General features: G+C 60.8%; 108 protein-coding genes and 3 tRNA genes (1 of these 111 cut by a window edge). 64 read left to right on the top strand and 47 right to left on the bottom strand.

What is annotated here, in order from left to right:
- From ACGKZZ_RS09295 to ACGKZZ_RS09255, 9 genes are all read left to right on the top strand, one after another.
- Positions 1 to 698, top strand: the 3' portion of a protein-coding gene (locus tag ACGKZZ_RS09295; protein ID WP_411223423.1) for an ABC transporter ATP-binding protein. The gene continues 58 nt to the left of window position 1, outside the view; 698 of the gene's 756 nt are visible here — the last part of the coding sequence; the start codon falls outside the window, past its left edge; it ends in the stop codon at positions 696 to 698.
- A 10-nt stretch (positions 699 to 708) separates the two neighbouring features.
- On the top strand, positions 709 to 1662 hold the full coding sequence (locus ACGKZZ_RS09290) for a branched-chain amino acid ABC transporter permease (protein WP_411223269.1): 954 nt from the start codon (positions 709 to 711) through the stop codon (positions 1660 to 1662).
- Between the two features lie 66 nt (positions 1663 to 1728).
- Positions 1729 to 1968: a hypothetical protein gene (locus ACGKZZ_RS09285; protein WP_411223268.1), complete on the top strand. Its 240-nt coding sequence runs from the start codon at positions 1729 to 1731 to the stop codon at positions 1966 to 1968.
- 87 nt (positions 1969 to 2055) lie between these two features.
- Complete coding sequence (locus ACGKZZ_RS09280; protein ID WP_411223267.1) at positions 2056 to 3285, top strand: branched-chain amino acid ABC transporter permease; 1230 nt, start codon at positions 2056 to 2058, stop codon at positions 3283 to 3285.
- 53 nt (positions 3286 to 3338) lie between these two features.
- Positions 3339 to 4634 carry an ABC transporter substrate-binding protein gene (locus ACGKZZ_RS09275; protein ID WP_411223266.1) on the top strand — a complete coding sequence of 432 codons (1296 nt, stop codon included), beginning with the start codon at positions 3339 to 3341 and terminating at the stop codon, positions 4632 to 4634.
- Positions 4635 to 4708: 74 nt separating this feature from the next.
- On the top strand, positions 4709 to 5533 hold the full coding sequence (locus tag ACGKZZ_RS09270) for an ABC transporter ATP-binding protein (RefSeq protein ID WP_411223265.1): 825 nt from the start codon (positions 4709 to 4711) through the stop codon (positions 5531 to 5533).
- Entirely contained in the window at positions 5533 to 6522 is a 990-nt protein-coding gene (locus ACGKZZ_RS09265) for an App1 family protein (protein ID WP_411223264.1), read from the top strand. Before ACGKZZ_RS09270 ends, ACGKZZ_RS09265 begins: the two co-directional genes overlap by 1 nt.
- 43 nt (positions 6523 to 6565) lie before the next feature.
- On the top strand, positions 6566 to 7765 hold the full coding sequence (locus ACGKZZ_RS09260; protein ID WP_411223263.1) for a phenylacetate--CoA ligase family protein: 1200 nt from the start codon (positions 6566 to 6568) through the stop codon (positions 7763 to 7765).
- A gap of 91 nt (positions 7766 to 7856) precedes the next feature.
- The gene (locus ACGKZZ_RS09255; protein WP_411223261.1) at positions 7857 to 9530 is read left to right on the top strand and encodes a peptidoglycan-binding protein; all 1674 of its coding nucleotides are present in this window, start codon (positions 7857 to 7859) and stop codon (positions 9528 to 9530) included.
- Between the two features lie 77 nt (positions 9531 to 9607).
- On the opposite strand, the gene ykgO is transcribed toward ACGKZZ_RS09255, so the two are convergent.
- Positions 9608 to 9733, bottom strand: a complete 126-nt coding sequence (gene ykgO, locus ACGKZZ_RS09250) for a type B 50S ribosomal protein L36 (protein ID WP_005850168.1) — start codon at positions 9731 to 9733, stop codon at positions 9608 to 9610.
- Between the two features lie 81 nt (positions 9734 to 9814).
- Positions 9815 to 9889 (bottom strand) — tRNA-Val (locus ACGKZZ_RS09245).
- 145 nt (positions 9890 to 10034) lie between these two features.
- Between ACGKZZ_RS09245 and ACGKZZ_RS09240 the strand changes: the two genes are divergently transcribed.
- Positions 10035 to 10898 (top strand): N-formylglutamate amidohydrolase, encoded by an 864-nt coding sequence (locus ACGKZZ_RS09240; protein ID WP_411223259.1) that lies wholly within the window; start codon positions 10035 to 10037, stop codon positions 10896 to 10898.
- Positions 10899 to 10901: 3 nt separating this feature from the next.
- Here ACGKZZ_RS09240 and lpxK read toward each other — a convergent pair whose 3' ends face one another.
- The 5 genes from lpxK to ACGKZZ_RS09215 form a co-directional block, all read right to left on the bottom strand.
- On the bottom strand, positions 10902 to 11894 hold the full coding sequence (gene lpxK, locus ACGKZZ_RS09235; RefSeq protein ID WP_411223258.1) for a tetraacyldisaccharide 4'-kinase: 993 nt from the start codon (positions 11892 to 11894) through the stop codon (positions 10902 to 10904).
- Positions 11891 to 13117, bottom strand: coding sequence for a 3-deoxy-D-manno-octulosonic acid transferase (locus tag ACGKZZ_RS09230; RefSeq protein WP_411223257.1), 1227 nt, complete (start codon positions 13115 to 13117; stop codon positions 11891 to 11893). Before ACGKZZ_RS09230 ends, lpxK begins: the two co-directional genes overlap by 4 nt.
- 5 nt (positions 13118 to 13122) lie before the next feature.
- Positions 13123 to 13359 (bottom strand): DUF4170 domain-containing protein, encoded by a 237-nt coding sequence (locus tag ACGKZZ_RS09225; protein WP_411223256.1) that lies wholly within the window; start codon positions 13357 to 13359, stop codon positions 13123 to 13125.
- 64 nt (positions 13360 to 13423) lie between these two features.
- Complete coding sequence (locus ACGKZZ_RS09220) at positions 13424 to 14044, bottom strand: enoyl-CoA hydratase/isomerase family protein (RefSeq protein WP_411223255.1); 621 nt, start codon at positions 14042 to 14044, stop codon at positions 13424 to 13426.
- Positions 14041 to 14793 (bottom strand): SDR family oxidoreductase, encoded by a 753-nt coding sequence (locus tag ACGKZZ_RS09215; RefSeq protein WP_411223254.1) that lies wholly within the window; start codon positions 14791 to 14793, stop codon positions 14041 to 14043. Before ACGKZZ_RS09215 ends, ACGKZZ_RS09220 begins: the two co-directional genes overlap by 4 nt.
- Before the next feature lie 138 nt (positions 14794 to 14931).
- Between ACGKZZ_RS09215 and ACGKZZ_RS09210 the strand changes: the two genes are divergently transcribed.
- Positions 14932 to 16458, top strand: a complete 1527-nt coding sequence (locus ACGKZZ_RS09210) for a DUF2125 domain-containing protein (protein WP_411223253.1) — start codon at positions 14932 to 14934, stop codon at positions 16456 to 16458.
- A 10-nt stretch (positions 16459 to 16468) separates the two neighbouring features.
- Here ACGKZZ_RS09210 and ACGKZZ_RS09205 read toward each other — a convergent pair whose 3' ends face one another.
- Complete coding sequence (locus ACGKZZ_RS09205) at positions 16469 to 17686, bottom strand: UbiH/UbiF/VisC/COQ6 family ubiquinone biosynthesis hydroxylase (RefSeq protein WP_411223252.1); 1218 nt, start codon at positions 17684 to 17686, stop codon at positions 16469 to 16471.
- 88 nt (positions 17687 to 17774) lie between these two features.
- On the opposite strand from ACGKZZ_RS09205, the gene ACGKZZ_RS09200 reads away from it, so the two are divergent.
- The 4 genes from ACGKZZ_RS09200 (at position 17775) to ACGKZZ_RS09185 (ending at position 24055) form a co-directional block, all read left to right on the top strand.
- On the top strand, positions 17775 to 19103 hold the full coding sequence (locus ACGKZZ_RS09200; RefSeq protein WP_411223422.1) for an amidase: 1329 nt from the start codon (positions 17775 to 17777) through the stop codon (positions 19101 to 19103).
- A gap of 111 nt (positions 19104 to 19214) precedes the next feature.
- Positions 19215 to 20405 (top strand): aminotransferase class I/II-fold pyridoxal phosphate-dependent enzyme, encoded by a 1191-nt coding sequence (locus ACGKZZ_RS09195; protein WP_411223421.1) that lies wholly within the window; start codon positions 19215 to 19217, stop codon positions 20403 to 20405.
- 11 nt (positions 20406 to 20416) lie between these two features.
- Positions 20417 to 23365 (top strand): DNA translocase FtsK 4TM domain-containing protein, encoded by a 2949-nt coding sequence (locus ACGKZZ_RS09190; protein ID WP_411223250.1) that lies wholly within the window; start codon positions 20417 to 20419, stop codon positions 23363 to 23365.
- A 93-nt stretch (positions 23366 to 23458) separates the two neighbouring features.
- Positions 23459 to 24055, top strand: a complete 597-nt coding sequence (locus tag ACGKZZ_RS09185; RefSeq protein ID WP_411223249.1) for a LolA family protein — start codon at positions 23459 to 23461, stop codon at positions 24053 to 24055.
- Between the two features lie 11 nt (positions 24056 to 24066).
- On the opposite strand, the gene ACGKZZ_RS09180 is transcribed toward ACGKZZ_RS09185, so the two are convergent.
- The gene (locus ACGKZZ_RS09180) at positions 24067 to 25191 is read right to left on the bottom strand and encodes an AI-2E family transporter (RefSeq protein ID WP_411223248.1); all 1125 of its coding nucleotides are present in this window, start codon (positions 25189 to 25191) and stop codon (positions 24067 to 24069) included.
- Positions 25192 to 25363: 172 nt separating this feature from the next.
- Positions 25364 to 25954, bottom strand: coding sequence for a transglycosylase SLT domain-containing protein (locus ACGKZZ_RS09175; RefSeq protein WP_411223247.1), 591 nt, complete (start codon positions 25952 to 25954; stop codon positions 25364 to 25366).
- A 229-nt stretch (positions 25955 to 26183) separates the two neighbouring features.
- On the opposite strand from ACGKZZ_RS09175, the gene hspQ reads away from it, so the two are divergent.
- Positions 26184 to 26510 (top strand): heat shock protein HspQ, encoded by a 327-nt coding sequence (gene hspQ / locus ACGKZZ_RS09170; protein ID WP_411223246.1) that lies wholly within the window; start codon positions 26184 to 26186, stop codon positions 26508 to 26510.
- Positions 26511 to 26566: 56 nt separating this feature from the next.
- Here hspQ and ACGKZZ_RS09165 read toward each other — a convergent pair whose 3' ends face one another.
- The 8 genes from ACGKZZ_RS09165 to ACGKZZ_RS09130 all read right to left on the bottom strand — a co-directional run bounded on the left by ACGKZZ_RS09165 (position 26567) and on the right by ACGKZZ_RS09130 (position 33873).
- Positions 26567 to 27622, bottom strand: coding sequence for a threonine aldolase family protein (locus tag ACGKZZ_RS09165; RefSeq protein ID WP_411223245.1), 1056 nt, complete (start codon positions 27620 to 27622; stop codon positions 26567 to 26569).
- Positions 27622 to 28095 (bottom strand): YcgN family cysteine cluster protein, encoded by a 474-nt coding sequence (locus ACGKZZ_RS09160; RefSeq protein WP_411223244.1) that lies wholly within the window; start codon positions 28093 to 28095, stop codon positions 27622 to 27624. Before ACGKZZ_RS09160 ends, ACGKZZ_RS09165 begins: the two co-directional genes overlap by 1 nt.
- Entirely contained in the window at positions 28092 to 29024 is a 933-nt protein-coding gene (locus ACGKZZ_RS09155) for a bifunctional riboflavin kinase/FAD synthetase (protein ID WP_411223243.1), read from the bottom strand. Before ACGKZZ_RS09155 ends, ACGKZZ_RS09160 begins: the two co-directional genes overlap by 4 nt.
- 84 nt (positions 29025 to 29108) lie before the next feature.
- Positions 29109 to 29552, bottom strand: a complete 444-nt coding sequence (locus ACGKZZ_RS09150) for a MaoC family dehydratase (protein ID WP_411223242.1) — start codon at positions 29550 to 29552, stop codon at positions 29109 to 29111.
- 104 nt (positions 29553 to 29656) lie between these two features.
- Positions 29657 to 30529, bottom strand: a complete 873-nt coding sequence (locus ACGKZZ_RS09145; RefSeq protein ID WP_411223241.1) for a TIGR01459 family HAD-type hydrolase — start codon at positions 30527 to 30529, stop codon at positions 29657 to 29659.
- A gap of 97 nt (positions 30530 to 30626) precedes the next feature.
- Positions 30627 to 31547, bottom strand: a complete 921-nt coding sequence (locus ACGKZZ_RS09140) for a manganese-dependent inorganic pyrophosphatase (RefSeq protein ID WP_411223240.1) — start codon at positions 31545 to 31547, stop codon at positions 30627 to 30629.
- A gap of 84 nt (positions 31548 to 31631) precedes the next feature.
- Positions 31632 to 33236, bottom strand: coding sequence for a capsule biosynthesis protein (locus ACGKZZ_RS09135; RefSeq protein WP_411223238.1), 1605 nt, complete (start codon positions 33234 to 33236; stop codon positions 31632 to 31634).
- Positions 33214 to 33873, bottom strand: a complete 660-nt coding sequence (locus tag ACGKZZ_RS09130; protein WP_411223237.1) for an ABC transporter ATP-binding protein — start codon at positions 33871 to 33873, stop codon at positions 33214 to 33216. Before ACGKZZ_RS09130 ends, ACGKZZ_RS09135 begins: the two co-directional genes overlap by 23 nt.
- A 383-nt stretch (positions 33874 to 34256) precedes the next feature.
- Between ACGKZZ_RS09130 and ACGKZZ_RS09125 the strand changes: the two genes are divergently transcribed.
- From ACGKZZ_RS09125 to ACGKZZ_RS09105, 5 genes are all read left to right on the top strand, one after another.
- Positions 34257 to 35360 (top strand): ABC transporter ATP-binding protein, encoded by a 1104-nt coding sequence (locus ACGKZZ_RS09125; RefSeq protein WP_411223236.1) that lies wholly within the window; start codon positions 34257 to 34259, stop codon positions 35358 to 35360.
- Positions 35361 to 35465: 105 nt separating this feature from the next.
- Positions 35466 to 36572 carry an extracellular solute-binding protein gene (locus tag ACGKZZ_RS09120; protein ID WP_411223234.1) on the top strand — a complete coding sequence of 369 codons (1107 nt, stop codon included), beginning with the start codon at positions 35466 to 35468 and terminating at the stop codon, positions 36570 to 36572.
- A gap of 78 nt (positions 36573 to 36650) precedes the next feature.
- Positions 36651 to 36938, top strand: coding sequence for a DUF1330 domain-containing protein (locus ACGKZZ_RS09115; RefSeq protein WP_411223233.1), 288 nt, complete (start codon positions 36651 to 36653; stop codon positions 36936 to 36938).
- A 3-nt stretch (positions 36939 to 36941) separates the two neighbouring features.
- Positions 36942 to 38657 carry an ABC transporter permease gene (locus tag ACGKZZ_RS09110; RefSeq protein WP_411223232.1) on the top strand — a complete coding sequence of 572 codons (1716 nt, stop codon included), beginning with the start codon at positions 36942 to 36944 and terminating at the stop codon, positions 38655 to 38657.
- Between the two features lie 3 nt (positions 38658 to 38660).
- Complete coding sequence (locus ACGKZZ_RS09105; RefSeq protein ID WP_411223231.1) at positions 38661 to 39851, top strand: ABC transporter permease; 1191 nt, start codon at positions 38661 to 38663, stop codon at positions 39849 to 39851.
- A 72-nt stretch (positions 39852 to 39923) separates the two neighbouring features.
- Here ACGKZZ_RS09105 and ACGKZZ_RS09100 read toward each other — a convergent pair whose 3' ends face one another.
- A complete protein-coding gene (locus ACGKZZ_RS09100; protein ID WP_411223230.1) occupies positions 39924 to 40793 on the bottom strand; it encodes a branched-chain amino acid aminotransferase in 870 nt (289 codons plus the stop codon).
- Between the two features lie 159 nt (positions 40794 to 40952).
- On the opposite strand from ACGKZZ_RS09100, the gene ACGKZZ_RS09095 reads away from it, so the two are divergent.
- The 6 genes from ACGKZZ_RS09095 to dxs are packed head-to-tail and all read left to right on the top strand — an operon-like array spanning position 40953 to position 46210.
- On the top strand, positions 40953 to 41462 hold the full coding sequence (locus ACGKZZ_RS09095; protein WP_411223229.1) for a MarR family winged helix-turn-helix transcriptional regulator: 510 nt from the start codon (positions 40953 to 40955) through the stop codon (positions 41460 to 41462).
- 1 nt (position 41463) lies between these two features.
- Positions 41464 to 42165, top strand: a complete 702-nt coding sequence (locus ACGKZZ_RS09090; RefSeq protein ID WP_411223228.1) for a response regulator — start codon at positions 41464 to 41466, stop codon at positions 42163 to 42165.
- Positions 42166 to 42217: 52 nt separating this feature from the next.
- Complete coding sequence (locus ACGKZZ_RS09085) at positions 42218 to 43144, top strand: histone deacetylase family protein (protein WP_411223227.1); 927 nt, start codon at positions 42218 to 42220, stop codon at positions 43142 to 43144.
- Entirely contained in the window at positions 43141 to 43383 is a 243-nt protein-coding gene (locus ACGKZZ_RS09080) for an exodeoxyribonuclease VII small subunit (protein WP_411223226.1), read from the top strand. The genes ACGKZZ_RS09085 and ACGKZZ_RS09080 overlap by 4 nt, the downstream gene beginning before the upstream one ends.
- Before the next feature lie 43 nt (positions 43384 to 43426).
- On the top strand, positions 43427 to 44263 hold the full coding sequence (locus ACGKZZ_RS09075; RefSeq protein ID WP_411223225.1) for a polyprenyl synthetase family protein: 837 nt from the start codon (positions 43427 to 43429) through the stop codon (positions 44261 to 44263).
- 21 nt (positions 44264 to 44284) lie between these two features.
- Entirely contained in the window at positions 44285 to 46210 is a 1926-nt protein-coding gene (gene dxs, locus ACGKZZ_RS09070) for a 1-deoxy-D-xylulose-5-phosphate synthase (protein ID WP_411223224.1), read from the top strand.
- Here the strand turns inward: dxs and ACGKZZ_RS09065 are convergent.
- From ACGKZZ_RS09065 to ACGKZZ_RS09050, 4 genes are read right to left on the bottom strand one after another with little or no spacing between them, the layout of a single operon-like run.
- A complete protein-coding gene (locus ACGKZZ_RS09065) occupies positions 46207 to 46809 on the bottom strand; it encodes an exopolysaccharide biosynthesis protein (protein WP_411223223.1) in 603 nt (200 codons plus the stop codon). The genes dxs and ACGKZZ_RS09065 overlap by 4 nt on opposite strands.
- Before the next feature lie 26 nt (positions 46810 to 46835).
- Entirely contained in the window at positions 46836 to 47699 is an 864-nt protein-coding gene (locus ACGKZZ_RS09060) for an SDR family oxidoreductase (protein WP_411223222.1), read from the bottom strand.
- 39 nt (positions 47700 to 47738) lie between these two features.
- Positions 47739 to 48494, bottom strand: coding sequence for a class II aldolase and adducin N-terminal domain-containing protein (locus ACGKZZ_RS09055; RefSeq protein ID WP_411223420.1), 756 nt, complete (start codon positions 48492 to 48494; stop codon positions 47739 to 47741).
- Positions 48495 to 48543: 49 nt separating this feature from the next.
- The gene (locus tag ACGKZZ_RS09050; protein ID WP_411223221.1) at positions 48544 to 49539 is read right to left on the bottom strand and encodes a DNA topoisomerase IB; all 996 of its coding nucleotides are present in this window, start codon (positions 49537 to 49539) and stop codon (positions 48544 to 48546) included.
- 141 nt (positions 49540 to 49680) lie between these two features.
- Here ACGKZZ_RS09050 and ACGKZZ_RS09045 point away from each other — a divergent pair, with 141 nt between their 5' ends.
- The 3 genes from ACGKZZ_RS09045 to ACGKZZ_RS09035 all read left to right on the top strand — a co-directional run bounded on the left by ACGKZZ_RS09045 (position 49681) and on the right by ACGKZZ_RS09035 (position 52646).
- Positions 49681 to 51165 (top strand): AMP nucleosidase, encoded by a 1485-nt coding sequence (locus ACGKZZ_RS09045; protein WP_411223220.1) that lies wholly within the window; start codon positions 49681 to 49683, stop codon positions 51163 to 51165.
- Between the two features lie 185 nt (positions 51166 to 51350).
- Positions 51351 to 51638, top strand: a complete 288-nt coding sequence (locus tag ACGKZZ_RS09040; protein WP_292294201.1) for an HU family DNA-binding protein — start codon at positions 51351 to 51353, stop codon at positions 51636 to 51638.
- A 288-nt stretch (positions 51639 to 51926) separates the two neighbouring features.
- A complete protein-coding gene (locus ACGKZZ_RS09035; protein WP_411223219.1) occupies positions 51927 to 52646 on the top strand; it encodes a flavodoxin family protein in 720 nt (239 codons plus the stop codon).
- A gap of 157 nt (positions 52647 to 52803) precedes the next feature.
- Here ACGKZZ_RS09035 and ACGKZZ_RS09030 read toward each other — a convergent pair.
- Both ACGKZZ_RS09030 and ACGKZZ_RS09025 read right to left on the bottom strand, forming a co-directional pair.
- A tRNA-Ala gene (locus tag ACGKZZ_RS09030) sits at positions 52804 to 52879 on the bottom strand.
- A gap of 66 nt (positions 52880 to 52945) precedes the next feature.
- Positions 52946 to 53263, bottom strand: coding sequence for a TIGR02300 family protein (locus ACGKZZ_RS09025; RefSeq protein WP_411223218.1), 318 nt, complete (start codon positions 53261 to 53263; stop codon positions 52946 to 52948).
- Positions 53264 to 53368: 105 nt separating this feature from the next.
- Here ACGKZZ_RS09025 and ACGKZZ_RS09020 point away from each other — a divergent pair, with 105 nt between their 5' ends.
- Together ACGKZZ_RS09020 and ACGKZZ_RS09015 are read left to right on the top strand one after the other, a co-directional pair.
- A complete protein-coding gene (locus ACGKZZ_RS09020; protein ID WP_411223217.1) occupies positions 53369 to 54061 on the top strand; it encodes a M48 family metallopeptidase in 693 nt (230 codons plus the stop codon).
- A gap of 30 nt (positions 54062 to 54091) precedes the next feature.
- Positions 54092 to 54742 carry a GntR family transcriptional regulator gene (locus tag ACGKZZ_RS09015; RefSeq protein WP_411223216.1) on the top strand — a complete coding sequence of 217 codons (651 nt, stop codon included), beginning with the start codon at positions 54092 to 54094 and terminating at the stop codon, positions 54740 to 54742.
- Between the two features lie 21 nt (positions 54743 to 54763).
- On the opposite strand, the gene ACGKZZ_RS09010 is transcribed toward ACGKZZ_RS09015, so the two are convergent.
- Positions 54764 to 55603 carry a universal stress protein gene (locus tag ACGKZZ_RS09010; protein ID WP_411223215.1) on the bottom strand — a complete coding sequence of 280 codons (840 nt, stop codon included), beginning with the start codon at positions 55601 to 55603 and terminating at the stop codon, positions 54764 to 54766.
- Between the two features lie 198 nt (positions 55604 to 55801).
- Here ACGKZZ_RS09010 and ccoN point away from each other — a divergent pair, with 198 nt between their 5' ends.
- The 9 genes from ccoN (at position 55802) to ccoS (ending at position 64950) form a co-directional block, all read left to right on the top strand.
- Positions 55802 to 57412, top strand: a complete 1611-nt coding sequence (ccoN, locus tag ACGKZZ_RS09005) for a cytochrome-c oxidase, cbb3-type subunit I (RefSeq protein WP_411223214.1) — start codon at positions 55802 to 55804, stop codon at positions 57410 to 57412.
- 12 nt (positions 57413 to 57424) lie between these two features.
- A complete protein-coding gene (gene ccoO, locus ACGKZZ_RS09000) occupies positions 57425 to 58267 on the top strand; it encodes a cytochrome-c oxidase, cbb3-type subunit II (RefSeq protein ID WP_411223213.1) in 843 nt (280 codons plus the stop codon).
- A gap of 9 nt (positions 58268 to 58276) precedes the next feature.
- Positions 58277 to 58483 (top strand): cbb3-type cytochrome c oxidase subunit 3, encoded by a 207-nt coding sequence (locus ACGKZZ_RS08995; RefSeq protein ID WP_411223212.1) that lies wholly within the window; start codon positions 58277 to 58279, stop codon positions 58481 to 58483.
- Positions 58480 to 59352 carry a cytochrome-c oxidase, cbb3-type subunit III gene (gene ccoP, locus ACGKZZ_RS08990; RefSeq protein WP_411223211.1) on the top strand — a complete coding sequence of 291 codons (873 nt, stop codon included), beginning with the start codon at positions 58480 to 58482 and terminating at the stop codon, positions 59350 to 59352. The genes ACGKZZ_RS08995 and ccoP overlap by 4 nt, the downstream gene beginning before the upstream one ends.
- A gap of 363 nt (positions 59353 to 59715) precedes the next feature.
- On the top strand, positions 59716 to 60594 hold the full coding sequence (locus ACGKZZ_RS08985) for a LysR family transcriptional regulator (RefSeq protein WP_411223210.1): 879 nt from the start codon (positions 59716 to 59718) through the stop codon (positions 60592 to 60594).
- A gap of 96 nt (positions 60595 to 60690) precedes the next feature.
- Positions 60691 to 62127, top strand: coding sequence for a cytochrome c oxidase accessory protein CcoG (gene ccoG / locus ACGKZZ_RS08980; RefSeq protein ID WP_411223209.1), 1437 nt, complete (start codon positions 60691 to 60693; stop codon positions 62125 to 62127).
- Complete coding sequence (locus tag ACGKZZ_RS08975) at positions 62127 to 62588, top strand: FixH family protein (protein ID WP_411223208.1); 462 nt, start codon at positions 62127 to 62129, stop codon at positions 62586 to 62588. The genes ccoG and ACGKZZ_RS08975 overlap by 1 nt, the downstream gene beginning before the upstream one ends.
- 3 nt (positions 62589 to 62591) lie before the next feature.
- Positions 62592 to 64778: a heavy metal translocating P-type ATPase gene (locus ACGKZZ_RS08970; protein ID WP_411223207.1), complete on the top strand. Its 2187-nt coding sequence runs from the start codon at positions 62592 to 62594 to the stop codon at positions 64776 to 64778.
- A gap of 13 nt (positions 64779 to 64791) precedes the next feature.
- Positions 64792 to 64950, top strand: a complete 159-nt coding sequence (gene ccoS / locus ACGKZZ_RS08965; RefSeq protein ID WP_411223206.1) for a cbb3-type cytochrome oxidase assembly protein CcoS — start codon at positions 64792 to 64794, stop codon at positions 64948 to 64950.
- A gap of 3 nt (positions 64951 to 64953) precedes the next feature.
- Here the strand turns inward: ccoS and ACGKZZ_RS08960 are convergent, their stop codons facing one another.
- Positions 64954 to 66408 carry a serine hydrolase gene (locus tag ACGKZZ_RS08960; RefSeq protein WP_411223419.1) on the bottom strand — a complete coding sequence of 485 codons (1455 nt, stop codon included), beginning with the start codon at positions 66406 to 66408 and terminating at the stop codon, positions 64954 to 64956.
- A 575-nt stretch (positions 66409 to 66983) separates the two neighbouring features.
- On the opposite strand from ACGKZZ_RS08960, the gene clpS reads away from it, so the two are divergent.
- From clpS to hemF, 4 genes are read left to right on the top strand one after another with little or no spacing between them, the layout of a single operon-like run.
- On the top strand, positions 66984 to 67334 hold the full coding sequence (gene clpS / locus ACGKZZ_RS08955; protein WP_411223418.1) for an ATP-dependent Clp protease adapter ClpS: 351 nt from the start codon (positions 66984 to 66986) through the stop codon (positions 67332 to 67334).
- 21 nt (positions 67335 to 67355) lie between these two features.
- Positions 67356 to 68369 (top strand): class I SAM-dependent methyltransferase, encoded by a 1014-nt coding sequence (locus ACGKZZ_RS08950; protein WP_411223204.1) that lies wholly within the window; start codon positions 67356 to 67358, stop codon positions 68367 to 68369.
- 17 nt (positions 68370 to 68386) lie between these two features.
- Positions 68387 to 69190 carry an SDR family NAD(P)-dependent oxidoreductase gene (locus ACGKZZ_RS08945; RefSeq protein ID WP_411223203.1) on the top strand — a complete coding sequence of 268 codons (804 nt, stop codon included), beginning with the start codon at positions 68387 to 68389 and terminating at the stop codon, positions 69188 to 69190.
- A 27-nt stretch (positions 69191 to 69217) separates the two neighbouring features.
- Positions 69218 to 70111 carry an oxygen-dependent coproporphyrinogen oxidase gene (gene hemF / locus ACGKZZ_RS08940; protein ID WP_411223202.1) on the top strand — a complete coding sequence of 298 codons (894 nt, stop codon included), beginning with the start codon at positions 69218 to 69220 and terminating at the stop codon, positions 70109 to 70111.
- A gap of 15 nt (positions 70112 to 70126) precedes the next feature.
- Here the strand turns inward: hemF and ACGKZZ_RS08935 are convergent, their stop codons facing one another.
- Both ACGKZZ_RS08935 and ACGKZZ_RS08930 read right to left on the bottom strand, forming a co-directional pair.
- On the bottom strand, positions 70127 to 70672 hold the full coding sequence (locus tag ACGKZZ_RS08935) for a pseudouridine synthase (protein ID WP_411223201.1): 546 nt from the start codon (positions 70670 to 70672) through the stop codon (positions 70127 to 70129).
- On the bottom strand, positions 70669 to 71130 hold the full coding sequence (locus tag ACGKZZ_RS08930) for a nucleoside deaminase (RefSeq protein WP_411223200.1): 462 nt from the start codon (positions 71128 to 71130) through the stop codon (positions 70669 to 70671). The genes ACGKZZ_RS08935 and ACGKZZ_RS08930 overlap by 4 nt, the downstream gene beginning before the upstream one ends.
- 63 nt (positions 71131 to 71193) lie before the next feature.
- On the opposite strand from ACGKZZ_RS08930, the gene ACGKZZ_RS08925 reads away from it, so the two are divergent.
- The 8 genes from ACGKZZ_RS08925 (at position 71194) to ACGKZZ_RS08890 (ending at position 78730) form a co-directional block, all read left to right on the top strand.
- Positions 71194 to 72030, top strand: coding sequence for a pseudouridine synthase (locus tag ACGKZZ_RS08925; protein WP_411223199.1), 837 nt, complete (start codon positions 71194 to 71196; stop codon positions 72028 to 72030).
- Positions 72031 to 72083: 53 nt separating this feature from the next.
- Complete coding sequence (locus ACGKZZ_RS08920; RefSeq protein ID WP_411223198.1) at positions 72084 to 72281, top strand: hypothetical protein; 198 nt, start codon at positions 72084 to 72086, stop codon at positions 72279 to 72281.
- Positions 72278 to 73132: a hypothetical protein gene (locus ACGKZZ_RS08915; RefSeq protein ID WP_411223197.1), complete on the top strand. Its 855-nt coding sequence runs from the start codon at positions 72278 to 72280 to the stop codon at positions 73130 to 73132. Before ACGKZZ_RS08920 ends, ACGKZZ_RS08915 begins: the two co-directional genes overlap by 4 nt.
- Before the next feature lie 176 nt (positions 73133 to 73308).
- A complete protein-coding gene (locus ACGKZZ_RS08910) occupies positions 73309 to 74214 on the top strand; it encodes a 5-bromo-4-chloroindolyl phosphate hydrolysis family protein (RefSeq protein WP_411223196.1) in 906 nt (301 codons plus the stop codon).
- Between the two features lie 26 nt (positions 74215 to 74240).
- Entirely contained in the window at positions 74241 to 75440 is a 1200-nt protein-coding gene (locus ACGKZZ_RS08905; protein WP_411223195.1) for a toxic anion resistance protein, read from the top strand.
- Positions 75406 to 76419: a DUF2927 domain-containing protein gene (locus ACGKZZ_RS08900; RefSeq protein ID WP_411223194.1), complete on the top strand. Its 1014-nt coding sequence runs from the start codon at positions 75406 to 75408 to the stop codon at positions 76417 to 76419. Before ACGKZZ_RS08905 ends, ACGKZZ_RS08900 begins: the two co-directional genes overlap by 35 nt.
- A gap of 17 nt (positions 76420 to 76436) precedes the next feature.
- Positions 76437 to 77564, top strand: coding sequence for an SPFH domain-containing protein (locus tag ACGKZZ_RS08895; RefSeq protein ID WP_411223193.1), 1128 nt, complete (start codon positions 76437 to 76439; stop codon positions 77562 to 77564).
- A gap of 23 nt (positions 77565 to 77587) precedes the next feature.
- A complete protein-coding gene (locus ACGKZZ_RS08890) occupies positions 77588 to 78730 on the top strand; it encodes a primosomal protein N' (replication factor Y) - superfamily II helicase (protein WP_411223192.1) in 1143 nt (380 codons plus the stop codon).
- A 3-nt stretch (positions 78731 to 78733) separates the two neighbouring features.
- Here ACGKZZ_RS08890 and fnrL read toward each other — a convergent pair whose 3' ends face one another.
- Positions 78734 to 79477 (bottom strand): transcriptional regulator FnrL, encoded by a 744-nt coding sequence (fnrL, locus tag ACGKZZ_RS08885; protein WP_411223190.1) that lies wholly within the window; start codon positions 79475 to 79477, stop codon positions 78734 to 78736.
- Between the two features lie 62 nt (positions 79478 to 79539).
- Here fnrL and hemN point away from each other — a divergent pair, with 62 nt between their 5' ends.
- Positions 79540 to 80895, top strand: coding sequence for an oxygen-independent coproporphyrinogen III oxidase (gene hemN, locus ACGKZZ_RS08880; protein ID WP_411223189.1), 1356 nt, complete (start codon positions 79540 to 79542; stop codon positions 80893 to 80895).
- Here hemN and ACGKZZ_RS08875 read toward each other — a convergent pair.
- The 5 genes from ACGKZZ_RS08875 to ACGKZZ_RS08855 form a co-directional block, all read right to left on the bottom strand.
- The gene (locus ACGKZZ_RS08875; protein ID WP_411223188.1) at positions 80892 to 82484 is read right to left on the bottom strand and encodes an ABC transporter ATP-binding protein; all 1593 of its coding nucleotides are present in this window, start codon (positions 82482 to 82484) and stop codon (positions 80892 to 80894) included. The two genes, hemN and ACGKZZ_RS08875, sit on opposite strands and share 4 nt — an antisense overlap.
- The gene (locus ACGKZZ_RS08870; protein ID WP_411223416.1) at positions 82481 to 83590 is read right to left on the bottom strand and encodes an ABC transporter permease; all 1110 of its coding nucleotides are present in this window, start codon (positions 83588 to 83590) and stop codon (positions 82481 to 82483) included. Before ACGKZZ_RS08870 ends, ACGKZZ_RS08875 begins: the two co-directional genes overlap by 4 nt.
- A gap of 74 nt (positions 83591 to 83664) precedes the next feature.
- Positions 83665 to 84816 (bottom strand): microcin C ABC transporter permease YejB, encoded by a 1152-nt coding sequence (locus ACGKZZ_RS08865; protein ID WP_411223187.1) that lies wholly within the window; start codon positions 84814 to 84816, stop codon positions 83665 to 83667.
- Between the two features lies 1 nt (position 84817).
- Positions 84818 to 86716 carry an extracellular solute-binding protein gene (locus tag ACGKZZ_RS08860; protein ID WP_411223186.1) on the bottom strand — a complete coding sequence of 633 codons (1899 nt, stop codon included), beginning with the start codon at positions 86714 to 86716 and terminating at the stop codon, positions 84818 to 84820.
- A gap of 187 nt (positions 86717 to 86903) precedes the next feature.
- The gene (locus tag ACGKZZ_RS08855) at positions 86904 to 87422 is read right to left on the bottom strand and encodes a c-type cytochrome (protein ID WP_411223185.1); all 519 of its coding nucleotides are present in this window, start codon (positions 87420 to 87422) and stop codon (positions 86904 to 86906) included.
- Between the two features lie 125 nt (positions 87423 to 87547).
- On the opposite strand from ACGKZZ_RS08855, the gene ACGKZZ_RS08850 reads away from it, so the two are divergent.
- Both ACGKZZ_RS08850 and ACGKZZ_RS08845 read left to right on the top strand, forming a co-directional pair.
- Complete coding sequence (locus tag ACGKZZ_RS08850; RefSeq protein ID WP_411223184.1) at positions 87548 to 88381, top strand: prephenate dehydratase; 834 nt, start codon at positions 87548 to 87550, stop codon at positions 88379 to 88381.
- 38 nt (positions 88382 to 88419) lie between these two features.
- Positions 88420 to 88653 carry a hypothetical protein gene (locus tag ACGKZZ_RS08845; RefSeq protein ID WP_411223183.1) on the top strand — a complete coding sequence of 78 codons (234 nt, stop codon included), beginning with the start codon at positions 88420 to 88422 and terminating at the stop codon, positions 88651 to 88653.
- 32 nt (positions 88654 to 88685) lie between these two features.
- Here the strand turns inward: ACGKZZ_RS08845 and ACGKZZ_RS08840 are convergent, their stop codons facing one another.
- The 8 genes from ACGKZZ_RS08840 to ACGKZZ_RS08805 all read right to left on the bottom strand — a co-directional run bounded on the left by ACGKZZ_RS08840 (position 88686) and on the right by ACGKZZ_RS08805 (position 99008).
- A complete protein-coding gene (locus tag ACGKZZ_RS08840; RefSeq protein WP_411223415.1) occupies positions 88686 to 89138 on the bottom strand; it encodes a methylated-DNA--[protein]-cysteine S-methyltransferase in 453 nt (150 codons plus the stop codon).
- Positions 89139 to 89140: 2 nt separating this feature from the next.
- Positions 89141 to 89356 carry a DUF3253 domain-containing protein gene (locus ACGKZZ_RS08835; protein WP_411223414.1) on the bottom strand — a complete coding sequence of 72 codons (216 nt, stop codon included), beginning with the start codon at positions 89354 to 89356 and terminating at the stop codon, positions 89141 to 89143.
- A 32-nt stretch (positions 89357 to 89388) separates the two neighbouring features.
- On the bottom strand, positions 89389 to 92379 hold the full coding sequence (gene ileS, locus ACGKZZ_RS08830) for an isoleucine--tRNA ligase (protein WP_411223182.1): 2991 nt from the start codon (positions 92377 to 92379) through the stop codon (positions 89389 to 89391).
- Positions 92380 to 92638: 259 nt separating this feature from the next.
- Positions 92639 to 93361, bottom strand: a complete 723-nt coding sequence (locus ACGKZZ_RS08825) for a VIT1/CCC1 transporter family protein (protein ID WP_411223181.1) — start codon at positions 93359 to 93361, stop codon at positions 92639 to 92641.
- A gap of 45 nt (positions 93362 to 93406) precedes the next feature.
- Positions 93407 to 96064, bottom strand: a complete 2658-nt coding sequence (locus tag ACGKZZ_RS08820; protein ID WP_411223180.1) for a DUF2339 domain-containing protein — start codon at positions 96062 to 96064, stop codon at positions 93407 to 93409.
- A gap of 66 nt (positions 96065 to 96130) precedes the next feature.
- Positions 96131 to 97150: a YcjF family protein gene (locus tag ACGKZZ_RS08815; protein WP_411223179.1), complete on the bottom strand. Its 1020-nt coding sequence runs from the start codon at positions 97148 to 97150 to the stop codon at positions 96131 to 96133.
- The gene (locus ACGKZZ_RS08810) at positions 97147 to 97596 is read right to left on the bottom strand and encodes a GNAT family N-acetyltransferase (RefSeq protein ID WP_411223178.1); all 450 of its coding nucleotides are present in this window, start codon (positions 97594 to 97596) and stop codon (positions 97147 to 97149) included. The genes ACGKZZ_RS08815 and ACGKZZ_RS08810 overlap by 4 nt, the downstream gene beginning before the upstream one ends.
- The gene (locus ACGKZZ_RS08805; protein WP_411223177.1) at positions 97593 to 99008 is read right to left on the bottom strand and encodes a YcjX family protein; all 1416 of its coding nucleotides are present in this window, start codon (positions 99006 to 99008) and stop codon (positions 97593 to 97595) included. Before ACGKZZ_RS08805 ends, ACGKZZ_RS08810 begins: the two co-directional genes overlap by 4 nt.
- A 113-nt stretch (positions 99009 to 99121) precedes the next feature.
- Here ACGKZZ_RS08805 and truA point away from each other — a divergent pair, with 113 nt between their 5' ends.
- From truA to argF, 3 genes are all read left to right on the top strand, one after another.
- Positions 99122 to 99892 (top strand): tRNA pseudouridine(38-40) synthase TruA, encoded by a 771-nt coding sequence (truA, locus tag ACGKZZ_RS08800; RefSeq protein WP_411223176.1) that lies wholly within the window; start codon positions 99122 to 99124, stop codon positions 99890 to 99892.
- A gap of 248 nt (positions 99893 to 100140) precedes the next feature.
- Entirely contained in the window at positions 100141 to 101322 is a 1182-nt protein-coding gene (locus tag ACGKZZ_RS08795) for an aspartate aminotransferase family protein (RefSeq protein WP_411223175.1), read from the top strand.
- A gap of 11 nt (positions 101323 to 101333) precedes the next feature.
- Positions 101334 to 102260, top strand: coding sequence for an ornithine carbamoyltransferase (argF, locus tag ACGKZZ_RS08790; protein ID WP_411223174.1), 927 nt, complete (start codon positions 101334 to 101336; stop codon positions 102258 to 102260).
- Between the two features lie 39 nt (positions 102261 to 102299).
- Here the strand turns inward: argF and ACGKZZ_RS08785 are convergent, their stop codons facing one another.
- The 4 genes from ACGKZZ_RS08785 to rpmH all read right to left on the bottom strand — a co-directional run bounded on the left by ACGKZZ_RS08785 (position 102300) and on the right by rpmH (position 104552).
- On the bottom strand, positions 102300 to 103676 hold the full coding sequence (locus ACGKZZ_RS08785; RefSeq protein WP_411223172.1) for an NAD-dependent succinate-semialdehyde dehydrogenase: 1377 nt from the start codon (positions 103674 to 103676) through the stop codon (positions 102300 to 102302).
- A gap of 85 nt (positions 103677 to 103761) precedes the next feature.
- Positions 103762 to 103986, bottom strand: a complete 225-nt coding sequence (gene yidD, locus ACGKZZ_RS08780) for a membrane protein insertion efficiency factor YidD (protein ID WP_411223171.1) — start codon at positions 103984 to 103986, stop codon at positions 103762 to 103764.
- On the bottom strand, positions 103983 to 104387 hold the full coding sequence (gene rnpA / locus ACGKZZ_RS08775) for a ribonuclease P protein component (RefSeq protein WP_411223170.1): 405 nt from the start codon (positions 104385 to 104387) through the stop codon (positions 103983 to 103985). Before rnpA ends, yidD begins: the two co-directional genes overlap by 4 nt.
- 30 nt (positions 104388 to 104417) lie before the next feature.
- Positions 104418 to 104552 carry a 50S ribosomal protein L34 gene (gene rpmH / locus ACGKZZ_RS08770; RefSeq protein ID WP_072775959.1) on the bottom strand — a complete coding sequence of 45 codons (135 nt, stop codon included), beginning with the start codon at positions 104550 to 104552 and terminating at the stop codon, positions 104418 to 104420.
- A gap of 386 nt (positions 104553 to 104938) precedes the next feature.
- On the opposite strand from rpmH, the gene ACGKZZ_RS08765 reads away from it, so the two are divergent.
- The 5 genes from ACGKZZ_RS08765 to ACGKZZ_RS08745 all read left to right on the top strand — a co-directional run bounded on the left by ACGKZZ_RS08765 (position 104939) and on the right by ACGKZZ_RS08745 (position 112421).
- On the top strand, positions 104939 to 105664 hold the full coding sequence (locus ACGKZZ_RS08765; RefSeq protein WP_411223169.1) for a TVP38/TMEM64 family protein: 726 nt from the start codon (positions 104939 to 104941) through the stop codon (positions 105662 to 105664).
- Between the two features lie 3 nt (positions 105665 to 105667).
- Positions 105668 to 107086 carry a dihydrolipoyl dehydrogenase family protein gene (locus ACGKZZ_RS08760; RefSeq protein WP_411223168.1) on the top strand — a complete coding sequence of 473 codons (1419 nt, stop codon included), beginning with the start codon at positions 105668 to 105670 and terminating at the stop codon, positions 107084 to 107086.
- Positions 107087 to 107110: 24 nt separating this feature from the next.
- Positions 107111 to 108505, top strand: a complete 1395-nt coding sequence (locus tag ACGKZZ_RS08755) for a sensor histidine kinase (RefSeq protein WP_411223167.1) — start codon at positions 107111 to 107113, stop codon at positions 108503 to 108505.
- Positions 108506 to 108572: 67 nt separating this feature from the next.
- Positions 108573 to 108649, top strand: a tRNA-Arg gene (locus tag ACGKZZ_RS08750).
- 310 nt (positions 108650 to 108959) lie between these two features.
- Positions 108960 to 112421 (top strand): class I SAM-dependent DNA methyltransferase, encoded by a 3462-nt coding sequence (locus ACGKZZ_RS08745; RefSeq protein WP_411223166.1) that lies wholly within the window; start codon positions 108960 to 108962, stop codon positions 112419 to 112421.
- Positions 112422 to 112732: the final 311 nt, after the last annotated feature.

The following is a 112732-nucleotide window of genomic DNA, read 5'->3' as shown; positions in this document are numbered from 1 at the left end:
CGTTCGACATCCGCGAGGGCGAAGTGCGCGCGATCATCGGTCCCAACGGTGCCGGCAAGTCGTCGATGCTCAACGTGATTTCGGGGTTCTACACGCCGTCCGAGGGCGAGGTCTGGTATCAGGGATCAAAGCGTCCGCAGATGAAACCCTTCGAGGTCGCCCGGCAGGGTGTGGCGCGCACATTCCAGAACATCGCTTTGTTCGAGGGCATGACGGTTCTCGACAATGTCATGACCGGGCGGCTGACCCATATGAATGCGGGTCTTTTCAGCCAGGCACTTTGGTGGGGACCAGCACGCCGCGAAGAGATGGAAAACCGCGAAAAGGTCGAGCGGGTGATTGATTTTCTGGAGATCCAGAAAATCCGCAAGACGCCGGTTGGCCGCTTGCCCTACGGGTTGAAAAAGCGTGTCGAGTTGGCGCGCGCGCTGGCGGCAGAGCCGTCGCTGTTGCTGCTCGACGAGCCGATGGCGGGGATGAATGTCGAGGAGAAAGAGGACATGAGCCGCTTCATCCTTGATGTGAATGACGAATTTGGCACCACGATCTGCCTGATCGAGCATGACATGGGGGTCGTGATGGATCTGTCGGATCGCGTGGTTGTCATGGATTACGGCAAGAAGATCGGCGACGGCACACCCGACGAGGTGCGCAACAATGAAGACGTGATTGCCGCCTATCTTGGCGTGCCGCATTGAGGGGGCAGGAATGCTGAACGACATATTCGTAGCGCCGTTCGTGGACATGTTTTCCGCGCCGGATTTTCTGATGCAGGTTCTTTGGGAGGGGCTGGTTTCGGGCATCCTCTACGCCTTGATCGCGCTTGGGTTCGTATTGATCTTCCGCTCCAGCCGGATCTTCAACTTTGCGCAAGGCATCATGGTGGTGTTCGCAGCGCTGACGCTGGTGGGGCTGTTCGCGCTGGGCATACCGGCCTGGATCAGCGTCGGCTTGACGCTGGTGGTGATGTTCGTGCTTGCCGTGGTGATCGAACGCGTGGTGTTGCGCCCGCTTGTCGGGCAGCCCGACATCATCCTGTTCATGGCGACCATCGGCATCACATTGTTCCTGATCGGCCTGGGCGAGACGATCTTCGGCGGCGAAAACAAGGTGATGATCACCGAAGAGCTGGGCATCCCGACCGGTGATACGGTGTTCGAACCGTTCGGCGGCCTGTTGATCCTTCAGCATCTCGACATCACGGTGGTGATCGTGGCGACGCTGCTGGTTCTGGGGCTGCTGGCGTTTCTCAACTACACCCAGATGGGGCGCGCCATTCGCGCGCTGGGCGACGATCATCAGGCGGCCTTGTCGGTCGGGATCTCTTTGCAGACGATCTGGGTGCTGGTCTGGTTCATCGCGGGGATCATCGCGCTGGTGACGGGCATCGCCTGGGGCGCGCGGGCTGGCGTCAGCTTTGCGCTCGAGGTGATCGCCTACAAGGCGCTGCCGGTGCTGATGCTGGGCGGGCTTGAATCGATCACCGGGGCCATCGTCGGCGGGTTGATGATCGGTATTCTGGAAAAACTGTTCGAGATCTACTGGGGCCAGCCCTTGCTGGGGGGCAATACCGAGACGTGGTTCGCCTTTGTCCTGGCGCTGATCGTGTTGCTGTTCCGCCCTCAGGGGCTGTTTGGAGAGCGGATCATCGAAAGGGTCTGACGCAGCGCGGGGCGCGCTGGGAACGGGACTTACGGGCAAAAGTGCCCGGCTTTTGAGGAAGGACACATGGCAAAGCTGATCGCAATTTTGAACGTCGTCGCATGGTCGGGCTTCTGGGCTTTCGGGTACTTGGCCCTGGCAAGCGGCAGCGAAGCCGGGACGAATACGGTGATTGCGATCCTGTTGGCCGCGCTTGGCGGTGCGGCGGGGATGTGGGCCTATTTCTGGCTGATCCGTCACAGCGAAATGACGGGCTATGCGAAGCCGCGCAATCGTGCGGTGATCGAGGACGAGACCGCCCTCTAGGGCCACCCGCGCCGCCGGCACAGGCGGTCACGGATCACGCCGACCAGACGATCAAAGCCTGACAGGGGCGACAAGGGAAAGACCAAGATGTTTTACAGAACCGCAGGTCAGTTCAAGACGAGCTATGCCGCCGATCAGGCGCTGTTTCCGGTGCGGCAGGATGCTCTTCTGCTTGGCGTCATCGTGCTGTTGGGTTGGGTGATCTTCCCGCTGACCGCGTCGGAATTCACCTTTCAGACGCTGCTCATTCCGATCCTGATCTATGCGCTGGCGGCGATGGGGCTCAATATCCTCACCGGATTTGCCGGTCAGCTGAGCCTCGGCACCGGCGCGTTCATGGGCGTCGGGGCCTATGCGTGCTACAAGATGCTGACGATCTTTCCCGAGTTGAACCCGATCATCGCGATCCTGCTGTCGGGGTTCTTCAGCGCCGGAATCGGTGTGGTGTTCGGTATCCCGAGCTTGCGGATCAAGGGGTTCTACCTTGCCATTGCAACTCTGGCGGCGCAGTTCTTTCTTGTCTGGCTGTTCGAGAAATGGGCCTGGCTTTACAATTACAACGCCTCGGGCGCGATCCAGGTGCCGAACTTGAAGATGTTTGGCATCTATGTCTCCGGACCGCAGGCAGACTCCGTCACCGAGTATTACATCGTGTTGTTCATCGTCACCTTGCTGACGGTGCTGTGCATCAATCTTACGCGCGGAAATTTGGGCCGGACCTGGAAGGCGACGCGCGATATGGACATTGCGGCGGAATTGATCGGCATCAACCTGATGAAATCAAAGCTGACCGCCTTTGCCGTGTCGTCCTACGTCGTGGGTGTCGCGGGCGCGCTTTATGTCTTCATGTGGAAAGGCGCGGCAGAGCCGAATGTCTTTGACATCCCGCTGTCGTTCCAGGTGCTGTTCATCGCCATCATCGGCGGGCTGGGGTCGATCATGGGCAACTATCTCGGCGCGATCCTGATCGTCGGGCTTCCGGTTGTGTTGAACGTCGCGTCGGGAACGCTGGTGTTTGATATGTCCCTTTGGGCGGCGGCGCTTTTGATCGCGGTGCTGGCGGTGGCGGCGTTCCTGTTCTGGATCGCGCGCAACCTCTGGGGCGTGGGCGTTATAGCTGCGATCGCGATGGCGATCTTGATCTATGGCTATGCGCAGACCCAGGGGTTTCAAATCGAATCCGCCCTGGTCGAACATATCAACACCATGATCGTCGGAGCGTTGATCGTGTTTTTCCTGATCATCGAACCGCACGGGCTCAACCAGCTTTGGCGGCTGATCCGCGAGAAACTCATCATCTGGCCGTTCCCGCACTAGGGGGCGCGGCCCAACAACAAGAACCAACAGAACTATCCAATGGGAGGAAAACCATGAAACACTCTACCAAACTGGCGGCAGCGGCAGCGCTGGGCACGATGCTCGGCACCGCCGTGATGGCGCAAGAACTTTATACGCCGAACATGGCGTACCGGACCGGGCCGTTTGCGGCGACGGGCATTCCGCTGATGAACGGGCAGGCCGACTACATGACCCTGCTCAATGAGCGCGATGGCGGCATCGGCGGCGTGATGGTCAATTTCGAGGAATGCGAGACCGGCTATTCCACCGAAAAGGGCGTGGAATGTTATGAAAAGACCAAGGAGCGGGCGATTGTCACGCAGCCCTGGTCCACCGGCATCACGCTTCAGGTGCTGCCGAAAGCCAATGTCGACGAGATCCCGATCCTGGCCTCGGGCTACGGCTTTTCGCCGATGGCCGATGGCAAGGTCTTCCAGTGGGCGTTCAACGTGCCTGCGGGATATTGGGATGGCGCCGACATGATCATCCAGTACCTTGAGGAGCAGGGATCGCTTGACGGCAAGAAGATCGCGTTTCTGCACCTCGATCACCCGTTCGGCAAAGAGCCTCTGCCAATCCTGGAGATGCATGCCGAAGCCAAGGGGTTCGAGCTGCTGCCGATCCCGGTCGGCCTGAAAGAGATGCAGAACCAGTCGGCGCAGTGGTTGCAGATTCGCCGCGAACGCCCCGATTACGTGATCATGTGGGGCTGGGGCGCGATGAACGCAGGCGCGATCACCGAAGCGGTCAAGACCAAATTCCCGATGGAGAACATGCTGGGCGTCTGGTGGGCCGGACATGATGCCGACCTCAAGTTGGTTGGTGAAGACGGCAAGGGCTACAAGTCGATTTCCTGGTCGTTCCCCAACCCCGATGCTCCCGCGATGAAAGATCTTCAGGAAAAGGTCATCGACGCCGGACTGAGCCAGACCAACGCCGAAGAGATGAAAGGCGTGTTCTATGGCCGTGGCCTTGTCATGTCGATGATCCTGGCCGAGGCGATCAAGAACGCTCAGGAGAATTTCGACACCGCCCAGATCACGCCGCAGCAGCTTCGCTGGGGGCTTGAGAACATCGACCTGACCGAAGAGCGGATCTCGGAATTGGGCATGGATGGCATGGTGCCGCCGTTCTCGACATCCTGTTCCAACCACACCGGCCATTCCGGAGCGTGGATGCTGGAATGGGACGGCGAGAAATTCGTCAAGGCATCCGATCTTCTGACGGCCAATGTCGAAGGCTATGCAGATGTGATCGCATCCTCCGCCGCTGACTATGCCGAGGCCAATGCGCCCTGGCCGGTGAACGAGGATTGCGCCGCCGAGTAAATCGCGCTGACCCTTCACCGGCGGCGCGACCCGTCGCCGGTGGATTTCGAGTATTTCAAAAGAGAAGAAGAACCATGCTGGACGCGGCCCCTACCGATGAGACCCTGCTCGAGGTCAACAATATCGAGGTGATCTACAACCACGTCATCCTCGTGTTGAAGGGCGTCAGCCTGAGCGTGAAGACCGGTGGCATCACCGCGCTTCTGGGCGGGAACGGCGCTGGCAAGACGACGACGCTCAAGGCGATCTCGAACCTGCTGCATTCCGAGCGCGGCGAGGTCACCAAAGGGTCGATCATCTATGAAGGCGAGCGTGTGCAGGATCTCGACCCGGCCGCGTTGGTCAAGCGCGGGGTCATTCAGGTGATGGAAGGGCGGCACTGCTTTGGCCACCTGACCGTCGAGGAAAACCTGCTGACTGGCGCCTATACGCGGCGCGATGGCAAGGGCGCGGTCGAGGCGGATCTGCAGATGGTCTACGACTATTTTCCGCGCCTGAAAGAGCGGCGGAAATCGCAAGCTGGCTATACATCCGGGGGTGAGCAGCAGATGACGGCCATCGGACGCGCGCTGATGTCGCGCCCGAAAATGGTGTTGCTCGACGAGCCGTCGATGGGCCTTGCGCCGCAGCTGGTCGAGCAGATTTTCGAGATCGTGAAATCGGTGAACGAGAATGAAAACGTGTCGTTCCTGTTGGCCGAGCAGAACACCAATGTCGCGCTGCGCTATGCGCATCAGGGCTATATCCTGGAGAACGGGCGTGTCGTTCTTGACGGTCCGGCGGCGGACCTGCGCGAAAATCAGGACGTGAAGGAATTCTATCTGGGCATGTCGGATGACGGGCGCAAATCCTTTCGCGACGTACGCTCCTATCGCCGGCGCAAGCGCTGGCTGGCCTGATGAAACGCCTGAAGTTTGCCGAGACTCTGGTCGAAGCCGTGTTTCGCCGCGACGGGCCGCCGATGCTTCAGCCCTATCGCGGCTATGCGGAGCCGGACCAGTTGATCCTGCAAGGGCGCGTGGTGTCAGCCGTGCGCCGCGCCGCGCCGGAGCCGGATCAGTCGCGCTGGACGAATTTCAAGGAGATGGTGTCGCTGTTTTTCACCACCGAAGTGGCGGATGTGCCCGTCACCGCCGAAGGTGTCACCACGCGTTCGAACGCCGAAGGTTATGTCACGCTCGCCGTGCCGCGCGCAAAGGACACCGAAGGCTGGGTCACGGTCGAGGCGCATCTGGCGAACGCACGGATCGAACCGGTGCAGATGCCGGTTCTCGTGCCGCCGCGCGATGCGCGGTTCGGGGTGATCTCGGATATCGACGACACGATGATGCACACCGGAGCGCAATCGCTCCTGCGCAACCTGTGGACGACGTTCACCGGCAATGCGCTGACACGCCAGATCTACCCCGACAGCAAAGCGCTGATCGATCGCCTGTCTGACGCGGGTCGCAATCCGGTGTATTACGTCAGCTCTTCGCCGTGGAACCTGCACAGCTTTCTCGACAAGGTGTTCGCGCGCGTGGGACTTGTGCAGGGTCCGATGTTCCTGCGCGATCTTGGGATCAGCGATCATGGTGTCGTCGGCGCCAGCCACCAGAACCACAAGGGGGCGGCCGTGGCCACGATACTGGCGGCCAATCCGGACCTCGGGTTCTATTTGCTCGGCGATACCGGCCAGAAGGACGCACAGGTCTATCTTGACGCGGTGCAGCGGTTTCCGGGGCGCATCCGCGCGGTCCTGCTGCGTCAGCCGACGCGTTCGGTAAACCCGGACGCGAAAGACGCGTTGTCAAAGATCGAGCAGCTGGGCGTTCCCACCTATCACGGCCCCGATTTCAAGGATTTGCCCGCACGCGTTTTGTCGCGCGATGCACAGGCGGCGGAATGAGCGGGCCGGTGAATTTCGACTATCGCCTCACGAGGAGAGCGCCATGAGTACCCATTTTGACGATCTTGAAACCCGCAGCCCCGATGCGCGCCGGAGCGCCCAGGAGGCCGCGTTGGCGGCGCAGGTGCAGCGCGTGATGCAGGCTGACGGGTCTTATCTCGCCGGGCATGATCCGATTGCCGCAATCGACGATCTGCCAAAGCTGCCGGTGTTGCGCAAATCTCAACTGGTGGCGCGGCAAAAGGAGAATCCGCCGTTTGGCGGCATACCCGTCAGCAACATCGCGCATGTGTTCCAATCGCCGGGGCCGATCTATGAACCCGGAGGCCTGAGCCATGACTGGTGGCGCATGGGGCGGTTTCTGCACGCCTGCGGCATTGGCGAGAGCGATATCGTGCAGAACTGCTTTGGCTATCACCTGACGCCTGCCGGCATGATTTTTGAAAACGGTGCGCGGGCGGTCGGGGCCAAAGTGCTGCCTGCCGGAACCGGGCAGACAGAGCTTCAGGCGCAGGCGGCGCATGATTTGCGGGTCACAGCCTATGCCGGCACGCCGGACTATCTCAAGATCATTCTGGAAAAGGCCGACGAGATGGGCCTGCCGCTCAACATCACCCGCGCGGCTGTGGGCGGTGGGGCGTTGTTTCCGTCGCTGCGCGCCTATTATGCAGATCGCGGGATTGCGTGCCGCCAGTGTTATGCCACCGCCGATCTGGGCAACATCGCCTATGAGAGCGACGCCGAGGACGGGATGATCTTGGACGAAGGCGTGATCGTCGAGATCGTCACGCCCGGCACCGGCGATCCGGTGGCCGAGGGAGAGGTGGGCGAGGTGGTTGTGACGACCCTGAACCCCGATTACCCGCTGATCCGGTTCGCGACCGGAGACATGAGCGCCTTTATGGCGGGGGAGAGCGCGTGCGGGCGCACCAACGCGCGGATCAAGGGCTGGATGGGGCGTGCCGACCAGACAACCAAGATCAAGGGGATGTTCGTGCGTCCCGAGCAGGTGGCCGCTCTGGTCGCCCGCCACGCCGAGATCGAGCGGGCCCGTGTCGTGGCCAGCCGCGACGGCGAGATGGACGTGATGACGGTTCAGATCGAGACCGCGGCGCAGGATGGTGCGGCCTTCGAGCCGAGCGTGTTCGAGACGCTCAAGCTCAGGGGCCGCGTCGAACTGGTGCCGCCGGGGGCGCTGCCGCGCGACGGGCTGGTGATCGAGGATGCGCGCAGCTACGACTGATTTGACCGCTCAAGGCGAAGTTATTTTCGCTGATATTGGATAACTTCGCCGTTTCATGCGTTACCTTTGCGTATCTAAGGAGGGTGCGTTTATGAAACGTATGATTATCCCGCTGGCCGCGACTGCGCTGCTGGCGACACCGGTGTTGGCGCAGAACAGCGATCTTCTGGTCATCGGAAACAGCGACCAGAGCGTTCTGCAACGACTGACCGGCAGTGGCGATCTGGACGATCTGCGAGGCGCGTTCGAGGATCGTGGCGTCGCAGTGAGCCTTGTGACCGGCGCCGATGCGGCCGCCATGCGGTCTGCATTTCTTGATTTTGCAAACGATGTCGATGCCACGACAGACGATGTGATCATCGTGCTGACAGGACGCTTCGTTTCAACCGTTGCCGGAACCTATCTGGTCCCTGCGGACAGCGCGGGCGCATTGAGGTTGGGGCAGGTGGTCACCGAGGGCTTCCCGCTGGATGCCGCTTACGCGGTGGCGGCTGAATATCCGGGGCGAGCGCTGATCGTTCTGGGAGAGGTCGAGGTTGATGCAACCCTGCCATCCGGTCTGTCGGCCAATCTGTCACTGGGCAATATCCCTCAAGGTGTGACCGTTGCGATCGGCCCGGCCGGAAACGCGGCGAAATTTGTTGATCGGCTCACCGATGCGACCGGCGACGATGTGCTGCCACTTGCGCGCGCCGAGGGGTTGAGCCTGGTCGGTTTCGTGCCGCGCGAATTGCCGCTGCTGGCGCGGAGCGAAACGGCTTTGCCACAGGTCGAGACGCGCCCGGAGACGGACACTGCCGCGCGCAATCAGGCTGACGGCGCGGCGTGGACAAAGGCGGAAGACGCCGACACCCAAGCGGCCTACGAAACGTACCTCGCCGCGTTTCCCAATGGGAATAACGCAAGCGAAGCGCGGCAGCGGTTAAACACGATCAAGTCAGAGCCGTTTTACCGTGAGAAACAGGCCGAAACCGATCTGGGCCTGTCGCGCGATGCGCGGCGCGAGATCCAGCGCGATCTATCGCTGCTGGGCTACAACACGCGTGGCATCGACGGGATATTCGGCCGTGGCACACGCGGCGCGGTGACCGCATGGCAAAGCGAAAACAACGCGCGGGCGTCGGGCTATCTGACTGCCGACCAAATCTCCCGTCTCGATGCGCAGGCAGAGCGGCGCGCGGCCGAACTCGAAGAGGAAGCGCGCCAGCGTCAGGCCCAGCTTGAGCGGCAGGACCGCACGTTCTGGGAAGAGACCGGCGCGAAGGGAGATGAGGCCGGATATCGCGCCTATCTCAAGCGGTTTCCCGATGGTGTCTATGCCGAGGTGGCGCAGGAGCGGCTGAATGACATAGAGGCCGAACGCCGCGCGCAGGCCGAGGATAACGACGCAAATCGCTGGCAGGTGGCCCGTCAGACGGATACCCAGGACGGCTATCGCGCCTATATCAACGACCGCCCGAACGGCGCGTTTGTCGAGGAAGCGCACGCGCGGATCGACTGGCTGGAGCGCAACTCGGAACAGCGCGCCGATCAGGCCCGCGCCGAGGCAGAGGAGGCCGCGCTTGGGCTGAACGGGGCTGCGCGGCGTCTGGCCGAGGCGCGAATGGAAGACCTCGGGTTGAAGCCGGGGGCCGTGGACGGCACGTTTGACGAAGACACGCGCCGCGCCATTCGCCGCTATCAGGACGCGCGCGAATTGCGGGTGACGGGGTATCTTGATCAGGCGACGGTTGTACGGCTGATGGCGGATACGATCCTGCGGTGATCGCCTTGCCGTGATGACCGACATAAAAAAAGCCACCCGGAACTCCGGGTGGCTTTTTCTTTTACTGCGGGGTCCGCTTAACCCTGACGGGCTTTGAACCGGCGCTGCGTCTTGTTGATGACGTAGACGCGGCCCTTGCGGCGCACAACGCGGCAGTCGCGATGGCGGTTCTTGAGCGAACGGAGCGAGTTTCTGACCTTCATGGGCCTCTCCTCATGTCGCGGCGCGCGAGCGCCTCTCGGGTTGCGGATGCCCCGATCCGAAGATCAGGACGGTGAAATCAATGGTGGGCGATACAAGGTTCGAACTTGTGACCCCTTCGATGTCAACGAAGTGCTCTACCACTGAGCTAATCGCCCTTTTACCGTTGCGAAAATCCGGCCCCAAACAAAAGGGGCGCGTAAAGCCGCGCCGATGGAGCGGTCTATAAAAGGAGTCGGAACAGGGATCAAGGGCTTTTGATAGAGGAATAATTCGGTCTATTGTATCGGCAACGGAGGGCGTATGCCGAAACTCGCTTATCATCTCGTCGAGCCTGAGGCGAATACCTCGCGCGTGGTGTTCGCGTCTCCCCATTCGGGGCGCGACTATTGCTGGTCTTTTCTGCGCCATACAGACCTTGACGAACTGGCGATCCGGTCCTCCGAAGATGCCTTTGTCGACCGGCTGTTCGATTGTGCGCCGCAATTCGGTGCGCCTTTCATCAAGGCCGGGGCGCCGCGCGCCTTCATAGACCTCAATCGCAGCGCCGAAGAGCTTGATCCGGCGCTGATTGACGGTGTTCGCCGGCAAACCCACAACCCACGGGTTGCGTCGGGGCTTGGCGTGGTGCCACGGGTGGTGGCCAACGGGCGCGCGATCTATCGCGGCAAGTTGCCGTTGCATGAGGCAGAGCGCCGCATCGCGCAGTATTGGCACCCCTATCATGCCGAACTGCGCAGGCTGATCACACGGGCTCACACGAAATTCGGCGAAGCGATTCTGGTTGATTGCCATTCGATGCCGCACGAAGCGCTGGACGGGGTTGCCAAAGCGTCGTCGCGCCGCCCGCAGATCGTTCTGGGCGACAGATTCGGGGCGTCGGCCAGCCAGACGGTGATTGACCAGATCGAAGCGGCGTTTACCGATGCGGGACTGGTCGTGGCGCGCAACACGCCATTCGCAGGAGCCTATATCACCCAAGCCTATGGCCGCCCGTCCCGAGGCCAGCACGCGGTCCAGATCGAGATTGACCGTTCGATCTACATGGATGAACGCGACGTGCGCCCGAATGCCAATTTCCACAATTTCCGCAAGCTGTTGCGCAGCGTGGTTGCAGAGATCGCGGCCACGGGACAAGCCGACCAGATGCCTCTGGCCGCGGAGTGAAGATCAGACGAAAAGCCCCGCAAGCGCCTCTTTGAGCAGTGCATCGTTGGGGATTGTCAGGCGTACCGGGACGGTCAGCACCTTCATCCGATAACCCTGCGGCAGGCGCACCGCGTCCTTCTCTGTGGTCACAAGCTGCGCACCAGCGGCTTTGGCGTCTTTCTCAAGACGAGCAATCAGGGCCGGCGTCAGCGCTTGATGATCGTCAAGCGCCCTCGTCTCCACCAAATCCGCCCCAAGCTCTTTCAGGGTCAGAAAAAATTTCTCTGGATGTCCGATGCCGGCAAAGGCAAGGCAGCGCAACCCGTCCCAATCCATGCCAGTTTGCAGCGGCGCAAGATGCCCCTGAAGATGCGGCAGGGACACCACATCGCGCCACGTTTCTCTGAACCGCGCCTGGGCGACGTGATTGCCGATCGACAGCACCATGTCGGCCCGTGCCATTGCCGTGCGGACAGGTTCGCGCAAGGGTCCGGCCGGGATGCACAACCCGTTGCCGAAACCCCGTTCCGCGTCAACGACAATCAGCGACAGGTCTTTGGAAACACTCGGGTTTTGCAGTCCATCGTCCAGAAGAATCACCTCGGCCCCCGCCTCAACCGCCGCCCGCGCACCCTCGGCGCGGTCGCGGGCCACCCAAACGGGGCCGAACGCCGCCAGCAAGAGCGGCTCGTCGCCGACCTCGCTGGCGTCGTGACGATTGGGATCGACCTTGACCGGCCCGCGCAGCGTACCGCCGAACCCGCGCGAGACGACATGCGCGGTCTTGCCCACGTCAGACAACATCTGCCCCAGCGCTATGACCGTCGGCGTCTTGCCGGTGCCGCCTGCGTTGACATTGCCGACGCAGATCACAGGAACCGATGCCTTGAAAGGCTCGCCCCGTTTCAGCCGCCGCGCCGAGAGCGCTGCATAAATCGCGCCCAGCGGCGAGAGCAGACGCGCCCGCACTCCGGGCGCATCAGGCGGCATGTTCCAGAAACCCGGAGCTCTCATGCTTGCTCTTCTATGGCGTCCAGCCATTCGTTGACCTGATCCAGCACCAGATCCGCGGTTTCGGCCCCTGCCGACACCACGCTCCATCCCGCATGCGCCATCGCGGCGGCGCGATCCGGCGCGATCAGATGCGAGACCGCGGCGCTGAGGGAATCCATGTCCTTGACGATCCGCGCAGCCCCGGCCGCGACGAGCCGCGAATAGGCGTCCAGATGCTGCCCCACGTTCGGCCCATAGAGGATCGCGGACCCAAGCGCCGCCGCCATCATCGGAGACTGCCCGCCAGTCTTGCCAACCAAAGACCCGCCCAGAAAACTCAGCGGTGCGATGCGATACCAAAGGCCCAGTTCGGTGTCGTCTCCCGCCAGCAGCACTTGCGTGTTCTCGTCCGGCATCTCGCCATGATCCCACCGCGCGAGGCGCAGGCCGATCTCGTGGCAAAGCTCGGCCATGACGGGTTCGTCGTCGGCATCCTGTGGCACGATCACCAGCAACAACCGGTGCGCCAGACGACACGCGCGCCGGTGCGCGCGCAGGATGCTGTCGACCTCGCTGCTGAGCAGACCGGCGGCAAGCCACACTGGCCGCCCGGCCAGAGCAGCGGTCAGCTCCTCGTGCAGCCCGTCATGGCTGGCCAGCGGAAAAACCTCGGGCTCCAGAGGTGAGGCCACTTCGATTTTGCTCTCCAGAACGCCAAGCCGGCGCATCCGCTGCGCGGCCCGCTTGTCTTGGGCGAAGATGCAATGAAAGAGGCCAAGCGCGCCGGCCGATGCATCGGGTATCATCCGTTTGGAGGGCTGTCGCCACGGCGCGTCGGCGGCGTCGGCCAACAGCATATGAAGTCCGGTTCTCGACGCCTCGAAAATGAGTGCAGGCCGCAGGCCGTTGCCTGCCCAAACCAGAATATCGGGCCGCCAGTGGCTCAGGAAACGCTGGATGTCGGTCGGCGTTTCGGCGGGCGGCGGACCGACCGTCACACCGTCAAGCGTATAACTTTCGCCTTTCGCCGAATCCGAGGTGAGCACCAGCGACACATCATCGCGCTGCATCCGGAGACGGGTGACCAGGGTCATCAGCGTCTCGAGCCGGGTGCGGGTGTCGCTGTGAAGCCAGAGCACCGGGCCTGTGGGGCGCTTCGGCCATGTCTGTGACAGCGCATCCAGACGGTCGCGCCCGCGCGCCAGCGCCAGATAGGCGGTCAGGCTGAACGGCTTGCGCGGCACAGGGATCAGTCCTGCTCTGCGGGCTCGCTTGTGCTGGCATCCATCAATTGCTGCAAATCGCCCAGAAAATAGCGCATATGCGCGTTATCGACAGTGCGCTGCGCCTCGTTCTTCCACGCGTCATAGGCGGTTTTTCGATCTGGAAATATGCCGACGACGTGAATGTTCTCGGGATCCTTGAACACGTTTTCCTGAGGCGTTTCCAACTCTCCGCCAAAGACGATGTGCAGGTGCTGGGTCATCTTGAAGTCCTTTGTGTCCGGGGTGACGCCAACCTATGTTCTTGCGCGTTCGGGTCAAGCGCCATCAGGGCAGCGATTGCGCGATCAGGCCTTTGATGGTGTGCGCGTGTTCAGGCGTTGCGGCGCACACATCATGACTCAGCGCGCGGGCGCTGTCCAAAAGTGCGTCGGGCGCGACGATGCGGTCGATCAGTCCCCATGCCAGGGCTTCGTCGCTCGTGATCTTCTCTCCGGCCATCAGGATCATCTTGGCCCGCGATGGCCCGATCAGCGCCGCGAGTCGCGGCGGGTCGGACGGTTGCGGCAGGACGCCCAGCTTCATCACAGGATAGAAGACGCGCGTTCCCGGCACCGCGATCCGCAGGTCGCAGGCCAGCACCATGCCCAAGGCACCCCCGGCCACGGTGCCGTTCAACGCCGCGATTGTCAGTCCGGGGTGGCGCGCCAATGCGCCCGACAGACGCTCCCACAACGGGCTGGTGGCGAGGCCCGCTTTGGCGGCGTCAAGATCGGCACCCGCCGAAAACACGCCGCCCGCGCCGGTCACAACAACTGCCCGCGCTGCGCGGGCGTCTTCGACCCCTGCGCACAGCGCCTCCAGCATGTCGCCGGTCAGCGAATTCGCCTTGTCCGGCCGGTTGATCGTCAGAGTGCAAACCGGCCCGTCATTGGCAATGTCGATCATGTCAGTCCGACCCTGCGGCGCAGGTCGTCGTCGCGCAGCGAGAGTTCCTTGCCCAGATGGTCGTCCGCCTCGGATCCGCACATCCACAGCAGTGCCCTGGCGGGCCATTCGGGCGGGATATGATCTGACCAATCAAGCTTGCTGACGCGGTTGATGCCGCTTGCCTTGATTTCACGCTGCATCTGCGTCGCCACGGTGCCCGGCGAAAGCCCCATGGCGCGGATGCCCTTGTCGGCCATTTCGGTGTGCAGGCACCGGGTCAGCATCGCCGCCCCGGCCTTGGCCGCACAGTAATGCGCCCAGCCTTCGATGGGATTGTGCGCGGCGCCCGAGCTGACGGTCAGGATGGTGCCGCCGCCGTTGCGCTCCATCACCGGCAGCGCGGCGCGCATGCCGTGGAACACGCCTTTGAGGTTGGTATCGATGGCCTGCCCCCAGCTTTCCGGATCGGCCACTTCCATCCGTGAGATAGGCTCGATCACACCGGCGTTGTTGATCAGGATATCCAGTCCGCCGAACGCCTTGACGCAATTCGCCACGGCCTGCTCCATTTCCCAATAGCGGCTGATATCGCACGGGATGGCCACGGCCTTGGCTCCGATCGCGCCTGCCAGATCGGCGATCTTGTCGGCCGATCGCGCCAGCAATGCGACATTTGCACCGGCAGCGGCGAAAACCTGCGCAGCTTCGGCTCCAATTCCCCGGCTCGCACCGGTGATCAGCACAGTCTTTCCGGTCACATCGGTCATGTTCAGCCCTCCATTTCTCTGCGTCCAGTGCTAAAGCGGACAAGAGGCGGGGTCCAGCCACTTGACCCTGTCGGGCTGGCGTCGGAAGCTGCGCGCCAGATTTGACCAAATGCCAGACTTGACCAAAAGGAAGTCACAATGCGCCCCTTCGCTCGATTTACGACATGTTCCGCGCTCGCCCTCGGCGTCGCGGCTGGCCCGGCTGCCGCTGACCTCACTGCGCAGGAGGTGTGGGATGGGATGCAATCGGCGATGCAGAATTACGGCTACACCGTAGATGCGACACAGACGCCAAACTCCGGTGGGCTCGACGTGAGCGATGTGTCGATGCGGATCGACTTCCCCGAGAACGAAGGCACCGTGTCCTTTGTCATTCCCGAACTGGAGCTTGAGGAAAACAGCGACGGGTCGGTGTCGATGACTTTTCCCGCCGCCATGCCCATCACGATCGATGCGACACCCAAGGATGACGACGCGGTCAACATGGTGCTGGATTACGCCAATTCGGGGCTGGAATTGATCGTCTCGGGCGATCCGTCCAAGATGACATACACCTACGACGCCGAGCAGATGTCGATCACTCTGGCCGAGTTGACAATCAACGGCGACGTGATCGGCCGCGACAAGGCGCGCTTTGAATTCGTGATGGAAGGCCTGTCGGGCGTCACCACCATTGCCTCCGGCAGCACGACGGAAATCAGCCAGGACATGCGCGCCGACACCGCGCGCTATGATCTGGCGTTCAACGATCCCGAAAGCGACGATGTCGCCCTCGTGACCGGGTCGCTGGCGGCGCTTTACATCGAAAGCAGCACCGAATTGCCCGAAGGGTTCGATCCGTCCGACGCGCAAAGTCTTGCGGCAGGCGGGTTTTCCGGCGGCGGCAAGATGGGCTACGAAGACGGCAACATGCAATTCGCCGTCACCGATGACGAAGGCACCACAACCGGCACCACTCGTTCAGGCACGGTCGCGCTCGCGTTCGAGATGAACAGCGAGTTGATGCGCTATGACGTTGCCGCCACCGATCAGGAGGTCGGCCTGACCGGACCGGAGATGCCTGTGCCGGTTAATTTCAGCATGGCAGAAAGCGCCTTCAGCTTCACCGCACCCATCGCCGCCTCGGAAACGCCGCAAGACATGGCGTTCGGCCTGACGCTCGGGGGCTTTGAAATGGCGGATGTGTTGTGGAACATGGTTGATCCCAGCGCCACGCTGCCCCGCGATCCGGCGACCATTGCGCTTGACGTCACGGGGCAGGTCACGCCCTTCGTCAACCTGTTTGATCCTGCCGAGATGGAGAAAATCGAAGACACCGGCGCCGCTCCGGGTGAATTGAACACGCTGACGCTGAACAACCTCACGGTTGAGGTTGCAGGCGCCCGACTGGGTGGCACCGGATCCTTCACGTTCGACAATGACGACACCGAAACCTTTGACGGCTTTCCGCGACCGACCGGTGCGGTCAACCTCACCCTCGACGGAGCCAATGGGTTGATCGACAAGCTGATCGCGATGGGGGTGCTGACGCAGGAAGACGCGATGGGCGCGCGCATGATGATGAGCATGTTCGCGGTTCCCGGCGACTCGCCCGACAGCCTGAAGTCGTCGATCCAGATCAACGAGCAGGGACATGTGCTGGCGAACGGGATGCGTATCCAGTAATGCGCAGCGCCTAGCCGCGCATCAGGTCGGGCAACTCGCCGCTCAATCCCGCCGCCTCGCGTATAATGGCACGCCGCGCGGCGGGGATCGCGTTGATCGCCGCCATACCCAGATCACGACCCGCCCGCAGAATCGGATTGTCGTTTGAAAACAGACGGTTGAAGATGTCCGTCGCAGTCATGAGCGTCGCCGTGTCAAATTTGCGCCACTGCGCATATCGCGCCAGAACCTGCGGGCTGGCAAAGTCTTCGCCCCGCCGAGTGGCGTGCGTGATCACATGCGCCAGCGCCGCCACATCGCGCAAACCGGCATTCAACCCTTGCCCCGCAATCGGATGCATCCCGTGCGCCGCATCCCCGATCAGCGCCAGCCGGTCGTCAATGAACCGGTTCGCCAGAGTCAGGCCCAGCGGATAGGTGAACCGGTCTCCAGCCAGCGAGATATCGCCTAGGAAATCACCAAAGCGCGGGCGCAGGACGGTCAGGTAATCCTCTTCCGGCAAATCGTTGATCTCTTGCGCAATCGCGCTGCGCTCGGACCAGACGATCGAAGAGCGGTTGCCCGGCAGCGGCAAAATCGCCAAAGGCCCGGCAGGCATGAACAACTGGTGCGCCACGCCGCCATGCGGTTTCTCATGCGCAATCGCGCAGACCAGAGCGGTTTGCGGATAAGCCCATTCCGTGCGGCGTATACCGGCGCGCTGCGCGGTGCCGCTTTGCCGCCCGTCCGCGCCGACGATCATCCGCCCGTTCAGCACCTCGCCCGAAGCCAGCGTGACCGATGCGCCAGACACAGTCACATCCTGCGCCACCACCGTTTCGCCCGCGCGATGCGTGACCAGCGCGGCATCGTCCATCGCCGCCATCAAAGCACGCCGCAGGTAGCGATCCTCAAGCATATGCCCCATCGGGCCTTCTTCGATCTCGGCGCTTTGGAAATGCAGGCCAAGAAAAACCTCCGCGTCACCCGCGCGCCCGTCGCTCACCTTGATTTCATTCATCGGCTGCGCGTCGCCGCGCAACCCGTCCCAAAGGCCAAGCGCGGTCAGCATTCGCACCGAGGCAAGCGCCAGCGCATAGGCGCGCCCGTCGAAATTGTCGCTTTGCCGCGCGCCCGCCGGTTGGGCGTCGATCACGGTGCTGCTCAGCCCGGCTTGGGCGGCGGCCAGTGCCAGCGTCGGGCCGTTCAACCCGCCGCCGACGATCAGGATATCGGATGTTTTGCTCATGGAGCGAAATATGGAAGCACCGCCGGGATTGTCCATGCGCCCCTCTGCCGCTACCGTCGCGCCGCAGGCCGAACAGGAGACGCGCGCAATGAGTGACTGGCAGGACATGACCGCAGCCGATCTGGGTCGCGGAATCGCGGCAGGGGAGATTGACCCGGTCGAACTGACGCAACATTTCCTCGATGCGATCGACGCGCACGAAGCAAGCGAGCGCATCTATGCCCGCGTCACGCCCGAGCGCGCCCTGGCCGAAGCCACCGCCGCGAAAGAGCGTGCGCGCCTGAAGCTGCGCCGCTCGCCGCTCGATGGCGTGCCGATCAGCTGGAAAGACCTGTTCGACACCGCCGGAGTTGTCACCGAGGCCGGATCGAAACTGCTCGACGGGCGCACCCCCGATGCCGACGCCGAAGTGTTGGCCGCAGCCACGCATCAGGGGCTTGTCTGCCTTGGCAAGACCCACATGAGCGAACTTGCGTTTTCCGGGCTGGGCCTGAACCCGAAAACCGCCACGCCGCCCAACGTGCACGATCCCGACAACGCACCGGGCGGGTCGTCTTCGGGTGCCGCAACTTCGGTGGCGTTCGGTCTGGCAGCAGCGGGCATCGGCTCGGACACCGGCGGATCGGTGCGTGTGCCTGCGGCATGGAACGATCTGGTGGGGCTGAAAACCGCCTCCGGCGTCTTGAGCCTCAAAGGCACGGTGCCGCTTGCGCCGCGCTTTGATACGGTTGGGCCGCTCTGCAAATCGGTCGAGGATGCCGCGCTCTTGTTCGCGGCACTGGCGGGTGAAAATCCCGTTGATCTGACCGCAGCATCGCTCAAGGGCACGCGCCTGGCAGTGCTGACGACCGCCGCGTTCGACGACATCCGCGACACTCCCCGCAAAGCCTTCGACCGCGCCGTCGACGCCTTCCGCAATGCCGGGGCCGAGATTGTCGAACTGGCGATTCCCGAATTGAACGACGCTTTGGCCCTGTCGCCGATTCTCTACGGCTCGGAAGCCTATGGCACCTGGAAAGAGGTGATCGAGGCCAATCCCGACGCCATGTTCAAGGAAATCCTCGCGCGGTTCCGCTCTGGCGAGGCATTTTCCGCCGCCGATTACGTCGCCGCATGGCATCAGATCGACGCCGTCAGAACCACTTACCTGCAAGCAACCGCCGGTTTCGATGCCGTGCTGTGCCCGACATGCCCGATCACCCCACCGAATGTGGAAAGGCTGCTGACCGACAGCACCTATTACGTCACCGAGAACCTCCTGACGCTTCGCAATACGCGCATCGGCAACCTGATGGGTCTCAGCGTATTGTCCCTGCCAACCGGAATCGCCTCTTGCGGGGTGTCTTTGATGGGAAAACCGCGCGATGAGCGCCGTATTCTGCGTTTGGGCGCGGCCGCAGAGCGTGCACTGGCCTGAAAGCCACAACCAACTGAAACTCGCGCTCTTTTTCTGGACGCACGCGGCCTGCCTATGTAACTTGGGGTCCAAAGAGGGCGTTAATGATCCTCGACCTGAGGCAGTATGAATATGTTTCCCGAGCGGTTCTCGAACCTTCCGGCCTATGCGTTCCCGCGTCTGCGCGCCCTGTTGGACGTGCACGAACCCGGCGGTCCGGTCATCCACATGACCATCGGAGAGCCGAAACACGCATTTCCCGACTGGATCGCAGAGATCCTGACAAGCAACGTTGCCGGGTTCAACAGCTATCCGCCGAACGAGGGCACGCCAGAACTGCGCGCCGCGATTCGCGATTGGGTGAAACGCCGCTATGGCGTGAGCCTCGATGCCGACACGCAGATCATGGCACTGAACGGCACGCGCGAAGGGCTGTATAATGCCGGAATGGCGCTATGCCCGGAAACCAAGGGCGGCAAACGTCCCGTCGTTCTGATGCCGAACCCGTTTTATCAGGTCTACCTGATTTCCGCGATCTCGGCGGCGGCCGAACCCGTGTTCGTCAACGCGACCGAGGACACCGGCCATCTGCCCAATTTCGCCGCGCTGCCGAAGGATGTGCTGGAGCGAACCGCGCTGGCCTATGTCTGTTCGCCCGCCAATCCCCAAGGCGCTGTGGCGGATCGCGATTACTGGGAGACCTTGATCGCGCTGGCCGAAAAACACGATTTCAAAATCCTGGCCGACGAGTGCTATTCCGAGATTTACCGCGACTCGCCGCCCGTCGGCGCGTTGCAGGTCGCGCAGGAGATGGGCGCCGATCCCGAGCGCGTGGTGATCTTTCACTCGCTCTCAAAACGCTCCAACCTGCCGGGGTTGCGCTCGGGTTTCGTGGCCGGTGGCCCCAAGACGATCGAACGTCTGCAACAATTGCGCAACTACGCCGGTGCACCGCTGCCTTTGCCGCTGCAAAAAGTGGCCGAGGCGGTCTGGGCAGACGAGGCGCATGTCGACGAGAACCGCGCGCTCTATGCCGAGAAATTCGCGCTGGCGGACCGCATTCTGGGCAACGTTCCCGGCTACCGCTCTCCGCAGGCGGGGTTCTTCCTGTGGTTGCCGGTTGAAGACGGCGAGGCGGCGGCGGTCAAGCTATGGACAGAGACCGGCGTTCGGGTCCTGCCCGGCGCGTTCCTGTCACGCGACACCGATGCCGGTAATCCCGGACAGGGCTATATCCGGGTCGCTCTTGTCGCCCCGAAAGACGAAACCGAACGCGGCCTGACGCAGATCAGGGACTGCCTTTTCGGCAGGCAAGACCAATAAAGAGGCGAGCAATGGCATACCAGGCACGAGGGCGCGACCCTCTCTTCGACAGCAACATGCAGGCGGCAATCGAGAAGCGCGGCAAAGAGCTGGGCGGCTTTGTGCTGATCGCGCTCGGCGTGATGGCGGCGCTGATGATCTGGTCCTATTCGCCGCAAGACCCAAGCTGGCTGTCGGCCACCGATGCGCCGGTTCAGAACTGGCTCGGCCGCCCCGGCGCGTCTGTCGCGGCACCGCTGTTCATGATCGTCGGTTGGGCAAGCTGGGGTCTGGCGCTGGTGCTCTTGGTCTGGGGCGCGCGGTTCGCGCTGCACAAGGGCGAAGAACGCGCCATCACCTGCCTGATCTTCGCGCCGATCTGGGTGGCGTTGGCGGCGGTCTATGCCGCCGGTGTGCCGGAAAGCACTGCCTGGACCCACAGCTTTGGTCTCGGTGGTCTGTTCGGTGACATGATGATGGGCTCGATCCTGACGGTCCTGCCGCTTGGTACCACCTTTGCGCTCAAGGCGATGATGCTCCTGATGGGCGGTGTCGTTCTGGTGCTGGGTGCCTTTGTGCTTGGCTTTACCAAGGTTGAACTGGCCCGCATCGCGCGTTTCCTGCTGATTGGCGTCATCATGGTCTACGCCACGCTGTTGTCAGCCTTGGGCAAGGGCACCAAGGGGGCTGTGGGCGCGGCCCGTCAACTGCAATCGCGCAACGCCGAGCGCCGTGCCCTGCGCGCGCAGGAAGAGGCCGAGGCCGCCGAATGGGCCGCAGCCCAGCAGGCGCTGCCCCCTGAACCGCGCGTCATGCGCGCCGCACCGCCGCCACCCGAAACGTGGCATTCCGAAGACGATTTTGCCGAAGAGCCGCAACCCGCGCCGCAGAGATCGGGCCTTTTCGCCAAGATGCCCTCGCTCATGCGCCGCGCCGACCCCGAGCCTGAACTGGTCGAAACCTACGGTCCGCACGACATGCCGGAAACCTTTCCCGGCGATGATCGGGTGCGTGCCAAGATCGCCGACGCGATCAAGTCCCGCGTTCGTCAGAACCCGTCGGTGATCTCTGCCGCCGTTGCACCCTTGACCAAGGGGCGGGGCAGGGGGCCGGAGCCGCTGATCTTCAAACCCTCGACCGGGTTGCCGCCAGAGCCACCTGTCACCGCCCGCGCCGCCGCGCCAATGCGCGCAGAGCCGCCAGTGGCCGCACACCCCCAGCGCGCCGCCTATCAGGCCCAGCCCGAAGTCGAGGATCTCTCGGAAGATAACATCTTCGAGGATTTGGACCGCTGGAACGACGACAGCGATGACACCGGGTTGGACGCGGCACCCATCCCACCCGCTCCGGTCGCGCAACCCGAGGCGCGCAAGGTTGTGCAACAGCCCCAGCGCAAGCCGATCCAGCCGTCCAAGCGCGCGCAGGAAGAAGCCCAGCCGCGTCTGAAATTCGACGACAAGGCCGCCGATTACGAACTGCCGCCGCTTGGTCTTCTGATGGACCCAAGCGGCATCGAACGCCATCACCTGAGCGACGAGGCACTGGAAGAAAACGCGCGTATGCTTGAAGCAGTGCTGGACGATTACGGCGTCAAGGGCGAGATCGTCTCGGTGCGCCCCGGTCCCGTGGTGACGATGTACGAACTCGAACCCGCGCCGGGCTTGAAAGCCTCCCGCGTGATCGGTCTGGCCGACGACATCGCGCGCTCCATGTCGGCGCTATCTGCCCGAGTGTCCACCGTGCCGGGGCGTTCTGTCATCGGCATCGAACTGCCCAATGAGAACCGCGAGATGGTCAGCTTCCGCGAGATCCTCTCGACCCGCGACTATGGCGACGGCACCCAGAAATTGCCGCTGGCGCTCGGCAAGGACATCGGCGGCGACCCGGTTGTCGCCAACCTCGCCAAGATGCCTCACCTCCTGATCGCGGGCACCACCGGGTCGGGCAAATCCGTCGCGATCAACACCATGATCCTGTCGCTGCTCTACAAGCTGACGCCAGCCGATCTGCGCCTCGTGATGATCGACCCCAAGATGCTGGAACTGTCGGTCTATGATGGCATCCCGCACCTACTGTCGCCGGTTGTGACCGATCCCAAAAAGGCGGTTGTCGCCCTGAAATGGGTCGTCGGCGAAATGGAAGACCGCTACCGCAAGATGTCCAAGATGGGCGTGCGCAACATCGACGGCTACAATGGCCGCGTTGCTGACGCGCTGTCCAAGAACGAGATGTTTGAGCGCACCGTCCAGACCGGCTTTGACGACGACACCGGAGAGCCGATCTTCGAGACCGAGGAAATCCAGCCCGTCAAGATGCCCTATATCGTGGTCATCGTGGACGAGATGGCCGACCTGATGATGGTCGCGGGCAAGGAAATCGAAGCCTGTATCCAGCGCCTCGCGCAGATGGCGCGGGCGAGCGGCATTCACCTGATCATGGCCACGCAGCGCCCGTCGGTCGATGTCATCACCGGCACGATCAAGGCGAACTTCCCGACGCGCATCAGCTTTCAGGTCACCTCCAAGATCGACAGCCGCACCATCCTTGGCGAGATGGGCGCCGAGCAACTGCTCGGGCAGGGCGACATGCTCTACATGGCCGGCGGTGCCAAGATCACCCGCTGCCACGGGCCGTTTGTGTCGGATGAGGAAGTCGAGGAGATCGTCACCCATCTCAAGGCCTACGGCCCGCCCGAATATGTCGGCGGTGTCGTGCAGGGACCGGATGACGAGAAGGCCGACAATATCGACGCGGTTCTGGGCCTCAACACAGGTGGCAACACCGACGGCGAAGATGCGCTTTACGATCAGGCCGTGGGCATCGTGATCCGCGACCGCAAATGCTCCACCTCCTACATCCAGCGCAAGCTGGCGATCGGCTACAACAAGGCCGCGCGTCTGGTGGAGCAGATGGAGGATCAGGGCGTCGTCAGTTCCGCCAACCATGTCGGCAAGCGCGAAATTCTGGTGCCGGAGCAGTAAACCCTGCGCGATCTACGGGCGCTGCTATCGCATATCAGCGCCCGTTTGACCATATAGGGTCCAACGACTTCGAGCAGACAGGAGCCCGCTCTCATGCGTATTCGATTCCTTGCCCTCATTGCCGCGCTGACACTGGTGTCGGTGCTGCCCGCGCAGGCACAGCAGATCTCTTTGAACGCCTTGTCCAACTACCTCAACCAGTTGACGAGCGCCGAAGGCAGCTTCACCCAGATCAACGCCGATGGCAGCATCTCCACCGGCACCATCTACCTGCGCCGCCCCGGCAAGGTGCGGTTCGAATACAACCCGCCGGAACAGGCACTGGTCATGGCCAACAACAACGCGGTTGTGGTGTTTGACAACAAGCTCGGCGGAGAGCCGGAAACCTACCCGCTCAATCGTACGCCATTGGGCTTGATCCTGGCCCGCAATGTCGATCTGGGCCGCGCCAACATGGTCACGCAGCACGGCTATGACGGCACCGCAACGACGGTGACGGCGCAAGACCCTCAGCATCCCGAATATGGCAGTATCCAGCTCAAGTTCACCGGCAATCCGGTCGAGCTGCGCCAGTGGATCATCACCGATGATGGCGGATCCCAGACCACAGTCATCCTCGGCGCGCTCGAGCGCAAGCAACTCGCCGACCGGCTGTTCAACATCGAGATGGAGCGGCGCGCGAACCGCTGAGTCAGGCGCGGTCAAAGGCGGGTGTCTTCGTCCAGTTCGTCATAAGACCGGGCGTTGCTCAACAACAGCGCAACCGGGCGGAGCCGTTCCACACGCGAGAACGCGATCACCACCGCGATCAACACCGGTGTCGACAAAAGCGCACCCAATATGCCCCAAATCCAGCCAGCGATGAGCAATGAGGCAAAGATCACCACCGGTGAAATCGACACCTGACGGCTTTGCACGCGCGGATCAACATAATTTCCGATCACCTGTTCGATCACCGTCAGGCCAGCCGCAACCACCAGCGCTGTGCCCAGATCCTTGGTCAGAAACGCATAGATCGTCGGCAAGATGCCGGCGATGATCGACCCAAGGTTCGGCACGAAATTCAGCAAGAACGTTAACGCGCCCCAGACAAAGATCAAGCCGACGCCGAACGGCCACATCCACAACATGTAAAGAACCGCCGTCACCGCGCCGAGGGCGGCGCGCACGCCGACGAATCGCACAAGGTCGCGGCCGATCACCGCGATGGCATCCTGCACCCGGCTTTCGCTATGCTCGCCAAAGACGCTGCGCAAACGCGCGCGCCAGCGCGGTGCGTCGATCAGCATCAAAAGCGCCAAAAAGACAGTGACGACCAATCCGCCAAGAGCGGCTGCCGCGTATTCCAGACCGGTCAGCGCAACGCCCGAGGCAAGTTCCGCCGCCCGGCTTGCGATCTGCCCGACGGCCTGATTGGCGTTGTTGAACAGCCTGTCGAGCGCGCGCATCCCGTCTTCGGCAGAGGAGGCTGCCGTTCCGTTGCCCACGCCGGGGATCATCTCTCTCGCCTCGGAAAACTCTGCGGCGATCCGCTGCGCGGCGAAGAACAGCCCGCCCGCGAACGCGAGGAGCAGCACCAGCATCAACAGGAACGTGGCGATGTGGCCGATCCAGCGATGGCCCGTCATGTCGCTGATCCAGCGATGAAAGGGCGCCATGACGATCGCCACAAACAGCGCCGTCAAAATAAGCGCGCTGACGGACGCCGTGGCGTGCAGCGCCCAGCCAACGAGGATCACGACAATGGTGACTTGAAGCCCGAGCAGGACGCGCGGAGACAATGGCCGGGGCGACGTTGCGTCGGGTGTGGATTGGCGATTGTCCATGACGGGGCTCCGGGTTTGCTGCTTCACTCGGCAAACCGCTGTCGTGAACAGATGTTCCCGCGTGGCTCGAACCCGGACCCCTGCGCGGCGCAGAGCCCGGTTAACAAATCGTTAAAGGGTCAGCCACCTTGTCCCATTGTTTCGCGCGCGAAACATTTGGTCCGATCCGGACCTATCGCAAGCGGCGGCATCCGGCGAGTTGCACCTGATAGACCGCAGAGCGCGCCGCCACCTCGTCGGCGACCCGCAACAGCCACGCCTTGTTGTTGTAGGTTCCGCGCGAAAATCCGGTGCGCCCCTCGTGATAGGCAAGGTACTGGTTGCGCGCGTCATGTGGCGAAATTCCCAACCGGCGGGTGGATTCGGCCATGTACCACGCCATGAAATCCGACGCATCGCGGATGTCGTTGCGTTTCGCGCGGAACCGTCTCTGGTTCTCTACATATTCGTCCCAGGTTCCGTTCAATGCCTGGCTGTAGCCATAGGCCGAACTTTGCCGCCCCATCGGGATCACCCCAAGCGCATAGCGAAAGGGCGTCCGGGCGTCGGACTTGAACTTGCTTTCCTGATACATCGACGCCATCTGCACGTGCACAGGCACGCCCCATTTGCGTTCCGCTGCCTGAAAGGCGCGGTTGTAGCCGGGGCGCTGTTGCAGGATCGAACACGCGTTATCAAGGTTACGGGGCGCCGATGTGCCGCCACCGCCCCCGCAAGAGGCGGCGAGTAAAACGATCACCAAAGCGCGAAAGAGTCTGCTCATCTGCCTCTCGCTTATTTTATGTGAGGGCTGTTTTTCGCCCTTCTGATTGCCCCCAGTCTAACGCAAAGACACATCAGAGGAAATCACATTTCACATTAATGGCGCAGCTTCGCCACATTCCGGGTCTGATGGCCTTGGGCCGTGACACAGACTGTTTCCGCAAAAACACCGAACCTAAAATGGACAATGAGACAAAATTCAGGCAGGTATGTGGCAACGGATAGGACTCATGATCAGACAACGCGCAAAATACAATATCGGCCAGGTGGTGCGACATCGCAAACACCCCTTTAGGGGGGTGGTCTTCGATGTGGACCCCGAATTCAACAATACCGATGAATGGTACGAGGCTATCCCCGAAGACAGCCGCCCCAAGAAGCACCAGCCGTTTTACCATCTATTGGCTGAAAACGACCAAAGCTTTTATGTGGCCTATGTGTCTGAACAAAACCTGATCGCCGACTATTCCGGCGAACCTGTCGAACATCCCGATGTGCCCGACCTGTTCGGCGCGTTCGAGGATGGCAGCTATGAACTGCACTTCCAGTACAACTAACGTCTCTCTTGGTTTGCCACGTAAGCGTAACGAGTAAGGGCTCCCCGTCGGGAGCCCTATTTTTTTGCGGTGTTCAGCAACGAAACAAACCGGTCGATCTCGGCCGGTGGGAGCGACCAGTCGCAGACCAGACGGCCGGTCAGGTGCTCTTCCGGTGCGCCGTGATCCAACGACCCGCCCGAGACGTGGTATGTGGCTCCGTTCCCCTGTAGATGCCGGTGCATCGCGCGCGGGGCTTTGAAAAAGATCATGTTGGCGGTCACGTCGTTCAGGATTTCGACATCCGCCACAGCCTTCATGCCAGCGTGAAGATAGGCCGCGTTGGTGTTGGCCTGTGTGGCCAGATCAACCCAGAGATCGTCGCGCAGATAGCCTGCCATCTGCGCTGACAGATACCGGTGCTTGGAAAACAGATGCCCGCCCCGCTTGCGGCGCAACTCGAATTCCCATGCCAGTTCGGGGTTAAAGAAAACAACCGCCTCAACCCCCATCAGCCCGTTCTTGGTGCCGCCGAACACGGCGACATCAACGCCGGATTTCCACGTCATGTCCGCAGCCGAACAGCCCAGAGACACCATCGCGTTGGCAAACCGTGCACCATCAAGATGAACCGGCAGGCCGTAACCCTTGGCGGTGTCGCACAGGGCGCGCAACTGATCGAGCGTGTAGACATTGCCCATCTCGGTTACTTGGGTGATCGACACCGCGCCGCGTTGTGGGCCGTGGACGCCGCGGTTGCCTTGGCTTTCTATGGCAGTTTTGAGCGTTTCCGGCGTCATCCGGTCGCTCTCGCCCACCAGCGTCAGCTTTGCGCCGCCGGTGTAAAACTCCGGCGCGTTGCACTCGTCTTCCTGAATATGCGCGCAGGGGGTGCAGAAGATTGTGTCGAACGGATTGACCATCGTCGCCAGCGCCAGTGAGTTGGCTGCCGTTCCGGTGGCGACCAGATGAACCGCCGCGTCCGGAGTCTCGAACAGATCGCGAATGCGCTGGCGCACCTCGTCCATCAACGGCTCTGCGCCATAGCCGAACGTGTATCCCGAATTGGCCTCGGTCAGTGCGTCAAGAACGGGCTGCGGAACCGGACCGCTGTTGTCGGAGGCAAAAAACATCAGGTCGGCTCCTCTATGATATGGTCTTCCCAATCGTCTTCGTCGATTTCGAATTCCGGCACCGTCGCGTTTCGCATCGAAACACCAGCGGCGTGCACCGACTCGGGTGTGCCGGAAATCAGCGGGTGCCAGTCGAAGAGCGGCTTGCCCTGCCACAGCAGACGATAGGCGCAGGTTTGCGGCATCCAGTAGGCGTGATCGTCAATGTTGGACGGTTTGAGCACGATGCATTCGGGCACGAACTGATGACGGATCTCGTATTGCGCACACCGGCAGGTGCTGTCGTCAAACAACCGGCACGCCACATTGGTCAACTCGACCCGGCCCGTTTCGTCATCTTCCAGCTTGTTGAGACAGCATTTGCCACAGCCGTCACAAAGGGCTTCCCATTCGGCGGGCGTCATCTCGGACAGCTTCTTGCGCTCCCAGAAGCGCGGCGCCAGGCCGTCTCGGTCGATGGGATCCTCGCTCATCGCGCCGACAGGATGGCCCGCGCGCGGGCGCAATCCTTGTCCATCTGGTCGACCAACGCCTCGACACTGTCAAACTTGAGCTCGGGGCGCAGGAATTCGATCAGGGCGACGGACACTGTCGCGCCGTAAAGATCGCCGCTGAAGTCGAAGATGAAGGTTTCGAGATTCGCGCGATTTTCACCGAACATCGGACGCACGCCGATCGACGCCGCGCCGCGATAGGATCCCGCGAACGGGCCATCGAGCACATCGAACAACACCGCATAGACGCCGAATTTCGGCGGGTGTAGCCCATCAATCGACATATTCGCCGTCGGATAGCCAAGCTCGCGCCCGCGCTGTTCGCCGCTGATGACCTGACCTTCGATGCGGTGCCAGTGGCCCAGCATCTCTGCGGCGAGTTCCGGCTTTCCGTCGCTCAATGCGGTGCGGATCGCGGTGGAGGACACGCTGCCGGAGGGCGCTTCCACCAGTTCGGCAATCGTCACACCGAAGCCGAATTCGGCACCGAACCGGATCAGGTCGTCGGCGGTCCCGGCGCGGCCCTTGCCAAAGCAGAAATCCTGGCCGACGACGACATGGGCCAGACCCAGACCGTCTGCGATGACGTTTCTGGCAAAGCCCTGCGGCGACAATTCGGCCAGTTGGGTGTTGAATTTCAACTCGTAGAGCACATCGACGCCCAGCTTTTGAAGTCGGGTGGCGCGCGCCTTGGCGTTCATCAGGCGAAAGGGCGGGGCGTCGGGGGCGAAGTACTCGCGCGGATGCGGCTCGAAGGTGAGCACACCGAGCGGTGCGTCGGGGCGGGCGTTGCGCGCCAGCGAGATCACCGATTGATGGCCGAAATGCACGCCGTCAAAGTTGCCGATGGCAACAGTGGCTCCTTTGTCGTTCGCCGAAACGAACTGGTAATCCCGCACGATTTTCATGGCGCAGGACTAGCCGTGGTGTCGGGGCAGTGCAATCCCCGGCCGGACGTGCGTGTCAGATTCGATGTCTCGCGGCGAAACGCGTCAGTCGAACTTGCGCGACGGGGCGAGAACCTTGGCCTCGCCGATCAGGACCTTCTTGCCATCGACGGAGCAGTGACACTCCAGCGACACGCGGCGTTTGGCAACGTCGATGTCGATCACCTTGACCTCGGCATAGACCATGTCGCCGGGGCGCACGGGAGCGAGAAATTTGAGCGATTGGCCGAGATAGACCGCCCCGTGGCCGGGGAGCTGTTCGCCGATGACAGCAGAGATCAGGCCAGCGGTCAGCATCCCGTGGGCGATCCGGCCCTCGAAGATGGTGTCCTGCGCGTAGTCATCGTCAAGATGCACCGGGTTCCGGTCGGTCGAGATTTCGGCGAACATCTCGATATCCCTGTCGGTCACCTCTTTGCGAAGGTGGCGGGACATGCCCATTTCGATGTCTTCGATGCAGATCGTTCCGCGCGGCAAGTTATCCAACATTCTACACTCCACTTCGGGACGGCTAGGTAATAAAGAGACATGAAACGCGCCCAAGTTCGCAACTTTATTACTTTGCAGGTGCAGAAAATCAAGGAAAATCTAGGTCAGCGAAGCTGTCCTATTGCGAAGGTCGGTGCGGAATTCTCCTTTGCGAGATAGGCATTTAGCGCGTCGGGGTCGGGATGCTGCGACGTTTTGGTCTCGGCCGCGGCCAGCCCGCCGGAAATGAAAAGCGAATCGAGATCTTCGCCCATTGCGCCCGCGATATCGGTGTGCACCCCGTCACCGATGGCAAGGACGCGAGACGGGTCGACATCGACCCCCATCGCCGCCAGACGCCGCCGCGCCAGATCGTAGATGGGCGGGTGCGGTTTGCCGAAATAGAGGCTCTCGCCCCCCATTTCGGTGTAAAGCGCGGCCAACGCACCGGCGCACCACTCGCGCTTGCCGCCACGATCGACAAAAATGTCGGGATTGGCGCAAAGCAGTTTGAGCCCCTTTTGCTTGGCGTAGAGAAACTGCGGCCGGTTCACCGCCGGATCGGCATGGGGGTCGAAGGGGCCGCAACAGACGATGCCCTCTGCCTCGTCCAGTTCCACGCGCTGGATGTCGACGGGATCGTCGATCAGGTCCATCGGCTCGAAGAACGCAAGATCGCCTTCCTGCCCCATGAACCAGACCTTTTCACCCACAGCGCCGCGGAACATGGCGGCGCGGGCGCTGTCGCCGCTGGTGGCGATCACGTCATAGGCGTCTTCGGGCACGCCGAATTGCGCAAGCTGGCTGGCAACGCCGCGCCGGGGGCGTGGGGAATTGGTGAGCAACACCACGGTTCCGCCACCTTGGCGAAAGCCTTTCAGAGCGGCGACAGCCTCGGCATGGGCGCGGACGCCATCGTGCACGCAGCCCCAGAGATCGACCAGAAGAACGTCGTAGCGGTCGGCGATTTCGGAGATGGAGGTGATGATCTGGGTCATGGTCGGGCCTCTGGTTCTGATCCGTTGGGAACAGGTCACATGAAAAAGGGAGCGCCGTCCAGCGCCCCCTTTGGTTGGGTTGGTGATCGTTGGTGGATCAGAGCTTCAGTTGCGGAATGATCTGTTTCTTGCGGCTGACCACACCCGGCAGGAGAACCGTGTCGCCGGTGACTTGAACGCCAAAGCTCTTCTCGGCGACGATTTTCACAAAATCGTTCGGCACCAGCAGGGTGGAGCCTTCGTCGAGGATATCGACAACGAACAGCAACACCTGATCCACACCGTCTTCGCGAGCCACATCGGGCATCGCCGCCAGCAGGCTTTGCTTGCGGTCAAGAACGGTTTTCGGCGACGTGGTTTCAAGGACCGACACGCGGAAGGTGGTGTCGCCCAGTTCGAATTCCTTGCTGTCCATGCGCAGCAATTCGGCCTCGGTAAAGGCGGAGACGTCGGATTTGGCGGCGAACATCTCGGCGGCGAGATCGGGGATCGACACGCCCAGATCCTCGGCCAGCGCATGAGCGATGGCGCGGTCTTCCTGGGTGGCGGTGGGGGAGCGGAATTCCAGCGTGTCCGACAGGATGCAGGACAGGATCGCGCCCTTGATGCCCTCGGGCGCCTGCGCCATGTCATCGCCGATTAGTTTGTACATGATGGTGGCGGTGCAGGCGACCGGCTCGATGCAGATGCTGAGCGGGCTTTTGGTTTCCAGACCGCCGACAAGGCGGTGGTGGTCAATGATGGCGCGGATGTCGGCGCTGTTGATGGACGCGGGCAATTCTGCGGGGTTGTTGGTGTCGACGATGACGACCGGCTGGTCGGCCGCCACATCCGAGATGAACTCGGGCTTGTCGAGCGACCAGCGCTTGAGCACAAACGCGGCTTCGGTGTTGGGTTCGCCCAAGAGCGCCGGTTTGGCGTCTTCGCCTTTGATCTGGTTGAGATACCACGCCCAGATGATCGGGCTGCCGGTGCTGTCTGTGTCGGGGGAGGTGTGTCCGAAAACGAGGGTGGTCATGCTGTCTGTGTTCCTGCCATATGCGACGTCGCGCGCCTTATAGGGCGCGCGATCCGGCTTGTCACCCGTCGCGATTTCAACCGATCAGTTCGACACCTGTTCGCGCAGGATCGACGCGGTCAGCGACACCAGAAGGTAGATGCCCGAGAAGATCAGGAAGGTCAGCAACGTGTTCTCGAACGCGCGCGGATAGCTGGGGTCTTGCGACGGCAGCGGGTAGACCGATGTGGTGAGGTAGCGCGCCTGGCTGTCGGCGTCGCGGCTGGCCTGATCGAGCCGTTCCAATGCAGCGGCCAGCATCATGTCGCGGGTGGCCAGATCGGCCTCGGCCAGCTGGATTTGAACGGCGGTTTCGGCGAGCGAGCCTGCCCCTTCGCTTTGCGCAGTGAGCTCGGCGCTGATCTCGGCCTTGAGATCCTCAAGCCGTCCAATGTCGGCCTGAACGCCTTCGACGCGGCTTTGGTTGGGGCGGGCGTTGTCCATCAGAGCCTGAAGTTGCAGGTTCTTGTCCTGAAGCTGTGTCTCGACGGATTCGATCCGGGTCTGCAAGGCCGCGATACGGGCGCGGGGGTCTAGCACGGTGCTGGTCTGTTGCAGGCGCACCAGCCGCTCCTGTGCGACGCGCCGGGCCTGTTCGGCGTCGTCAAGGCCGGTCTGGGCATCCTTGACGGCGTTCACACGCTTGCGCGCCGAAAGGTTGTCCACACGCTCCTCGGCATAGCCGATCAGGGCTTCGGAAAATTCGGTTGCCACCATCGGATCGGCGGCTGCAACCTCCATGCGGATCACACCTTCGGTCGGGTCATAGCCGATCTGAACGTATTTCTTGTAAAGCTTGAACATGTCCTCGGTCGTGGCATCGGCCTCGAGGCGGCGGAGCGGATCGAGCCAGTCCTGCGAGAAATGCGCCTTGAAGCCCTCGTCGCGATCAAGCCGCAACATGGCGTCCTTGGACGTGAGATAGCTTTGCACGGCAATCGCGTCCTGGTTGGTGGCGAATTGGGTGCCGGAAAACAGCCCGCCCATCGCGCCGCCGCCGGATTCGGCCTTGAGGATCAGGAACTCGGATTTCGATGCATACATCGGCGTGGCAACGGTAAAGAAATACCATCCGGCGATCAGGGTCGGCAGCAGCACGAAAGACGCAAGGCGCACGAACAGCATCCGCAGACGCCGGTTTCGACGCCGCGCCATGTCCTGCTGGATCGCCATGATCTCCTGGGCGCGGCGTTCGGCCGGGCTGCGATTGTCGGTGGCGGGTAGGTTGGCGGGCGATTTCCTGACGGTTTGCGGCAGTTGCGGCTGTTTGGCCTGTGGCGGCATCTGAGGTTGGGGCTGCGCCTTGGCGGTGTCCGGTGCGGGCATCATCAGATCAAGCGCGTTTTCGCGCTCGAACGGGTCGATCCCCTTGAGACGCAGCAGGTAGACCGCTTCGAAATCGGAATTCGGGGTCAGCCCGTGTTTCTGTGCGTTGCGCCGTGCCATGCGCAATTGACGGCCCGTCAGGCCTTCTTCTCGAATGGCGGCCAAGGCCCGCTCGACTCCCCCATCCGCGGGACGCGCCACTCGCCGTTGCGCGGCGGGGGCCGGGCGCGGTGCCTGGTGACCGGCCGGGGCCATCTGCGCCGCGCCGGAGGGCTGTTCGCTGCGCCGGATGCGGAACCGTTTAGCCTTGGGTTTCGTAGTCATACAACTGTTTCGCTTCTTCCAAGGTGTCGAACATATGCAGCTGCCCGTCCATCAGGACAGCCGCCTTGTTGGCGAATCGGGCCAGCGTTTCAGGCTGGTGGGACACGATGATCATCGTGGTGGTGCGCAGCCGTTCGGCCAGGATATCGCCGGCCTTCTGGTTGAAATTGACATCCGTGTAGGTCGGCATGCCTTCATCGACGAGGTAGATGTCAAAATCGAGCGCCAGCATCAGCGCAAAGGTGAACCGCGCGCGCATGCCCGAGGAATAGGTGCCGAGGGGCTGGTCGAAATATTCGCCTAGATCGCAAAGCCAGCGGCAATAGGCTTCGACGTAGTCGGGATCGAGCCCGTAGAGCCGCGCGATGAAGCGCGAGTTCTCCATCGCAGTGTGCTTGGTCACCACTCCGCCCATGAAGCCGAGGGGAAACGACACGCGGCTGGTCTTGCGGATCTCGCCCTCGTCGGGCTTTTCCAGACCAGCCATCATCTTGATCAGCGTCGTTTTGCCGGTGCCGTTGGGCGCAAGGATGCCCAGCGACTGGCCGAGTTCCACGCGGAACGACGCCCGGTCGAGGATCACCTTGCGGTGCGACCCGGTCCAGAACGATTTGCTGACATTGTCGAATTCCAGCATCGAAACCCCAATTCACATCCGCACAGGGATTGCACGGTATGGTTTCCAAAGGGTTTAGATTTTGATTCTGACTGGATTGTGGCCAATCCGTAGCAATATCCGGATATTGTTGCCGGTTCGGAGGGCGATCGCGTCGTCTCATGCAAGTGACGAATCGAGATGATGTGCAAACCTGCTTCGAAAACGGGATCAAATAATGTCGCAAACTGCACCATCGAGGACGTTTGGGCGCGTCCATTGCGCGAAAGTCTCGCAATAATATTGCGATTGGAGGGTCGTTTGCAAAACTCTGGCAACTGTGTTGCATTGTGGACGGCAACGCGATTAAGTCGCGTGAGATAAGAAAGCGGAAGCAATCCGCGGTCAGAACAGGGAGGGCATTTTTGCCAGACTCGTCACACAATGACGCGTTCGTTGAATTTGAACGGGTGCAAAAAAGCTATGACGGCGTTCAACTCGTCGTCAAGGACCTTAACCTCACCATGCCCAAGGGCGAGTTTCTCACGATGCTCGGGCCGTCGGGATCGGGCAAGACAACCTGCCTGATGATGCTGGCCGGATTTGAAACCGCCACGCATGGTGACATCCGGCTGGATGGTCAGCCGATCAACAACATTCCACCGCACAAGCGTGGCATCGGCATGGTGTTTCAGAACTATGCGCTGTTTCCGCATATGACGATTGCCGAGAACCTCAGCTTTCCGCTTGAGGTACGCAAGATCGGCAAGGCGGATCGCGAAGCCAAGGTGAAGCGCGCTCTCGACATGGTCGAGATGGGCGCATTCGGCGGTCGCCGACCGGCGCAATTGTCCGGCGGACAGCAGCAGCGTATCGCGCTGGCGCGGGCGCTGGTGTTCGAGCCGGAACTGGTGCTGATGGACGAACCGCTGGGCGCGCTCGACAAGCAGCTTCGCGAGAAGATGCAGTTCGAGATCACGCACCTTGCGCACCGTCTTGGCATCACGGTGGTCTATGTGACCCACGACCAGACCGAAGCGTTGACGATGTCGGATCGCGTGGCCGTATTCGATGACGGCCGGATTCAGCAATTGGCCCCGCCGGACGAACTGTATGAAAAGCCGCAAAACAGCTTTGTCGCGCAGTTCATCGGCGAGAACAACACGCTCGAGGGAACCGTGCGCGAGATCAACGGCAACCGCTGTCTGGTCCAGCTCGATGACGGCGAATTGATTGACGCGGTGCCGGTCAACGTGAGCAAGCCGGGGGAACGCACACGCGTGTCGATCCGCCCCGAACGTGTGGAATTCGACAAGAACCGGCTTCAGGAAGGCGTACACACGCTGAAGGCCGAAGTCCTCGAGTTCGTCTATATGGGCGACATCTTCCGCACGCGGCTCAAGGTGGCCGGCAATGACGAATTCGTCATCAAGACCAGAAACGCGCCCGATCAGGTGCGTCTGGAACCCGGCGCGCAGATCGAGATCGGGTGGTTGCCCGAGGATTGCCGCGCGCTTGACGCGAATTAGAGCTTTGTCGCGCCCGGCATGAACAGGCGCGACACCATAGATGCGGGCCGGTCGATCCGGCGGCGCGTATCCCCAATATAATCGGATCGTAATGGGAGACTATGAATGAAACTGTCTAAGTTACTTTTGGCGACCAGCGCCCTGACCGTTGCCGGCGTCGGCGCTAACGCGCAGGAGATGGCCGACAGCATGACGCTCGTCAGCTGGGGCGGCGCCTATCAGGACAGCCAGAACAAGGCGTATCTGGAACCCTACCTGGAAGCCCACCCCGACGTGAGCGCGTCCTGGGACGAAAGCTCTGCCGAGGCGGTGGCCAAGCTGCGCGCGATGAACGAAGCGGGCAACATCACTTGGGATCTGGTCGATGTGGTGGCGTCCGACGCGCTGCGCCTGTGCGATGAAGGTCTGGCGATGGAGCTGGATTTCAACGAGGTGCTGGCCGAGGGCGATGACGGCTCCAGCCCCGAGGACGATTTCGGCGATCTGCTGATCAACGATTGCTTCGTGCCGCAGATCGTCTACTCGACGACATTCGGTTACCGCACCGACATGGTGGGCGACACGCCGCCGACCTCGGTTTGCGACGTGTTCGATCTGGAAACCTATCCCGGCAAGCGCGCGCTTCAGAAGCGTCCGATTGACAACATGGAATGGGCGCTCTTCTGCGATGGCGTCGAGAAGGACGAGATTTACGACGTTCTGGGCACCGACGAAGGTGTAGACCGTGCACTCGCCAAGCTCGACACAATCAAGGATCAGGTCGTCTGGTGGTCTGCGGGCGCCGAAACGCCTCAACTCCTGGCCGATGGCGAGGTCGTCATGGGCTCGACCTTCAACGGGCGGCTTTTCTCTGCCATTGCGGAGCAGGATCAACCGATCGACATGCTCTGGGACATGCAGTCCTTCGACCTCGACGGCTGGATCATTCCCGAGGGTCTGCCCGAGGACCGTCTGGCGCGGGCGATGGATTTCCTCAAATTCGCCACTGACACGCAGCGTCTGGCCGATCAGGCGAAATACATCTCCTACGGTCCGGCGCGCGATTCCTCCGCTCCGCTGGTCGGGCAACATGCCGAGCTTGGCATCGAGATGGCACCGCATATGCCGACCGATCCGGCCAATGCGACCAATGTTCACCTTTATGACTACGAATGGTGGGCCGACAACCGCGACGATCTGGACGCCAAGTTCCAGTCCTGGCTCGCGCAATAATTACAACAGGGGCGGGGCAAACCCGCCCGATATGGGGGCAGGCCATTGGCCTGTCCCGCCACCAGAGGGACGGACCTGATGCCCAAGGGCTATATCATCGGCCACATCACCGTGAACGATCCCGAGGCCTACCGGGAATATGTCGAACGCGACACGCCGATCCTCGAGGGACATGGCGGGCGTTTCATCGTACGCGGCGGCGCATCGGAGATTGTTGAGGGTCAGACGCAGGAGCGTCATGTCGTGATCGAGTTCGACGATTTCGAGGCAGCCAAGCGCGCCTATCACGACTCGGCCTACCAGGACGTCGCAGACATTCGCCGTCGCACCGCCACCAGCACAATCATTCTAGTCGAAGGCACCTGAGCCATGACCGATCCGTCAACCGACCCAGACAAGATCATCGGAACAACGCCCGACAACGCTCTTCGCAATGCCGACCGCGCCGATGCGACGCCGGATGGCGGGCCGGTTCTGGCAGCCGACGGCACGCCGCTCAAGCGGTCGCTGTCGCGGGCATTGCGGGCGCAGAAGCTGCGGGCGCTGGCGCTGATCGCGCCGCTTCTCATCTTTGTCCTGATCAGCTTTATCGCGCCCATCGGCGACATGCTGTTCCGCTCGGTCGAGAACCAGATCGTCAGCGATACCATGCCGCGCACGGTGACGGCGCTGCGCAACTATGACGCCACGTCGGCCGAGTTGCCGGGCGACGAGGTGTTCGAGGCGGCCTATTACGATCTTTTCCTCGCAGCGGAGCGCAAGGTGCATACGCGGCTCGGATCGCGACTCAACTACGAGATGTCGGGAGCCTCGTCGCTCTTTCGCAAATCCGGCCGGGGGCTGGAAGACATCGGCGAGGTTTATCAGGACCAGTTCACCGATCTCGACGAGAACTGGGACGAGGCGCTTCCCTGGGCCGAGCTGATGGGCGATCCGGAGTGGATCGCGGCGCAGACGGCGTGGGATGCCGCACCGGAGCGCCGGATGCCGGAATTCAAGCTGCGCGAGGGGGTCGAAGAGACGCTCCCGCGCACGGCCGCCGCCTACCGGACCTTCGCGCGCTTCATGCAGACCGAGGAGGGCGACAGCCCGCTGGAGGAAGAGCCGTGGTCCGCCGTTCACACGGCGCTCTATCAGGATTTGTCCGCCGCTGACCTGTCCGGCTATTCCGGCCCGCGCTCGGATATGGTGATCGCCGCAGATGCGCTGGTGGCAAGCGACGGGTTCGAGACGATCTCCTTCCGCGACGGGTTCGTAGAGGTCGATGCAGATTGGCTTGAACCGGAGATCTGGCAGACGATCAAGATCTACAGCCCGCCCTATACCTCGGGCTATTTCCTCAATTCCGTCGACATGCAGAAAACCCCGGATGGCCCCGCGCTGCGCGATGAGGACGAGCGAATCTATGGCCTGTTGTTCCAGCGGACATTGTTCATGAGTCTCGTGATCACGTTCAGCTGCATCCTGCTGGCCTATCCGATCGCCTATCTGCTGTCGAACCTGCCGGCACGCAAGGCGAACCTGTTGATGATCCTCGTCCTGCTGCCGTTCTGGACATCGCTTCTGGTGCGCACGAGTGCGTGGAAGGTGATGCTTCAGCAACAGGGCGTCATCAACGATGTTCTGGTCTGGCTCGGCATGGTATCGGATGGCGGGCGGCTGGTGATGATCAACAACCAGTTCGGCACCATCGTGGCGATGACGCATATCCTGCTGCCCTTCATGATCCTGCCGATGTATTCGGTCATGTCCACCATCCCGATCTCCTACACCCGCGCGGCGAAATCGCTCGGCGCGACCAACTGGACGGCCTTCTGGCGGGTCTATTTCCCGCAATCGGTGCCGGGAATCGGCGCTGGTTCGATCCTCGTGTTCATCTTGTCGATCGGCTACTACATCACGCCCGAGATCGTCGGCGGCACGTCTGGTATCTTCATCTCGAACCGGATCGCCTATCACATTTCCAGTTCGCTCAACTGGGGTCTGGCGGCGGCGCTGGGCACGATCCTGCTGGTGGTCGTGCTGATCCTCTACTGGGCCTATGACCGCATCGTGGGCATCGACAACGTGAAACTGGGGGGCTGATCCATGTCGGAAGCGATACTCACGCCGATCGAGAAAAAGCCCATCGGCTTTACCGTCGGTGTACTTGCCGCTGCCGGCGCAGTGGCGGGGCTTTTCATCGGCACGGCGCAGGGCTCGGGGATCATGGGCATCGTGATCGGCGCGGCGCTGATGGCGGCGCTGGCATTCGTGGCGATGCAGGTGCTTGGCAGTTCGATGGAAAAACCGCTGCGCTGGGGGCTGGTCGCCGTCGCGGCGGTGGTCGGTTTCATCGTCGGCTCGGTGCCGGGGTTGATCCTCGGCGCGCTGTTCGGCTGGTTCTTCGGGTGGTTTACCTACTGGATCGGCATGGGCCGCTACCGGGCGCATCTGGTGCCCTATTTGACGGGCGGCCAAGTGCTCTGGCATTACAGCTTCCGGGTGCTGTGCGGCGCGATCTTCATCTTCCTGATCACGCCAATCCTCGTGGTGATGCCGCTTTCCTTCAACGCCGAGAACTTCTTTACCTTCACGCCGGGGATGCTGCGGTTCGATCCCGAGGCCTATTCGCTCAAGCATTACCGGGACTTCCTGACCAATCCGGAATGGACCAATGCGGTCAAGAATTCGTTGATGGTCGCTCCGGTGGCGACGCTGATCTCGGTCGGGTTGGGCACGCTGGCGGCCATTGGTCTCAGCCAGAGCCACGTGCCGGGCAAGCGCGCGATCATGGCGATCCTGATCTCGCCGATGATCGTGCCGCTGATCATCTCGGCGACGGGGATGTATTTCTTCTATTCCAAGATCGGCATTGTCGGCACCTATTGGGGCATCGTTCTGGCCCATGCGGTGCTGGGGATTCCCTTTGTGATCATCACCGTCACGGCAACGCTGGTGGGCTTTGACACGTCTCTCACCCGCGCGGCAGCCAATATGGGGGCCAATCCGGTCACCACCTTTTTCAAGGTTCAGATGCCGCTCATCTTGCCGGGTGTGATCTCAGGTGGATTGTTTGCATTCATCACGTCGTTTGACGAGGTTGTCGTGGTGCTCTTCATCGGTTCTGCCGAGCTGCAAACCCTGCCGTGGCAGATGTTCACCGGCTTGCGCGAGCAAATTTCGCCGACCATTCTGGCAGCAGCGACAATCCTTGTCGGAATCTCGATCTGTCTTCTGGCCTCGGTCGAGGCGCTGCGCCGCCGCTCCGAGCGTCTTCGCGGGATGTCTCCGGGATAGGCGGCACGCGTGGTTGGAACAAGAAAGCCCTGCACCGACGTGCAGGGCTTTTGTCTTTGAATAAAGAGCGCTTTAGCTGCGGACCAGCTTTTCGTAGCTGTCAGAGATGTCGCGCGTCAGGGCGCCGACTTCGAAATTGTATTCGCCGATCTGTCCCACCGGTGTCACCTCGGCGGCGGTTCCGGTCAGCCAGCACTGCTCGAAGCCTTCAAGCTCTTCGGGCATGATGTGACGTTCATGCACGGTGATGCCCTTTTCCTTCAGCATGTCGATCACCGTCTGGCGGGTGATCCCGTTGAGAAAGCAATCGGGGTCGGGAGTGTGCACTTCGCCGTCCTTGACGAAGAACATGTTGGCGCCGGTCGCCTCGGCCACGTAACCGCGGTAGTCGAACATCATGGCGTCAGAGCAGCCCTTCGCTTCGGCCGCGTGTTTTGACATGGTGCAGATCATGTAAAGACCCGCCGCCTTGGCCTGACTGGGGATCGTCTCGGGGCTCGGGCGCTTCCATTTGGAGATGTCGAGCTTGGCGCCGCGCGTTTTTGCGTCGCCGTAATAGGCGCCCCATTCCCAGGTCGCCACGGCAAGCCGCACCGGGTTGCGCGCCGAGGCGACGCCCATGTCTTCGCCCACGCCGCGCCACGCCAGCGCGCGCACATAGGCATCGGACTGCCCGTTTGCCTGAAGCGTTGCGGCCTTGGCGGCTTCGATTTCATCGACGGTGTAGGGAATTTCGAAGTCGATCAGCTCTGCCGAGCGGCGCAACCGCTCTGAATGCTGGCGCGATTTGAAGATCTTGCCGTTATAGGCGCGCTCGCCCTCGAATACAGAACTGGCATAATGCAAGGCGTGGGTCAGGATGTGGACGTTCGCGTCCCGCCATTCGACCAACTGGCCGTCCATCCAAATCTTTCCGTCGCGGTCGTCATAAGCGCCTGCCATCGTCTCTCTCCTTACGCGGCTTTCCGAAGATTGCGCAATTTAGGGCCGATGCGGACATAAAGTTGCGCTAAAACTGGGATTCGCTACCATTTGAGCCTTGGAATGTCAACAAGACTGACATAAATTGGACGGCAACGAAAAGGTGACCGGAGATCGAGCATGGCAGAACGTCAAAGCGCCAATACGGTGGACGGGCACGCTTTGCTCTACCTGACAGACGAGCAATTGCGGCAGGGCATCGAGGCAATGTTCTTTGCCTATCGCGGTTTCACGGCCGATCCCGATCGCATACTGGAAGGCATGTCCTACGGGCGGGCGCATCATCGCGCGCTGCACTTCATCCAGTGCGCGCCCGGCACCACGGTGAACAACCTGCTCGCCATTCTGGGCGTCACCAAGCAATCGTTGAACCGCGTCTTGCGCACCTTGATCGAGGATGGGCTGGTGACAAGTCATGTCGGGCGCAGCGACAAGCGGGAACGCCATCTTACGCTGACCGAAGCGGGCGCGGCCCTCGAGCAGCAGCTGTCGGATGCGCAGCGGGTGCGGATGCGCGATGCCTATCGCAAGGCGGGGCCGGAGGCGGTGTCGGGCTTCAAGACGGTGCTGGAAGCGATGATGGATGACGATATGCGGCAGGCTTATATTGCCCTGCGAGAGGGGCGCTGACATGGCCGAATCCGATGCGCACCTGCTGATTGTGGATGATGACGAACGCATCCGGGGGCTGTTGCAGAAATTCCTGATCCGGAACGGGTTTCTGGTGAGTGCGGCGCGCGATGCCGCCCATGCGCGCCGCATTCTGGCCGGGCTTGATTTCGATCTCATCGTGCTCGACGTGATGATGCCCGGTGAAGACGGGGTCAGCCTGACGCGGGGAATACGCGAAACCTCGACCACTCCGATCCTGCTGCTCACCGCGAGGGCGGAAACCGAGGACAGGATCGCTGGGCTGGAAGCGGGCGCGGATGATTACCTCGCCAAACCGTTCGAGCCCAAGGAACTGCTGCTGCGCATCAACGCGATCCTGCGGCGGATGCCGGAACTGGCACCCGACGATGGCGCGCCGAAATATCTCAGCCTCGGCGATATCCGGTACGATACCGACCGCGGCGAGATGTGGCGGGGCGATGATCTGGTGCGCCTGACATCCACCGAAATCCAACTGATGAAGGTGTTTGCCGCCCGCGCCGGAGAACCGTTGAGCCGGTCGCAACTGGTCGAGGAACTGGGACGGGATCGCGGGCAGAGCCAAGAGCGCGCGGTGGATGTGCAGATCACCCGCCTGCGCCGCAAGCTGGAAGATAACCCCAAGCAGCCGCGCTATTTGCAGACCATTCGCGGCGCTGGCTATATGCTTGCGCCTGACTGACGGGTCGTGTTTCCTGAATATCTGAAATGAGAAGACGCAGGGGGAGATGCTTGTGGCGACTGCATTGATTACGCATGCCGAATGTCTTGAGCATGTGACACCGGACGGCCATCCCGAGCGGGTGGCGCGGCTCGAGCATGTGCTGCACGCTTTGCAGGATCTCGATCTGCGGCGCGAAACTGCGCCCGAGGTGGACGAGGCGCATCTGCGCTATGTGCATCCGCAGCGCTATATCGACAGGATCAAGGCCGGGGTGCCGGATGAAGGGTTGGCTCAGCTTGACGCTGATACCTGGCTGTCACCGGGTTCGTGGCGCGCCGCGTCACGCGCCGCCGGCGCGATTGTTCGCGCCGTCGATATGGTTCTGGGCGGCGACGTGTCCCGCGCGTTCTGCGCTGTGCGCCCTCCGGGCCACCATGCCGAAACCGAGACTCCGATGGGCTTCTGCCTGTTCGGTACTGCCGCGATCGGGGCGAAACATGCGCTCGAGGCGCATGGCTTGTCGCGCGTTGCGATTGTCGATTTCGACGTGCATCACGGCAATGGCACGCAGGATCTGCTGTGGAACGAGCCGCGCGCGCTGACCATCACAAGCCAGCAAATGCCGCTTTGGCCGGGGACCGGCGATCCGTCGGAGCGCGGGGCGCATGACAATGTGCTCAACATCGCGTTTGCCCCTGAAAGCGGCGGTACAGAAATGCGCGCGGCCTATGAGGCACAGGTGTTTCCCCGTTTGCGCGACTTCAAGCCTGAACTGCTGATCCTGTCGGCTGGTTTTGACGCGCATCAGGATGATCCGTTGGCACAATTGAACTGGTCGACGCAGGATTTCCGTTGGTTGACGCAGCAGCTTTGCGGCTTGGCGGACGAGCTTTGCGAGCGGCGTGTCGTCTCGACTTTGGAAGGCGGTTATGATTTGTCGTCGCTGGCGATCAGTGCGCGTGCGCATGTGGAAGAACTGATGGAGACCGCGACATGAGCGACACACCCGTAGAAGAGATGAGCTTTGAGGCGGCGATGGCCGAACTTGAGAAAGTTGTCGGCCAGCTCGAGCGTGGCGATGTGGCGTTGGAGCAATCCATCACGCTTTACGAACGCGGTGCGGCGCTGAAGAAGCGGTGCGAGGCCAAGCTGACCGAGGCGCAGGAAAAGGTGGCCGCGATCACGCTGGACGCCGATGGACAGCCGACGGGCACGACTCCTGTCGATCCGGCGTAAGACGGACGCGGTGTTTTCGCAGGCCTTGCGCCGCGATGGCGCAATGATTGGCTCCCATCTCGAACGTGTCCTCGACGAGGACGCGGACCTGCCGGTTATCGAGGCCATGCGCTATGCCGTCGCCGGTGGCAAACGCCTGCGCGGATTCCTCGTGATGGAAGGCGCGCGGTTGCATGGGATCGACGAAGGGCGCGCGATCTGGCCCGCCGCCGCGATCGAAGCGATCCACGCCTACAGCCTTGTGCATGACGATCTGCCTTGCATGGATGACGACGATTTGCGGCGCGGTGTGCCGACGGTGCATCGCCGCTGGGACGAGGGCACGGCGGTTCTGGTGGGCGATGCGTTGCAGGCGCTTGGGTTCGAACTGGTGCTTGATCCGGCCTGCCATGACGATGCAAGCATACGCGCCGAACTGGCGTCGAGCCTTGCACAGGCCTCGGGGCGGCGCGGGATGGTGTTGGGACAGGCGCTTGATATTTCGGCGGAACGGGCCGATGAGCCGTTGACGCTGGAGCAGATCACCGATTTGCAAGCGGGCAAGACCGGAGCGTTGATCGTTTGGGCGGCACAGGCGGGCGCTCGGTTGGCCGGGGCGGACACGGCGCCGCTGACGGAATATGCCGCAGCGCTCGGTCTGGCCTTTCAGATCGCCGACGATATCCTTGATATCGAAGGTGACGTATCGACCGTTGGCAAGGCCGTTGGCAAAGACGCCGCGCGCGGCAAAGCGACCTTTGTGTCTCTGCTGGGGTTGGATGGCGCGAAGCGGCGTGCGTCAGACCTGGTGGATGCCGCTTGTGATGCCCTGTCACCCTATGGCGCAAAAGCGCAAACCTTGAATGATGCGGCGCGGTTCGTTATTTCGCGCGACATCTGATGCAACCCGGAGGCGCGGCCCATGTCGCATGATACCGACACCCCGCTTTTGGACACTGTGTCGTCACCTGCCGATCTGAAACGGTTTTCGGATGCGCAGTTGGAGCAACTGGCGAACGAGTTGCGCCGCGACACGATTGCCGCTGTGTCCCGCACCGGCGGGCATCTGGGGGCCGGGCTTGGTGTGGTCGAACTGACGGTGGCGCTGCACGCGATTTTCGACGCACCGCGCGACAAGATCATCTGGGACGTGTCGCACCAGTGCTATCCGCACAAGATCCTGACGGGGCGACGGGCGCAGATGGACACGTTGCGACAGGAAAACGGCCTGTCCGGTTTCACCAAGCGAACGGAATCGCCCTACGATCCGTTTGGCGCGGCACATAGCTCGACATCGATTTCCGCCGCCCTCGGTTTTGCCGTGGCGCGCGATCTGGGCGGCGCGTGCGACACCGGCGCCGGAGATGCGATTGCGGTGATCGGCGATGGCGCGATGAGTGCAGGCATGGCCTATGAGGCGATGAACAATGCCGGCGCGCTGGGCAAGCGGTTGATTGTGATTCTGAACGACAACGAAATGAGCATCGCGCCGCCGGTCGGGGCGATGTCGTCGTATCTGTCGCAGCTTTATGCGGGGGCCCCGTTCCAGGATCTCAAGCAGGCGGCCAAGGGCGCGGTGAGCTTTTTGCCGGAGCCGTTTCGCGAAGGGGCCAAGCGCGCCAAGGACATGCTCAAGGGCATGGCGATCGGCGGCACGCTGTTCGAAGCGCTGGGCTTTTCGTATGTCGGGCCGATCGACGGTCACGATCTGGACCAGTTGTTGCCGATTTTGCGCACGGTCAAGGACCGCGCGCATGGGCCGACCCTGATCCACATCGTTACCCGCAAGGGCAAGGGGTATCCACCTGCCGAAGATGCCGCCGACCGGGGCCATGCGCGCGCCAAGTTCGACGTGTTGACCGGCGAACAAAAAAAATCGCCCTCCAACGCGCCGAGTTACACGCGTGTCTTTGCGGATGCCTTGCTACAAGAAGCGGCGCAGGATCCTCTGATTTGTGCCGTGACGGCGGCAATGCCTGACGGCACCGGGCTTGATCTTTTCGCAGAGCGCTATCCGTCGCGCACTTTCGATGTCGGGATCGCGGAGCAGCACGGCGTGACCTTCTGTGCGGCGCTGGCGGCAGGCGGGATGAAGCCGTTTTGCGCGATGTATTCGACGTTCTTGCAGCGCGGCTATGATCAGGTGGTGCATGATGTGGCGATCCAGCGTTTGCCGGTGCGTTTCGCCATTGATCGCGCCGGATTGGTCGGGGCCGATGGGGCCACCCATGCGGGCAGCTATGACATCGCTTACCTTGCGAACCTGCCGGGCTTTGTTGTCATGGCGGCCGCCGATGAGGCGGAGTTGAAGCACATGGTTGCCACCGCCGCCGCGCATGACGACGGCCCGATCGCGTTCCGCTATCCGCGGGGCGAAGGGCAGGGGGTCGAGTTGCCGGATCGCGGTGAGGTGCTGGAGATTGGCAAGGGCCGAATGATCCAGAACGGGAGCCGCGTTGCGATCCTGTCATTTGGCACGCGTCTGGGCGAAGTCATGGCGGCCTGTGAAACGCTTGCCGGCAAGGGCATCACCCCCACGGTTGCCGATGCCCGTTTCGCCAAGCCGCTGGATCGGGAACTGATCTTGGAATTGGCCCGCGAGCATGAGGCGCTCATCACCATCGAGGAGGGCGCGGTCGGTGGCTTTGGCAGCCATGTGGCACAGCTTCTGGCCGAGGAAGAGGTGTTCGACCACGGTTTGAAATTCCGCTCCATGGTGCTCCCTGACATCTTCATCGATCAGGCCAGCCCGGCCAGGATGTACGATGTCGCCGGACTCAGCGCCAAGGATATCGTGACCAAAGTGCTGAATGTTCTGGGCGTCGCGTCGCTGGGCAAACGCGCCTAGAGAAGGCCGACGATCAGCCCGACAACAACCGCCAGCGACGCACCAAGCACGATGTATCCGGCGATCAGCGCAAATCCGTCGCGCACCATGAGCGCAAACGCGATAAGGGCGACGCCGGCTGCGCTGACGGATGTGAACATCGGCAGAATTTCCAGAAACGGCCACGTCGCCGCGACGATGATGACGGCCATCAGCGCCAGACGGTCCAAAGGCGGAGCGGTCAGGAGCCGCAACCTGTTGCGGCTGTGAGCGTCGAGCCATTTGGCCGGGCGGCGCAGGAAGCCGATGGCGCGGCACAGCTGATCGGCGTTCAGCGTGCGATCCGACAGGAACCTGGGCAGCCAAAGCTGCTGCGTGCCGAACAGAGCCTGTGTCGCGATGGTGACGATGACCAGACCGCCGAGCGTGGGCATCAGCGGGATGGCAGACAGCGGAGACACCAGAATGAGGGCCGGAACAAGCAGAGCGGCACCGAACGAGCGCGATCCCACCCGATCCAGCATCTGCCTCACGCTGAGCCCGTGGCCCGCATCCGGGGCATCGGTGTCTGCGCCGGTTTCGGGGAGGGTGGGATCAAGCGCGTCCAGAAGGCTGGTCAAGGACCGTGGAGGCGACGCCGCGCTTGTCACTCGGCGGCCTCTTCGGCGGCAAGGACGGCTTTCAGCCCGGTGCGATAGTCGGGATATAGCAAGGTGACACCCAATTCGGTTTTGATCCGCTCATTGCGCACGCGCTTGCTCTCAGCATAGAAACTGCGCGCCATCGGGGTCAATTCAGCGTCTTCAAACGGCTCTTCGGGCGGCGGTTTCACGCCAAGCAGTTGGGCGGCGTATTCAATCACGTCTTGCGGCGGCGCGGGGTCATCGTCGCACAGGTTATAGGCCGCGCCCGGATCGGGGTGCAGCATCGACGCTTCGAGCACCTGCGCGATGTCTTCGACATGGATGCGGCTGAAGATCTGTCCCGGTTTGATGATCCGCCGTGCCGTGCCCCTGCGCACCTTGGCAAACGGTCCGCGCCCGGGGCCGTAGATTCCGGCGAGCCGGAAAATATGCAGCGGCAGGCCGGGGATCGCCGCCCAGGATGCTTCGGCATGGACGCGGCGACGGCCGCGTTCGGTGCTGGGAGTGAGCGGCGTGGTTTCGTCGACCCAGTCGCCGTCCGCGTCGCCATATACACCGGTGGTGGAGAGGTAGCCGAGCCATTTCAGCCTCTCCGCACAGGCCACGATATCGGGTTTCAGCAAGGCCAATGTGGGGTCGCCGGTCTCAGTCGGGCCGGCCGATACCAGGACGTGGCTGGCGTTTTCCAGCCACGGCAGGATGGCGTCACGATCCCACAAAAGCGGGGTGATGCCCTGCGCGCGCAAGGCGCCGAAATTGTCAACTTCGCGGGTCGTTCCGGCAATGCGCCAGCCCTGCGGCACCAGTCTTTTGGCAAGATAGGTGGCGCTGTATCCGTGCCCGAGCGAAAGCAGTGTCTTTTCCATAACTTAAAGGTGACGTATCGCGCGGGAATTGCAAGTGCTTTACGCGGCGTAATCCGATCCTTCCGAATCGAGGATTGCCTTGAGTTCCGCGAGATGGCGCGCGTCTTGTTCGGGATAGGCTTCCAGTTCCTGCGCGGTTTTCTCGGCGATGTCGTCCGACAACACCCGAAGCGGCTGGCCGGTCTGCAAGGCGCGAATATAGGTCTCGGCTGCCCGTTCGAAATAATAAAGCCGGTTGAACGTGTCGGCCACGGTGTCTCCGATGATCATGACGCCGTGATTGCCCATGATCATCACCTTCTTTTTCGGATCATCAAAAAGCTGCGCGCAGCGCTCGCCTTCTTCTTCAAAGGCCAACCCGCCATAGCTGTCGTCAATCACATAACGGTTGAAGAATGTCGCGCAGTTCTGGTCGATCGGAGGCAGGCGCGGGTCTTGCAATGTGGCCAGAACCGTCGCGTGGATCGAGTGCACATGCATCGCACAGAGCGCGTGACGGCAATGCCGATGCAATCCGCCATGCAAGCCCCATGCCGTCGGATCGGGTGCGTTGGGACCGGACAAAGTTTCAGGATCATTGGCATCCACGACCAGCAGATCGCTGGCCTTGATGCGGGAAAAATGCGTCTGATTGGGGTTCATCAGGAACTTGGTGCCATCGCCATTGATCGACAGGCTGAAATGATTGGCGACCGCTTCGTGCATGTTCAGACGCGCGGTCCAGCGAAAGGCCGCCGCCAGATCAACCCGCTCCTGCCAGTGTTCGATATTCGGGGAAAGATGTGTCACGCTTATGGTGCCCTCCTGTAATTGTGCCCAAGTGGGCTCTGGGACGACCAGGGTGTCAAGGGCCGGTGTCGTCAAGAAGATGCAGCAACTGGGATTCGCGGCGGCGCAAGCCGGTCCTTTCCTTGGCTTTGGCGAAGCGCTTCTGGCGGGCGTCCATCGGCATATCGACAAGGTCGATCACTGCCGGGTGGATATAGGACGTGCGGGCAATCGTTGGAGTGTTGTGCAAGCGCTCGGCGGCGGCTTCGGACACTGATTTGATGGTCGCCTCCTCGTCTTTCATCACGGCATCCAACGCGGCGACCGAGCCGTTCCAGGTGCGAAAGGTCTTGGCGGTCAGGGAGGTGTTGTCGAGATATTCAACGAGAAAGCTGTTGATCTCGGCCGAGCTGATGCTGCGCGGTGATCCGTCCTCGTCCGTCCACCCAATCAATTCCGGACCGGGAAGGTCGTCAAGTTGGGTAAGTACGCGATTGAGGGTCTGGTCGCGCAGCGTTTTCTTGACCAGCTTGCCGCCCTTGCCGCGATACCGCAGGCGCAAGGTGTTACCGTCTAGATCAAGGTGTCGCGAGCGGAGTGTCGTGGCACCATATGTCTTGTTCGCGCGTGCGTAGTCCTGCGTTCCGATCCTGAGCCCGGCGCGGTCGATCAACGCCAGCACCGCAGCGATCGCAAAGCTTCGCTCGCCGACATCATTGTCACGCAAATCGCTGAGGATACGGCGGCGCAGGCGTGGCAGCGCATCGCCGAATTCGACCAGATGATCGAACTTCCGGATTGCGCGGAAGGCTGTCCAGTCGGGATGATACTGGTATTGCTTGCGGGTCTTGACGTCGCGCCCGGTGGCTTGCAAGTGACCCTTTGGAATGGGGCAGATCCAGACATCTTCCCATGCCGGCGGCACCGCAAGTGCCGAGAGCCGCTTGCGCTCACCGGCGTCGTTGATGCGCGTACCATCAGGCATAAGATAGGAAAATCCCCGTCCGCGGCGCTGACGGCGAATTCCGGGGCGGTCGTCCGGATAATAGGTGAGCTTTGGCGCGTCGGACATAGAGCACGAACGCCGCCGTCGCAGTGCCGGTTCCCGTGGCACTGACCGAGCGACGGGGTGTCGCGTGACCGGATCAGCTTGATCCCCGTGCTGGATGCTGTCACTTTGCCGGCCAAGCCAGACACTAAAAAAGGGGCGCACATGCAGGACCGGTCGATCACCCTGGACATCCTCAGCCCCGAAACCCCGGCGCCCGAGCAATTCGACAACGCCAAGGCGGCGGTGTCACGACTGCGCGAATTGTACGATCTGGCATCGGATTTTCTGTGCAAGGCGTTTCAGACAGCGATGGAGGATGGCCATCCAGGTGTGCGTTACCGCGCGTTTTATCCAGAAATCAGGATCACAACGACGAGTTTCGCCAAGATCGACAGTCGTCTGAGCTTTGGTCATGTGTCCCACCCCGGCACCCATACGGCGACCATCACGCGCCCCGATCTTTTCGCCAAATATCTCGAGCAGCAGATCGGATTGCTGATCGACAATCACAGCGTTCCGGTCGAGGTGCGCGTGTCAGAGACACCGATGCCGGTGCATTTCGCCGTTGCAAACGAGCAGTCGATCACGGTTCCGCAGGAGGGCGCGGCAGAATTTACGCTGCGCGACGTGTTCGACGTTCCCGATCTGAGCACGACAAACGATGATATCGTCAACGGCGTCTACAAGATCGGCCCGGACGGAGAAGAGCCTCTGGCCCCGTTCACCGCGCAACGGGTGGATTATTCGCTCGCCCGCCTGGCGCATTACACCGCGACCGATCCGGTGCATTTTCAGAATTACGTGCTGTTCACCAACTACCAATTCTATGTCGCGGAATTCGAAGCCTATGCGCGCGCGCAACTTGCCGATCCCGACAGCGGCTACACGAGTTTCGTCAGCACCGACAACGTCGAAATCACCGAGCCCGACTCGCCGATCTTTTCGACGATGAAGATGCCGCAGATGCCGACTTACCACCTCAAACGCGCACGCGGTGCGGGGATCACGCTGGTCAATATCGGCGTCGGGCCGTCGAATGCCAAAACCGCCACCGATCATATCGCGGTGCTGCGCCCGCATGCCTGGCTGATGGTGGGCCATTGCGCCGGGTTGCGCAATTCGCAAAGCCTTGGCGATTTCGTGCTCGCGCACGCCTATCTGCGCGAGGACCGGGTGCTTGACGATGATCTGCCGGTCTGGGTGCCGGTGCCTGCGCTGGCCGAAATCCAGATCGCGCTGGAACAGGCGGTCGCGCAGGAAACGCAATTGCAGGGCTACGATCTCAAACGCATCATGCGGACTGGTACGGTGGCCAGTGTTGACAATCGCAACTGGGAATTGCGCGACCAGCGCGGGCCGGTCCAGCGCCTGTCGCAATCGCGTGCGATCGCTCTGGATATGGAAAGCGCCACCATTGCCGCCAACGGCTTTCGGTTTCGAGTCCCTTATGGAACGTTGCTCTGTGTCAGCGACAAGCCGCTGCAAGGCGAGTTGAAGCTGCCCGGAATGGCGTCGGACTTTTACACAAAGCAGGTGGCACGCCACCTGATGATCGGCATCCGGGCAATGGAAAACCTGCGTGAAATGCCGCTCGAACGCATCCACAGCCGGAAATTGCGCAGCTTTGAAGAGACCGCATTTCTGTAGGCGATTCTGCAGGATCCACGGTCAATTTCCGGATTCTGCCGAAAACGAACGGGAAAACCTGTGGGAATTCAGCAAAAAAGACGAAAAACCCTTGGTTATAGGCTACCAGCCGTTGTGTTTTGCCGCAATATACGGTTAGTTTTTGCACACGAGGCCCAAGATCGGGCAGTGAAGGAGACCACGAAATGGCGAAACCAATGACCAAGACCCAGCTTGTGGCCGCTCTGGCCGAAGAAATGGGCAGCGACAAGAAAACCGCAAGTGCTGCACTCGACGCGGTCACCGGCATCATCACCAAGGAAGTGTCCGAAGGCGGCGCAGTCACGCTTCCGGGTGTTGGCAAGATCTATTGCCGTGAACGCCCCGAGCGTATGGTGCGCAACCCGGCCACCGGCGAACAGTTCAAGAAAGAGGCGGACAAGGTGGTCAAGATGACCATCGCCAAAGCCCTCAAGGACAGCGTGAACGGCTAAGTCGACACAGACCAATGCAACAGGAGGCCACTCGTTTCGGGTGGCCTTTTTTCTTGCGGGCAGGTGGCGGAGCGAATCGTGGCAGGAGCGGTGCAGCGCTGGAAATGTCTTTGAGGCCACGTGCCTTGGGCCTGCAACATGGCGACTTGCGGCATTTGAGAGGATGTCATGTGTCTCAGGCAATCGCGTCGCGCGTCATACCACCGGACGACAGGCAATTTGCCGATAGTGTGGCTTTTGCAGATCCTGAAACTATTATCAGGTGGATAGAAACGGGGGGTATGACAGATGACGGAATATACTGATCTCAAGGCACTTTTCATCAACACCACGCTGAAGCGCGAACCGCTTGAGAGCCATACACAACTGCTCATGAACGCATCCGCCGCGATCATGGAAGATCAGGGACTATCGGTGGAACATCTGCACATGCTCAGTCACGAGATACCGCCCGGGATATATCCGGACATGACTGAACATGGCTGGAAGAAAGATGATTGGTCCCTGGTTTGGGAAAAGGTGAAAGCCGCCGATATTCTGGTTGTAGGGTCACCTCTCTGGCTGGGTGAGGAATCGTCGGTTTGCCGGATATTGATTGAGCGGCTTTACGGCATGTCAGGCGAGCTGAACGATAGGGGCCAGTCAGTTTATTACGGAAAAACAGCGGGCTGCGTGATTACGGGCAACGAGGATGGGATCAAGCACGCTGCAATGACCATCGGGTACGCAATGAACCATCTTGGGTTTTCTATCCCGCCCCAAGCGGATTGCGGATGGATCGGAGAGGCAGGTCCGGGGCCGTCATACGGCGACAGGCAAGATGACGGTCGCCGTGTTGGTTTCGATAACGAGTTTACCAAGCGAAACACCACCATAATGACATGGAACCTGATCCACCTGGCGAGAATGCTTAAGGACGCAGGCGGATACCCCAATCAGGGAAATGATCGAAACGCATGGGATGCAGGTGCCCGCTTTGGATTTGAGAACCCCGAATATCGCAGTTGACCGCAGGTTCGTGCAAAAGCCGCGAATGGCGGTTCGTCCGTGAAAAACCGGTTGTTCATGCAATCAGAGCGAAAGATGGGTTTTCACGCCGTTCACGAGACAAAGGAACTTCCCCGCACATGCAAGGCGGGCTGTGTGACGCTTTTAAAAAGAGATTTGGTGGAGCCTAGGGGGATCGAACCCCTGACCTCTTGCATGCCATGCAAGCGCTCTCCCAGCTGAGCTAAGGCCCCGTTTGTGCGCGTTCAATTACGCAAAGCCGGGGGCGGGATCAAGCGCGATTCCGCCCCTTCGGCAAATTAATCGTCGTCGTCGGACGCAACATCGGCGATCTCATCGAGAGAGACGTTGTCATCCTCGTCATCTTCCAGAACGTCGTCATCGGCAAGTTCAACGTCGACATCATCGTCTTCAAGAACGTCTGCGTCTTCGGATTCCTTGTCTTTGGCCTTGCTCTGGCGGTCAGCAGCGTCAGCCGCGATCATGCGGTTTTTGCCCGTTTCGACTTCGACCACTTCACCGGTGTAGGGGCTGATGATCGGATCGTTGTTCAGGTCATAAAAGCGTTTGCCTGTGGTCGGGCAAAGGCGTTTGACGCCCCATTCTTCTTTGGGCATGGGTCATCCCCTTCAATTGCGTGGTCATATCGACAATCCGCGCCAACTGCCATAACACCGTGTCAGTGTCAAAGGCTTTGCGGCACGGAACTCATCGAGCGGCATATGGGCGTCAGAACGCTTCCGGGCAACCCCGATATTACACTCAAATTGCGCAAGAACGCGCGCGCGCGGCGGATGACGCTGCGGATCTCGCGGATTGACGGCGCGGTGACGTTGACCGTGCCGCGCGGCGTCTCGGAACGCGATGCGCTGGCATTTGCGCTCGAGAAGCAGGATTGGGTGCGGGGGCATCTTGGCAAACAAGAGACCCGTGTGCTGGTGGGGCCGGGAGTCCGGTTGCAGATCGCCGGCACCGATGTCGATCTGGTTCAGGGCACCGGCAAGCGTCTGGTTGTGACCGCGAACACCGTTGCCTTGCCCGTGCCGGTCGAGACAGGGCGGCGGCATTTGCAGGCGTGGCTGAAAGAACAGGCGCGCGCGGAATTGAGCCGGGCGTCCGACAGATATGCGCATGCCTTGGGGCGCAGTTACACCGGTCTGACGCTTCGGGATACACGTTCGCGCTGGGGGTCATGCTCCTCCACCGGTGCGCTGATGTATTCGTGGCGGCTGATCCTCGCGCCTCGGCCGGTGATGGAGTATGTCGCAGCGCATGAGGTGGCGCATCTGCAGGAGATGAACCATTCGCCAGCGTTCTGGCGTCTGGTCGAGCAGCTTTACGGCCCTTGCAAGGACGCACGCACATGGCTGCGAACCGAGGGGCCGAACCTGCACCGATTCCGGTTTGAGGCTTGACCCGCGCTCTGGCTGTGATCACAATTCGGTATGAGTGTTTCAGTTCGCCCTTCCGAGCCGACGTTATCCGCGCATGATCGCGTCTATCGCGGGTTGCGGAACCGGATAATGTTCGGTCAGATTGCGCCCGGTCAGCCGTTTACGCTGCGCGGGATCGGGCGGGAATTCGACGTCTCGATGACACCCGCGCGGGAGGCGATCCAGCGTCTGGTGGCGGAGGGCGCGTTGTCGATGTCGGCCTCGGGCAGGATATCGACACCGGAATTGTCGAACGACCGGATCGAGGAGTTGGCGGCGCTGCGTGCGCTGATCGAGGTGGAACTGGCAAGCCGCGCCTTGCCGCGCGCGCATCTGGCACTGATCGACCGGTTGCAGACGATCAACGGTCTGATCGGCGATGCCGTCTCCAATCGGGATGCGGTTGGATATCTGCGCACGAATCTCGATTTCCATCGAGCGCTCTATCTTCGGGCGCAGGCACCCGCGATGCTGGCTATGGCCGAGACGGTTTGGCTTCAGCTTGGCCCGACGATGCGGGCGCTTTACGGACGTTTGCGGCGCACGGACGCGCCGCAATACCACCGCCTCATCATTGCGGCGCTGAAGGCCGGGGATGAACCCGGCCTGCGACTGGCGGTGCGCTCGGATGTAACCCAGGGGCTGAGGTTGCTGACCGGGTAAGCGCGCCCGGCCAGTCGCCAGTCAGTGCGCCATGAACACCGGCACTTCCGAAGTTTCCAACATATGCCGTGTCGCGCCGCCGAGGATCGCCTCGCGGAAACGCGAGTGACCATAGGCGCCCATGACGATCATGTCGGCGTTCATGTCGGTCGCGCAGCGGCGCATGACATCCGAGATCCGCGGCATGGTTTTGGACACCACGTCGATTTCGATCTTCGCGCCATGACGCGCCAGATATTGTGACAATTGCCCCCCGGGGTCAGACCGGTTCGGCCCGTGCTGCGGCGGGTCGATCACCACGATATGAACGGTTTTCGCGCCGACGAGTAACGGCAATGCACTGCGCACCGCACGCAGGGCTTCTGCACTTTCGTTCCATCCGATCGCGACGATCTCGGGAATTTTCAGTTGCACATCGTTGGTCGGAAGGACGATGACAGGCGACTGGCCTTCAAACAGCGCCCCTTCGACAACCGGTTCAACCTCGATCCCGCGGTCTTCTCCGTAGGGCCGGGGCACAATCGCAAGATCGGCAAAGCGCGCGTAAGAGGCGACCGTTCTGGCAATGTCGGCGAGCTGGCACACGGCTTCGGTCACGCCCCAGCGCAAGGACGTTGCGCCAAGCAGTTTCCTGGCCGCATCGGTCATCGTGCGGGAGGCCTCCTGCGCCTGGCGCACCGTCTCCTGCAACATCGCCGCGTTCATGCCGGCGTAATAATATCCGGTCTGGGTACGATCCACGCCGATGCACACCACGTCCAGATGGGCGTCCATTGCTTCGGCCATCGTAATCCCTTGCGCGACCGTGTGGTTGAGATGCGTCTTGTCGGTGACGACCACCAAGATTGATTTGAAAGCCATGCGTAATCCCCTTGTAAATCTGTGTTTTCTGTATGCTTTCACTTCTTTTGGACGCGGCGCTTTGATACCCATCAATGAACCGAACAAATTCTATTGATGCAGATCAAAGATAGGTTCGGCCAAGATGCGCATTAAGGGCCCAGTCTAAAAACTGCCCGCGCGGACTCTGAACTTGCGGGAAAGACGAAGGGACGAAAAATGATGAACTATATCAAGCTGATCGTGCTTGGCTTGATCACGCTTCTGGCGATGATCGCTGCGAGTTACGCGCGCGATTTGGCCTATCAGGTTCACGCCATCATCGTGATGGTGGTGTCTGCCGGGCTATTTCTGTGGATTCTGCGACAGACGGACGAACCGATTCCCGCAGCGGTGTTGCAATCCCGCTACATGGACGGTGTGATACGCTATGGCGTTGTCGCGACGGCATTCTGGGGCGTGGTGGGGTTCCTTGTCGGAACCTATATCGCGTTCGAACTGGCCTTTCCGGCGCTCAACTTCGATTGGGCGCAAGGCTACATGAACTTCGGGCGGTTGCGTCCGCTGCACACCTCTGCGGTGATTTTCGCGTTCGGCGGCAACGCCTTGATCGCGACGTCGTTCTACGTTGTTCAGCGCACCAGCGCCGCGCGGCTTTGGGGCGGCAACCTCGCCTGGTTCGTATTCTGGGGCTATAACCTGTTCATCATTCTGGCGGCGACCGGCTATCTGTTCGGGTCGACTCAGTCCAAGGAATACGCCGAGCCGGAGTGGTACACCGATCTGTGGCTCACAATCGTCTGGGTGGCCTATCTTGCGGTGTTCCTGGGAACCATCGTCAAGCGGAAAGAGCCGCATATCTACGTGGCGAACTGGTTCTTTTTGTCCTTCATTATCACCGTTGCGATGCTGCACATCTTCAACAACCTCAGCATTCCGGTGTCGATCTTCGGCTCCAAGTCGGTTCAGGTGTTTTCGGGTGTTCAGGATGCGATGGTGCAGTGGTGGTATGGCCACAACGCCGTGGGCTTCTTCCTGACGGCCGGTTTTCTTGGCATGATGTATTACTTCGTGCCGAAACAGGCCGAACGTCCCGTATTTAGCTACAAGCTGTCGATCATCCACTTCTGGGCGCTGATCTTCCTCTATATCTGGGCCGGTCCGCACCACTTGCACTATACCGCGCTGCCCGACTGGGCCGCGACGCTGGGCATGGTGTTTTCGATTGTCCTGTGGATGCCGTCTTGGGGTGGCATGATCAACGGTCTGATGACGCTCTCGGGGGCCTGGGACAAGCTGCGCACCGATCCGGTGATCCGCATGATGGTGATCTCGCTTGGCTTTTACGGCATGTCGACCTTTGAAGGTCCGATGATGTCGATCCGCGCGGTGAACTCGCTGTCGCACTATACAGACTGGACCATCGGTCACGTCCATTCCGGTGCGCTTGGCTGGAACGGAATGATCACCTTTGGCGCGCTTTACTTCCTGGTGCCGAAGCTCTGGAACCGTCAGCGGCTTTACAGCCTTAGCATGGTCAGCTGGCACTTCTGGCTCGCCACCATCGGCATCATCCTCTACGCCGCCTCGATGTGGGTCACGGGGATCATGGAAGGCCTGATGTGGCGCGAAGTTGACGCCAATGGCTTCCTCGTGAACTCGTTTGCCGACACGGTGAGCGCCAAGTTCCCGATGTACGTCGTGCGTGCGCTGGGCGGTGTAATGTATCTCACCGGTGCGCTGATCATGTGCTACAACCTGTGGATGACTGCGACGCGCAGCCCGGTCAAAGAGACCGCGGCTTCGCAAGCAGCCGTCGCGGCCGAATAGGAGATCGGATCAATGGCCGACAAGAAAACGCCGAACAACGACAAGATCACGGATCCGGACAAGGATCCGCATGTCTCCACGCTCAAGGATTTTCCAGACGAAATTCCGAACGAGTTGCCGCATCAGACGAGCTTTTTCGACAAGCACAAGTTTATCGAAACCAACGCATCGCTGCTGTTCATCTTCAGTCTTCTGGTGGTCAGCATCGGTGGCCTGGTCCAGATCGTTCCGCTGTTCTACCTTGAGAACACGATCGAAGAGGTCGAGGGCATGCGTCCCTATACGCCGCTCGAACTCACGGGTCGGGACATCTATGTGCGCGAAGGGTGCTATGTGTGCCACAGCCAGATGATCCGCCCGATGCGCGACGAGGTCGAACGTTATGGCCACTACAGCCTCGCGGCGGAGTCGATGTATGACCATCCGTTCCAGTGGGGCTCCAAGCGGACAGGGCCGGACCTTGCCCGCGTCGGGGGCCGCTATTCGGATGACTGGCACGTGGATCACCTGCGCAATCCGCAATCGGTGGTGCCGGAATCGGTGATGCCCAAATATGGCTATCTCGAAACCAAGTTGCTTGACGGCAGATATGTCGATGATCTGCTGGCGACCAATGCCTTTGTGGGTGTGCCTTATGACGAGGGCATGATCGAAGCGGCGCAAGCGGATTTCCGGGCGCAGGCCGATCCGGACAGTGACTACGACGGTCTGCTCGAACGCTACGGCGACTCTGTGAATGTGCGGAATTTCGACGGGCAACCGGGCGTCTCCGAAGCGGACGCGCTGATTGCGTATCTGCAGATGCTCGGCACGTTGGTCGACTTCTCGACCTTCACGCCGGTCGCAAACCGCTAGGGAGGGGATATGGAAACCTATTCAGCCCTCCGTGAATTCGCAGACAGTTGGATGCTTCTCATCCTGTTCGTCTTCTTCGTGGCGGTGGTCCTTTGGGTCATCCGTCCGGGAAGCAACAAGGCACATCGCGACACTGCAGACATTCCGTTTCGGCATGAAGACAAGCCAGCCGAAACCAAGGAAAAACCCGCCGAATCCAAAGGGGCGAGGAAATGAGCGACAAAAAAGACGACGATCTCGACTATGAGACAACCGGCCACGAGTGGGACGGTATCAAGGAATACAACAAACCATTGCCGCGCTGGTGGCTTTGGACCTTGTACGCCACCATCATCTGGGCGGTGCTGTATACCATCGCCTATCCCGCCTGGCCCGGCATCAAGCAGGCGACACCCGGTCTTTTGGGGTTCTCCACGCGTGCCGAGGTCGAAAAGGATATCGCGCGGTTCGAGGGTGCCAACTCCGGCATCAACGAACAGCTCGCGTCGGTTGAACTGACCGAGATTTCGGCCGACCCGAACCTGACGCAGTACGCCCAGAACGCCGGTGGCGCCGTGTTCCGCACCTGGTGTGCGCAATGTCACGGCTCGGGTGCGGCAGGGGCCAAGGGCTATCCGAACCTGCTGGACGATGACTGGCTGTGGGGCGGCGATATCGAATCCATCCACGCGACGATCGCGCACGGCATTCGCAACGAGGATGATCCCGACGCGCGCTATTCGGAAATGCCTGCCTTTGGCGACCTGCTGGAACCCGAAGAGATCGCCCAGGTGGTCAACTACGTGATGTCGCTTTCGGGCGAGGCGCAGGATGCTTCGATAGTCGATGCCGGTGAAACGGTGTTCATGGACAATTGCGCCGCGTGCCACATGGAAGACGGCACCGGCGATCGCTTTCAGGGTGCGCCCAATCTTACGGATGCGATCTGGCTCTATGGCGGTGATTACGACACGCTTGTAGAGACTGTGGAGTATTCGCGCTTCGGCGTCATGCCGCCTTGGGCAGACCGCCTGAACGAAGCACAAATCCGTGCCGTGGCCACTTACGTACACGGACTGGGCGGCGGAGAGGCGACGCCCGAGTGAGGCATGATTTCGGTCGATGTCAGACCGATTGACCAAAGATCAAGCGCCGGTGGGTCCTTCCTGAACGGAGACGCCGGCGCTTTTTGATTTGATGTCACGATCAGCGCGGCAAGCGGCCGTGGCTCTGGGTGTCACTTCCAGTCTTCCCATCGCTTCGGAGCGCTGATTGGGAGATCCTGCGCGCGCGGGACGGGCAAATCATGCTTGACGGTTGGGTTGGACACGCCACTGGCGCGGAAAAATGTTTTTGCAAGTACACTGAACATCAGAACCTCCTGGGTGACGCGGGATGTGTCTGTATGTTTGCGTTTTCCGCTCATTCATGCCAGTCAGGGAAATATCTAACAGGTAAGGCAGGCTTACATGATAGACTGGAAGGCACTGCCGCCCTTGGCCTCGCTCAGAGCATTTTGTGCGTATGTCCAGACCGGATCGGTGGTGGATGCCGGTGCGGCGCTCAACGTCAGCCATGCGGCGATATCTCAACAACTGCGCGGCCTTGAGGGCCATCTCGGCATTTCGCTCTTTGACCGAAGCAGCCGCGCCTTGGCATTGACGGCCGAGGGTCGCGACGTCGCGCGCGCGCTGGAAGGCGGCTTTTCACAGATCGCCAGCGGGATCGAAGCGCTAACCGAGGCGAGTTCGCTACGTGCGTTGAACGTGGCCTGCACCCCGACCTTCGCCAGCACATGGCTCATGCCCCGCCTCGCCGGATTTCAGGCGCAACACCCGGGTATCGACATGGTGGTGACCCCAAGCCCGGCGCTGACAGACCCGGCGCCCGGCGGTATCGATGTCGCGCTGCGACACGGCACAGGCGGCTGGGACGGCTTTGACGTTGAGCCTTTGGTGGCGGCCCCGTTGGTCGTGGTTGGCGCACCCTCGCTGTTCAAGGGCAAGGTGCCGCGACAGCCCGAAGACCTGCTCGACTATCCGTGGCTGGAAGAACTGGGGACACATGAATCGTCCGCCTGGCTGGCGTTTCTCGGCATGGACCGGAAGCGCGTCTCGGCAAGGACACAGGTGCCGGGGCATCTGATGATCGACGGTGCCCGCAATGGCCAAGGCATCGCCGTCACGACGCGAATCGCGGTCAGCGAAGACCTCGCGGCTGGCCGGCTGATCGCCGTTTTCGAGGAACGGCGCGATGCAGGTTATCATATCGTCACCCGCAAGGGCGCGCATCGCCCGCCGCTCAAGGCATTTTTACTGTGGTTGCGGCGGGAGGCCGCTAAAACGTGAATTAAAGATGCAGTATTTGATGCAGGTCAAAGTCTTGCGCCAGCGGTCCTGAAACAAGACGATCACACCAATCCGCAATTGGGAGCACCTTCGTTCGTGTCTCAGACAGAAAACCAAACACCACCAAGCCTTTACGCCGCGCGGGAACCCGTTTTTCCCAAGCGCGTTTCAGGCAATTTCCGCACTCTCAAGTGGATCATCATGATCCTCACCCTGGGCATCTACTACGTGACGCCCTGGATACGGTGGGACCGTGGCCCGCAACTGCCCGATCAAGCGGTATTGGTGGATCTGGCAAACCGCCGGTTCTTTTTCTTCTGGATCGAGATCTGGCCGCACGAGTTCTATTTCGTCGCCGGTCTTTTGATCATGGCCGGTCTTGGCCTGTTTCTGTTTACCTCGGCACTTGGCCGTGTGTGGTGTGGCTATACTTGCCCGCAAACTGTCTGGACCGACTTGTTCATTCTTGTCGAACGTTGGGTTGAAGGAGACCGCAACGCGCAACTGCGTCTGCATCGGCAGAACAAGATGGATTTCCGCAAGTTCCGCCTGCGCATGACCAAGTGGACCGGATGGTTCCTGATCAGCCTGGCGACTGGCGGTGCCTGGGTCTTCTACTTCACCGATGCACCCACGCTTCTTGTCGATCTGGTCACGGGCCAAGCGCATCCGATTGCCTATACCACCATGCTGTTGCTGACCGCGACCACCTTCTTTTTCGGCGGCATCGCGCGCGAACAAATCTGTATCTACGCCTGCCCGTGGCCGCGCATTCAGGCGGCGATGATGGACGAGGACACGTTGACCGTTGCCTATCGCGAATGGCGTGGAGAGCCGCGCGGCAAGCACCGCAAATCGGACGGGGCGGACCAGTTGGGCGATTGCATCGACTGCATGGCCTGCGTCAATGTCTGCCCGATGGGGATCGACATCCGCGACGGTCAGCAGATGGAGTGCATCACCTGCGCGCTGTGCATCGACGCCTGCGACGACATCATGGAAAAGATCGGCAAGCCGCGGGGGTTGATCGACTATCTTGCGCTGTCGGACGAGCCGCGCGAGCGCGCTGGCGAAGAGCCGCGTTCGCCCTGGTATCACATCTTCCGCCTCCGCACGATGATGTATACGGGTCTGTGGGCGTTCGTCGGCATCGGGCTTGTGTTTGCTCTGTTCGTGCGGCCGGATATCGAAATGTCGGTCGCTCCGGTGCGCAATCCGACCTTCGTGACCATGTCAGACGGGTCGATCCGAAATACCTACGATGTGCGGTTGTTGAACAAGCATGGCGAAGACAGGCCGTTCCGTATGTCGATCGCCGGTCATCCATCGCTGCGGGTGCAACTTGAAGGTACGCCCTACGAGACAGTAAACGTGCCGGCCAACCAAACCTTCCTGCAACGTGTCTACGTTGTTGCACCACCCCGGTCCGAGCCAGCCCTTGGCGAGCGGACGGAAATCAGGTTCTGGGTCGAAGACCTGACCAACGGACACCGCGCGCATAACGACAGTATCTTTACTGGGAAGGGGAACTGATGGCGTCTGAACGTAAACTGACCGGGTGGCACGCATTGGCCATCTTCGGGGGGGCATTCGCCGTCATCATCTCGGTCAACCTCGTGCTTGCGTATTCGGCAGTCCGGACGTTTCCGGGCCTCGAGGTGAAGAACTCTTATGTCGCATCGCAGGATTTCGATGTCCGTCGCGGCAAGCAGGAATCCCTTGGCTGGACGGTCACGGCCGACGCCAAGGGAGGGTTGTTGATCCTCCAGATCAAGGACTCCAACGGCCGTCCCGTTCAGGCCGGAACGCTTAATGCGGTTCTGGGGCGCGCGACGCATGTTCAGGATGATCGCGCGCCGGAATTTGCGTTTGACGGCAAGGCCTATGTTGCCCGCGAGACCCTGCGGCCGGGAAACTGGAATATTCGTATGAAAGCTACCGCGCTTGATGGAACGCCCTTCGAACAGCGCATTGTGTTGCACGTCGAAAGCTGAGCCATGACCGTAGCGATGCGACCCTCCCCCTCGGCATGCCCCGCCTGTTCTGCGGCGCCTGCAGCCGAGGCTCTGGCCCAGGCGGCCGCCCCGCAGGACGTCAACATCGTCCTGTCGTTGCCCTCGATCCACTGCGCGACCTGCATATCCGGGGTGGAGCGCACCCTGACCGCAACACCCGGCGTCAAAGGCGCACGGGTGAACCTGACGCTCAAGCGCGCCCAGATTGACGCCGCGCCGGATGTGACGGCTGACGATATGGTCAGGATCTTGCAAGGCGCCGGGTTCGAGGCGCACGAGCTTGACGCAACGGCGTTGCGCGCCACGCAAACCGACAAGGCGGGGCGCGATCTATTGATGCGCCTGGCTGTCGCCGGTTTCGCCGCGATGAACGTGATGCTTCTGTCGGTTGCGGTCTGGTCGGGTGCCGATGGGCCAACGCGCGATATGTTCCACTGGATATCGGCGGCGATTGCCCTGCCGACGGTGGCGTTTTCCGCGCAGCCTTTCTTTAAACACGCTTGGACTGCTCTCAGGGCAGGGCGGCTCAACATGGACGTGCCGATCTCGCTGGCGATTGCGCTGGCGGTGGTGACATCGGTTTGGGAGACGTCGCTCTCGGGCGAACACGCCTATTTCGATGCCGCGCTGACGCTCACGTTTTTTCTTTTGGCCGGGCGTTACCTCGATCATCGCACCCGTGCCGCGGCACGTTCTGCCGCAGAGGAGCTTGCCGCGCTCGAAGTGCCGCGCGTGGCGCGTATCACCCAAGATGGCGAGGAGCAGGTCGCGCTGTCTGCCCTTGTTGTCGGAGATCTCATCCGCGTGCGTCCGGGTGGGCGGATGCCGGTCGATGGTGAAATCACCGACGGACACTCCGAACTGGACCGGTCATTGCTGACGGGCGAAACGCGCCCCGTGTATGCAGGCCCCGGCCAGATCGTCAGCGCGGGCGAGGTGAACCTGACCGGGCCACTGACGATCCGGGCCAGCGCCGTTGGGCGCGATACGTCGCTGCACCGCATGGCCGATCTCGTCGCCATCGCTGAATCCGGTCGCTCGCGCTATACTTCGCTCGCCGACAAGGCGGCCAAGCTCTATGCTCCGGGTGTCCACATTCTGTCCGCTTTGGCCTTTGTCGGTTGGTACCTTTACACCTTCGATCTGCGCACTGCGCTCAACATCGCGGCGGCGGTGTTGATTATCACATGCCCGTGTGCGCTGGGACTTGCTGTGCCTGCGGTCACGACCGCGGCGTCCGGCCGCCTGTTTCGCAAAGGGCTGCTGGTCAAGGATGCCACCGCGCTGGAACGTCTGGCGCAGGTGGACACGGTCGTGTTCGACAAGACCGGCACGCTGACTGCCGGTACGCCGGAGGTCACCAACCTTGGCGATCATTCCCGCCGCGACCTTGGAATTGCGTTCGCCTTGGCGGAAGGGTCCTCGCACCCTTTGTCACAATCCCTGGTCAAAGCCATTGGAGCATTGGACGTCAAGCCGGAGCAGGTCACGAATATCACCGAAGTGCCCGGTCACGGTGCCCAAGGCGAGTGGCAGGGAAAAACGGTCCAGCTGGGGCGTGCCAGTTGGGTGGGCGGCGGCGAGAGCCATGAAACCTGCGCCTGGTTGCGCGTAGGGGAGGGCGAGGCCGCGCCGTTCCGGTTTGCCGATCAAATCCGCGATGGCGCCGAGGCGTTGGTGAGCAAGCTGCAATCGGACGGGTACGAGGTCTTGTTGATGTCGGGCGACACCACGCCAGCGGTCGAGGCATTTGCCGATCGTCTCGGTATTCGGAAATGGATCGCCGAGGCGCTGCCCGAGGACAAGGCGGCACGGGTGAACGACCTGACGACAGGCGGCGCGCATGTGTTGATGGTGGGAGACGGCTTGAACGACACGGCGGCGCTTGCAGGCGCGCATGTGTCGATTTCACCGGCCTCGGCGCTCGATGCGGCGCGGGTGGCTTCTGATGTGGTGCTCTTGGGCAATTCGCTGGAGCCGATCGCCGACGCCCTTGGGACCGCGAAAACCGCAATCCGCCGCATTCGTCAGAACTTTACCATTGCGACGTGGTACAACATCATCGCCGTCCCGCTTGCCGTGGCTGGTCTGTGCTCTCCGCTGATCGCGGCCTTGGCCATGTCGAGCTCTTCAATTACAGTGTCGCTGAACGCGCTGCGTCTGAAATGAAGCGGAGTATGCGATGAACATTCTGGCCTATCTCATTCCCATATCACTGATCCTTGGCGGAATCGGGCTGGTGGCCTTCATCTTCACTGTCAGAACGCGCCAGTACGAAGACCCAAAGGGCGCGGCCGAGCGTATCCTGTCAGACGAGTACGATGATCACCCCAAGCCGTGAGGCCTAGCTGGGGCCGATCATGAAGCAGGTGACCTGGCGCGCTTGCAGGCGGCGGCAGGCAAGGTCAGCACTTTCGCGGGTGAGGCCCATGAAGTTGGCATCGAACCCGCTCGCGCCATTCACCACTTTGCGCAACGAACCATCGAGTGTCGACATTTCCGCCAGCGCCGTTTTCAGCAGTGCCTTTTCGGCGGCATAGCGGCTTGAATAACGCCCGACATTGATCCCCCAATGCCGACCGCCGGAGGTCGAGATGCGCGTCACGACTTCAGCCTCGCGCGTCAGGACCGGCTGTGCGGGTGCCGCTTGACGGGCAGAGGCCAGAACGATGGTCTTGGGTCGAACGACCGGCTTCACGGATGCTTTGGGAGCGGACTTGGCAATCTGAGCCTTCGCGATCACCGGTGCGGGTGTTGCTACGGTCAGTGCGGCCTTTGCGACCGTTGCGGCCACCTCTTGCACGTCTTCGGTCTGGACCTCGGCCAACACCGACGAGATGTCGTTTTGGAGTTCCGCGACCAGTGTGTCAGGTAAAACAGGCTCTGGAGTCGGCCGCGCCGCGGGTCTCAGGCTCGACTTGACGGCGGCCGCGACAACCCGAATGGATTTGGCGCGCGTCGTGGTGGACCGGATCGCGCCGCTCGCGATGACGACGTCGGGTTCGTCTGCCGCTACCCGGCCCATGTAGGGCGGCTTGCGCGGAGTGCGAAGCGCCATGCGCGTTGGTGCGTTCTGAAAACCGAGATCCATCAGTTTCGCCACCTGGGCATTGCGCGCGGCGGTGGAACTGCCGCCGAACACCGTCACGATGATCCGCTCGCTGCCGCGTTCAGCCGACGCCACAAGGTTGAACCCGGCGGCGCGGGTGTAGCCGGTCTTGATGCCATCCGCACCGTTATACGCATCGAGGAAGCGGCGATTGGTGTTGGAGACCTTGCGGATACCGGCATCTGTGCTGCGGCGCGAGAACAGGTTGTAATACTGGGGGTAGTCATAGAGCACATGCCGCCCGAGGATCGTCATGTCGCGCGCTGTGGACATGTGGCCACTTTCCGTAAGCCCATGCGCGTTCTTGAACGTCGTGCGGCTCATGCCAAGCGCTTTGGCGGTGCGGTTCATGCGCCGCGCAAAGGCGGCCTCGGACCCGGAAATCGCCTCGCCCAAAGCTGTTGCCGCGTCGTTTCCCGATTTCACTGCGGCGGCGCGCACCAGATAGCGCAACTTGATCTTCGATCCCGCGCGCAAACCCAGTTTCGACGGCGGCTCGGAGGCCGCCTTTCGAGAAATCGTGACGTCCGAGTCCATGCTGATCTCGCCGTTATGTACGGCTTCGAACACGACATACAGCGTCATCATCTTGGTCAGAGAGGCAGGGTGCAAGCGCGTGTCCGCGTTGCGAGAGTGAATCACTTCGCCATTGCGCGCGTCCATCACCATGGCGGCATAGGGTGCCGCCATCGCGCTCAATGGCAGCAAAATGGCAAACCAGATTCCAGTGATTACATACAGGCCCACTCGGCCCGGCAATTTGCGCCGTCCCGTCACGATATCCGCCTCTTCTGCCTCGTGCCGCCGGATTTTTCCGGTCAGCTTTATTATTGCAAAAAAGCTAGCACATGAGCAGTGGTCGATAAAGTACTTATTTTTATACCTTTTCACACTGCCTTAGAGGTGGTGGGCGCAACATCTTGGGGCGTATCGCATTAATCTTACTAGTGGGGCCATTGTGGCAGGAATGTGGCGAAAACGGTCAGCGGAGTTTCGCGATGACAACGGCCAGCCGTTCCAGTCTTGCTGGCGCCTGCACCGTGGAAAGATGTCTGATTCTGGACGCTGAATTAAGCCGCAGCCCGCACACCGCAGATTTCGTTCGCAAAGCGCGTCTTGCAAGGGTCGCATCATTGCGCGTGAATTCGACTGTTTCGCACATTCGAGCCACATCCGCGGCGCGCGCCTCTTTTCTCGCTGTCAGGACAGGTTATATACAGGCCCAGACACAGGCATTCCAAGGCAGTCGCACACGCATGATCCGCATGTCCTCACAGTACGTTCAATCGCATCCACACGCTGGCCCTCCCTCTGACAAGGAGAACGATACCGGTGTGGTCGTTGAGACGCGCGCCAAGACGAAGCGACCGCCGCTCTATAAGGTGATGCTGCTCAACGACGATTATACGCCCATGGAGTTTGTGGTGCATGTTCTGGAGCGGTTCTTTGGCATGAACCACGCACAAGCCTTCGAGATCATGTTGACCGTGCATAAAAAGGGTCTTGCCGTCGTTGGCGTGTTCACGCACGAAATCGCTGAGACGAAAGTGGGGCAGGTGATGGATTTTGCCCGCCGTCATCAGCATCCGCTGCAATGTACGATGGAAAAGGAATAACCGGCTGGTCCGGTTCCTGTTATGGCTTCACCAAGATTGACCCACGCCGTCGAGGCCGCTGCGCTCGACATTGCCGATGATGCGCGCGTCGTGCTTCTGGAGCCCGATCCGGAAGCCGATTTCGGCGTGCTGGCAGAGAATGACGTGATCGTTCAGCAGAACTTCAAGCCCGCTTTCGACGCCTTTGCGTCCATGGGTATGGCGGTCGTCGAGAACGCAGAAGGACCGGCGGATATCGTGCATGTCACGTTGCCGCGCAGCCGCGAGCTCGCCCGCGGGTTGATTGCGCAAGCGGAACGCATCGCGCCGCAAGGGCTGGTGATTGTCGATGGCGCCAAGACTGACGGGATTGACGCGACGCTGAAGGCCGTCAAGGCGCGCGTCGATGTCGGGGGGCAAGTGTCCAAGGCGCATGGCCGGATCTTCTGGTTCACCTCCGGGTCGGCGTTTGCCGACTGGGCGTTGCCGCTGCCAGCGCCCGTGGTGGACGGCTGGATCACGCAACCCGGTGTTTTCTCGGCTGACGGGCCGGATGCCGGATCGCAAGCCTTGGTTGCAGCGCTTCCCAAAACGCTGAAGGGCAGGGGTGCCGATCTTGGCGGTGGATGGGGCTTCTTGACCGGACATTTGCTGAACCTGCCCGGTGTCGTGCATGTCGACCTTGTCGAGGCGGACAAGCGCGCGTTGGATTGTGCTGTGCAAAATGTGACCGATGATCGGGCCACGCTGCACTGGGCGGATGCGACCACATGGGGGGCGCCTGCAAGCCTTGACTGGGTTGTCACCAACCCACCGTTCCACACCAGCCGCACACCGGATGCGTCGCTTGGCCAGGCCTTCATCCGCTCGGCAGCGCGCCTTCTGAAACCCAAGGGACAGCTCGTGATGGTGGCCAACCGTCACCTCCCCTACGAGACAACACTGGCCGCGAGCTTTGTTCATGTGCAAGAACTGGACGGAGATTCGCGCTTTAAAATCCTGCACGCCGATCAGCCCAAATCGCCCGCACGGGCCGGGCGATCCTCTCGGCGCTGAAGAAGGCTTTCCGTTTCATGTCATTCTCCATCGAAGGCAAAACCGCAATCGTCACCGGTGCGGCAAACGGCGTCGGGCTGGCCATCGCGCGCCATTTCGTCAATCAGGGCGCGAACGTGATGTTCGCCGATATAGACGAGGCGCGGCTGTCGCATGAATGCGGCGCGATCACCGAAGACGAGGGCAACATCAGATATTTTGCCGGCGACCTTCGCGAACGTCTGACGCTGGCCAATCTTCTGTCCGCCACGATTGATGCCTTTGATCGTGTCGATATCCTGATCAATGGCAGCCGCCAGGTGTTGCCCTCCGATCCGCTTGATCTGGATGATGACAGCTTTGAGACACTGATGACGCAGAACGTCACCAACACCTACCGGCTGTCCCAGATGGTCGCCAAGCGCATGATCAAACAGGCCGCTGGCAAGGAAGAGGGGCAGGTGGGTGCAATTGTGAACCTGTCCTCCATTGCCGCGCGGCGAACCCAGCCTGAACTATTGTCCTACTCGGTCTCGACCGCCGCGCTGGATCAGTTGACCCGGTCCTTGGCGGTCGCGTTTGCGCAATACCGCATTCGGGTCAATTCCATCGCGCTGGGCTCCGTTATGTCGGCCAGTCTTAAGGATGCTTTGAAAAACAACGACGATTACCGAGAGGAAATCGAGGACAACACGCCGTTGGGCCGTATTGCGAGCCCAATGGAACTGGCCGAAGCGGTGCAATTTCTCGCGTCCGAAGGTGCTGGCTTTGTGACCGGGCAGATCATGACCATCGACGGCGGGCGCACATTGCTTGATCCGGTCGGCGCTCCGGCGCATTAAGCGAGCTGGACAAGTTTGGGCAGGAACATGACACAGTCGTTTGATACCGAAAAAGCGCGCGCCTCCACCTGGTTTCGTGATCTGCGCGATCAGATCGTGACAGCGTTCGAGGCTCTTGAAGACACGCAGACCGAAGGCCCACTCAGCGATTCGGCACCGGGCCGGTTCGAGGTGACCGAGACCAAGCGCACCTCCGAGGATGGCAGCGACGCAGGCGGCGGATTGATGAGCGTTCTGCGGGGTGGGCGCGTTTTCGAAAAGGTCGGTGTCAACGTCTCGACGGTGTACGGCACGTTGGGAGAACGCGCGCAGATGGCGATGGCGGCGCGCAAGGGTATCCCCGGCATGCAGGATGATCCGCGGTTCTGGGCCTCGGGAATCAGCCTTGTTGCGCATATGCAAAACCCCCACTGTCCGGCAGTGCACATGAACACACGGATGTTCTGGACTCCGCACGCGTGGTGGTTCGGAGGCGGGTCGGATCTGAACCCATGCATCGAATACGCCGAGGACACGGCGCATTTTCACGACACACAGAAAGCCCATCTCGATCCGCACGGCACCGCGCATTACCCGCGCCTGAAAGAGTGGGCCGACACCTATTTCTATATCCCTCACCGCAAACGCGCGCGCGGTGTCGGAGGGATTTTCATGGATGACCAGAACACCGGTGATTGGGAGGCGGATTTTGCCCTGACCCAGGACATCGGCCGCGCGTTTCTGCCGGCGTTCCTGCCGCTGGTGGAAAAACGGCGCGTGCAGGAGTGGACCGATGCCGACAAGGACGCGCAACTGGTTCATCGCGGTCTTTATGCCGAATACAACCTTGTCTACGACCGCGGGACGAAATTCGGTCTGGAAACCGGCCATGATGCCAACGCGGTGCTCATGAGTTTGCCGCCAATGGCAAAGTGGGTCTGATCGGCAGGCAATATCTTAGGCGTCGCGCCAAGTCCCCGGCGCGATCCCGTCCAGCGACCAGTCGCCGACCGACCACCGCACCAACCGCAGGCAGGGCAATCCCACATGCGCCGTCATCCGGCGCACCTGCCGGTTGCGGCCTTCGGTGATGGTCAGCTTGATCCACGCGTCCGGTACGGATTTGCGATAACGCACGGGCGGCGTTCGCGGCCATAGGTCAGGGGGGGCGATCAACGCGACCTCAGCCGGACGTGTGTGGCCGTCCTTCAGCGTCACGCCGCCGCGCAACTTCGCCAGTTGGTCGTGCGTCGGCACACCCTCGACCTGCGCGAGGTACGTCTTGGGGGAGCGGAACTTCGGGTCGCTGATCCGCGCCTGTAGCTTGCCGTTGTCTGTCAGAACCAACAAGCCTTCGCTATCCCGATCCAGCCGCCCGGCAGGGTACACGCCGGGCACGTCGATGAACTCGGACAGCGTCCGCCGCGTGGTGCCTTGGGTGCCCTTGTCGGTGAACTGCGACAGCACATCGTACGGTTTGTTGAAGAGCAGGATTCGCGTCATTCAGTCCCCGTTCGCTTGCCAGCGAAAAACGCCTTCAAGAGCGCTTCTGCTTCGATCGCGTTCACACCTTCGTAGACTTCGGGGAAATGATGGCATTGGGGGTGCGAAAACACCCGCGCTCCGTGCGCGACGCCGCCGGACTTGGCGTCGCTTGCGCCGTAATAAAGCCGCCGGATGCGCGCGTTCGCAATGGCACCGGCGCACATCGCACAGGGCTCCAGCGTCACGTAGAGATCGTGTCCGATAAGCCGCTCACTCCCAAGCGCCTCACACGCGGCGCGGATCGCTAAAATCTCGGCATGGGCGGTGGGATCGTTCATCTCGCGCGTCCGGTTCCCGGCGGATGCGACAACACGGCCGGCAGGCGAGACGATCACCGCCCCAACCGGCACCTCGCCGCGATCGGCGGCGGCGCGCGCTTCCTCGAGGGCCAGAGACATATGCGATCGAAACACCATCCGCCCCTCATAGACGGCGCATTCAGCTTTCCCAAGCCTCTGATTTCGACTAAGCCGCTTGGCATGACACAGAACACGCCTCCCGGTGATCGCATCGCCAAAGTCATCGCGCGCGCCGGTCTTGCCAGCCGACGCGACGCCGAAAAGATGATTCTGGCCGGGCGCGTTTCGGTGAATGGCAAGAAGATCGACAGCGCCGCTCTGAACGTGACGGCAGACGACAAGATCGTCGTCGATGGCAAACCCGTCGGGGCACCGGACGAGCCGCGCATCTGGCTTTACCATAAACCCACGGGTCTGGTCACGACGACACGCGACGAGCAAGGGCGCCCGACGATCTTTGACGAACTGCCCCCTGAGCTGCCTCGGGTGATGAGTGTGGGGCGTCTTGATCTTAACTCCGAAGGGCTTTTGCTGCTCACGAATGACGGCGGGATCAAGCGCAAGCTTGAACTGCCGTCAACGGGATGGCTGCGCAAATACCGCGCGCGGGTGAAGGGTCAGCCGACCGAGGCCGCGCTTGAGCCGTTGCGCAAGGGCATCGTGATCGACGGCGAAAAGTTTCAAGAAATGACGGTCACGATAGACCGCCAGCAAGGCGCGAATGCTTGGCTGACGCTTGGTTTGCGCGAAGGCAAGAACCGCGAGGTGCGGCGCGCTCTGGCCGCCGTCGGTCTGACTGTGAATCGTCTGATCCGGGTGTCGTACGGTCCGTTCCAGCTTGGACAGCTCAAAGCCGGCAAGGTTGAAGAACTGCGCCGCAAGATCGTACGCGATCAATTGGGACTGGACGCAGAGATGGAAAGCAAGCCGGGCAAACCCGCCGCCAAGGGCTCAAAACCCAGGCCAAAGACCGTTCAGCGCACGTCCCGCCCCGTGAAAGCCAAGCGGACTCCCTGATCTTTCCCCGTTAACGCCCACTTTCCGCCCGGTTTCATCGCGACCTTGGCGGCATGATATTAACGTTTCTGACTTCCACGATTCTCGTCATCTCGGTGCTTCTGGTTCTTTCGAACCTTGGCACGGTGGCGGAAGACACGGCCAAGGCGCTTCGCGGAGCGCTGGTGCGCCTGCGGATGCATCGTGGCTTGCCGTCATTTGTGGCGTTCGGAGTCTTGTGGGTCACGATTTTCGGATTGGGATTGCTATGATGGACGCGCAGAACCCCTCATTTGTCGATTTCGAAACAAGCGCTGCTTTGGGCAACTCTGTGCCGGTCGATAACGTGCCTGTCGGGTTCATGGTTCTGGCAACCTGTCCGCTGATCCTGTGGTTGCTTGACGGAACGGTCGCCGGCTTTGCCTCGGCTCTGGTGATAATCGCGGTGTTTGCGCTGGGATTGGTGTTCTTGTCTGTCGGACAGAAGAACCACCTTGCGTACACGTCCGCCGAAGTTGCCGCGCGCCCGAAAATCCCGTTCAAACTGATCGGAAGCGCGATCGTGGCTGTTGTCGTCGGTCTGTTGGCCGGGGCGAAAATCGGGATGCCGGCGCTTCCATTGCTGATCGGTTGCGCGACCTTCATCCTGTGTCTCGTTTCATTCGGCCTCGATCCGATGCGGGACAAGGGAATGGACAACCCGGCTGTCCGTTTGCGTCTTGCCAATCAGGAACTCTACCGCACGTTCGATGCCCGCTTCGAGAGATTGTTGATGAATCTGAGCGTGTTGGGCGACGATGATCTGTCTGAACGCACCCGCATCGTGGCCGACACGGTCATGGGGCTGCTTGGCACCATTGATTTTGAAACCAGCACCTTGCTCAAGGTTGCACCGCCGCTGGCCAAGCTGTTGGCCAAGATGGAAGCCGAAGCGGATGATGTCATCGACAGCTACGGCCAGGGTTTCACTCGCTTTCAGCGCCGCAGATACCACCTCAAAATGCAGGCTTTGTCTGACGCGTTCGAGGCGCGGGCCCGCCGCAGCGGCATCGCCCAAGGGCGCGACAGCTTCGAGCTTCAGACAAATCTCCTGTTTGATCGGATGCACCGTAACCGCAAGTGATGTTCGGACTTGCGCTGACTTCCCCCTAGTAAGCCCCACCCACTTACCTTAAGTTTCTCGCAACACGTGGGAAAGGGGTTTTCATGTCCGGTGCCGGCTTGCAGCGTATCAGCTATGCGTTGCTCCTTGTGATCCTGTTCGGTGTCACCAGCGGTTTGCTGGGAGGGATGTAGACTATGGCGCAACGCTATGGTGGCAAATACAGCCCCGAAGACACACCCCGTTCGGAGTCGTCAGAGCAGGCACCCAGAGGCTTCAAGGGTGCAACCGTCGATCCGGTGGGGGCGCGCTCGAATGTTCTGTTCGTTCCGCCCGTTATCCTTGCCTTCACCTCGATAAGCGACGGCGCGGTTGGCATGGCGCTTGGGCTGATCGGGGCCGCGATGCTGCTTTTGGGCGCATGGCTGTTGCGCGGCGGGTTGACGGCCGAAGCGGCCTATAATGCGCGCAAGGTGGCCCGCCGACCGGGATTCCCGCGCAAGATCGGTGCGGCCGTTCTGGCAGGGCTGGGTGTTGCCATCGCGGCATATTCCAACGAACCCGGCGTGATTGCTCCGGTGATTTTCGGCGTTGCCGCAACCGCGCTCCATATCGGCGCGTTCGGTGTCGACCCGATGCGCGACAAGGGGATGGAGGGCATTGACACGTTTCAACAGGATCGCGTCGCCCGCGCCATCGACGAGGCCGAGCAGCATCTGACCGCGATGCGCGACGCGATCAAGCGCGCCGGAGACCGGCGTTTGATTTCCCGTGTCGAACAGTTCGAGACAACCGCGCGCGACCTGTTCCGAACCGTCGAGGAGGACCCGCGCGATCTGACAAGTGCGAGAAAATACCTTGTCGTCTACTTGCTGGGTGCCCGCGACGCGACGATCAAGTTCGCCGATGTCTTTGCCCGCACCCGCGATGTTCAGGCCCGGGCGGATTACGAGGCGCTTCTCGATGATCTGGAAAAGAACTTTGCCGCCCGTACCCGAAAGATGCTGCTTGATGACCGCTCCGACCTGACCGTTGAAATCGAGGTGTTGCGGGATCGTTTGCAACGCGAGGGCGTTCATGTAGAGCGCAAGACAGAATTATAGATCAAACAAGTTTGAGAGGGTCATCCATGTCCGAAACAGTCCGCGCCAAAGCCCAGGATACGCTGGCAATGGTCGATGAGGTGAACGCCGTCATTCTGCCAGAGCCCAAGGATGCCAATGCCGTCATTCCCCTGTCCGAGGCGGATCCGGTTCTGGGGGAAGAAATCCGCTCTCGCATGGCCGAGATCGATATGACCGATACGCAGTCGATTGTGTCCTTCGGCTCGAACGCTCAGGCCGAGTTGCAGGAAATCTCTCAAGCCATGCTCGCCGATGTGCGCAACAAGGATGTCGGCCCCGCCGGAGACAGCCTGCGTGGGATCGTCAGCACCATACGCGGCTTCTCGGTGTCCGAGCTTGATGTGCGGCGTGAACGGTCGTGGTGGGAAAAGCTGATCGGTCGTGCCGCACCCTTTGCCAAGTTCACCGCGAAATTCGAAGAGGTGCAGGGCCAGATCGACCGGATTACCGATGATCTGCTCAAGCATGAGCACACGCTCTTGAAAGACATCAAGTCGCTTGACCTGCTTTATGACAAGACGCTGCAATTTTACGATGAACTGGCGCTTTACATCGCCGCAGGCGAGGAGAAGATCAAGGAAATCGACAAGACCGACATTCCCGCCAAGGACTCCGAGGTTCAGGGCGCGCCCGAGAACGAACAGGTGATGCTGGCGCAGGAATTGCGCGATCTGCGCGCCGCGCGTGACGATCTGGAGCGCCGGGTGCATGATCTCAAGCTGACGCGTCAGGTCACCATGCAATCGCTGCCCTCGATCCGGCTGGTGCAGGAAAACGACAAGTCGCTTGTCACCAAGATCAACTCCACGCTGGTCAACACCGTACCCCTTTGGGAAACCCAACTGGCGCAGGCCGTGACCATCCAGCGCTCGGCCGAAGCCGCAGCGGCGGTGCGTGATGCCAATGACCTGACCAACGAGCTTCTGACCTCCAACGCCAAGAACCTGCGCGACAGCAACAAGCTGATCCGGGAGGAAATGGAGCGCGGCGTGTTCGATATCGAAGCGGTCAAGCAGGCAAATGCCGATCTGATCGGCACGATTCAGGAAAGCCTGCAAATCGCCGACGAGGGCAAGGCCCGTCGGGCGGCGGCTGAAGAGGACCTCAAGAAGATGGAAGCGGATCTGCGTGACACTCTGGCCTCGGCCAAGGCCCGCAAGGACGGGGTCGGTGACACTGCCGGCCGTTCTGTTCCGAAAGCCTGACATCGTGCAACGGCGGTGGGCTCAAATTTTCTGGTCATGCGTGACGGTCGCGGTCCTCGCGGGATGCGACCCGTCGCTGACCGGAGATGCGCCCGCCGGCATCAAGCCGCAGGCGCGCCCCGACCGCCCGCCAGCCGCCAAACCCATGCCAGAGCCTCCCACGCCCTCGAATGCCGCGATCGAGCTTGAACGCTATTATGCGCGGGTCGAAGAAGACCTGCTTGCGCGCGGTCTGCTACGCACCGATGGCGGTGGGGTCGATACACCCTTTACCGAAGCGATGCTGGCCCGCAATTTCGAACGCATCGCGTTGGCTGAGGAATACACGCGGGGGGCCGGATTGCAGCCGTCAAGCGGTGCTTTGGGCGAGATCAAGAAATGGACGATTCCGGTGCGGATCGGTGTGACCTTCGGCACCAGCGTTTCCGAAGCCGATCGCGCCACCGATACCAAGACGCTCGCGTCCTACACCCGTCGCCTTGCGCGGGTTTCGGGCCACCCGATTGCGTTCGTGTCCACAAATCCGAACTTCCACGTTCTGGTGATGGGAGAAGACGACAAGGACGAGTTGCGGCAAACGCTCAATCAGATCGCCCCCGGGATGGAGCCGTCAAGTCGTGCGATCTTTGCCAATCTTCCACGCTCGATCCATTGTCTTGTGGTCGCATTCGCGGATTCCTCGACAGGCAATGACTATCGTCAGGCCGTTGCGCTGGTGCGCGCGGAACATCCGCCGTTGACCCGCAAGGCCTGCTTTCACGAAGAGTTGGCCCAGGGACTTGGCCTTGCCAATGACGACCAGAACGCGCGTCCGTCGATCTTCAATGACGACGAGGAATTTGCGTTGTTGACGACACATGACGAGATGCTGCTCAAAATCCTCTATGATCCACGCCTGACACCCGGAATGACCGCCATTCAAGCCCGCCCGATCATCCGGCGCCTCGCGCTCGAGGCGACAGGGGGCGGCTCAAGCTGACTTAACGGAGACCACAGATGGCAATTTTCGACTTTCTCAGCGGTCAGTTCATCGACGTTATCGAATGGACCGACAACACCCGCGACACAATGGTCTGGCGGTTCGAACGCGAAGGGCACGAGATCAAGTACGGCGCGAAACTGACGGTGCGCGAAGGGCAGGCGGCGGTGTTTGTGCATGAGGGCCAGCTGGCGGATGTGTTCACGCCGGGGCTTTATATGCTTGAAACCAACAACATGCCGATCATGACCAGTTTGCAGCACTGGGATCACGGCTTCCGCTCGCCCTTCAAATCCGAGATTTACTACGTCAACACCACCCGCTTTCAGGATCTGAAATGGGGAACCAAGAACCCGATCATCTGCCGCGATCCCGAATTCGGGCCGGTGCGACTGCGCGCCTTTGGCACCTATTCGGTGCGGGTGACCGATCCGGCCAAGTTCCTTGTCGAGATCGTCGGAACCGACGGTGAATTCACCATGGACGAGATCAGCTTCCAGATCCGCAACATCATCGTGCAGGAGTTTTCCCGCACCATTGCGCGCTCTGGTATCCCGGTGCTCGACATGGCTGCCAACACCCGCGAACTCGGGCAGCTTCTGGCCAAGGAGATTGCACCGACACTTGGCGATTTCGGCTTGGAACTGCCCGCGCTCTACATCGAGAACATCTCGCTCCCGCCTGCCGTGGAAGCGGTTCTGGACAAGCGGTCCTCAATGGGCGTGATCGGCAACCTGAACGAATACATGCAGTTTCAGGCCGCCGAAGCTTTGGGACAGGAGGGTGCCGGGGCGGGTGCCATTCAGGCCGGTCTGGGGGCCGGGCTCGGAATGCAGATCGGTCATGCTGCGGCGCAGAGCACCGGCCCTTGGGGAGCGACCCACCAGGTGCAAGGTGCCGCGCCTGTGTCGCGCCAGGTGCCGCCGCCTCCGCCTCCTGTGGAGCATGTCTGGCACGTAGCGGAGAACGGCAAAACCAAGGGACCGTTCTCAAAGGCCGCGCTCGGGCGGATGGCGAGTGACGGCAATCTGACACGCGAAAGCTTTGTCTGGACGCAGGGACAGGATGGCTGGATGAAGGCTGAAGACGTGCGGGAACTGGCGCAGTTGTTCACCGTACTTCCGCCGCCACCACCGGGCGGCTGACCCGCGCCGGCGGATTCGAGTATATGGAAAGAGAAGAAGCGGGGGCGGAACCTTTGTCTGAGGCACGGCTGAGCAAACCGGTGGATGAACACCGGTTTCCGTGTGATAATTGCGGGGCGGATTTCCGGTTTGATCCGGCGCGCGGCATGCTGCTCTGTGACCATTGCGGCAACACCGAGTTGATCGCTGGCGCCGGGCCCTGGGGCGACCCGGGGGTGCATGAGATCGCGTTCGACACCGCGATTGCAAATCGCCTGCCCGAGCAGGACATGGAAGAGACCCGCGTGTCGCGTTGCCCCAATTGCGCCGCGCAGGTCGAGTTTGATCCCGGCGTCCATGCAGCGGAATGTCCGTTTTGCGCGACGCCGGTCGTTGCGGACACGGGCATAAACCGACACATCAAACCCAAGGGATTGTTGCCATTTGCGCTGGACGAAGCGCAGGCGCGCAATGCGATGACCTCGTGGTTGGGAAAGCTCTGGTTCGCGCCGAATGGCTTGAAGGACTATGCGCGCAAAGGGCGCAAGATGACCGGCATCTACGTGCCGTACTGGACGTTCGATGCCGATACCGCATCTTCCTATCGAGGCGAGCGGGGCACGGTTTATTATGAAACCCGCCGCGTCCACCGCAATGGCAAGACCCAGACCGTACGCGTTGCCAAAGTGCGCTGGCAGGCAGCCTCTGGCCGTGTGGCGCGCTTTTTCGACGATGTACTGGTGCTGGCATCTACATCCCTGCCCAAGCGCTACACCGATGCGTTGGAGCCGTGGGATTTGTCGGAAATGGAGCCGTATCACCCGGAGTACCTGGCGGGTTTTCGGGCCGAAGCCTATAATATCGAACTGAAAGAAGGGTTTGTCGAAGCGCGCGGCTACATGGACCGGGTCATCACCCGCGACGTCAAATTCGACATCGGTGGTGACCGGCAGCGTATTCACAACGTCGAAACGCGGGTCGCGGATGTGACGTTCAAACACGTTCTGCTGCCTGTGTGGCTGGCAGCGTACAAATATCGCGGCAAAAGCTATCGTTTCGTCGTCAATGGACGCACCGGCGCGGTGCAGGGGGAACGGCCCTGGTCGACATGGAAGATCGCCATTGCCGTTGTTCTGGGCCTGATCCTCGCCGCCGCGATGGGATTCGTAGCGGCGATGAACCAGTAAAACCTAGACCAGCATTCCGCCGTCAGTGTCGTCCCCGGCCTCTTCCAGAAGCGCGGTCATATCGGGCACCGTGATGTGGCGTTTGCCTTCTAGCGTGATGATCCCGTCTTTCTTGAGCGCCGAGACCTGCCGCGATACCGTCTCGAGCGTCAGGCCAAGGTAATCCGCCATTGCCTCGCGGGTCAGGGGTAAATCGAAGGTCACCGGCCCCATCAGCCCGCCAAGGTTGAGCGTGGCATCGCGCCGCGCGATGATCGACAAGAGCGACGCGATCTTTTCACGCGCGGTCTTGCGACCAAGCACCAGCATCCATTCGCGAGCCGCATCGAGTTCATCGAGAGTCATCTGAAGCAGGCGCTGTGCGACGTGAGGTGTGTGCTCCATCAGATCCTCGAACGGAGCCTTGCGGAAACAGCACATCACCACGTCGGTCGTCGCCACGACGTCATACGCCGCCGCGTCGCGTCCCGGACGGCCGACAAAATCGCTTGGCAGCAACAGGCCGACCATCTGCGTGCGACCGTCCTCCATGGTCTGCGTCAACGTCGCGATACCGGACACAACCGAGCCCACGAAATCCATCCGGTCACCCGACCAGATCACAGTCTGGCCAGCTTCGAACCGGCGATAATATTTTATGTCCTCCAGTCGATCCAGTTCATCCGTATCGCATTTCGCGCAAACCGCGCGGTGACGTATCGGGCAATCATGGCAATCCTGGGTGACAGACAGATTGATGTGGTTCACGGTATTTTCCGTTCTTGATCTGAGTCAATGCTGCTCCGCCGCAACGCCAATAACGTAGTCACATGGCAAGCAGAACACAACTTTCCCGGCTGGGACTTTTCGACGCGAAGGTACCTCGTTATACGAGCTACCCGACGTCGCCACATTTCAAAAATGATGTGACGCCCGATGATTTCCAGAGCTGGATACAGGCAATCCCGGAGAATTCCGAGATTTCGCTTTATCTGCACGTTCCCTTCTGCCGGCGCTTGTGCTGGTTTTGCGCATGTCGCACGCAGGGCACGTCAAGCGATGCACCTGTTACAGCCTATGTCGAGACGCTGAAAGACGAGCTGGCGCTGCTCAAGCGGCATCTGCCGCGCGGTGTGCGCCTGTCCCGGCTGCATTGGGGGGGCGGAACGCCCACGCTGATGTCTGCTGATCATATGCGCGATCTGTCCGAGACTGTGCGGGAAGTGGCCGATTTCGCCGAAAATTACGAATTCTCGGTCGAGATTGATCCCAATGAAATCGACGCCTCGCGTCTTGATGCGTTGTTCGCAAGTGGCATGAACCGCGCCTCGATCGGCGTTCAGGATTTCGACCCGGAGATCCAGAAGACCATCGGTCGCGATCAAAGCTTTGAAATCACCAAGCAAGCGGTCGACATGATTCGCGAGCGCGGCATTCAAAGTCTCAATGCGGATATTCTGTATGGGTTGCCCCATCAGACGAAGGAAAAGATCGTCGATTCGGTGCAAAAGCTGCTGTCGCTGTCACCGGATCGCGTCGCGCTTTACGGTTACGCGCATGTGCCGTGGATGGCGAAACGCCAGCAACTGATCCCGTCCGACGCGTTGCCGCGGCCCGACGATCGCCTTGACCTGTTCGAAGCGGCGCGCAAACTGTTCGTCTGGGATAATTACGAAGAGATCGGCATTGACCACTTTGCTACCAAAGACGACGGACTGTCAGTCGCGGCCCGCAACGGTACGCTGCGGCGCAACTTCCAGGGCTATACCGACGACCCGGCCGACGTGCTGGTCGGGCTTGGCGCATCGTCGATTTCTCGTTTCCCGCAAGGCTATGCACAGAATGCGCCGGCAACATCCGTCTACACCAAGGCAATCCGTGCCCACGCGTTCGCGACGGTTCGCGGCCACAGCTTTACCGCGCAGGACAAATTGCGCGGGCGCATGATCGAAATGCTGATGTGCGATTTCCGGGTGCGAACAGAAGAGCTTGTGCGCGATTTCGACACCACCGAGGGCGAGTTGCAGGACATCTTCAACCGGATCAATTCCGAGTTCGAAAACCTACTCGTCGTCGAAGAAAACGGCCTGTTCGTGCCTCAGAAGGTTCGGCCGCTCACACGGCTGATCGCTCGCGGCTTTGACGCATACGAATTATCGTCGGCAGGGCACAGTTCGGCGATCTAACTGGCAAGGTCGAACGCGGCGGCCATCAGAGTCTTGGTATAATCTGTCGACGGGGCGTCAAACACCTCGTCGGCGCTGCCGTATTCAACAACATCGCCAGCCTTCATCACGATGACCTTATGCGCCATCGCGCGCACGACCTTGAGGTCATGGCTGATAAACAGGTAAGCGAGATCATATTTACGCTGCAACTCGCGCAACAGGTTCACGATCTGCACCTGAACCGTCATGTCGAGCGCCGACGTCGGCTCATCCAGCACCACCAGCTTTGGGCGCAACACCATCGCGCGAGCGATCGCGATGCGTTGGCGCTGGCCGCCGGAAAATTCGTGCGGGTAGCGGTGCATCGTTGCCGGATCAAGGCCAACCTCCACCATCACCTCGGTCACCACCTCCAGCTTGGAGCGTCCGTCCGGTACGCCGTGCACGCCGAGACCTTCGGCAACGATCTGCTCGCAGGTCATGCGCGGACTGAGCGACCCGAACGGATCCTGAAACACGATCTGCATCTCACTGCGCAGGCGTCGCAACTGCCGTGTCGACCAGCCGCGCACATCCTGTCCGCGATAGGTAATGCCGCCTTCTGACTGGATCAATCGCATGATCGCCAGCGCCAATGTTGTCTTGCCTGACCCGGATTCGCCCACGATACCCATGGTTTCGCCGGCCCGTACAGCAATCGACGCGTCGTTGACGGCCTTCACATAGCCGACCGTGCGCTTCATGAAGCCCTTCTGGATCGGGAACCATATCTTGAGGTTGTCGGTCCGCGCGATCTCCTCGGCATCCTCCTTGACAGCGATAGGGGAGCCGGTGGATTCCGCGCTGAGCAGCATCTGGGTATAGGGGTGTTGCGGATTGGTGAAGATCTCTGCCGTCGGCCCGGTTTCGACGATCTGGCCGCCCTTCATCACGCAGACCCTGTCTGCAATCTTGCGCACGATGCTAAGGTCGTGAGTGATGAACAAAAGGCTCATATCCTCGGCCTCTTTCAGATCGGCAAGCAGCGCGAGGATTTGCGCCTGGATGGTCACATCAAGTGCCGTTGTCGGCTCGTCCGCGATCAACAATTCAGGGCCGTTGGCAAGCGCCATAGCGATCATCACACGTTGTCTTTGCCCGCCCGATAATTGGTGCGGATAAGCGCCTAGCCGTGATTCCGCGTCGCGGATTCCAACCTTGTTGAGCAATTCGATGATCCGCTCCCGCGCGGCCGTGCCGGTCAATCCCTGATGCAAGGCCAGCGACTCGGCCAGTTGTTTTTCCAGCGTGTGTAGCGGGTTGAGAGAGGTCATCGGTTCCTGGAAGATGAAACTGATATCGTTGCCCCGAATGCGCCGCAACTGCGCGTCATCGGCGCCGACCATTTCCTCGCCATTGTAAAGTACGGACCCCTCGACAATCGCGGAGTCACCCAGCAGCGACACCGTGGAGAGCGCCGTCACCGATTTTCCCGAACCGGACTCGCCCACCAGCGCCACCGTCTCTCCGCGCTCAATGGCAAAGGACACTCCGCCCACGGCTTGGACAATCTGACCGTCCTGTCGAAACCCCACGCTCAGATCGTTGATTTCAAGGATGTGGCTCATGTGAAGGTCTTTCTGGGATCAAACGCATCGCGCACGCCCTCGAAGATTAATACCAGAAGCGACAGCATCAAGGCGAACACGAAGAACGCCGTAAAGCCGAGCCACGGCGCCTGTAGATTCTGCTTCGCCTGCAAGGTCAGTTCGCCGAGCGATGGAGATGAGGACGGAAGGCCGAAGCCGAGGAAATCCAGCCCCGCCAAAGTGCTGATCGTGCCGGTGACGATGAACGGCAACATTGTCAGCGTCGCCACCATCGCGTTAGGCAGCATGTGGCGGAACATGATCGTTGTGTTGGACACGCCAAGCGCCTTGGCCGCGCGCACATATTCAAGGTTTCGTGCGCGCAGGAATTCCGCCCGAACCACGCCGACCAAAGCCGTCCAGCCGAACAGGACGGTGAGAAAGACAAGTAACCAAAAGCTGCGCCCCAGGATCGCGAACAGGATGATGATGATGTAAAGCGAGGGGGTCGAGGACCAAATTTCGATGATACGCTGGAAAATCAGATCGAGCCAGCCGCCGAAATATCCCTGCAACGCTCCCGCGACGATCCCTACAGCGCTTGCCAGCACGGTCACGATCAGCGTGAACAGGATCGACAGGCGGAAGCCGTAGATCACGCGCGCCATCACATCGCGCTTGGTGTCGTCGGTGCCCAGCCAGTTCTGTTCGTTCGGCGGCAGGGGGGCCGCACCGGGCCGGTCGACCGGCGTTTGATAATCATAGGGAATGGGTGGCCACAATGCCCAACCCTTCTGGAAATCTCCGTCCGGAGCAATGCCGCTATCGACCTGTTCGATCAGCCCCTCGGGGTCATCAAAACAGGCCTCCAGCCCGCCGGTCGCGATCAGGCATTTGACCTCGGGGTCGCGATAGGCGGCTTCGGTTCGAAAGTCGCCGCCGAATTCGGTCTCTGCATAGAAGTTGAAGATCGGGGTATAATAGTCGCCGCGATATTGCACCAGGATCGGCTTGTCGTTGGCGATGAACTCGGCAAACAGCGACGCTCCAAACAAGACGCAAAAGATGATCAGAGACCACAAGGCCCGCCGGTTGCGCTTGAAATTGTTCCACCGCCGCTGGTTCAGCGGAGCCAGAGTGAAGATGCTCCGTTTGGGTGCCACCGGCACCGCCGCGCTTGGCTCTGTCACGATGTTGCGGTCTGGTTGCGTGTCCACGGTCAACCCTCCCGCTTTTCAAAATCGATGCGCGGATCGACCAGCACATACATCAGGTCCGACAGAATACCGACGACAAGACCGATCAGTCCAAACACGAACAGCGTGCCGAAGATCACCGGGTAGTCCCGCGCCACTGCCGCTTCAAAGCCAAGTCGCCCCAATCCGTCGAGCGAGAAGATCGTCTCGATGATCAGCGAACCGGAGAAGAACACGCCGATGAAGACAGCCGGAAATCCGGCGATCACGATCAACATGGCGTTGCGAAAGACATGCCCGTAAAGCACTTTGCGTTCCGCCAGACCCTTGGCCCGTGCGGTGATGACGTATTGTTTCTTGATCTCGTCCAGAAAGCTGTTCTTGGTCAACAGCGTCAGGGTTGCAAAGGCCGCAATGGTCGACGCCAGAACCGGAAGCGTGATGTGCCAGAAATAATCCGCGATCTTGCCAAGCAGGGACAACTGGTCGAAATTGTCAGAGGTCAGGCCCCGCAGCGGGAAAATCTGATAATACGACCCCCCGGCAAAAAGAACCAACAACAGGATCGCAAACAGAAACCCCGGTATCGCGTACGCCACGATGATCCCGGCCGATGTCCATGTATCGAACGCCGTGCCATCCTTCACCGCCTTGCGAATGCCCAGCGGGATCGACACCAGATAGGCGATCACCGTGGACCAGAGCCCCAGGGAAATCGACACCGGCATCTTTTCCAGCACCAATTCCATCACTCCGATGGAGCGGAAATAGCTGTCTCCGAAATCAAGGCGCATATAGTTCCACATCATGATGCCGAAGCGTTCGATGATGCCGATCGTCTCTTTCTCGCAGGCGGGGTTCGCCAGATCGGGGGTGCCGGTAAACCCGTCCTCGCAAACGACGCGGGCAAATCCGAATTCGATCTCGAGCTGTTCAAGAAACTCCGGCGGCAGGCCGCGGCTGCCGGCATAGGCCTCGCTCTCGTCAGCCGCGGCAACGCCGGCGTCACCCGACCCGGCAAACCCCTCGAACACATCGCCTTCGCCTTCGAACTGGGCGATATACTGCTCAATCGGGCCACCCGGCACAAACTGGGTCAACCCGAAGTTCAGGATCATGATCCCCAGCAAGGTGGGGATGATCAGCAGCAGGCGTCGAAGGACATAGGCACCCATATCAGTTGAGCGCGCCGCTTGCTCTCAACGCCGCCGCCTTGTCCTCATTGACCCACCACAGGTCGAGATAGCCCAGATCATAAGGCGGTAGGGCCTTTGGAAATTCGTACATGTCATAGGCGGCAACCCAGTGATCGGCGATATATCCGGTCGGCACGATAAAGAACTCGTGGCGCAACGCCCGATCCAGCGCCATCAGGGCGACATCGGTCTCTTCTTGCGAGCTTGCGGTGAAGGATGCCTCGAGGATCGCATCCACCAACGGGCTGGCCAAACCGGCAGGGTTGAACAGGCTGAATTCAGCCTCTTTCGAGCCATACATCTGGGTCAAGCCGCCACCCGTGGACAGAAACGAACCATAGCGGGTCGAATACAGCATATCGTAATCGCGGTCACGACGCCGGTTGGTGTATTGCGACGGATCGACCTTTTCCAGATTCACCATGATGCCAAGCTGCTCTAGGTTCTGGGCATAGGTTTCGTGCATCGCATCGACGGAATCCTGAATGTTCGTCGGGTAAAGCATCGTGATCTCAAGCGGCTGACCTTGGTCATTGCGCCGTATTCCGTCGTCTCCAACGGTCCAGCCGGCGTCATTAAGCAGCGCAGACGCCTTGCGCATGTTGCCACGATCGCTCAACCGCGATCCGTCCGAACTGTGAAACATGCGCACAGGGTCCGAGATCACTTCGGGCGGCACGATGTCGCCCAATGCTTCAAAGAACTCGAGTTCGGCTCCGGTCGGGACATCCTTCGCCTCGATTGGCGTGCCTTCCACGAAAGACGCGCGCGGAGAGTATAGTCCGAACAAGAGCGACTCGTTCGTCCATTCAAAGTTGAATGCGAGCGAGATCGCTTCACGCACCCGGCGATCCGAAAACTGTGGTTTGGCCAGATTGAACACGAACCCGGTGGGATTGGGAGGCGAGCCGTCTGGAAGCTCGTATTTCACAATCGCTCCGCTTTGAATCTTGGGAAAATCATATCCGCTCGCCCACAGTTTCGGGTCGCTCTCGACGCGTATCGTGTATTCACCCGATTTGAAGGCTTCAAAGGATGCCGTCTGATCCGAGAAATACTCGATTCGGATGGTATCGTAGTTGTGGCGGCCCTTGTTGAACGGCACGTCCTTGCCCCAGTAATCATCGCGCCGCTTGTAGACGATACGGCGATTGATATCGTAGCTGTCAAGCTTGTACGGCCCCGATCCGACCGCCACCTCGAGGCGCGGCTCGTCCAGTCGTCGGCTCTCGTCGGCCTCGAACCACGCCTTGGAGAAGATCGGTGTGTTGCCGACCGTTTCGATCCGGCTGCGCTTGGACAGCGCGGGGTCGAAGGTGAACTTGACCGTGTGCTCGTCCAACGCTTCGGCGCCCGTCACCATGCGTCCGACGGCTTGGGCATAAGAGGGCAGGCCCTGTTCGACGAAAAGGCGATGGCTGTAAACCACGTCCTCGGCGGTGACCGGTGTGCCGTCCCAGAAGGTCGCTTCGGGACGCATGTGAAAGATCACCCAATCGCGGCTTTCAGGGTATTCGAGTGTATGCGCGACCACGCCGTAATACTGCCCCACCGCGTCAACCGAGGCTTCGATCAGGCTGTCGTACTGGATTGAGGTCAAGGCGCCGGAGCTGCCCTTGCGCGAGTAGGGATTGAGGCTGTCGAACGTGCCGGACGCACCAAGCGCGATCTCCCCGCCTTTCGGGGCGTCGGGATTGACGTAATCCAGATGGGTGTAATCAGCAGGATAATCGAGGTTGCCGAAATACGAATACCCATGCGCCGTGACGACTTCTTCGTGGCTCTCGGCTGCGACATGCTGTGCGCCGAGCGCCATTCCGATCGCAAGCAATCCCCCGATCGACCATGTGCGTAACGTCGCTGTCCCGTTCTGTCTCATGCGTGCACCCCTTTGACTGCGCTTTTGCAGCATACTGTTGGCCCCAAGCTAATGAGCGTTTGAACGCAGATTCAAGGCGAGATTTCTGGATTGCCGGTCAAACCGGCGCCGTTCAACGAAAACGTGACAAGACAAAGCCGCCACCCCGTCGGGCAGCGGCTTTGATCCGTTCCGAAACGCGGCGGATTTACTCGCTGAAGGTCTCCAGATAGGAAATCAGGTTGACCCGATCTTCAGCCTTGTTGAGGCCGGCAAAGCTCATCGAGGTGCCGGGTGCATAGCCCCGCGGGTTTTCAAGAAATCCGTTCAGGTGCTCGGGTGTCCAGACGTCCACCACTTCCGACAGCGCACCGGAGTAGTTGAACCCGTCGGCCGCACCGACATCGCGCCCGACCACGTTGTAAAGATACGGACCAGAGGAGTTCGCGCCTTGCTCGAGCTTGTGACAGGCGCGGCACTTGCCGAACACCTTCTCGCCCTTGGCGGCATCCGCAGACGCCAGGAGCGTCTCGAAATCCGCCTCCGCTTCCGGTTCGCCCGAAGCTTCCTCGTCCTCACCGGTTTCGATTATGTAGACCGCAACTTCTTCGCCGTGCGCGCCGCCCACGTGATAAAGCGACGTTGCCGCCCAGTTGCCCAGAAGAAAAACGAGCAGCGCTCCGCAAAGAGCGCCGACGGCTTTCGTTAAGGTCATTGTGTCAAACATCGTGTGCGTATCCGTCCACTAATTTCGTATACATATGGCGCGGGTATCTATTGCGTCCCCTCGTGCAAGGCAAGATATAGAAACCGCGACCAAAACGCCCGCCGGGCCAGATTGCCGGAGATCGCATGACACAGACCATCGCTTTTCAGGGTGAACTTGGTGCCTATTCGCACGAAGCCTGCCGCAATGCCCGCCCCGATATGCAGCCCTTGCCGTGCCGAACCTTCGAAGACGTGATCGACGCGGTCAAGTCCGGCCAGGCCGATCTGGCGATGCTGCCGGTCGAGAATACGATCTACGGACGCGTTGCCGACATTCATCGGCTGCTTCCGAAAAGCGGCCTGAAAATTGTCGACGAGGCGTTTGTGCGGGTGCACATCAACCTGCTTGGCGTGCCCGGTGCCAAGCTGGAAGACGTGCGCGAGGCCCATTCCCATATCGTGCTTTTGCCCCAATGCGCCGGGTTTTTGGCTGAGCACGGCATCAGGGGGCGGGTCAATGCCGACAACGCCCGCGCGGCGCGCGAAATCTCCGAACGGGGTGACAAGCACGCCGCTGCACTGGCCAGCGAGCTGGCGGGCGAGATTTACGGCCTCGACGTGCTGGCACGCCATATCGAGGACACCGACAGCAACACCACCCGCTTCTTGCTCATGGCGCGAAAAGGCGACGATACCCGCCGCGGTGATCACGGCATGATGACCACCTTCGTGTTCCAGGTCCGCAACATTCCGGCGGCGCTTTACAAGGGGATGGGCGGGTTCGCGACCAATGGCGTGAACATGACCAAGCTGGAATCATACATGGTCGACGGCTCTTTCACCGCAACGCAGTTCTACGCCGATATCGAAGGCCACCCCGACGATCCGGCAGTCGCGCGGGCGTTAGAAGAACTAGACTATTTCACCGACATGCTGAACATCCTCGGGACGTATCCGAGAGATCCGCGCAGGGACTGACCAAAGGTCGCCAGTGTCAGGAAAGAGGAGCCGAGACAGTGGAAAAAAGAAAACTCACCACGCTTTTCGAGGTTTCGGGCTCTGTCCTTGCGATGGTTTATGCGCTCTTGATCGCGTCGAATACCGGCAATGAAATCATCGGGTTTAGCCTGCTGTTTATCTCTGCCAGCCTCTTTTCGGCCTGGGCGGTGATCGACAAGCGTTGGACGTTCCTGCTGCTGCAAGCCTTCTACGCCACATCCGCTGTCATCGGGTTGGTTCGTTGGGCGTGACTGAAACTTGAGGCAGTGTGCCATTGCGCAGCTCAGATCAATAATCCCGCCGCGCCTTCGTGCTTCAGCAACGCCACCTTGGTCTCGATTCCGCCAGCGCCGGAATAACCCCCAAGGCTGGTGGCACCCAGAACCCGGTGGCAGGGAATGAGAATGGCCACCGGATTGCCGCCGCAGGCTTGCCCTACCGCCTGTGCCGGAACCCCCAACCGATCCGCAAGATCGCCATAGGTTCGCGTCTCGCCAAAGGGAATTTCGGACATCGCGGCGCAGACCGACTGTTGAAAATCCGACACATGGAGGTCGAACGGCAGATCGAATTCCTGTTGGTCGCCTGCGAAATAAGACTCGAGTTGAGCCATCGCGCGCAAGAGGATGGGCGTCCTGTCCTTCCTGCCCGCGCGCCACTCCAGAGCATTGATGCCAATGTCGCTGGCCAGCACGGTCAGTGGCCCGAAGGGTGACACGACGCGGTGCTCGAACATCTTCACGGGATCAAACCCAAACGGATTGGCCCGGACGCGGTTTCGGCGTCCACGATCTTCCCCTTTTGTGTGGCTTGCAAGGGCAGGGAGCCGGCCAGCCGCCTGATCTCGGGCATCAGGGGCCGCCAATCCTGCGCAAGCTGGCGCGCCGCCTCGGACGGACAGAATGTCTTGCCCGGCCCTCGCTCGCGCGCCAGCGCCATCAGAGCCCCGGCGATTGCGTCGTCGCCGGGGATATCTGTTTTGGCGTTCAGCTCAACGCCTCGTCGCAGCGTTTGCAGGTTCCGGGGTGCTTATGCGTGCCCACATCCGGCAGGATCTTCCAGCAGCGCTGGCATTTCTCGCCGTCGGCTTTCTCGAACACGACACCCACGCCGTCGATTTCCGGCATCCGAAACGCTTCGGCGGGTGTCGGATCGCCGGTCAGGCGAATATCCGACGTGATGCACAGATCATCGAAATTCACCGATTTCAGAGCCTGAAGCGTCTCAGGATCGCGCACATGCACCACCGGAGCGGCCTCAAGCGACGCGCCGATCACCTTGTCCGTGCGCTGCACTTCGAGCGCGGCCGTCACCGCACGCCGCGCGCGCCGGATCTTGGCCCATTTTGCGGCGAGCGCGTCGTCGCGCCATGTGTCGGGTGTGTCGGGGAAATCCTGCAAATGGATCGAGCTATCCGCACCGGGGAAACGGTCGAGCCAGACATCCTCCATCGTGAAGACCAGCACCGGAGCCAGCCAGGCCGTCAGGCGATGGAACAGGATGTCCATGACTGTACGCGCCGCGCGCCGCCGGCCTGTGTCGCCGTCGCAATAAAGCGCGTCCTTGCGCACGTCGAAATAGAAGGCCGACAGTTCCACGGTGCAGAAATTGAACAATTGCTGAAACACGCCCTGAAAATCATAGGCATTGTATCCGTCGCGAACGACCTTATCCAGCTCGGCCACACGATGCAGCACATAGCGTTCAAGTTCCGGCATCTCCGAAACCTCCACGCGATCCGCTTCGCTGAAATGGCTGAGCGCGCCCAGCATGAACCGCATGGTGTTGCGCAAACGGCGATAGCTGTCGGCGACGCCTTTCAGGATTTCCGGCCCGATCCGCTGGTCATTGGTGAAATCGACCTGCGCCACCCAAAGCCGCAGCACATCCGCGCCGTATTGCTTGACCACTGCATCCGGCACGATGGTGTTGCCCAGCGACTTGGACATCTTGTTGCCCTTCTCGTCGAGCGTGAAGCCATGCGTCAGCACCCCACGATAGGGCGCGCGGCCCATCGTGCCGCAGGCCTGAAGCATCGAGGAATGGAACCAGCCGCGATGCTGGTCGGTGCCTTCGAGGTAGAGATCCGCCAACCCGTCTTCGGACCCGTCTTCGCGGTCGCGCAGAACGAAGGCATGGGTCGAACCGGAATCAAACCACACATCAAGGATGTCGAACACCTGTTCCCATTCGTCGGCGTTATAGTCCGCGCCAAGGAACCGCTCTTTCGCGCCCGGCTTGTACCACGCATCCGCGCCCTCGGACTCGAACGCCTCCAGCACGCGGGCATTCACCGTGTCGTCGCGCAACAGGTAGTCGTCATCCGTCGGCAGGGCGCCCTTGCGCACGAAACAGGTCAACGGAACTCCCCAGGCCCGCTGACGCGACAGCACCCAGTCGGGGCGCGCTTCGATCATCGAATAAAGCCGGTTGCGGCCCGTTTTGGGCGTCCACGTCACCAACTCGTCGATCGAGGTCAGCGCCCGTTCGCGGATGGTTTTGCCGTAGGTGTCCTGACCGTCACCAACCGCGCGGTCGATTGCGGCGAACCATTGCGGTGTGTTGCGATAGATCACCGGTGCCTTGGAGCGCCAGCTATGGGGATAGCTATGCTTGATCTTGCCGCGCGCCATCAGGCCGCCCACTTCGACCAGCTTGTTGATGATCGCGGTGTTGGCGTCGCCCTCCTTGCCGTTGGGCTTGAGAATCTTCGTGCCACCGAAAAACGGCAGATCGGCGCGGAAAGAGCCGTCATCAAGCACGTTATACGTGATGACCTGCTCCAGCATCCCAAGATCGCGGTAAAGCTCGTATTCCTCCATCCCGTGACTGGGCGCGCAATGGACAAACCCGGTGCCCTCTTCGTCGGTAACGAAATCGGCGGCGCGGAAATCGCGCAGATCATCCCATTCGCCGCCGGAGCCTTCGGCCCCGTGCAGCGGGTGCGCCAGCGTCATGCCGCCAAGCTGCGCCTGCGAAACACTGCGAACGCGGCGATACTGACCGTCTTCAAGCCGCGCGCGTGCAAAGGTCTGCGCTGCCAGCTTGTCGGCCAGGATATAGCGTTCACCCGTGCTGACCCAGCTTTCCTCGGGCGTTCCGGTCACTTCGTAAAGCCCGTAGTCGAAATCGGGGCCGTAGACGACCGCCTTGTTCGACGGGATGGTCCACGGTGTCGTTGTCCAGATCACCACGTAGGCGCCCTTGAGATCGTCATAGGCGTTGGCAACCGCTTCCGCCACGGCCTCGCGATCCTCGTCCGTGGCCTCTTCGTCCGACAACTCCACATCCGGCAGATCAAAGCTCGCCACGCGAAACTTCACCCAGACCGTGAAACTTTCCTTGTCGTGATACTCGACCTCGGCCTCTGCCAGTGCTGTTTTCTCGATCGGAGACCACATCACCGGCTTGGAGCCCTGATAAAGTGTGCCGTTCATCAGGAATGTCTGAAATTCCTCCGCGATGATCCGCTCGGCGCGGAAATCCATCGTGAGGTAGGGTTTTTCCCACTTTCCGGTCACACCCAACCGCTTGAACTCGTCGCGCTGGATATCGATCCAGCCGTCGGCGAATTCGCGGCACTCCTGCCGGAACTCGACGATATCGACGGCGTCCTTGTTCTTGCCCTTGGCGCGGTACTTTTCCTCGATCTTCCATTCGATCGGCAGACCGTGACAATCCCAGCCAGGGATGTAGCGCGCGTCGCGCCCCATCATCTGCTGGGAACGCACCACCATATCCTTGAGGATCTTGTTGAGCGCGTGGCCGATATGCAGGTGACCGTTGGCGTAAGGGGGGCCATCGTGCAGCGTAAAGGGCTTGCGCCCCTGTGCCTTGTCCCGCAGGCGGTCATAGACGCCGATTTTTTCCCATTTCTCAAGCCACTCGGGTTCGCGCTTGGGCAAGCCAGCGCGCATTGGAAAATCGGTTTTCGGCAGGTTCAGCGTGTCTTTGTAGTCAGGTGTCTCGGCGCACATTTGGGGCGTCCTCGAAAATCGGATCAGGGGATATGAGAGGATCGGCGCGGGTAACCATGCGCCTTGTCCCGGCGGCTCGTGTCGTCAGAGCGCCGGGCACGTAATTCGGAAAATGATCGCGAGGGGGTGCGTCATGGGGCGCGTTATAGGGCGGCGGATCCGCGGCGTCCAGACAGTGTTTCCCATCGCTGGCGCGATGCGATCCGTTGGGGGACCAGTCCCCCAAACCCCCAGGGATATTTTCGGCAAGAAGAATGGGTCAGACGTTGAAGAGCGTGCCGACGAAATAGGCGATTCCGGCGGCCGTGCCGCCGATTGCCAAGGTCTCCATCCCGGAACGCCACCATGGTGCAAGCGACCATTTCGCTTTGTAGGTTCCGATCAGGAAGAACGTGACGAGGGTCGCGGCAGTGGACCATTGGAAGGCGTGCGGCACCCCTATGAGAAACGGTAAAAGTGGAATCATGCCGGCCACCAGGAACGCGGCAAATGTCGCCCAGGCGGCTTTTACGGGGTGCGGATCAACCGATGACAGACCGTATTCGCCTTCCAGCATCATTTGAATCCATTGATCTTCGTTGCGCGTGATCTGATCGACTGCCCCGTCGAGCGCGTCGCCGGACAGACCCTTGAGCCTCAGGATCTCACGCAATTCGCGGCGTTCTCCTTCGGGATGGGTGCGGATGTGGCGCAGTTCGATCTTGCGCAACCGCTGGGCATCGTCGAGTTCAGCCTTTGTGCCCGAGTAATTGCCCGCTGCCATGGAGAACCCGTCAGCCAGGACGTTGGCTATCCCCAAAGCAATGATCACCCAAGGCGAGAGACCGGCTCCGGCGACGCCTGCTACAATCGCGAAGGTTGTGACCGATCCGTCGATTGCGCCGTACACGATGTCGCGCAGATTGCCCCGGCCCGAAGGCTGGCCGATACGATGCTCTACTTCGGCTTGCGAATGTCCGTGTTCGCTGGCGTGCGTGTCCATAGGGTCAGTATCACCTTTTTCGTCGGCGCTTTGCATTGCGTTAAGTCAAGTCACGCGCCGCGAGCGCGCCCAGCGATCCACCCAAGCCATACCGGCAAGCATCAGGCCGAGCGCCAGAAGCGAAAACACGCGGGTCAGACCGGTGAGGCCCGAGATGTCGATCAGGAACACCTTTGCAATTGCCACTGCGATCACCGCCAGACCGGCACGACGCAAGAGATCGGAGTTCCTGGCAAGCGATTGATAGAACAACAGGCCACCCGCGATCAAAAGCGCTACCGTGTAGCTGTAAAGCTCTGGTTGCGTGAAGCCGTGGCGCAGATCGAGGTCGCCCGCCGGGTGCCAAAAGTCGCGGATCACCAGCGCGACCCAGACGACACTGCACAAAGCGGCGGTGGAGACGAGCATTACGCGAATTCGTGCGGACAGGTTTGTCAGACGCCATGCGCCGCCCAGCAGGACCAGCGACGGCATCAGATAGGCGGGGATCAGGGTGTTCAGAACAGGCGGGCCAACCACGACTTGCATCCCGAACACCGGGTTCACGACAGTGAGCGCGGTTCCCAACCACAGTGCGCCGAGGAGTCCGAACAGGCTGGCCAGTCCGATCCGCAATTGCGGAAAGCTAGCCATCCGCTGCAATTGCGCAATGGCAAGCCCAAGCCAGATGGTCGCGTAGAGACCCGCCGACCAATGCGTGACGATCGCGGTATTCGGGGCCAGTGCCGTGATCGCGTGGTAGGTCATGGTCGACACAAGGATACCGCCGAACGCCCACGCGCCGCTGTCAAGCGCAGCCTGCGCCCGGGTGCGGACCAATGGCTTGAGGCACCAGAGCCCGCCAAGGCAGGCCGCGACGGCTGCACCTTGAGCGAAAAACGCTTCGATGACAGGAGCGCCGACGGCCCAGGCCAAGCCTGGATCAACCACCAGCCGGTAGCTGAGCGCAGCAACTCCGGCGAGGATGAACCACTCCATCAGGGGAAGAGCAAACCGCCGGTCCAACGCGGCGGCGCTCACGATGACGGCGGACAGGGCTATGGTCAGAGCAGCTGAGGTGAAAAGGATCGACAGTGCGAACGCAACCGTTGCCAACGCCGACATCGTCGCCAATGATGCGCGTGTCCTCTCCGCTCCGTCGCGACGCGCGAACCGCTCCGCGAGCAGCACCATCAGCGCGGCCACCGCCAGTGCTTGCAGCGCCCATGGGAAGGGGCCGATCACGTCCGACGGCGCCCAGCGGTACTCCAGCAACAAGCCCACCGTCGGCAGGTAGACCGCCGCCGCCGCTGCCCAAAGCGCCGTGAACATCCGTCCCTGGCCGCTGCGCCACGCGAAGACCAGCGTGACGAGAACAGCGATGCCCAGAACCCAGACGGTGTCGAACGCCATGCCGATTTCGGGAAGCCGCTCGCCTTGAAAGGTGCGCAGAACCGGGCCATGCGCATCCGGCCATGCGAGCAAGCTCAATGCACCGAGCGTTGGCACAAGCGTTTGATCCTGAAGCCCCGTCGCCGTCTTGGACCAGACTGCGAACACCACCGCCAGCGCCGACAGGATCAGGTAAGACAACCAGAATTGGCCGTCAACGAATGGCGTCACAGCAACGATGAGTCCGACCGCGGCAAGCAATGTGCCACCCGACAGCCAGACAGCGAACACCGGCTGCCCCGCTTTGCGACGGCCGAGCGTCGAATAAAGAATGGTGCGTCCACCCTGATCCGGGCTGAGGGATCGCGCCGGGATGATAACAGCGCACATCGCGATGACCGCCGCGTAAACGGAAGTCCACGGCGCGATGCTTGTCTTTGAGAGCCACAACAGGCTTGCCGCGATCAGCGCAAGTGTGACGGCGAGGATTGAGACCCAGCCCCAACGGCGCACGGTGTCGATGCCAAGCCCAAGCACCGCAAGCAAGCCGAAGTACAACAGCAGTAATTCTGGCGTATCGGACGCGCCACCAAGAATGAACGGGGCGGAAAATCCACCGACCAAGCCGACCGCGGCAAGCAGCGGGCCATAGAACCAGCCCAGAACAAGCGCGACCAGCGTTACGAGGAAAAAGCCGCCGAAGGCGGTGCCGGGTGCGATCAGATCATAGAGCACCCTGGCCGCAAGGATGCCGCCGAACAGGGACACGATCCCCGCGCCGCTGAAGACCGACGGCAGGTATGCGCTGGGCGTCTCTTCTGTGTCACCGGCTCTGCGTCGGACCCATTCGCCACCGCCGATCAGCACAACACCAAATAGCAGCGCCGCCATGACCCGCGCCGCCGGGGGGAGGAGGCCGTTTTCGACCCCGTATTGCACGAGAAAGACGCCGGCCAATGCCAGCGACACTGCCGATACGACGTAAACCCAGTTCGAGGTGATCCAGCGCCCAAATCGCGCCACGGCCACCGGATATCCGGACCGGATCATCAGCGCGTCGGGAGGCATGGCGTCAGCAGGGTTTTTCCCTGAGCTGGCCCACGGGCCTGTTTCAGTGGAAGTTTCCGCGGAGAGCGCAGCCGTCGGATCAGACGGTGCTTTTGCGACCAAAGCGCGCGTGGGGATCACGGCGTCAGAGCCAAAATCGAGCGCGTCCAACCGCTTTTGAAGGTCTTTGATGCGCGCATACAGCACGATCACCAGTATTGGCATGCCGACCATATAAAACAGGCCAAGCAGACCGAAAATCAGGAAAAGCAGGTCATAATCCATTATCGGATGCCCGGTCCCAGACATAGATGCGTTGTGGCGCACAGTTTGCGCCACCCCGACATTTTGTCAGACACCCTCCTTGGTGTTCTTCGTTCCGATCAACCCGGTCAGAGCGGATTTGATGATCGACCGGACAGACGGCCGCTTGACGCTGATGAAGGGAAGCGGGCGGCATACCTCGATTGCGGCGACACCCACGCGCGCGGTCAATGCGCCATTCACAAGGCCTTCGCCGAACCGACGCGACAGTTTACTGAGAAGGCTGCCACCCAGGATCGGTTCCAAGAGATCGTCCCCGACGGCGACAGCGCCCGTGGCCACCAGATGCGACAGGACGGCCCGTGTCAGCCGCCAGCTTCCAAGCGTGCCGGAGCGGCCACCGTAAATCTCGGCAATACGACGGATCATGCGAATATTTGAACCAAGTGCGGCGGCCACATCCGCCAGCGCCAGTGGCACCAACGCGGTGACAGTGGCCACTTGTCGCGCGGCAGCTTCGACTTCGCGCCGTGCGGCGATATCGAGCGGCCCGAGCAACTCTGTCTCGGCCACGGCCAGAAGAGCGGCAGCATCGAACATGTCGCCATCACGCTCGGCCAACCGTTCGCGGCCCCAACGGGTGTCGTCGCGCGCCGCGTAAAGTGCAGTCAGATCGCGGACCACGCCGCGGGCGGAAGACAGGTCTTCGCCGACGAGTGCGGTGTCTGCGGCGTGCTGGATGCGATCGATCTTTGCCAAACGGGCAAAGGCCGACAGCTCCTTTATCACGATCAGCAGAACGACGAACAGGAACAGGGCAAACAGCGCGGCGACGCCATATCCCAGATACAGGTTCTCGTTGACCAGGCGGGTCACGAAATTCCAGGCAGCTACCGAAATGACAGTGGTGAGAAGCGCAAACAGCAGCGACCAGAACCAGCGTGCCAGTTTCGACACCGGTCGCGCGGCGAGCGCTGCGGCAGTGGACATCGCCTGTCCCTGCAAGGCAGGGCCAACCGCGTCAGGCACCGGGGGCGCGTCGGACGGCGTCAATGTGGGCGCGTCGTCCTCGAGATCGAAAAGCATCGGGCCCTTGGCTTTGGTCATGGTGTCGTCCTTTGCCAACGATAGCGGATGTCGGGCAGGCCTTCGTCGTTGCCCGCCCCGTCGGTGCGTGCGGTTTCGAGAAATCCGTGCCTTTCGTAAAACCGCTGCGCGGATAAGTTTTGTTGGTAGGTCCAAAGCTCCAGTCTGTCGGAGCAATCCATCGCGTGCTTCAGAAGCTGCGTGCCAATCCCCTGTCCGCGCGCGGCCGCATCAATGTAAAGTGCGTGAATGTCGCGACCGTGACGGGCCAAGAAGCCGCTGATGCCGTTGTTGCATTCGGCCACCACGACCCAGCCCCGCTCGACCATCACAGCGGCATGAGCGATATTCTCGGCGCGGCTGTGGACACGTGGTAGCCAACCGGTCGTGTCGATCCAATTCGACAGGATCGCTCCGATACCCCCCGCGTCAAGCGTGCTTGCAGGTCGCAAAGCATGCGCAGTCACAACCTGTCTCCGATCAGGAACTGCGCCGCTCGATCAAGCCGGATATGGGGTGGCCCCATCCCCGGTTTCAGGCTAAGCCGCGCGGGCGCAAAACGCATGATCTGGTAATCCGCATCCAGCCATTGCTCTGCCCCCTGACGCGCCGGACCCAGAAGATGTGCCGGATCCGAGGGCAACTCACCGGGATAGAACGCAGCCTGTTTGCCGCTGTCGAGCAGGGTGCCGCGCACGCAATCGAGCGTCGCGCCGTCATGCTGGCGGGTTTCCTCGACAGTCGCGCGCAGGCTGGCGATCGACATCGCGCCGGTCTTGGCACCCGCAAACTGCGCGCGGTCGCGGGCGTCGCGTGTCAACGCCTCCATGATCGCGGTCAGGCGGGCGTGCTGGGTGTGATGCAGATGGTCGGCCTTTGTCGCGGCGAACAGGATTTTCTCGACCCGTTTGCCACGCCAGAGTTGCGAGAGGAACGCATTCCGGCCGGGGCGGAACGACCCCAGAATGTCGGTCATTGCCTGCCGCATATCCTCAACCGCTTGTGGGCCTGCATGGATCGCGCCAAGCGCATCGACCAGAACAACCTGTCGGTCGATCCGGGAGAAATGCTCGCGGAAGAACGGTTTGACGACCTGACTTTTATAGGCCTCGAATCGCCGCTCCATCTCGCGCCAAAGCGATTTGCGCGGCGGGCTGGACTGCGGAGGCAAGGGAGCGAATGTCAAAACCGGACTGCCGGCAAGATCACCGGGAAGAAGGAATCGGCCCGGTGTGCAATCGGAAAACCCGGCGATCCGCGCCTGTTGAAGATATTTCGTGAAACTGGCGGCGAGCGCCTGAGCGCGAGGCTCGTCAAGCGGCTGGCTTGCATCTTCAGCCCGTGCCAGCGCGACAAATTCCGAGGCGGAGTCGCGCGATTTGATGCGGTTAAGGGTTTCTTCAGACCATTGGGTATAGGATTTTTCCAAGAGCCCTAGATCCAGCAACCACTCACCGGGATAATCCACAATGTCCAGATGCACAGTCCGCGGCCCCTGAAGGCCCGAAAGCAGCCCGGAGGGCCGCACCTTGAGCGACAGGCGTAATTCGCTGATGGCACGGGTGCTGTCCGGCCAATGCGGATCACGCGCGGTCAACGCGCCAAGGTGGGATTCGTAGGCAAAGCGCGGCAGCGTATCGTCGGGCTGCGGCTGTAGATACGCCGAAAGGATACGCCCCTCGCTTTGCGCCAAAAGCCCCGGCATCCGCCCGCGATCCATCAGGTTGGCCACCAGCGAGGTGATGAAAACCGTTTTTCCGGATCGGGCAAGTCCGGTCACGCCCAACCGGATTACAGGTTCCAAGAATGCGCCCGACACGGTGTCGGTCACATTGTCAAAGCCGCGGGTCAGCGTGTCGGCGAGAGTTGAAATGACCAAATCAGCGGCCTCTTTTGTCCTGTTCGCTGACACAGATAAAGGCGCGCGCCGCGACATGCCAGTGTGCGACTCGGGGATTGTTCACTTCACGGCGTCACGGTAAGCGCAAGGCCATGCCCAGATACGCCCTCAAAGTCGAATATAACGGCGCGCCATTTGCCGGTTGGCAACGTCAGGCCGATCAGCCCTCGGTGCAAGGGGCGATCGAGGCTGCTTTGGCCAAGTTGGAACCGGGCGCGCACACGATCGCGGCGGCCGGGCGCACCGATGCAGGGGTACACGCGCGCGGGCAGGTTTGTCATTGCGATCTGGAAAAGGACTGGGATCCGTTCCGATTGTCCGAGGCGCTCAATCACCATCTGAAGCCCTTGCCTGTCGCCATCGTCGATGCCGCGCGGGTGGCCGATGATTGGCACGCACGATTTTCCGCAACCGAGCGTCGATACCTTTTCCGCGTTGCAACGCGCCGCGCGCCGCTGACACTGGAAGCCGGGCAAGTCTGGCAGATCAAGCACCAGCTGGCGGTCGAACCGATGCAAAATGCCGCCAAGTATCTGATCGGCTTGCATAATTTCACGACGTTTCGATCAACGATGTGTCAGGCGGCATCGCCGGTGAAAACGCTTGACCAGTTGGATATCTCGCATGTCCAGACGGATTGGGGCGCAGAGGTCCATTTTCATCTGCGCGCGCGGTCGTTCCTGCACAACCAGGTGCGCAGCTTTGTCGGAACGCTCGAACGGGTCGGCGTCGGCGCCTGGACGCCGGATGATGTGCGCGCGGCATTGCAGGCAAAGGATCGCGCGGCCTGTGGTCCTGTCGCTCCGCCGCAGGGCCTATACCTGATGTCGGTCGCCTATCCCGACGACCCATTCGCGGTGTAATTCGCGGCAGGCGTTTCATCTCGGTCGGGTTTTATGCAGCGCAAAAACGTTCAGGGATTGTGTTCCGGCCGGATTTGAAACATGTTGCGCGCCATGACACTGTTGACATCACTTCGACGAATTTTCTGATTTCGCTCTACCGCCCGATTGTGGGCGTTCCGTCACCTTTTGTCTGCTATCTCACTCCTTCCAATTGACTTGGCCCGCGCCGCTTGGCACGGCTTGGGCTTCTTGAAACGAGGTTTCCCATGATCCCTTCCGTCTTGCCCACCTATTCGCGCGCGCCCCTCCGGTTTGAGAAAGGCGAGGGCGCTTGGCTGATCGAGGCGGATGGGCGACGTTTTCTGGATCTGGGCGCAGGCATTGCCGTGAACGCGCTGGGCCATGCAAACCCCGCGTTGGTCGCGGCATTGACCGAGCAAGCCGAGAAGCTGTGGCACGTCTCCAACCTCTACGAGATCCCCCAGCAGCAGGCTTTGGCGGACAAGCTGGTGGCAGCGACATTCGCAGACACGGTGTTTTTCACCAATTCGGGGACGGAATCCTGCGAATTGGCCGTCAAGATGGCGCGCAAATACTGGTATGACAAAGAGATGCCCGAAAAGACCACCATCGTGACATTCGGGGGGTCTTTCCACGGCCGGTCCTCCGCCGGGATCGCTGCGGCGGGGTCCGAAAAGATGACCAAGGGGTTCGGGCCGCTATTGCCCGGTTTCAAACATGTGCCGTGGGGCGATCACGACGCGCTGCACGCTGCCATCGACGACACGGTCGGCGCGATCCTGATCGAGCCGGTACAGGGCGAGGGCGGTATCCGGCCATTGCCGGATCAATGCCTCAAGGGGCTGCGCGCGCTATGCGATGAAAAGGGCTTGCTCTTGATTCTTGACGAGGTGCAGTGCGGCATGGGCCGGACCGGGCGCCTGTTTGCGCATGAGTGGGCGGGGGTCGTGCCTGACATCATGATGGTTGCCAAGGGCATTGGCGGCGGCTTTCCGTTGGGCGCGATTCTGGCCAAGGAAGAGGCAGCCAGCGGCATGACGACTGGCACGCATGGCTCCACATATGGTGGCAACCCCTTGGCCTGTGCGGTTGGCTGCGCGGTTATGGATATCGTGTCCGATCCGGCTTTTCTCGAGGGCGTCAACGCGCGGGCCGGGTTCCTGCGGCAAAAACTCGAAGGTCTGGTGGCATCTCATCCAGATGTATTCGAAGGGGTACGCGGAACGGGGTTGATGCTGGGTCTGAAGTGCAAGATCGCGCCGGCCGACCTGGTTCAGGCAGGATATACCTGCGGTGTGATCACGGTTCCGGCGGCCGACAATGTGGTGCGTATTTTGCCGCCGCTCAATATCACCGAGGACGAAATGTCCGAGGCCGTGAACCGGCTGGATTTCGCGGCAGATGCCGTCCGCGACGCGATGGCCTGAAGGAACGAGATATGAAGCACTTTCTGGATATCCACAAAACCGATGCGGCCGATCTTCGGCGGGTGATCGACGACGCATTGGCGATGAAAAGCGCGCGCGCTGGGCGACCCAAGGGGGCGGTGGACGACACATTGCCGCTGGCCGGGCATATGGTGGCACTGATCTTCGAGAAACCCTCGACCCGAACGCGAGTGTCGTTTGATGTCGGCGTGCGTCAGATGGGTGGCGAGACGATGGTGCTGTCGGGGTCGGACATGCAGTTGGGTCATGGCGAGACGATTGCCGATACAGCGCGCGTTCTGTCGCGATACGTCGATTTGATCATGATCCGTACCTTCGATGAGAGCGTGCTGGAAGAAATGGCCGAATTCGCCAGTGTTCCGGTGATCAACGGGCTGACGGACCGGACGCACCCGTGCCAGATCATGGCGGACGTCATGACCTATGAAGAGCACCGCGGACCCATCAAGGACAAGAAGGTCGTCTGGTGCGGCGACGGCAATAACGTGTGTTCTTCATTCCTCCATGCCGCGGGCCAATTCGGGTTTGATTTTACGTTCACCGGGCCGGTGCAGCTTGATCCCGAAATGGAATTCGTCGGGCTGGCCCGAAATGCGGGCGTGTCGGTGACGATCGAAAGAGACCCAGCCAAGGCAGTTCAGGGGGCTGATCTGGTGGTTGCGGATACCTGGGTGTCGATGCATGACGCGCAATCGGCCAAGGAGCGCCGGCACAATATGCTGCGCGCCTATCAGGTCAATGAAGAGCTGATGAGCCATGCGAAACCGGATGCGCTGTTCATGCACTGCCTGCCCGCCCACCGTGGAGAAGAAGTGACTTCCGAGGTGATGGACGGGCCGCAATCGGTGATCTTTGATGAGGCAGAAAACCGGCTTCACGCGCAAAAGGCGATCATGCGCTATTGCCTGGGGGTCTGAACCAGCGGCGGGCGTAACTCTCGCCCGCCGCGGCCATGCTCAAGGCAGAAAGATCGCCTTGGCGTTGACGAATTCCTTCATCCCGAATCCACCGTGTTCGCGCCCGTAGCCTGAATCCTTCACGCCGCCGAACGGCATGTTCGGATCGGCAGCGCCGAACGAGTTGATGCGGATCATTCCTGTGTCGAAATGGTCGCGCGCTAGTTTCAGGGCGCGATCCTCATCCTTGCTAAAGATGCCGCCGCCCAGCCCGTAGCGGCTGTCATTGGCCAGACGCATTGCATCTTCATCGTCCTTCGCTCGGATGATCGAGGCAACGGGACCGAAAATCTCGTCGTCAAAGGCGGGCATTCCGGGTTCTAGATCGCCCAGAACGGTAGACGGGTAAAACGCGCCGTCCCGATCCGGTGCGGTGCCGCCGCACAGAACTTTCGCACCTTTGGACACAGATGTGTCGACCTGTTCCTTGACCCGATCAAACTGATCCTGGCTCGACAGCGGGCCAAGCTGGACGTTTTCGTCGGTGGGGTCGCCCATCTTGATTTCTTTCATCTTTGCGACGAATGCATCGACGAAATCGTCGTATACCTTGTCGGTCACGATGAAGCGTTTGGCGGACACGCATGTTTCGCCGTTATTATAAAGGCGTCCCATGACCGAGAATTTCACCGCCGTTTCGATGTCGGCATCCTCGAGAACCAGATAGGCATCGTTGGAGCCAAGCTCCAGCACGGTCTTTTTCAGCGCCTTTGCGGCGACCGAACCGATGTGACGTCCGGCATCGTCGCTGCCGGTCATTGTTACAGCGCGCACCTTGGGGTGTTCGATAATCTTGTCGCTTGTGTCGTGGTCGATCAGGATCACTTGAAAGATGTCCTCGGGCAGGCCCGCTTCGATGCAGATCTCGCGAAGACGCAATGCAGAGCCGGTGCAGATGCTGGCATGTTTGAGCACGCATCCATTGCCTGCCATCAAGTTGGCGGCAAGCACGCGGATCGGCTGATACATCGGAAAATTCCAGGGTTGGATGGAATATAGCACGCCGATGGGTTGATAGGTAACAACGCCCCGCTTGCCATCGCCGCCATGCGTGCGTTCTTCGTCAGCCAATTCGTCCGGACCGTGTTCTGCGGTGTATTCCATGATGGCGGCGCAGAGTTCGACCTCGGTCTTACCGTCCTTGAGCAACTTGCCGGTCTCTTTCGTCATCAGCGCGGAAATCTCATCTGAATTTTCGCGCAGTTTTTCTGCGATCTTTTTCAGGTAGGGTGCACGGTCGGAATGGGACAGCTCGCGCCATTTCAGGAATGCCTCGTGGCATTTCTCAACACGGTCAAACGCTTCCTGTTCGCTCATCAGGTCGTATGACTGGATGGTTTCGTTGGTCGCCGGATTTACTGTAGTGAATGTCGACATATTTCATCTCCTCTCGAATGTTGGAGAAGAAACAACAGCGGGCCGACATCCGTTCCACCGCTCATCTTGTTGTGATCCAGCCGCTCTATGGGTCGGGCACGTTGTCGATGCCGCTATCGCCCCAAGGATGACAACGCGCGATACGCCGGGCCGCCAGCCACCCGCCTTTCAAGCCGCCATGCTTTTGCAACGCCTCCAGGGCGTAGGCCGAGCAGGTGGGGTGGTAGCGGCAATTGTGCCCGACCCACGGACTGAAGATCAGCCGGTACGCTCTTACGGGCAGAGCCAGTGTACAGGCGAGGGGCGTCATGGTGCGGGGTGCAATTTGCGCAAAGCGTAGGCAAGGTCGTTCTTGAGCGCATTGAACGGGCGATCGATGGTGACGCCGGGACGGCCGATCAGGACGTAGTCCCAACCCGGCTGGGCGCCATCTGCGAGAACCTCATCGACCACTGCACGCAGGCGGCGCTTGGCGCGATTGCGCATCACGGCATTGCCGATTTTCTTGGAACAGGTATAGCCGACGCGGATCGTGGGATCATCGTCATGTCGATTGCGCGCCTGCACCAGCATTCCATTGGTGGCCCGCCGCGTTGCCCGCGCGGCGCTAAGGAAGTCGGCGCGCTTTTGCAGAACGGTGACGTGCGGGCAAGACGACACCGCCGGAAGTTTTGATCCCCTTTTGTCAAAGGAGGCCTCCGGCGGTGTCATGTCAGGTAACCTGAAACGTCGCGTCGCGCGTTACGCGCTCAGCGATTTGCGGCCACGTGCGCGGCGCGCGTTCAGAATCTTGCGACCAGCTTTGGTGGCCATGCGCGACCGGAAGCCGTGGCGCCGCTTGCGCACGAGGTTCGAGGGTTGAAAGGTGCGTTTCATCGCGTCCTACTCCGTCTTGTCGGTCCGGGGGCGCGGATTCGACCGCCGGTTCTATTTGAAGCCCGTGCTATATTCAGGGGTGCTGCGCTTGTCAAACAGTAAGGCGCGGGTATTTTGAGGTTTTGAAAAGGGGGCGCTGCCCCCGTCGCTTCGCGCCTCCCCCGAGATATTTTCAACCAGAGACGTCGCAAGGGCGGTATTCGTGTGCGATTGACATATCTCTTCGGTCCTATGACGGCAAATGTTTCAATCCGGACCCTGATCATGCGAATTCTCACGTAAAGCGCGCCGCCAGATCAAGCGGGCGTGAGGCGGGTGTTTTCAAAGCCCGGTTCGGGGCATTGTCCCGCAGTGGGGTCGATGGTGGCCGAGATGGAAAGGTGACTATGGCTGACGCGCAGAAACGACCGGGCTGGATGCGTTACGGGCCGATCATCGCGATTGGCGTCGTGGCGATCATAGGCGCTTTCACTCTGCGGGACACGTTGAGCTTTGAGACATTGGCGAACAATCGCGACGCGCTGACATCCTTTCGCGATGCGAACTTTGCCATGACCGTGGCGATTTTCATGGCAGGCTATATTGCGATCGTCGCGTTTTCGCTGCCGGGCGCGACCGTGGCGACGCTGACGGGCGGATTTTTGTTCGGTGTGTTCCCCGGCGCGGTGTTCAACGTGCTCGCTGCAACCATCGGAGCCACTCTGATCTTTCTGGCTGCGCGGTACGGGTTGGGAGACAGGCTGTCCAAGCGCATGGACGCGAGCGATGGGGTGGTGCGCAAGATCAAGGCCGGAATTGACGAAAACCAGTGGTCGATGCTGTTTCTGATTCGCCTTGTGCCGGCGGTGCCGTTTTTTGTGGCCAATCTCGTGCCCGCCTTGGTGGGCGTCGCCCTATATCGCTTCTTCGTATCGACAGCGCTTGGCATCATCCCGGGTGGTGTCGTGTATACGTCCGTCGGCGCGGGCCTCGGAGAAGTGTTCGAGCGAGGAGAGACGCCTGATTTCGGCATCATCTTCGAGCCGCAGATTCTGTTGCCCATTCTTGGCTTGTGCGCACTTGCGGCGCTTCCCATCGTGTTAAATGCCGTACGCGGCAAGAAAGGGCTATAAATCATGGAGCGGATTGACACTGATGTCCTGGTGATCGGCGCCGGGTCTGCCGGCCTGTCGGTCGCCGCAGGTGCTGTACAGATGGGAGCGCGGGTCGTCTTGCTCGAGGCGGGCAAGATGGGGGGCGATTGCCTAAACTACGGGTGTGTTCCGTCCAAGGCGTTGATCGCGAGTGCGAAAACGGCCTATGCCATGTCTCATGCATCGCGCTATGGCATTGCCAACGTCGTTCCACAGGTCGATTACGCGGCGGCGCAAGATCACGTGGCTGGAGTGATTGCTCAGATCGCGCCGGTTGACAGCCAGGAACGCTTCGAAGGCCTCGGCGTTCGGGTCATCCGCGAATTCGGGCGCTTTGTCTCGGACACCGAAGTCGAAGCGGGCGACCACCGGATAAGAGCACGACGAGTCGTGATCGCCACCGGATCATCGCCTTTGGTGCCGCCGATCCGCGGATTGGACGCGGTGCCCTATCTGACCAACGAAACACTGTGGGATGTGCGCGAGATCCCTGCCCATCTTCTGATCATCGGCGGCGGTCCGATCGGGCTGGAGATGGCGCAGGCGCATCGTCGGCTTGGCGCGATAGTGACGGTGATCGAGGGGGAGCGTGCGCTTGGAAAAGATGACCCAGAACTCGCCGAAATCGTGCTGGAGCAGGTGCGCGGCGAGGGCGTGGAGATTGTCGAGGGCGCAAAGGCGGAAGAAGTGCGCGGGACAGCGGGGTCGCTCGAGGTCGAAGTCGAGGACGGCCGTGTCTTCAAGGGCTCGCATCTTTTGGTGGCCGTTGGCCGGAAGGCGAACATTCAAGACCTTGATCTTGAGAAAGCCGGAATCGAGACCTCGAAATCGGGCATAAAGGTCGACGCCCATCTGCGCACGACGAACCGGAAGGTCTATGCGATAGGTGACGTCGCCGGGGGGCTGCAATTCACCCATGTGGCGGGCTATCATGCGGGTGTGGTGATCCGGTCGATCCTGTTCGGCTTACCCTCTTCGGCGACCACGCGGCACATCCCGTGGGTGACCTATACCCAACCCGAATTGGCGCAGGTGGGTATGACGGAGGCGCAAGCGAAGGACGCGCATGGCGACAAGGTCGAGGTGGTGCGCTTTCCCTATACACACAATGATCGCGCCATTGCCGAGCGAAAGACAAACGGCTTGGTCAAGGTGATGGTGGTCAAAGGACGGCCCGTGGGAGCTTCGATCGCAGGGGAACAGGCGGGCGAATTGATCAATCTTTGGGCTCTGGTGATCGCCAACAAGATGAAGATGAGCCAGGTCGCCAACATGGTCGCGCCTTACCCCACGATAGGAGAGCTTAACAAAAGGGCCGCGGGCGCTTATTTCTCGCCGAGATTGTTCGAGAGTGATGTGGTGAAGAAAGTGGTTGGGTTTGTTCAGAAGTGGCTTCCATGACGTGACCGGCCGGAGCACGGGTTCATGTTGAATTCGCTGTCAGGCCGTTTTCTGATTTTGACCATGGTCTTCGTGATGTTGGCCGAGGTGTTGATTTTCGTACCTTCAGTGGCACGGTTTCGGGAAGATTTTCTGCTCAACAGGCTGGAGCGGGCGCAGATCGCCTCGCTGGCATTGCTGGCCGATGACATGATCGATTCCGAACTGGAAGATGAGTTGCTGTTGAACGCGGGGGTGTTCAACGTCGTGCTGCGGCGCGACGAGCTTCGTCAGTTGGTCTTGTCGTCGCCAATTCCCGGTGCCGTGTCAGCCACCTATGACTTGCGCGACGTGTCGTCTCTTACTCTGATTGGGGATGCGATGCATCGGCTCTTGATGCGCGAGCCCGAGGTGATCCGGGTGATCGGCAACCCGTTCCGGGACGGTGGATTGCTGATCGAAATCACGCTTGAGACCACCGCGTTACGCGTTGCCATGATCGAGTATGGCGTGCGCATCTTGCTGTTGTCGGCCGTCATTTCCATCGTGACCGCCAGCCTCTTGTTCCTGGCCGTGCGCGTGTTGCTCGTCAAGCCGATCAAGGGTGTTGTGGGGCACATACAAAGCTATGCCAAAGCCCCCGAAGACGCCCGCCGGGTGATCCAGCCATCGGCCCGCGTGACCGAACTGCGCGAGGCAGAGGAGGCGCTGCAATCCTTGCAAACACAACTGACGCAAGCGCTCAAGCAAAAGGAGCGGATGGCACAACTGGGCGGGGCGGTGGCCCGCGTGAGCCATGATTTGCGCAACATCCTGACGTCGGCACAGCTGTTCACCGACCGCATCGAAATGAGCAAGGATCCGGTGGTGCAACGCATGGCTCCGAAACTGGTCGGATCGATCAAGCGGGCGGTTTCGCTCTGCGAAAGCACGCTCGCCTTCGGCCGGGCAGAAGAACCGGCACCGACGCTGATGCTGGTCAATCTGGCAGAGCTTGTCGGTGATGTGCTGGACAGCGAGCGGTTGGCCATCGGTGAATTTGACCTGAGTTTAAGCGAGGACGTGCCGGGCACCCTGATGGTGCGCGCGGATTCCGAACAGTTGTTTCGCGTCTTGTCCAATCTGGTTCGCAATGCGCGACAAGCGATCGTCGGCAGCGGCGTGCCTGGCGAGATCAACATAGCCGCGAGCGCGTCGGATGATGCCTGGTGCATCGATGTGACCGATACCGGCCCCGGCCTGCCCAACAAAGCTAAAGAACATCTGTTCCAGCCCTTTCAGGGCGGCGCGCGCAAAGGTGGGTCGGGGCTGGGCCTTGCAATTGCAGAAGAACTGATCCGCGGTCACGGCGGTACGCTGGAGTTGCTGCGAACCGACGCAACCGGAACCGCGTTCCGCATTCGCTTGCCAATGGGCGACGTCACCCTGACAAGTCGATGAGCGGCGCCAAAAATTCTTGGGATTTGCGCTTGCATCACCTCGGCACTGCGGCTATCCCACGCCTCGTGGACCGATAGCTCAGCTGGATAGAGTACTTGACTACGAATCAAGGGGTCGGGGGTTCGAATCCTCCTCGGTCCGCCATCACCCCTTATTTTATGATTTAATTTCAGTTGGTTGTGGGTTTTGGCATTTTGCGAACCCACACTTAAGCCCACATTTTGGACTGGCTTGTACTGCGCTTCGTTGGGCGTTGCTGGACGACATATCCGGGGATGTGCGGGATGAACCGGCATTCGCACACGGGCTGCGGACATCTATAAAGCCCGATTGATCTTGCCTTGGCTAAATCCAGAAAGTTCCCCAGAAGCGCACAACGCAGGGGTGGGATTGAAACACCTTCGGATACATGCACAACTTCCATCCAATAGAATTGGGCTCTTAGGCGGTATTTGTGCAGGTAGATGACTTCATTGAGCGCTGGCTTGGGTCCGGTGGCAGCGAGATGGCCACGGCACAGAGCTTTGCGATTGAGCTGACAGAACTGCTGGGTGTGCCACGGCCCAACGTATCCGACAAAGACGGCGACTTTCTAGACTATCGCTTTGAACGCCCTGTTACTCTGACCCACACTGGCAGGAAGCGTAACGGACGCATCGACCTGTATAAAAAGGGTCACTTTATCCTTGAGGCTAAGCAATTTGTCTCACCAGATGCCAACGATAAGAACACGCTGGAAATGTTCTTGGAAAAGGACGCGCCGAAGCAATCAGGACACGGCAAGCGCGGTACGTCAAAGTTTGATGATACCATGATGAAGGCCCGCAATCAGGCGGACAACTACGCCCGTGCAGTAGCCAAAGAGGACGGCTGGCCACCTTTCCTGATGGTTGTGGACGTTGGGCACGTGATCGAGCTTTACGCCGATTTCTCTGGGCAAGGACAGGGCTATAACCAGTTCCCCGATGGCAACCGCTACCGGATTAAGCTGGAAGACTTGGCGCATGAGGAAACCCGCGATCTGCTGCGGGCAATCTGGACAGAGCCACAAAGCCTTGATCCATCTCTGCAGTCAGCCAAAGTCACACGCGAAATAGCCACACACCTTGCGGAATTGGGCAAAAGCTTTGAGGGTCAAGGCCATGATAGCGAGACAGTCGCGCGTTTCCTGATGCGCTGCCTGTTTTCAATGTTCGCAGAAGATGTGGACCTGATCCCGCGTGACAGCTTCCGCGATCTGCTGATCAAACTACGCAGCAGACCCGAACACGCTCAACCGTCATTGCAGGGGCTGTGGGAAACCATGAACACGGGCGGCTTTTCCCAAGTGTTGATGCAGGACCTCAAACGCTTCAACGGCGGTCTGTTCAAGGAAGCCGACGCCCTGCCGCTCAACGTCTTGCAGTTGGGTTTGTTGATCGAAGCCGCAACAGCGGACTGGAAACAGGTCGAACCCGCAATTTTTGGCACCCTGCTGGAGCGCGCATTGGACAAACGCCAGCGCCACAAGCTTGGGGCCCACTACACGCCCCGCGCCTATGTCGAACGCCTTGTGACGCCCACCATCATGGAGCCGCTGCGGGAGGACTGGCGCGATGTTCAAACGGCTGTGCAGCGCTTGGCGGAGGATGGCAAGGACGAGGACGCGCGCAAGCTGGTGCGCGACTTCCATGCCAAGCTGTGCGAAATCCGAGTGCTGGACCCCGCATGTGGTTCTGGCAACTTCCTCTATGTGGCGCTGGAGATGATGAAGCGGCTAGAGGGCGAAGTGACATCCCTGCTGGAAGAGCTGGGCGAGACGCAATCCAGCTTTATCACCGTGGACCCGCACCAGTTTCTTGGTATCGAGCTGAACCCATGGGCGGCAAACGTGGCAGAGCTGGTGCTGTGGATCGGCTATCTGCAATGGCACTACCGCACGCATGGGCAGGCTGCCCCTTCCGAGCCTGTTTTGCGCGACTTTAAAAATATCCGCCAAGGCGATGCGGTGCTGGAATGGTCGGGGCGTACCCCGCGCATGGACGCGAACGACACGCCCGTCACCCGCTGGGACGGGATCACCACCATCCGCCACAACGTCACAGGCGAGGAAGTGCCAGACCCCGCTGCGCGCATTGCCGTCTTTGATTATGCTAAGCCAAAACCAACCAAATGGCCTGAGGCGGAGTTCATCGTGGGCAACCCGCCGTTTATTGGCGCATCCCGCCTGCGCGACAGTCTGGGCGATGGATACGTCGAGGCGCTTTGGAAAGCCTACCCCAAGATGCCGCAAAGTGCGGACCTTGTTATGTTCTGGTGGGAAAAGGCGGCACTGGCGGCGCGGGGATGGAATGCCAAGACGGGCAAAGGCACGCGGCGCTTTGGGCTGATTACCACGAACAGTTTGCGCCAGGCATTCAATCGCCGTGTGCTGGAGCCGCATTTGAACGACCCGAAAAAGCCGCTGTCGTTGTTGTTTGCGATCCCGGATCACCCTTGGGTCGATACGCAGTTTGGCGCGGCGGTGCGCATCGCCATGACAGTGGGGGCAGCGGGCAACCGTGGGGGGCGGCTGCTGACACTGGCAAGTGAGAGCGAGAGCAAGAACAAGAGCGAGGCTGACGGACACGCCGTGACCTTTGATCACCAGATCGGCAAGATATTTGCGAATTTGCAGATTGGGGCGGACGTGGCGGGGGCCAAGGCGCTTTTGGCAAATGGCGGCCTCTCTTCTCCGGGCGTGAAGCTACATGGCGCGGGCTTCATTGTGACACCCAATACGGCTAAAATACTTGGCCTCGGAACCGTCTCGGGGGCGGAGAAGCATATACGAGAATATCGCAATGGCCGTGATCTGATGGCAACGCCTCGGGGCGTCATGGTAATTGATCTATTCGGTTTGTCTGAGCCTGAAGTAAGGAGCCGTTTCCCTGCGATCTATCAACATTTGGCAGACAACGTTAAACCCGAAAGAGATGCAAAGGCCACGCAATCCAAGGATAGTGCTGGATATGCAAAGCTGTGGTGGCAGCACGGAAAGCCACGACAAATGCTTAGGCCAATACTAGATGGTTTGCCTCGCTACATCGCCACGGTAGAAACGTCCAAGCATCGCGTCTTTCAGTTTCTCAATCAGGCAATATTGCCCGATAATATGTTGACTTCCTTTGGCTTAAGTGATGCCTCGGATATTTCAGTGCTTTCAAGCCGCCACCATGTCGTATGGTCACTTGCCGCCGGTGGGCGCTTAGGTTACGGAAATGATCCCCGTTATAATAAGTCTCGCTGCTTCGATCCTTTCCCCTTCCCAGACCTCACCGACCCCCAACGCACCCACCTGCGCCAGCTTGGCGAAGACCTCGACGCGCATCGCAAGCGTCAACAGGCCGCGCACCCCAAGATGACTCTGACCCAGATGTACAACGTGCTGGAAAAGCTGCGTGCAGGGGAGACTATCGAAGGTAAGGACAAGGACATCTATGACCAAGGCTTGATCGGCATCCTGCGCGATTTACACGATCAGATAGATGCCGCCGTGGCAGAGGCCTACGGCTGGCCCTCGGACTTGAGCGATGAGGAAATTCTGCTTCGCCTTGTAGCATTGAACAAGGAGCGAGCACAGGAAGAGGCGCAAGGCCATGTCCGCTGGCTGCGCCCCGATTATCAGAACCCCACAGGCAAGCAAGCCGCCAAAGGCAAGACCGCTGACATGGATTTGGGCGTGGTGGCCAAAGTCGAAAAATCGCCATGGCCCAAAGCCTTGCCAGAGCAGATCGCCGCTGTGCGAGAAGCCCTGTCCGAGATGGGCGAAGCCACCCCAGAACAGGTCGCCCGCCGCTTTGTTCGCGCAAGGGTCAGCACGGTAGAGCCACTGATGCAAAGCCTCGCCGCGCTGGGGCAGGCCGAATTGGGTGAGGATGGACGCTATGCTGCTTGAAATTGATGCCGCAGCTTCTTGATAAACTCAAGCGTTGCTATTTGATCTTCGCTTCCCGCCGCCAACGACGCCTTGGACGTCTACCGTTTGGCCGCTGCTACGAAGTTTTGGATTTCGTCCGCAGCATTATCACGGGGTAGAAGTTGATTCTGTGATGCCGCAAGAGCAAATAGTGAGGGATTGGGGAGGTTATGGGTGAACGACAAATTTTCAGGTAATGTGAACCGGCATGCAAGATTGACCCCTGTATTGGGGTAATCGGCGTCCAAAAGTGACCCCCCTGATATTTCTGTTCAGAAGCTTCCTCGACG

It is taken from the genome of Marivita sp. S2033 (assembly GCF_046592965.1).
Lineage (GTDB): Bacteria > Pseudomonadota > Alphaproteobacteria > Rhodobacterales > Rhodobacteraceae > Marivita.
This window is presented reverse-complemented; position numbering and strand designations above follow the sequence as displayed.

What these genes read in the sequence shown, in the direction of transcription:
- ACGKZZ_RS09290 (WP_411223269.1), top strand. Translation starts at nt 709, where the DNA reads ATGCTGAACGACATATTCGTAGCGCCGTTCGTGGACATGTTTTCCGCG.
- ACGKZZ_RS09285 (WP_411223268.1), top strand. Translation starts at nt 1,729, where the DNA reads ATGGCAAAGCTGATCGCAATTTTGAACGTCGTCGCATGGTCGGGCTTC.
- ACGKZZ_RS09280 (WP_411223267.1), top strand. Translation starts at nt 2,056, where the DNA reads ATGTTTTACAGAACCGCAGGTCAGTTCAAGACGAGCTATGCCGCCGAT.
- ACGKZZ_RS09275 (WP_411223266.1), top strand. Translation starts at nt 3,339, where the DNA reads ATGAAACACTCTACCAAACTGGCGGCAGCGGCAGCGCTGGGCACGATG.
- ACGKZZ_RS09270 (WP_411223265.1), top strand. Translation starts at nt 4,709, where the DNA reads ATGCTGGACGCGGCCCCTACCGATGAGACCCTGCTCGAGGTCAACAAT.
- ACGKZZ_RS09265 (WP_411223264.1), top strand. Translation starts at nt 5,533, where the DNA reads ATGAAACGCCTGAAGTTTGCCGAGACTCTGGTCGAAGCCGTGTTTCGC.
- ACGKZZ_RS09260 (WP_411223263.1), top strand. Translation starts at nt 6,566, where the DNA reads ATGAGTACCCATTTTGACGATCTTGAAACCCGCAGCCCCGATGCGCGC.
- ACGKZZ_RS09255 (WP_411223261.1), top strand. Translation starts at nt 7,857, where the DNA reads ATGAAACGTATGATTATCCCGCTGGCCGCGACTGCGCTGCTGGCGACA.
- ykgO (WP_005850168.1), bottom strand. Translation starts at nt 9,733, where the DNA reads ATGAAGGTCAGAAACTCGCTCCGTTCGCTCAAGAACCGCCATCGCGAC.
- ACGKZZ_RS09240 (WP_411223259.1), top strand. Translation starts at nt 10,035, where the DNA reads ATGCCGAAACTCGCTTATCATCTCGTCGAGCCTGAGGCGAATACCTCG.
- lpxK (WP_411223258.1), bottom strand. Translation starts at nt 11,894, where the DNA reads ATGAGAGCTCCGGGTTTCTGGAACATGCCGCCTGATGCGCCCGGAGTG.
- ACGKZZ_RS09225 (WP_411223256.1), bottom strand. Translation starts at nt 13,359, where the DNA reads ATGACCCAGCACCTGCACATCGTCTTTGGCGGAGAGTTGGAAACGCCT.
- ACGKZZ_RS09220 (WP_411223255.1), bottom strand. Translation starts at nt 14,044, where the DNA reads ATGATCGACATTGCCAATGACGGGCCGGTTTGCACTCTGACGATCAAC.
- ACGKZZ_RS09215 (WP_411223254.1), bottom strand. Translation starts at nt 14,793, where the DNA reads ATGACCGATGTGACCGGAAAGACTGTGCTGATCACCGGTGCGAGCCGG.
- ACGKZZ_RS09210 (WP_411223253.1), top strand. Translation starts at nt 14,932, where the DNA reads ATGCGCCCCTTCGCTCGATTTACGACATGTTCCGCGCTCGCCCTCGGC.
- ACGKZZ_RS09205 (WP_411223252.1), bottom strand. Translation starts at nt 17,686, where the DNA reads ATGAGCAAAACATCCGATATCCTGATCGTCGGCGGCGGGTTGAACGGC.
- ACGKZZ_RS09200 (WP_411223422.1), top strand. Translation starts at nt 17,775, where the DNA reads ATGAGTGACTGGCAGGACATGACCGCAGCCGATCTGGGTCGCGGAATC.
- ACGKZZ_RS09195 (WP_411223421.1), top strand. Translation starts at nt 19,215, where the DNA reads ATGTTTCCCGAGCGGTTCTCGAACCTTCCGGCCTATGCGTTCCCGCGT.
- ACGKZZ_RS09190 (WP_411223250.1), top strand. Translation starts at nt 20,417, where the DNA reads ATGGCATACCAGGCACGAGGGCGCGACCCTCTCTTCGACAGCAACATG.
- ACGKZZ_RS09185 (WP_411223249.1), top strand. Translation starts at nt 23,459, where the DNA reads ATGCGTATTCGATTCCTTGCCCTCATTGCCGCGCTGACACTGGTGTCG.
- ACGKZZ_RS09180 (WP_411223248.1), bottom strand. Translation starts at nt 25,191, where the DNA reads ATGGACAATCGCCAATCCACACCCGACGCAACGTCGCCCCGGCCATTG.
- ACGKZZ_RS09175 (WP_411223247.1), bottom strand. Translation starts at nt 25,954, where the DNA reads ATGAGCAGACTCTTTCGCGCTTTGGTGATCGTTTTACTCGCCGCCTCT.
- hspQ (WP_411223246.1), top strand. Translation starts at nt 26,184, where the DNA reads ATGATCAGACAACGCGCAAAATACAATATCGGCCAGGTGGTGCGACAT.
- ACGKZZ_RS09165 (WP_411223245.1), bottom strand. Translation starts at nt 27,622, where the DNA reads ATGTTTTTTGCCTCCGACAACAGCGGTCCGGTTCCGCAGCCCGTTCTT.
- ACGKZZ_RS09160 (WP_411223244.1), bottom strand. Translation starts at nt 28,095, where the DNA reads ATGAGCGAGGATCCCATCGACCGAGACGGCCTGGCGCCGCGCTTCTGG.
- ACGKZZ_RS09155 (WP_411223243.1), bottom strand. Translation starts at nt 29,024, where the DNA reads ATGAAAATCGTGCGGGATTACCAGTTCGTTTCGGCGAACGACAAAGGA.
- ACGKZZ_RS09150 (WP_411223242.1), bottom strand. Translation starts at nt 29,552, where the DNA reads ATGTTGGATAACTTGCCGCGCGGAACGATCTGCATCGAAGACATCGAA.
- ACGKZZ_RS09145 (WP_411223241.1), bottom strand. Translation starts at nt 30,529, where the DNA reads ATGACCCAGATCATCACCTCCATCTCCGAAATCGCCGACCGCTACGAC.
- ACGKZZ_RS09140 (WP_411223240.1), bottom strand. Translation starts at nt 31,547, where the DNA reads ATGACCACCCTCGTTTTCGGACACACCTCCCCCGACACAGACAGCACC.
- ACGKZZ_RS09135 (WP_411223238.1), bottom strand. Translation starts at nt 33,236, where the DNA reads ATGACTACGAAACCCAAGGCTAAACGGTTCCGCATCCGGCGCAGCGAA.
- ACGKZZ_RS09130 (WP_411223237.1), bottom strand. Translation starts at nt 33,873, where the DNA reads ATGCTGGAATTCGACAATGTCAGCAAATCGTTCTGGACCGGGTCGCAC.
- ACGKZZ_RS09120 (WP_411223234.1), top strand. Translation starts at nt 35,466, where the DNA reads ATGAAACTGTCTAAGTTACTTTTGGCGACCAGCGCCCTGACCGTTGCC.
- ACGKZZ_RS09115 (WP_411223233.1), top strand. Translation starts at nt 36,651, where the DNA reads ATGCCCAAGGGCTATATCATCGGCCACATCACCGTGAACGATCCCGAG.
- ACGKZZ_RS09110 (WP_411223232.1), top strand. Translation starts at nt 36,942, where the DNA reads ATGACCGATCCGTCAACCGACCCAGACAAGATCATCGGAACAACGCCC.
- ACGKZZ_RS09105 (WP_411223231.1), top strand. Translation starts at nt 38,661, where the DNA reads ATGTCGGAAGCGATACTCACGCCGATCGAGAAAAAGCCCATCGGCTTT.
- ACGKZZ_RS09100 (WP_411223230.1), bottom strand. Translation starts at nt 40,793, where the DNA reads ATGGCAGGCGCTTATGACGACCGCGACGGAAAGATTTGGATGGACGGC.
- ACGKZZ_RS09095 (WP_411223229.1), top strand. Translation starts at nt 40,953, where the DNA reads ATGGCAGAACGTCAAAGCGCCAATACGGTGGACGGGCACGCTTTGCTC.
- ACGKZZ_RS09090 (WP_411223228.1), top strand. Translation starts at nt 41,464, where the DNA reads ATGGCCGAATCCGATGCGCACCTGCTGATTGTGGATGATGACGAACGC.
- ACGKZZ_RS09080 (WP_411223226.1), top strand. Translation starts at nt 43,141, where the DNA reads ATGAGCGACACACCCGTAGAAGAGATGAGCTTTGAGGCGGCGATGGCC.
- ACGKZZ_RS09075 (WP_411223225.1), top strand. Translation starts at nt 43,427, where the DNA reads ATGATTGGCTCCCATCTCGAACGTGTCCTCGACGAGGACGCGGACCTG.
- dxs (WP_411223224.1), top strand. Translation starts at nt 44,285, where the DNA reads ATGTCGCATGATACCGACACCCCGCTTTTGGACACTGTGTCGTCACCT.
- ACGKZZ_RS09060 (WP_411223222.1), bottom strand. Translation starts at nt 47,699, where the DNA reads ATGGAAAAGACACTGCTTTCGCTCGGGCACGGATACAGCGCCACCTAT.
- ACGKZZ_RS09050 (WP_411223221.1), bottom strand. Translation starts at nt 49,539, where the DNA reads ATGTCCGACGCGCCAAAGCTCACCTATTATCCGGACGACCGCCCCGGA.
- ACGKZZ_RS09045 (WP_411223220.1), top strand. Translation starts at nt 49,681, where the DNA reads ATGCAGGACCGGTCGATCACCCTGGACATCCTCAGCCCCGAAACCCCG.
- ACGKZZ_RS09040 (WP_292294201.1), top strand. Translation starts at nt 51,351, where the DNA reads ATGGCGAAACCAATGACCAAGACCCAGCTTGTGGCCGCTCTGGCCGAA.
- ACGKZZ_RS09035 (WP_411223219.1), top strand. Translation starts at nt 51,927, where the DNA reads ATGACGGAATATACTGATCTCAAGGCACTTTTCATCAACACCACGCTG.
- ACGKZZ_RS09025 (WP_411223218.1), bottom strand. Translation starts at nt 53,263, where the DNA reads ATGCCCAAAGAAGAATGGGGCGTCAAACGCCTTTGCCCGACCACAGGC.
- ACGKZZ_RS09020 (WP_411223217.1), top strand. Translation starts at nt 53,369, where the DNA reads ATGGGCGTCAGAACGCTTCCGGGCAACCCCGATATTACACTCAAATTG.
- ACGKZZ_RS09015 (WP_411223216.1), top strand. Translation starts at nt 54,092, where the DNA reads ATGAGTGTTTCAGTTCGCCCTTCCGAGCCGACGTTATCCGCGCATGAT.
- ACGKZZ_RS09010 (WP_411223215.1), bottom strand. Translation starts at nt 55,603, where the DNA reads ATGGCTTTCAAATCAATCTTGGTGGTCGTCACCGACAAGACGCATCTC.
- ccoN (WP_411223214.1), top strand. Translation starts at nt 55,802, where the DNA reads ATGATGAACTATATCAAGCTGATCGTGCTTGGCTTGATCACGCTTCTG.
- ccoO (WP_411223213.1), top strand. Translation starts at nt 57,425, where the DNA reads ATGGCCGACAAGAAAACGCCGAACAACGACAAGATCACGGATCCGGAC.
- ACGKZZ_RS08995 (WP_411223212.1), top strand. Translation starts at nt 58,277, where the DNA reads ATGGAAACCTATTCAGCCCTCCGTGAATTCGCAGACAGTTGGATGCTT.
- ccoP (WP_411223211.1), top strand. Translation starts at nt 58,480, where the DNA reads ATGAGCGACAAAAAAGACGACGATCTCGACTATGAGACAACCGGCCAC.
- ACGKZZ_RS08985 (WP_411223210.1), top strand. Translation starts at nt 59,716, where the DNA reads ATGATAGACTGGAAGGCACTGCCGCCCTTGGCCTCGCTCAGAGCATTT.
- ACGKZZ_RS08975 (WP_411223208.1), top strand. Translation starts at nt 62,127, where the DNA reads ATGGCGTCTGAACGTAAACTGACCGGGTGGCACGCATTGGCCATCTTC.
- ACGKZZ_RS08970 (WP_411223207.1), top strand. Translation starts at nt 62,592, where the DNA reads ATGACCGTAGCGATGCGACCCTCCCCCTCGGCATGCCCCGCCTGTTCT.
- ccoS (WP_411223206.1), top strand. Translation starts at nt 64,792, where the DNA reads ATGAACATTCTGGCCTATCTCATTCCCATATCACTGATCCTTGGCGGA.
- ACGKZZ_RS08960 (WP_411223419.1), bottom strand. Translation starts at nt 66,408, where the DNA reads ATGGCGGCACCCTATGCCGCCATGGTGATGGACGCGCGCAATGGCGAA.
- clpS (WP_411223418.1), top strand. Translation starts at nt 66,984, where the DNA reads ATGTCCTCACAGTACGTTCAATCGCATCCACACGCTGGCCCTCCCTCT.
- ACGKZZ_RS08950 (WP_411223204.1), top strand. Translation starts at nt 67,356, where the DNA reads ATGGCTTCACCAAGATTGACCCACGCCGTCGAGGCCGCTGCGCTCGAC.
- ACGKZZ_RS08945 (WP_411223203.1), top strand. Translation starts at nt 68,387, where the DNA reads ATGTCATTCTCCATCGAAGGCAAAACCGCAATCGTCACCGGTGCGGCA.
- hemF (WP_411223202.1), top strand. Translation starts at nt 69,218, where the DNA reads ATGACACAGTCGTTTGATACCGAAAAAGCGCGCGCCTCCACCTGGTTT.
- ACGKZZ_RS08935 (WP_411223201.1), bottom strand. Translation starts at nt 70,672, where the DNA reads ATGACGCGAATCCTGCTCTTCAACAAACCGTACGATGTGCTGTCGCAG.
- ACGKZZ_RS08930 (WP_411223200.1), bottom strand. Translation starts at nt 71,130, where the DNA reads ATGGTGTTTCGATCGCATATGTCTCTGGCCCTCGAGGAAGCGCGCGCC.
- ACGKZZ_RS08925 (WP_411223199.1), top strand. Translation starts at nt 71,194, where the DNA reads ATGACACAGAACACGCCTCCCGGTGATCGCATCGCCAAAGTCATCGCG.
- ACGKZZ_RS08920 (WP_411223198.1), top strand. Translation starts at nt 72,084, where the DNA reads ATGATATTAACGTTTCTGACTTCCACGATTCTCGTCATCTCGGTGCTT.
- ACGKZZ_RS08915 (WP_411223197.1), top strand. Translation starts at nt 72,278, where the DNA reads ATGATGGACGCGCAGAACCCCTCATTTGTCGATTTCGAAACAAGCGCT.
- ACGKZZ_RS08910 (WP_411223196.1), top strand. Translation starts at nt 73,309, where the DNA reads ATGGCGCAACGCTATGGTGGCAAATACAGCCCCGAAGACACACCCCGT.
- ACGKZZ_RS08905 (WP_411223195.1), top strand. Translation starts at nt 74,241, where the DNA reads ATGTCCGAAACAGTCCGCGCCAAAGCCCAGGATACGCTGGCAATGGTC.
- ACGKZZ_RS08895 (WP_411223193.1), top strand. Translation starts at nt 76,437, where the DNA reads ATGGCAATTTTCGACTTTCTCAGCGGTCAGTTCATCGACGTTATCGAA.
- ACGKZZ_RS08890 (WP_411223192.1), top strand. Translation starts at nt 77,588, where the DNA reads ATGGAAAGAGAAGAAGCGGGGGCGGAACCTTTGTCTGAGGCACGGCTG.
- hemN (WP_411223189.1), top strand. Translation starts at nt 79,540, where the DNA reads ATGGCAAGCAGAACACAACTTTCCCGGCTGGGACTTTTCGACGCGAAG.
- ACGKZZ_RS08875 (WP_411223188.1), bottom strand. Translation starts at nt 82,484, where the DNA reads ATGAGCCACATCCTTGAAATCAACGATCTGAGCGTGGGGTTTCGACAG.
- ACGKZZ_RS08865 (WP_411223187.1), bottom strand. Translation starts at nt 84,816, where the DNA reads ATGGGTGCCTATGTCCTTCGACGCCTGCTGCTGATCATCCCCACCTTG.
- ACGKZZ_RS08860 (WP_411223186.1), bottom strand. Translation starts at nt 86,716, where the DNA reads ATGAGACAGAACGGGACAGCGACGTTACGCACATGGTCGATCGGGGGA.
- ACGKZZ_RS08855 (WP_411223185.1), bottom strand. Translation starts at nt 87,422, where the DNA reads ATGTTTGACACAATGACCTTAACGAAAGCCGTCGGCGCTCTTTGCGGA.
- ACGKZZ_RS08850 (WP_411223184.1), top strand. Translation starts at nt 87,548, where the DNA reads ATGACACAGACCATCGCTTTTCAGGGTGAACTTGGTGCCTATTCGCAC.
- ACGKZZ_RS08840 (WP_411223415.1), bottom strand. Translation starts at nt 89,138, where the DNA reads ATGTTCGAGCACCGCGTCGTGTCACCCTTCGGGCCACTGACCGTGCTG.
- ileS (WP_411223182.1), bottom strand. Translation starts at nt 92,379, where the DNA reads ATGTGCGCCGAGACACCTGACTACAAAGACACGCTGAACCTGCCGAAA.
- ACGKZZ_RS08825 (WP_411223181.1), bottom strand. Translation starts at nt 93,361, where the DNA reads ATGGACACGCACGCCAGCGAACACGGACATTCGCAAGCCGAAGTAGAG.
- ACGKZZ_RS08820 (WP_411223180.1), bottom strand. Translation starts at nt 96,064, where the DNA reads ATGGATTATGACCTGCTTTTCCTGATTTTCGGTCTGCTTGGCCTGTTT.
- ACGKZZ_RS08815 (WP_411223179.1), bottom strand. Translation starts at nt 97,150, where the DNA reads ATGACCAAAGCCAAGGGCCCGATGCTTTTCGATCTCGAGGACGACGCG.
- truA (WP_411223176.1), top strand. Translation starts at nt 99,122, where the DNA reads ATGCCCAGATACGCCCTCAAAGTCGAATATAACGGCGCGCCATTTGCC.
- ACGKZZ_RS08795 (WP_411223175.1), top strand. Translation starts at nt 100,141, where the DNA reads ATGATCCCTTCCGTCTTGCCCACCTATTCGCGCGCGCCCCTCCGGTTT.
- argF (WP_411223174.1), top strand. Translation starts at nt 101,334, where the DNA reads ATGAAGCACTTTCTGGATATCCACAAAACCGATGCGGCCGATCTTCGG.
- ACGKZZ_RS08785 (WP_411223172.1), bottom strand. Translation starts at nt 103,676, where the DNA reads ATGTCGACATTCACTACAGTAAATCCGGCGACCAACGAAACCATCCAG.
- yidD (WP_411223171.1), bottom strand. Translation starts at nt 103,986, where the DNA reads ATGACGCCCCTCGCCTGTACACTGGCTCTGCCCGTAAGAGCGTACCGG.
- rnpA (WP_411223170.1), bottom strand. Translation starts at nt 104,387, where the DNA reads ATGACACCGCCGGAGGCCTCCTTTGACAAAAGGGGATCAAAACTTCCG.
- rpmH (WP_072775959.1), bottom strand. Translation starts at nt 104,552, where the DNA reads ATGAAACGCACCTTTCAACCCTCGAACCTCGTGCGCAAGCGGCGCCAC.
- ACGKZZ_RS08765 (WP_411223169.1), top strand. Translation starts at nt 104,939, where the DNA reads ATGGCTGACGCGCAGAAACGACCGGGCTGGATGCGTTACGGGCCGATC.
- ACGKZZ_RS08760 (WP_411223168.1), top strand. Translation starts at nt 105,668, where the DNA reads ATGGAGCGGATTGACACTGATGTCCTGGTGATCGGCGCCGGGTCTGCC.
- ACGKZZ_RS08755 (WP_411223167.1), top strand. Translation starts at nt 107,111, where the DNA reads ATGTTGAATTCGCTGTCAGGCCGTTTTCTGATTTTGACCATGGTCTTC.